Genomic DNA, 115,343 nt, shown 5'->3' with positions numbered 1-115,343 from the left:
GAAATTCGTCCAGCATCATGAGCAGTTGGTACTTACGGCTTTTCTTCGGGTCACCTTCCAGTCGCTCCGTCAGACGCCTGCCGATCTGATTGAGCACCAGTCGCACCAGTGGCTTGGTGCGCGAGATATCCGATGGCGGCACCACTAGATAGAGCGACATCGGTCGTTCCGCATCCATGAGGTCGGCAATGCGCCAGTCGCAGGCCGATGTTGCCGAGGCAACCGTCGGATCACGATAGAGCCCGAGAAACGACATTGCGGTCGAGAGAACGCCAGAACGCTCGTTCTCTGACTTGTTCAGCACCTCGCGAGCCGCCGAGGCCACGACGGGATGGACCCGAGGTGTGTCCGCCGTGCCGAGGTGGTTGGTGGTCATCATCCGCAGCAGTGTCGCGGCAAACGAGCGTTGCGGATCCGACAGGAAAGTGGCGACGCGCGCGAGCGTCTTTTCTTCTTCCGCGTAGAGCACGTGCAAGATGGCCCCGACCAAGAGTGAATGACTAGTCTTCTCCCAATGATTCCGCCGCTCCAGCGCGCCTTCCGGATCGATGAGAATGTCAGCGATGTTCTGAACGTCGCGGATCTCATCTGAACCCCTACGCACTTCCAGCAGCGGGTTATAGCGCGCCGATCTCGAGTCGGTCGGATTGAACAGGAGGCAGAAAGAGAACTTCGACCGCCAGCCGGAAGTCAGCTGCCAATTCTCGCCTTTGATGTCGTGAATGACGGCCGAGCCGGTCCAGGAAAGAAGCGTTGGAACGACCAATCCCACGCCCTTGCCCGAACGTGTCGGCGCAAAGGCCATGACATGTTCCGGCCCGTCATGTCGCAGATAGTGATCCTTCAGTTTGCCAAGGAAAACGCCGGCCGGCTCAAACAGGCCTGCCTTCTCGATTTCCCGAGCCGCGGCCCATCGTGAGGAACCGTAGGTGGTGACCAACCCCCTCTGCCGCGCGCGCCAGAGGGAGCCAGCTATTGCGGCCGAACACCCCAGGAATCCGCTGGCTCCGGCAAGCATGCCGGCCTTGTCGAAGACCTCAGGCGCATAGGCGTCGAATTGAAACCACCATTCGAACAGTTTCCACGGCTTGTAGATGGGCCGGGCCGCCGCGGCAAACCATGGCGCGCCAAGCTGCGGCTGATAGTCCAGCATGTGGGCGCACCATTGCGTTGCCGCCCATACGCCAACGATGACGATGGCGAACACAACTACGATCTGGCCGACAAGGAGCTTCGTCGGTGTCACGGGCACAGCCTCCACTGTTTGGTAGTAGATGGAAGCAGCATGACGTGACGTTTCAGAATATCGAAGATACCCAATATACGCGCCCGTGCGATGCAGTGAACGTTGCAGGCTTGGAAGACTGGGGCGCCAAGAAGTGTCATCGCGAAGGGCGACGAGCGAATGACTTGTATTAGGCCGCAAGCGGACTGTCCGGTTATAGGACGTGCCCAGCCGATAGATGCCATTCGGCAGGCGACCCCATCGATCTATCGACGACAGCCTTTGGGGAAATCAGCCGTTCGGGCAGGCCCGTTAATGCTCAACGCCGCTGTTTCGCTACGGGTGGCCGGTTGGAATTCAAAGCTGAAGCCATTCATCACGCGCCGCGCTTCCTGTCCGCTTGTGAAACATGCGCATCCTTTGTAGATCGAGAGCACAGCGTAATGATCTGGTGACTCCAACTGCTGTTAATTAACAATTCCGCCTCGCAATTTCCTCCTGAGGTGGGGAGCGGCCTGCTGCTGGACCACGCGGAGCCTTCGAGACGCCGGGAGGAGAACCGTGCTGAGAAGCGATGATGGGGGAAAGGGTGTCGACCTATTTTACGGATCGGGAATACGGAGCACGTCCCGCAACCATTGACGTTATTGATGCGCGTCTGTGGGCTGGCCTTTACAGCTTGATTCAGACGAGGATCGGCGACGGCTCGTTTGGCCTGCGCTTTCCAGAACAGTGTCCCGACGGCAACGGTCCGTACGGATGTGATGCTCAGGCCTTCAGCCGGGTGCTGGGCGCCGAGGTGCCGTGGATTCTGTGGCCGCTGTCCGCAAACGAAGTGCCCGATACGCCGGTGATCCTCGATCTGCTCGAGTTTTGCGCCAGCGCCGTGGGCGAACCGATCAAGGGCAGTTATCACTCCTACTTCGGCCACCATCACTTGAGCTGGAACCGCGATGCTGGCCTCACGCGATTTGTGGCGGACGTGAATCTCCTGTTTCGTCGCAACGCGGTCGCTTATGAGCTAACACCGATCGGGCAGGCTCGCCGCCTCCTCCCCCAGCCGATCGCCAATGCGCTCGGTTGGGCGATGTTTCAGACGGGCGATGCGGAAACCGACCGGCTGCTCGAAGCCGCTTGGCTCGGCTGGCGCTGAAATTCGCTGCGGCCCGCGATGACATCATCCGGCACATGGATCAACATCCCGGCGACTGGTCGGTGGAAGACCTTTTTGGAAAGATCGGGGCCTTCGATCATCGCTAAGGGCGAGAAATTACGGGTGCGGTTGCCCTACGGAGAAGGCAATCGCAAGTGGCTGCGCAATGAACGCCGGCATCGCCCGGAATGGATCGAGGAGCTGCGTTGCTGGGAGTTGCCGAAAGCCCGGCTAAATGATTTCGTCGATCGCGCGCTTGTACGCTACCGCAGCGTTTACATTATTCAGCCGTACCGCGAGCAGGAGAAATGTTCCCCTGCTTGCCTCAACGCAACTGGGCACGATTGCGAATGTTCCTGCATGGGCGAGAACCATGGTGCTGGCAATGACGGCAGCTGGTTTGAAGTATCCGAGACATTCGCAACGCGATGGGGTGGGCCTGAGCTGGCGTGTCGGCTTCTAACGGCCAAAAGTTGCGCGTCAGCAGGGGTAGTGTGCTGAGAGTTCTGCAAATTCGCTGAGAGGGGCGGTAATGGCAGGCTGGTGATTGTTCACGTCACCTGATTCCCGCGAAGGAACGCCACCACGATCAAGACTGAAGTTAAGACCGCCAGCGCTGCCGTCAAAGACATTCTGCTTTCGAACCCGGAGGGGCTGCACGAAGTGATCCGTGCGGTAATGCAGGAGGTGCTCGAAGCCGAGATGGACGAGGCGCTGGGTGCCTCGAAGAGCGAGCGCACGCCCGAACGGCTTGGCTATCGCTCCGGCTATGCCGCATGGCTTGCCAAATGGTCGGCCCGCTATCCGCGCCTGACAGGCTGGCCGAGGATGCCATCGAACAAACAGGCTGCCGAGACAGCACCACAAGCATCTCAAATCCACCAACATGCTGGAGCGGCTCAACGAGGAAATCCGCCGGCGCACCTATGTCGTGCGCATCTTCCCCAACACCGAAAGCTGCCTGCGCCTGGGCAAGCGACACCTAGAGTCTGGTTTCTACCCACAGCGGACACAAGAACTCGCGACCTTCGGGGAGAGGAAGCTTGGTTTTTAAAAATTCTTTAATGCCGCAGGACACGTAGTAAGTTCATTTACCTGCTTTCGTGTAATGTTCGGTGTGTTAATAGTTAACTTTTTCCTCTGAAGATTTAATACGGATATCTGCCCATGTTTATTGGTAGATTTCGTTCCAATGTACTTTATATCTACGCCCGCTCTCATTAGAGAAAACGCCACCTTTTTTAGATCTGCAATGCGCGTATTTGGTCCGCAGATTAAGGCGTTTGACAAAGTTTTCGTATGTTCTAGACCGACATAGTCAAGTTTAGTGTACTCGATCGAATTCTTCTCAAAGGCGTCTATTACTCTCTTTCTATCGGCAGGCTTTTCGTAGTAGGCGACTAGCTTATCACCAGTGTCCGGCCTTGCATCTTCTGGCGGCGGCTGGGAGGCTTCGGTAGCCGCGTCGCCGTAGGTAACCGTAGAAACAAACGGAGGGTCGTCTCCGACATAGGTGAGGACTACAGCAGGCCTTTCCTTCTTGATGTGACGTTCCTTGCCTAAGGTCCAGGTCAGAACCCACTTGTTGTCCAAAATGGGTATTGCCTCCGTTTTAGGGAGTTTTGAGGTTTGCGCGATGATGGCATTCACCTGGCCTTCCACCGACTGCGGGTCAACCTGACTCCACTTTCCTATGTAGTTGTCGGGGTCAATCTCGCTGGTATCGATCCTCGGCTTGCCCGTTTCATCGTATAAGATCTTCCCCTTAGCATCCCGTGCCCATGTCGTGTTTGACAAGCAGTCGACGTCGCGAGCCGAAATACATTGCGCGATTTCATATGCGTCATTGGCTTCCGGAGAATACGCCTTCAGCTTTTCAGTTCCTCCTTGGACAAGCACTGCGCCCGCTGACTTCAGGAATCCGTCTTTGATGGCTTGCTCGTCACCACCGGCAGCGGCAACTGCGACACCACCTGCGGCGCCGGCCATGGCAGCCTTCTTAATGATCTCGCCGGCGGTACCGGTCGGCATCTGCCCGATTGATGAGCCAGTCTGGGAGGTTACTGCAGCCAACAGTCCGGCGCGTAGTGCCATGTCAGCGTTGCCCGTTTGGCGATAGGTCGACCAGGCGGCATATGCGGCGGCACCGGCGGGCCCGCCGTAAGCGGCTGCCGCTGTGGCGGCAGCGGCACTGATCACCTTGCTCTCTTGGGTTGCTTTAGCGAAGTTCTCTTCGCCGGACTTGAGCGGGTCCATGCCGAGCCCCCACATGGCGTCGACAACTTTTCCGTCTTCAAATCGCTTAGCAGCTTTATTTAGGGCTTCGAAATCAGCCTTGGTTTGATTTTCTACAAAGTGCTTCGTCGCCTCGCCGGCATCAACAGCATCATCAAAACTGCGCTTTCCCTGCTCACCGACGTCGCGCCACGCCTTGACATAAGTCGCGGCCACGTCGCCTGCTGCTTTGTGGGTCGTGGTGATAGCATCCTCGCCGGCCTGTTGAACCGTCGCAAAGACGTCTCCATTGGCTTGCTGCAATGTCCGGACCGTGTCGCCGGCAGCTTTTTGGATGGTCGTCAGCGTGTCGCCTCCGAGCTGCTGGACTGTGCGCGTTGCGTCCTCGCCGAGCTCGTCGACTTTCTCTTGGATCGACGGAGGCAACGGAACTGGCGAATCCGGAACCAGCGAGCCAGGCTTCGTGGTCCCAGGAATGGGGACCGGGATAACGCAGCCAATTCGCGGCACGCATCCGCAGGCGCCAAAGACGCAACGTTCGTCGTTACAGTCCGGACAACTAGCAGCCGCTGGTGCTGCGAATAACACCGGCAGGAGAGTGATGAACACGACCCAAAAGCGGCAAGCAGACCACATAAGCGATCTCCCTATTTATCATTTGCGCTTGAGCATACGGTGTTAACGGCTCTGGAAACTCCATAATGTCCTGAAAGAAATCCAAGCGCAATAGAGGCACAATTTTTATCACCTTCGTTTGAGTCGAGATCTCTGTAATTTCCGCGTGGTCCCGAGATACATCCCAGGCGAATAGAGAGATGGGTAAAAGTGGGGAAGGCGCAGACGCTCGCCCGTTTTCTTGTAGATCTCCTGCTAGTGCGCCTAGACGTCCATTTTGCTTGATCTGCGGTTGGAGGCGTTATGGAACGTGACAGGCTGTCTGCTCTAGCTCCCGCGCCAGGAGCATGGATCATTCTGGGCAACAAACCGGTCCGGGCGGTAGACGCCTTATTGACGGCTCGCGCCTTGTACAGCCTACCGACGCCTTCGATGGGACACGCCAACAGGGGTCACGTGTTAGGCTAGGGCGGAGGCGTTGCGACAGCAACGGGCTGCAATCGGCGCGGAAACGATTGCTTGTGGCGCAACCGCGACCTCCAGCGTGGTCGCCAACAATGTCTTCTGTGGATGGCTCCCGCGATGCAAGAGGTAATTCGACATTATGGCGCGTTGGTCGGGTGCAGTCTTCTGTCCGGCCTGTTGATGCAGCCATTCGAGACTGCTGGCCCTGATGGGGTCGGCGAACTGGGTCCCAATCTGCTTATCAGGCTATGATGCCTCGGACATTCGACGGGTTGTCCCTGTTCCCGGCCTGACCGGTCTCGCCATCACATCGCGTCGCTCTCACAACCTCATTGAGCCGATCGATCGGCTCGAACTGTTCTCTGCCCTTAAAATTTCATCCTCTTCGAACCTTACGCCGCAAGGCTCGCGGCATGGCGAGCTTGATAGGTTTCGCCGCGCGCCATGATCGCCCACACCACGCGGGCCATCTTGTTTGCCATGGCTACGCTTGCCACGCGCGCTGGCTTCCTGGCGAGCAACGCGAGGAGGCGCGGATCCGCTGTCTCCGGTTTGTATCTCGCCCGACGAATCAACGATGTAGCGCCGACGACCAGGAGCTTTCTCAGATACGGTCGCCCTTCTTGGTGATGCGGCCGAGCCGATCTTTGCCGCCGCTCGAGTTTTGCGAAGGTGTCAGCCCAAGGCAGGCGGCGAACTCTCGACCCGAGCGGAACTGACCCGGATCGGCAACCGAGGCCGCCAACGCTGTAGCCCCTACCGGAGTACCGAAGATCGTCGACAAGCGTCGTGCGACGTCGTCGGTTCGTTGGAGGGCACTGATCGAACGGTCGATCGCCTGGAGACGAACATGGGTGTCGAGCACCTGCCCGCACAGAAGACCGAGAACCTGCGTTGCCATTGCCGGCACTTCCGGCGTCGCTTCCTTCGCGGCGATCTGGTGCGCCAGCCTGAGCGCCCGCTCCAAACCTTGGGGAATGTCGATGCCGAACTCAGCCAACAAGCCGCGGATCATGTTCACGAGTTGCCTGCGCTGCTTGACCAGAAGATTGCGTGTGAAGCGCATGGTCGGGCGTGTCACCGCTTCGCAGATCGCTTCCGCGTCCACCGCATCATTCTTGCCGCGCTTCACATAACTTGCGATCGGCGCAGTGCCTTGCGCACAACAACGTCTCCAGACGCGTCGACGGCGTGAACTTGAAAAATGCGCTTGGCCAGATCGAGGCCCACGGTGGTAATCTGCATGGCGGATGGCTCCTTTGCTCGGGTTGCCTGACAGCAAACCCACTGTGGCAAAGATGCCGGGAGCGGGAGCCATCCACCTCATCTGCTTTCAGACAGTGGTAACAGTCACCTCAATGGCCGACATGGGGCGCAAAGCAGTGGTTGGCGAAGTAAAAAGATCGGGAACTGTTCCTGTCGCGATAACGCCAGTGCCGGCCGATTGCCCCGATTGGAACAACGGGCCCTGTATTCGGCCGTACGCTGCTCAGACTTGAATTACTCGTCCGGCTTCTGCAGAACGGGCGACGAGGCATTGGTGGTTTCTTTAAATTTCCGGTGACGCGAAACGACTTCGTCGAACGACAGTGGCTTTTCATCGAACATACGGCGGCATGCCACGGTAGTCGGAGCGCAGGTCCGCAGTCGCATCTCGGACGGCAAGAGGGCAACCTTATCCACCAAGGGCACCACTTGCGTTGTTGGCGATGGCGACGAGCGTCGGCCGCATCCATGCAGGTGCCCGAGTGGCGCCAGCGACAAGTGCTTTCTTGTCGCTCACCGATAGCTGGCGCGCGGCCACCTGCGCAACGTCGTGCGCAAGCATTGGATCCAGGTGGCGCAGAGCGTGCACGACGGTGCCAACGGCGCTGCCCGGGGCGATCAGATGCTTCGGGGAGGCGTGACGCAGATCCACAACAACGCGACGGGAAGGCCATCGGCCAGGTAAGTGCTCCTGGCCGGAACTTGGGTGCAGAGGCCAAGCAGCTCGCAGCGCGAGCGCCCGCGATCTGCACCCGCGAGCCGATCTCGCGAGCGAGGGCCTGGGCGACGTTGTCAGGAGAGGGCGAGAGCAGGCCCAACCGAGGCGCGTTATTCCAAACGAGCAGGGACAACTTGCGGGAGTATTGCCGACTTCGACGTTGGATATTGCGGCGTGGGTCCATTTTGCATGTTGCCAACTGAATCACCGAGTGCCCGAGTTGCACGCGGCCAGTGGAATGAGCAAGCTGCGGCGTGTTCATGAATAGGGGGGGCCCGTATTTTGCCAATGCTCTAATCGATTATAGTTGTGAAGAGCAGTTTCGGCCGTTTACTTGCCCCACAAGTCCCCATAAAAGGAGACAGCATCGATTCGATGTTATCCCTTGTCTTTCGCGTACTCGCGGTCCGTGGCGCCGAGTGGACGATTGAGGACCGCCAGCCCGCTCACCAGCAGGTCTGCACTGGCGGCTTGGGGCCCGTTGGTAAGCCACAGGAGTAGGACAATGTCGAAGGATTCGGGCAAGGGCGAAAATCACGGCGGCGGCCCCGGGAAGATCGAGATCACGGTGGTGGTGAACGGCCAGCCCACACAGGTCGAAGCCAATCCCAACCAGCCGCTTCACGTCGTCCGCACCAAAGCGCTTGAAAATACGAAGAACGTCGCCCAACCGGCCGAGAATTGGGAATTCAAGGACGAGGCCGGCACCTTGCTCGACGTCGACAAAAAAGCTGGCGATTTCGGTTTCGCGACCACTGTGACCCTGTTCCTCAGCCTAAAGGCGGGCGTCGCAGGTGCCTGAACTCCAAACCGTGGACCCGGAGGTCTCCCGAGCGAAGTTCGATCGGCAGATCGGCTGGTTCCAAACACAAGCAGGTATTTACCGGGCTCAGGGTTGTTTCCTGATCGAGGCGAGCTTCCCGACGGCCTTCTTCATCTTCGTACCGCCGAAGATAAAGCCACAGATCATCGGTGCAGCTGTCGAGATCGACTTCTCCAATTACGACCTCCGACCTCCGTCGGTGGTCTTCGTAGACCCCTTTATACGCCGGCCGATTGCCCGGAAAGATTTGCTGCTCAGGATGCTGAGACGACCGCATCTACCCGGAACCCCACCGGATATGATTTTGGTCCTCATGCAGCAGAACGCTCCGTCGCTGTCGGACTTCATCCAGGCCAACAGTGCGGAACACACGCCATTCCTGTGCATGGCAGGCGTCCGGGAATACCACGACAATCCAGCCCATTCAGGTGATTCATGGCTTCTCCATCGGGGTTCTGGCGAGGGCTGTTTGGCCTTCATCCTGGACAAGATCATCAAGTACGGGACCGGTCCCGTGGAGCAGCTTCAGTATCAGTTCCAAATCTCAGTGGGAGCCATGATAGCACCCCTACCCGCCATTCCAGAATGACCGAGCTCAAGGATGTCGGGACAGTCGCTCTTCCCCGAGACTGTCTTTCAAGTGTCCAGGCGCACCTGCGCTCAGTTGGGCGACAGGGCCATGAGGGGATGGCGCTCTGGGTCGGCGTTCAGCAAGACCAACACTTTGGCGTAACAGAGACGGTTATCCCGGCACAGCGTCACATTCGGACGGGCGACGGCGTTTGCGTGATAGTTCCGGCCGAAGAACTACACCGGCTCAATGTCTGGCTCTACAAGAGCAGCCTTAAACTCTTCGCCCAGATCCATAGCCATCCGGGCCGAGCCTACCATTCGACGACCGACGACGCCTACGCGGTCGCTACCACAGTTGGGTGTCTGTCGCTGGTGGTGCCCAATTTCGCCCGCGAGCCTTTCGATCTTGCTCGGGTCGCCGCCTATCGACTTGACGCGAAGGCGAACTGGAATGAGTTCCCATCCGCGGCACTAAGGCGGATGATCACGATAACGGGTTGAACGATGGCACTCGCTAACTTCATTGACCGCGCCGCCACGGCAGCTTCTCAGGTGCTGGCCGACTTTCATCTATGCGACTTCAAAGCAGCCCTCGAAAAGCAGGTCGTGGCTGTGGCCTTCGACAGCCACGCCGCTTCGTGTGCCGAGGGCCAGGCGACGCTTGACCTTACGGTCAGGTTGCTTGCCAGACTGTATCCGGTTCTGGCCATACTCCCCCTGGATATGGCCGCGAGCTCTCAAGCACAAGCACTCGAGCGCTTGGCAAAGTCGATCAATCCAAAAATCAGCATCCGGCGTTCCGGCAAGTATGCGACGGTCTGTGTAGCTGCAGGCGCGGCGCACCCATCACTTCGGTGCCCGACGTTTTTCATGGGATCCCAGGGTTGGGCGGCAAAGCTGTCGCGTACGGACCCGGTGGGCTCTGGCTCGAGCTTGCTGCCTTATGGAGCCGGCGCCGCAAGCTGCTTTGCCGCCGCCAACGTCTTTCGAACCATCTTTGCTTCCCAGCTGACCGGCGCCGAGCTGGACGAGAACATCGACCTCTCTTTATGCACCTACAACAAGAGCAACGCCGGCGATTCCAGCCCCTTAAATTTCCCTGTCAACCTTGGCGAAACGCACCTCGTTGGGCTCGGCGCGATAGGCCATGGCTCGCTCTGGGCGCTGGCGAGGCAATCCGGTCTGTCGGGGCGCCTGCATGTAGTTGATCACGAAGCTATCGAACTCTCAAACCTGCAGCGCTACGTGTTGGCAGGTCAGGCGGAGGTCGGCCTCTCTAAGGCGGCCCTCGCAACCAACGCCCTTCGGTCCACCGCCCTTGAAGTCGAGGCGCACCCTATGAAGTGGGCAGAATATGTTGCGCGCCGGGGCGACTGGGTATTCGACCGAGTGGGTGTGGCGCTTGACACCGCCGCCGACCGTCTGGCTGTCCAAGGTGCTCTGCCCCGATGGATCGCGAACGCCTGGACTCAGGAGCAAGATCTAGGCATCTCGCGGCATGGTTTCGATGACAGCCAGGCTTGCCTTTGCTGCATGTACATGCCGACCGGGAAATCCAAGGACGAACACCAACTGGTCGCGGAGGAACTCGGAATGCCGGAAGCACACGATGAGGTAAAAACGCTCCTGCAGACTAATACAGGAGTCCCCAATGAGTTCGTAGCTCGGGTGGCTACGGCGATGGCTGTGCCGTTTGAGCCGCTCGCCGCGTTTGTTGGCCAGCCCCTCCGTTCATTTTATCAGCAGGCTATCTGCGGCGGTCTGGTGTTCCAGCTTAGCGATGGAAGTCGTCTCGTTCGAACCGTGGTTCCGATGGCCTTTCAATCAGCGCTTGCCGGGATCATGCTTGCCGCAGACCTGGTCAAGCATAGTGCGGGTTTTCCGATGAGTCCGACAACCAGCACTCGCGTGAACCTACTGCGCCCCCTTGGTTCTCACCTCCATGATCCGAAAGCCAAAGATTCCAGCGGCCGCTGCATCTGCAGCGATGAGGATTTCATCGCCGCCTACAGGCTGAAATACGGGCTGTGCCGTTGAACAGCTGAGCAACGGATCCGCCTAAGAAAGATCTGAAGTCTTCGTTACCGCGGACGGCGCGCTGTCAAGCGCTCACCGACGTTTTCGACCACGATCGAGTGCCTGATGAGAGCGCGGGGCGGATACTATGACACGCTCGGCCCGCTGCTTGCCAATGTCAGGCCCAGAACCCACGACAGAGATCCTTGAGCGACGCCTCGTCGTGTAACTTTTTTGTACTGTTATCTACGTTCGACCATATTCGTCGTCGAAGCGAACGATATCATCCTCGGCGAGATAATCGCCGCTCTGCACTTCAATGATCACCAGGTCAATTCTGCCTGGGTTCTCGAGCCGATGCTTATGGCCGCAGGGGATGTAAGTAGATTCGTTTGTCCCCAGGAACAACTCCTGCTCGCCATTGACGATCTTGGCGGAGCCGCTGACCACGACCCAGTGCTCCGAACGATGATAGTGCATCTGCAGGCTCAACTGGCGACCGGGCTTCACCTCGATGCGTTTGATCTTGAAGCGCTCGCCTTCCTCCAGAACCGTAAAGGTACCCCAGGGCCGGTGTACCGTGCTATGGACCAGATGGGCTTCATGTCCCGAAGCCTTGAGGCTCTCGAAGAGCTTCTTAACGTCCTGAACGCGGTCGCGGGATGTGACAAGCAAAGCGTCCGGGGAATCAACGATCATCAGGTCGCTTACGCCCACCGTGCCGATGACGCGCTTGTCGGAGCTCACATAGGTGCCGGTCGTGTCGACCATGTGCACATCGCCGCGTATCCTGTTCCCGCTTTCGTCGGGGGCGATTAAATCGGCCATTGCGTTCCAAGATCCGATGTCGTTCCAATCCATGTCGCAGGGAATCACGGCAAGTTTGTTAGTTTTCTCCATGACAGCGTGGTCGAGCGAGATCCGCGGCGCGGAACCGAAATGCTCAGGCGCGAGTTCGATTTTGGCAAAGCCTTGGCATTGACTGGCGCGGCCGTTCTCGTAGCTGTCGGCGACGGCCTGGAGCACCTCGGGACAATGCAAAACCATCTCGTCGAGCATGGTTTGCGCACTGAAGCAGAAGATGCCGGCGTTCCAGAAGAAGCGTTGAGACGCGACATAGGCTTTGGCTGTATCCAGATCCGGTTTTTCAACGAAACGGACGACGTTCTCACCATCTGCTTCGATGTAGCCGAATGCCGTGTCCGGTCTGGTTGGGGTGATGCCCAATGTGGCGATCCGCCCGAGCTTCGCATGTTCCATGGCCAGGCCCATGACGTCTAGAAACGCAGGCAGGTTGCTAATCAGGTGATCGGCCGGGAAAACGCACAGGATCGCGTCAGGGCCTTGCGTTGCCCTCGCATGGATCGCGGCTGCAGCCACGGCGGCGGCCGTATCCCGAGCTTCGGGCTCGAGCAGAAACGTGCGTGGCAGGACCACGGAATCCAATTCGTCAAATTCGTCCTTGGTCAGGAAGAGGTGTTCCCCGGATGTCACAGCGACGAGTTCCACGACACCTTCTATCGAAGCGGCGCGCAGCACAGTGTGCTGAATGAGAGAATATCCATCCGCTACTTTGAGGAAAGGTTTGGGGTGCGATTGCCTTGAGGCGGGCCATAGCCGCGATCCGGCTCCGCCGCTGATGATCACGGGAATCACTTTCATAACTAACCTCGATTTCGTCTCTGGAGTGATCGCCCGCGTTCTTTCGAGCGTCAGCGTCACGATCGCCGTCGCTCTGGCTTGTCTGCGGCCCCGGCGTAACAGCGAAGTTCTGGCGCGTTGCGGGCGGCGTCAGATGACGACGCTATCGGTAATGTACGACGCCTCCACTGGCGTCGGTGAGAAATGCGCATTCAACTATGCCTGTTGGTTGCGTCTGCCGAATTGCGCAAGGTCGCGGGTCTTAACTGAGATCAGAGACTTGGCTGCCCTCTATCAAAGTCAAACGACTTGGCTCTTTCAGATCGAATTCAATTACCCGTGGTGCGAAAAGGCGTGCATATCGTGTAAAGGCGCTCGTCGGGGGAAACCGAATTACGGTATCGCAGCGCCCGAGAAGATACATCTCAACGAGGGCGGAAATTCCGCCGTCAATCCCGAGTGCTGCAGTGTGTAAGGGGCCACCTTGATTGGATCCGAAGTGCTTCGGGACAGTGAGCAGATCGGGAAACCTGGCCGACAGAAGATCCAGTATCCGCGCGCTGTCCGTGCATAAGAACAGCCGCACAGGCCTAGGGTGCGGTAACGCCTTAGCCTTCTCAATTGCAGCGCACACTTGCCGAACGGCGAGCTCCGGATCGGCCCAGTAGGGCGCATGCTCCATAATGTCTTCACCGTTGCCGTGCCGAACATGAATCCCGATGATGCTGTGCCCCTCAAAACATTCCTGATAAATGGCATCTATGCGGGCTTGAATTTCTGGCCGAGGCTTGACACTCTGGAACACCTGCCGCTCTGCTTCCTCATCGCACCGCCACATCAGACAAGCGTCACACACTACTGTGTTCGCTTCGACATCGTGTTCGGCCTGAAAGAGCTCGCCCAACTCATCGCGCTCTTGGAAAATCTGCTCATCTGGCCGGTAAAGGCACTCGATCGCCGGCCTGTTCCACCACTCCGGGAAGAATGGACCAGGGAAGGAAACGTCCTTGATCCGGTCGTCGGAAATAGCCGGCACCCCAGCGATGTCATTGATCGGCTGGAAGAACACCGGAAACGCATTTGTGAAGGGTTGGTCGAGGTAGCAGGCGCCCCGCCAGTCGATGACTAGAGTTCGTCCCGACCGCTGCGCGTAGCGCCAAGCGGCCGCCAACGACCACAGACAATCACCGAACCCCGTACGCCTCCGAGAGACGACGAACCGGCGCTTTTCCAATCCACTAACATGCATTTTCGGAAATCTCGTTTCGGAGAGGAGGTTGCATCCGGTTGGAATCCTTAGTCGACACTAGTAGACCCTGACGCCGCGCCCTTGGCAGTGGCCGGGCCATAGGGCAGAAGAGCTCACTCAGCACTGCCCACTAATCCCGTGACGCTCGCAAAGCTTGAAGCCGATGCCCTAGCTTGGGGTTGCCCTCGCTTCCGGTTCAGCCTTCTCTACTGGGCCTCCGCGGCATATGTAAAATCTATTGAGTGGATGCCGGCCATCCGTGTGTTGGATGCCATGATGAAGGGGCTCGGCTGACGCGGGCCCGGTCAATAGAGCCGAATCAGCCGGAAACGCTGCGACACTGCCTGCCGAAGCAAATCATTCCGTCGACGCCGTACGCCAAGGGTGCAAGGCTGCATACAGCAACCGATACCGGGCGAGATGAGGTCGACGGCTCGACGCGCCTGGAACCAGCTGATCGACAGAATCCGCAGTCGGCTCCCAAAGTTCTGCACGACCTGTGCCGGATGCTGTGGTGAGGGCTCGCGGCCACGAACTTTGTCCTCACCCCGAACGGAAGCTCGCGCTACGACTCCGGGCCGGCGATGCGCCCCGCTGCTCGCTCAGACCATCCATTCTGTGGATGCACTTTATCCAAACAATCGATTTCACTGATCCAAACAATTCCCATTAGAAGACGCTGAAGCAAGAAAGAAAGGCGTCCTCACTCGCTGATAGAAGAGAAAATCAGCTGCAAGGTGCTGGGAGTACATGTCGCTCAGGGCGTGAGCTGAGCGGCACTCAGACCGCACGTACGAGTCCGACAGGTTAGCGGCGCGACTCTATTTTTGCTCGTGACTCTAAGCAGAGCAGGTGTGCTCGGCTGGCGGACCGTCAATGACGATCTTCGCGCCGCATCTGTCGAAGTGCTCCATAGGGCACGGGGCGGGCCGCACATTGTATCGGCGTGGCGAGCCGGAGCCGAAACTTTAAACTTTAATAGAGCAGGAATAGAATGGGTGATAGCAGGAAAGTTGCTCTTATTACGGGCATAACTGGACAGGATGGTGCCTATCTTGCCCGTCTTCTTCTCAAAAAAGACTACATCGTCCATGGGATTAAGCGACGTTCCTCTTCCTTCAACACCGGTCGTATCGAAGACCTCTACCAAGACCCGCACGAATCCGATCCGCGCTTAATCTTGCATTACGGTGATCTCACTGATTCGACTAACCTCATCCGCGTGGTTCAGGAATCTCAGCCAGACGAAATTTACAACTTGGCTGCTCAGAGCCATGTCCAGGTGTCGTTCGAAACACCTGAGTACACAGCAAACGCGGACGGTATCGGTACATTGCGACTTCTTGAGGCGATTCGCCTCCTCGGTCTGACGGACAAGACCCGCTTCTATCAAGCCTCGACTTCAGAGCTATACGGCCTCGTGCAGTCCGTACCGCAGAACGAAACGACGCCCTTTTACCCGCGCAGCCCTTACGCCGCCGCCAAGCTCTACGCCTACTGGATGGTCGTCAATTATCGCGAGGGCTATGGTATGCACGCTTCCAACGGCATTCTTTTTAATCACGAAAGCCCCCTTCGTGGGGAAACTTTTGTGACGCGCAAGATCACCCGCGCTGCCGCTGCTATTTACCTGGGCAAGCAGGACAAGCTTTATCTCGGCAATCTCGATGCTCAACGCGATTGGGGGCATGCGCGTGAGTACGTGCGAGGTATGTGGATGATGATGCAGCAGGATCAACCGGATGATTACGTGCTGGCTACGGGCAAAACGACTCCTGTCCGCAAATTCGTCGAGTGGGCTTTCGAAGATGTCGGCGTCGAGATCGAATGGCGTGGCAAGGGTGTCGACGAAAAGGGCCATGATGTAGCGAGCGGCAGATGCCTAGTCCAAGTGGACCCACGCTACTTCCGCCCCACGGAAGTCGATCTTCTCCTGGGTGACGCTACCAAGGCAAAGGAGAAGCTCGGCTGGGTGCATGAGATATCCGTGCGCGACCTTGTTGCGGAAATGGTCCGCGAAGACCTGAAGGTCATGCAGACATCTGTAGTCATGAAGGAAGCGTAATGTATGATCTGAACGGAAAAACCGTGTGGGTCGCTGGCCATAAAGGTATGGTGGGCAGCGCTGTTGTACGCCGCCTCGCGTCCGAAGACTGCAAAGTTGTGGCCGCCCCTCGGGGAGAGCTAGATCTCAAGCGACAGACCGAAGTTGAAAACTTCGTGGCAGTGATGAAACCGGACGCTATCGTTATGGCGGCAGCAAAGGTAGGCGGTATTCTCGCGAACGCCACCTATCCGGTCGACTTTCTTTACGACAATCTGATGATCGAGGCCAATATCTTCGCGGCAGCCCACGAAAACAATGTCGACCGCGTCCTCTTCCTCGGCTCGTCTTGCATCTATCCGAAGATGGCACCACAGCCCATTCCTGAAAGCGCGCTATTGACCGGGCCACTAGAGCGCACCAACGAATGCTACGCCGTCGCCAAGATCACCGGCATCAAAATGGCTCAAGCCTATCGCCAGCAATATGGCCGTGACTACATCTCCGCTATGCCGACGAATCTCTACGGGCCAGGCGACAATTATGACTTGCAGTCAAGCCACGTCATCCCAGCGCTGATCCGGAAAGCGCATGAAGCTAAGCTCATAAGTGATAAGCAAATCACCATCTGGGGCACGGGCACACCACGTCGGGAATTCATGCACGTCGACGACTGCGCCGACGCATTAGTCTTCCTTCTGAAGAACTACTCTGACCATGATCACGTGAATCTCGGCTGCGGACAGGACATCACGATCCTAGAGCTGACTAGAATGATCTGCCGTGTAGTCGGATTTACCGGGGAGATCGCGCATGATCACTCTAGACCTGACGGTACACCGCGAAAGCTGATGAGCGTCGACAAGCTGCGCACTTTGGGATGGGCAGCAAAGATCACTCTCATGGAAGGCATCGAGAGTGTCTATCATGCATTTCTGAACGGGAGCTACACCGAACGGCGATAGATAAGAGGATTTGCTGCGTCTCAGGCCTGTACGCGCTTTCGGGACCCAGAGCTAATGTGGACTGAGACAATCACTCGATGGCGATAGCGCTCATGTGAGCCAGCCGCGAGGAGCCCTGCCGGACCCGGACCCCATCCGCTCCAACCTCGTCGCTATGAAGGTCACGGTGCGCTGCCCACGCCGGCGCCGACTGCGTCAATCCTCACAAGGGTAACCGTCGAGAACCGAACGCGTCTACGGTAACCGAATGTACTTCTTGTTCTCGTCCGAGGGATCTGTCGATGGGCATTCCGGACGAGCCAAAGTTTGAGCATGTTACCTTCAAAACCCGGTTAGCAACGTCGGATTTGGTATGAAATTCGGAACAAGTGGATTACGGGGCCTGGCGACAGAACTAGCAGGAGCCGCCTCTGCCCTATATGCAACGGCATTCGCGACATTCCTGCTGGAATCCGGCCTGGCTAGAATTGGCGACGAGATACTCATAGGGCGCGACTTTCGCGCCTCGAGTCCGGCCATCGCCGCCGTCTGTGCGGCGGCACTGTCTGCGCTCGGCTTCATCGTAGTCGATTGCGGCGCAGTCCCCACCCCTGCCCTGGCACTGTATGCTCAGGCGCGTAAGAGTGGTTGTTTGATGATCACAGGCTCGCACATTCCGGCCGACCGTAATGGAATAAAATTCTATCGACCCGACGGTGAGATCGACAAGGGTGATGAGCGGGAGATAACGCGCATCGCCTTGCAGTTGGAGAAGCGCGGACACGTCCTTGAAGGTGCTGTTGCACGTCGGCAGCACCGGGAGGCCGAATGCAAGGCCTTTTTCATGGCGCGCAATCGAAAGCTTATGGAGATTAATGCTCTAAAGGGCTTAACGGTGGGCGTATATCAGCACAGCACAGTCGCGCGCGATCTCTTGGTTGACATTCTCTCATATCACTGTGCGACGGTCGTAACCCTGGGACGTTCGGAAGGTTTTATTCCTGTCGACACTGAAGCGGTCTCTGACGAGACTGCTCAACAGTTCAAGCTCTGGGCCAAAGAGCATCGGCTTGATGCGGTCGTCTCGGCAGATGGCGATGGTGACCGCCCACTGGTAGCTGACGACCACGGAGACCCCCTTCGCGGTGATTTGTTAGGCCTGATTACGGCGAACTTCCTGCAAGCGAAGGCAGTCGTCACGCCGGTCACATCAAACTCTGGTATCGAGACCGCAGGTTCTTTTAAAGTCGTGCGAACCAAGGTTGGATCTCCATTTGTTATTGCTGCCATGCTCGATTTGGTTGCGTCGGGTCACGAGCGCGTTGTTGGTTTCGAAGCAAACGGTGGTTTGTTGACCGGCACGGACTTTGACCCGAACGGAACTAAACTGCCAGCGCTACCTACACGCGACAGTTTTCTCCCCATCCTTGCGGCACTTTCCCTTGTTAATAGAAGTGGGCAGCCACTGTCGGAGATTGGCAGTTCCTTTCAATTGCCAGCGGCGGTGGCGGATCGCTTGGAAAATTTTTCCGTCGAAAGCAGCACTCGCCTCATGACATACCTTCGTACAGCGGAAACTAACATCGCCGCCTTCGTCGGGTCGATTGGAGTGGTAAGCAAGGTTAGCGATGTTGACGGGCTTCGTATCACTCTCGCGGATAAGCGTGTCTTGCATTTGCGTCCATCCGGAAATGCCCCGGAAATGCGGTGCTACGTCGAAGCCGAAAATCGGGAGGACGCGGAGCTTTTGCTCCGGACTGGATTGGATCGAATTCGTAATTGGACGCAAGGCTAAATAAAAGCCGCCTCCCTGCGTATTCCAGGTGACCCTGGGGGTCGCACGAGCTACTCTAGCGCGATCAGAACGTCCACAGTGTCCCTGGCAGCTGTCCGCTTTGAAGCGAACCGGAACGCCCGTGGAAATGGCCGGGCGGTGGACGTGAGCCGATCCGTACCGGCCCGAAGCGTCCGGTAGCTCATGGTCAAGGCAGCGCCTTCCGGTAGCGAACAGCCGGTCCCGCACTCACCGCCTGTGCCGCATGTACGATGGCGTTGGTGTCCAGGCCGTGGTGACGGTAGAGGTCCGCAATAGTCCCCGTCTGGCCGAAATGCTCGACCCCGAGCGCCTTCACGCGATGCCCGTTAACCCCACCGAGCCACGCGAGCGTCGCCGGGTGGCCGTCGATCACGGTGACGATGCCGCAGTCACGCGATAGCGGCGCGAGCAGCCGCTCGATATGACTCAGGGCGCCAATCGCGCCACGCTGCCGGGCTCGTTCCGCCGCCTGCCAGCCCGCATTAAGCCGGTCCGCGGAGGTGATCGCGAGCAGCCCGACATCGCGCCGGTCCTCCGCCAGAAGACCCGTCGCGGCAATCGCCTCCGGCGCGACAACGCCTTGGTAAGCAATGACGACACTCGCGTTCGGCCCGGGCGGACGCAGCCAATAGGCGCCGTTGACGATGTCCCGCGCGAGCGCCGGTTTCATGTCGCGCAGCGGCTGCTCGAGCGGCCGGGTTGACAGGCGAACATAGACCGATCCTCCGGTCTGATCACGCAGCCACGTCGTCTCATCCGGATTCCCCTCGCCATTACGTTGCATGTAATCGAAGGCAAAGCGCATGATCACGGACAGTTCGTCCACGAAGGCCGGTTCGAAGGCGCAAAGCCCATCCTGCGCCATGCCGATCAATGGGGTGCCGATCGACTGGTGTGCCCCGCCCTCGGGCGCCAGCGTCACGCCCGAGGGCGTTGCGACCAGCATGAAGCGCGCATCCTGATAGCAGGCGTAGTTTAGCTGGTCGGCCGATCGGTAGATGAAGGGATCATAGACTGTCCCGATCGGCAGTAGGCGCACGCCATTAATCGAGTGCGAGAGACCGAGCGCCCCGAGCATGATCATCAGGTTCGACTCGGCGATCCCGAGCTCGAGGTGCTGCCCCTTCGGCCCAAATTCCAGGTAAAGGTCGACGGAATGCGTTCGGCCTTGAAGGTGTCCGCCATGGTCTCCCGGGCGAAAAGGCCGCGCCGGTTGACCCAGCCACCGAGATTGGTCGAGACCGTCACATCGGGCGAGGTGGTGACAATGCGGTCGGCAAGCAGACTGCGCTCTCGTGCGATGTCGTTCAGGAACTGGCCGAAGCCCATCTGGGTCGAGAGCGGCTTGCCGGGCTGCCCCGGTGACGGAAGGGTTTCGGGCACCGGCACCGACGGCGCAGACAGCCTCCTACGGCCCTCACTGAAGAACGGCGCCCTTGCGAAGAAGGCGTCAAGTTCCGCTTCCGGCAAGTTGGCGGCCGCCCATTTGTCCCACTCCTCACCCCGCTTTACGCCCATTTGCAGGCGGTAGTCTTCCATCTGCGTGGGCGTCATCTGCCCCGCGTGGTTGTCCTTGTGTCCGGCAAGCGGCAGACCGTAGCCCTTGATGGTGTAACAGATGAAGCAGACGGGACGGTCATGCCTGGACGCCGCCTCGAAGGCTTCGAGGAGGCTCGGCATGTCATGCCCGCCAAGGTTCGTCATCAACGCCTGCAACTCGTCGTCGGAGCGGCGTTCGATCAGAGTGGTGACCGGCCCTTGGTCTCCGATCTCGTCGAGCAGCCGCTTGCGCCAGGCAGCACCCCCTTGGAAGGTCAGCGCCGAATAGAGCTGGTTCGGACAGCGCTCTATCCACTCGAGCAGCTTCTCGCCCCCCGGCTCGGCAAAGGCAGCCTCTTGCAGAGCGCCGTGGCGCAGGACCATCACGTCCCAGCCGAAGTTGCGAAAAATCTGCTCGAACCGCTGCCAGAGGCCCTCCCGGATCACGGCGTCGAGCGACTGGCGATTGTAGTCGACCACCCACCAGCAGTTCCTGAGCCCGTGCTTCCAGCCTTCGATCAGGGCCTCGCAGATGTTGCCCTCATCCATCTCGGCGTCGCCGATCAGGCTGACCATTCGGCCCTCGGTACGCTCCTTCATCCAGCCGTGACCCGAGACGTAGTCCTGCACCAGCGACGAGAACAGCGTCTGAGCAACGCCGAGACCCACCGACCCGGTCGAGAAGTCGACATCGTCGACATCCTTCGTCCGCGAAGGGTAGCTCTGCGCGCCCTTGTAGCCGCGGAAGTTCATGAGCTTTTCATGGGTCTGGTTGCCCGCCAGATACTGAAGTGCATGGAAGATCGGCGCCGCATGGGGTTTGACCGCCACCCGATCCTGCGGGCGCAGGACCGAACCGTAGAGCGCGGTCATGATGGTGCTCAGCGACGCGGACGAGGCCTGATGCCCCCCGACCTTGATCTCATCGCCCTCGCGGTGGTGGTTGGCGTGGTGGATCGTCCAGGCTGCGAGCCAGGAGACGCAGCGCTCGATCTCGTTTAGATATTCCAGTTTCCTCGTCATTCAGTTTCCCGCAAATCAGCTGCCGGTCTCACAGGACCCCCGCCCAAATGGTCAAAGATCGAGCTTCAACACACCTGTCGCGCGCGACACGCAGGGGATGAAGCGGTGGCCGCGTGCCTCTTTGGACAGGACGGCATCCCGATGGATCGGCTGTCTCGCCAGCATTGCGCATTCGCAGGTCCCGCACACCCCGTTCTCACACGAGGCCATCAACGGCACACCGGCCGCACGCAAGGCGGCCAGTGCCGTGGTCTCAGCCGAAACCTCAACCACCCTGCCCGCACGGAGTTCTATGAGGAATGGTTCCGGTGGCGCGCCATCAAACTCGGGAGGCTGGAAAGTTTCGAAATGAACCGTGCCCTCGGGCCAGGGTTCAGCCGCCCGCCCCACGGCGGCCATGAATCCAGGCGGCCCGCAATAGTAAACCTGAGCCTCGACCGAATGGTTCGCCAGCAGCGCGGCGATGTCCTGGCGGGTCGCCGGCTCGTCGTCGAAATGGAACCGAACATTATCGCGAGGAAGATCGTCCTCGATTACCTCCAAGAGTGGCGTGAGCGCCCGGCCGCGGGTGAAATAGTGCAACTCGAAGGGCTTGGCCTGCCGGGCGAGCGCGCGCGCCATGGCCAGAACCGGGGTGATCCCGACCCCCCCTGCCAGCAGCAAAGTCGGCCCCTCGCCTGGCTTGAGAGCAATATGGTTGCGTTGCGCGGAGACAGGCAGTGTGGAGCCGACGACAATGGTTTCGTGGATCCACGCCGAGCCGCCACGGCCGTCATTCTCGCGCTTCACCGCGATGGTGTAGCAGCTGAGCTCGGTCGCGTCGCCGCAAAGTGAATACTGACGTACCTTTCCTTCGGGAACGTGAGAACCCGCTTCGAACGCCGGCAGCACAGGTTTGCGTGGGTGTTTCAGGTCGATGACCAGCACGTCGCCCGGCTCCTTGCGGACAGCGGTCACGGTCAGCTTCATGATAATACGCGGCGAGGCCATGGCGTTTCACTCGTCGATGGGCAAGATCAGATCACCGGGGCGGATCACGCCCCCGACCTCGATTGTGCAGTTCAGGCCGGAGCGGTTCAGAAGCCCCTCGTAGAGACCCGGAAGCCCCAGCAACTCCTCGATATACTTGCACGGCACATTCATCCGGGCGGCTCTGAGGATCGTTTCCCCGACCCGGAAGCGTTTGCCGACAAGATGGCCAAGCGGAACGCCTCGTGTCGTCAGATTGCGCCGGTGATCTTCGGGTGCGAGCTTGGCCTTGAAGCCCGGAATCCTGGGCTCGCCCTTCGCGATGGCGTCCAGAACTTCAGCTTCGATCAGTGTCACCCCCCGAACGTCAGGACGCGCCGAATAGGTCCCCGTCCCCAGGTAGTAGCGGTCTCCGACAATGCCTTGGCCGGCAATAAGCTGCGCCTGCGCCAGCTCCTCCATTTCATAGGAGGCAGCGGGCGCGATATGGACGTGAAGCAGCTTTCCTCGCCAGGTCATCATCGCTCTCGGAATTCGTCTCGTGGAACCTGCTGCAAAACTGGCCTGATCAACAGCGCCAGTTGCATGGCATTTTCCCGGTCCAGTTGGCTGTCTGGAAAGAAATACGAGGGGTCTCGGACCGTTTTCAGCGCCAGCTTTCGACGTCGCCCCGTCTCAGTTGTTCCGCGCCGGCATCGCGTCTTGCACCTGCTTGACAACCTCTCGCAGGATCTCAACGCCCTTCCCGATCTGCCGAATGCTCAAGGCGGCATAGCCCATGACAAGTCCGACGCGATCGGTGCGGCCTTCGTCCGATGGCCGTTCGTAGAGCGGCGAGATCAAGTGTAGCCCCAGGCCAGCGTCGCGGGCGGATTCGACCAAGGCCGTTTCCCGCGATCGTGGCAGGTCATTGAACCAAACCGCGACGTGCAGTCCCGCATCAGCTCCCTGGACAGTGATGCGATCCCCGAAGCTGTGCTGCAAGGCACCCAACAACGTTTCCCGACGCTCGCCGTTCAGCCTGCGCACACGGCGCACATGGCTTTCGTAGCCGCCGCTCTCGATCAACGATGCCAGCGCTTCCTGTTCAGCGACCGGCGAATGCCGGTCTGCGAATTGTTTGGCGGTTGCGAAGACCTCCTGCAATTCGGGCGGGAGGACGAGGTAGCCGATGCGCAGCATCGGCGAGAGCGTTTTGGAGATCGTGCCGAGATAGATGACAGCCCCGTGGTCCTCGAGACTGTGCAGCGGAGGGACCGGATTGATGTCGTAGCGATATTCGCTGTCGTAGTCGTCCTCGATCACATAGGCGTTGTTGTGCCGCGCCCATTCCAGAAGCTGATGGCGGCGCGCGATCGGCATGACGCCGCCCAGCGGAAACTGATGCGATGGCGTCACATAAGCCAGTCGTGCTCCGATCCCCGCCAGCAACTCGGTCCTCATGCCGTATTCATCGACGATGACCGGGATGGGTGAAGCACCCGTACTGGCAAAGACCTGACGCGCCATCCTGTAGCACGGATCCTCGATGACGAAGCTGTCGGCGGGATCGAGAAGCAGGCGCGCGCACAGATCAAGGCCCTGCTGCGAACCGCTGACGATGACGATCTGGTCGAGGTCGCAGCTGAGGGTCCGAGCGCGCCAGAGATATCCCTGAAGCGCCTGGCGGAGCCGGCGCGAGCCGCGAGGATCGTCATAGGCAAGACGCAGCGGGCGCTGCCCCATCGCCTCGTTCATCGCGCGTTTCCAGACCAATGATGGGAAGTCCGACGGTGCCAGGTCCCCATAGCGGAACTCGACCTTCAGCCCAGTCGGCAGATAATCTGGCCAGGGTGACGTCGCGCGCAGCCGCTCGCCATATGCGGACAGGTGGATTGGGCCGACCCGTTTCGCGTGAGTGCGGCCCGTCTCATGGCCGATCAACGAAGACGCAACGCGAGGTCGCGCGCCTTGACGGGCTTCGATGAAACCCTCCGCAGCCAGTTGCTCATAGGCGATCGTCACCGTGGTTCGCGAAACGCCGAGGTCATTTGCCAGGGCCCGGGAGGATGGCAACTGACTGCCGGTTTCGTAGACGCCGCCGAGGATTTGCTCGCGAAGGGCTTCGTATATCTGGCGTGCACCCATCGCATGCAAGCGCGCTGCAGACCCGGCACTTGAAGACTGGACCATCTCTTTCATCGCCAACTGGATATTTCACATCGGCCAGTTTGCCGTCAATGTTTTCGGAGCCCAAGAAAGATCTCAGAGGCCGAATGACCCGCAAATATCAATCCGAAACCGATGCTCCAACGGGGTCTCTCAACCGCACCAGCCCCGGATTTGCCACCCGGGCGATCCATCATGGCTACGATCCGGCCGGCTTTTCCAATGCCGTCCAGCCGCCAGTGTTCCTGACGTCAACCTATGGGTTCGAAAGCGTGGCAGCAAACGAGGCCGCCGCCGCTCTTGGTGGACGGCTCTATGCGCGCGAATACAATCCGACGACCGAGATCCTCGAGCAGCGGCTCGCCAATCTGGAAGGAGCCGAGGCGGGGCTGGTTGTTGCCTCGGGGATGGCGGCCTTCGGCACGCTGATCCTGTCGCTCCTGTCCCAAGGCGATGAACTCATCGTCCACAAGACGCTTTATGCGAACACGCTTGCCATGGTCGAACAGGCGGTCCCCCGCTTCGGCATCAAGGTCGTCGCGGTCGATCTGTCCGATCCCCAAAATCTCGATGCCGCGATCACCGAGCGGACGCGGCTGGTTTTCTTCGAGACGCCGGTCAATCCGCTGAGCCGCATCCTCGACATCGCGGCAATTGCCGAGCGCGCTCACGAGCGCGGTGTAAGGGTTGCAGTCGACAGCACCTTCGCCTCGCCCGCGCTCCAGCGACCGCTTGAGCACGGGGCGGACATCGTGCTCCACTCGCTGACCAAGTACATCAATGGTCATGGCGATGCCCTTGGCGGAGCGCTTCTCGGCGACGCGCAAACGCTCCGCACGCTGCATGAAACCGGCCTGCGCTACATCACCGGCGCAGCGCTCTCGCCCATGTCAGCTTTCCTGATCCTGCGCGGTCTGAAGACGCTGACGCTGCGCATGGAACGGCACAGCGCCACGGCCCTTGCGGTGGCTCGGGCGCTGGAAGCGCACCCGGCAGTGGCATTTGTGAGTTATCCCTTCCTCGACTCGCACCCTGATCAGGTGACGGCGCGAAAACAGATGTCCAACGGATCGGGCATGTTGGCCTTTGGCCTCCACGCTGGATACGAAGGAGCGCGCCTGATGATGGACCGGCTCAACCTGATCACTCGCGCCGTCAGCCTCGGCGATGCCGACAGCCTTATCTATCATCCAGCAAGCCTCACCCGTGCTCGGCAGCCGATCCGCAAGGATGCCCATTTGGCCGATGGAGTGGGCGAGGACCTCATGCGTCTCTCGGTGGGTCTTGAAGACGCCGATGACCTCATCGCAGACCTGCGGCGGGGTCTGGACGGCTTATGATGACCTGTCGTGTGGCCACCCTTGCGCTCACGCATGAACCTGGAGCCTTGCCATGGCATTCCTGAGCGGTCTTTCCGCGTTCCCCATTACGCCGACCGATCGTGACGGCCGTGTCGATAGCGTTGGTCTGCGCAAGCTGATTTCTCGGCTTGGCGCCGCTCAGGTCCATTCAATCGGTCTTCTCGGCAGCACCGGCACATACATGTATCTGTCGCGGGAGCAACGGCGGCGGGCGCTCGCCGAGACCTTGGACGAAACCGCAGGGCGAATGCCGGTCGTGGTGGGTATAGGCGCGCTGCGCACCGACGAAGCCGTGAGGCTCGCGCAGGACGCCAAGGCCCTTGGAGCTGCCGCGGGTTTGCTTGCCGCCGCCTCCTACACCCCGCTTACTGATGACGAGGTGTTCGAACATTTCTCCACTGTGCCGCGTGAAAGTGGCCTGCCGATCGTCGTCTACGACAATCCAGGAACGACGCATTTCCATTTCAGTCCACCCCTTGTCAGCCGCCTGGCAAAGGTGGCTGGGATTGTCGCCATCAAGAATCCGACAGACAAAAGCGATGCGATCAAGAACCACCTGACCGCCCAGAGGCGCACACTGCCGGAAGGGTTCTCGATTGGCTACAGCGGCGACTGGAACGCCGCCGAGGCCATGATCGCCGGCGCCGACACATGGTACAGCGTCCTCGCGGGCATCCTGCCCAAGGTCTGCATGACGATCGTCACAGCGGCGCAACAGGGCGATGCGGCCGAAGCGCGACGGATCGATGCCGCGCTGGTCCCGATCTGGAGCCTCTTCAAGGAGTTCTCGAGCCTTCGCGTCGTCTATGCACTCGCTGAATTGCTCGACATTTGCCGCGCCGCCCCCCCGCGTCCCATCCTGCCTCTGCCCCCAGCAGCGAAGCGCCAGATCGCCGCCGCGTTGGAACGCTTGCCATCGGATGCCAGCCGGTGAACAGCAAACCCCGTTCGGCAAGTGAAAGGAAGTGTCATGTATTTACCCGCTCATTTCGAGAACTGATCGAAAACAACGCACTCGGCGTGCTGATAGCCATGGCTGGAGCGGTCTCGACGCCAATCACACCCCCTTCGAACTCGACAATCGACTGCGGAGGTACAGACTGCGCAGGGCACTCCGCCCATGCCGCACCGTTCGCCTTCAAACTAGGAATCGGTGGTTTATCCATTGGAATGGCATCGAGCCGGCGCTTTACTTCCGGCCCGGTGCGCGCATTGAAGCCGGCGCCAATGCCGCCGGCGAACACCAGATTTCCGTCCTCGACATTCGCCAGAGCACGCTTCCCGACCGCCGTAACTGTTGCCGGGTTCGCAGCCGATGACGATGAACTCATCACTCAGCACGCATTTTGTCTCACCCATTCTTGGCGCCGGCCGGATCGATATGGACTGACACGCAGCTTGGAGACGATGCCGTCGAGGCCGAACTGGGAGACTTGCGCGAGAATGTCGCTGCCGCCGCTGATCTCGTCGCTCAGAACGATGCCGTTTGGCGGCGTCTCAGCAGGTTAACTAGCGGTTTGCGCCGATCGACGAGTGGCCGATCGCGAAGACCCTCGCCGTCGATCTTGAGCAGGTCGAAGCCGGCAAGCATGGTCCTGACGTCTCCCGCCGCGGCCAAGAGCCCGCTGAAGACTGGGAATGCGCGACAAGCCTTCTGGTCAACGACGAACGCCTCACCGTCTATTATCGCGTCCGAGGCGCCGAGCTCGGCCACCGCCCGGGACGATAGCCGGAAACCTGAGGGTCCAGTCGTGGAGGTTGCGGGTCGAGGTAGGCCCCCATCGATAGTCGTCCCATTTCATTTCGTGTAGCCAATCAGGGCCCTGCCGGACGCGGCCGACCAGCGGTCGATGTTCGCGACGACCCGAATGTCCAGTCTCGTGTAACCCAGCCTAAAGCGGCCTGTCCGCCCAAAAAATGACATTCAGTTGCCTCCAGCCTTTCGACACGACCCACTTCACGATCTCGTAACTCGCCAACCTAGCGGCTTGTTGCTTGAGCTGCGCGTTCCTAGGGTGTGGTCGGCTAGGCCTCAGCATCAAGAGCTCGGTTGCCAGGCGGGCGGAGGCTCAACGAGATAGCCAGCTCAGGACAAGGAGAGCAAGCAATGGTCGCTTTTACCCTCAATGGCGAGGCGCGAACACTCGACGTCGATCCAGAGATGCCGCTGCTCTGGGCGGTCCGTGACGTCATCGGACTCACGGGAACGAAATTCGGTTGCGGGCTTGCCCAGTGCGGCGCTTGCACGGTTCACGTTAACGGCATGCCGACGCGCTCGTGCCAGACCGCAGTCGGCGACATCGAAGGAGCCTCGATCACCACCATTGAGGGTGTGTCGGGCAAGATAGGCGAAACGGTCCAGGCCGTGTGGGCCGAGTTCGACGTACCTCAATGCGGCTATTGCCAGTCTGGCCAGATCATGTCGGCCGTGGCCCTCCTTACAGAGACGCCTAAGCCGTCGGACGATGATATTGATTCGGCGATGAGCGGCAATCTCTGCCGCTGCGCCACCTATCATCGCATCCGCGCGGCCATCCACGAGACCGCCAACCGGCTGGAGACTTGAGGCATGTCGCAGTTTCTCTCGAAGCATAACTCCGTGCGGCCCACGCGCCGCCGGTTCCTCGTCGGCGCGGGCGTCACCACCGCTGGCCTCGCCGTGGGCTACCGGCTAGTGCTGGCGGCGTCCGACATCGCACAAACGACTACTGCAAAGGTTCAGGCGAACCCCTTCCAGACCTATGTCGAGATCACAAAGGAGAACCGAATCATCATCTACTCCTCGCAGTTCGAGATGGGACAAGGCTCCTATTTCGGCATCGCCACCCTGGTTATGGAAGAGCTCGACGGCGACTGGGCGCAGGTGGACGTGGTCGGCGGATATGGCAATACCGCGCTCTACGGCAATCTCGCCTGGGGCGGGGCCGCACAGGCAACTGGTGGCTCCACGTCGATGAGTTCGTCGTGGGAACGCTACCGCAAGGCGGGTGCTGCCGCACGGGCCTTGCTGGTGGCGGCCGCGGCGCAGCGGTGGGATGTGCCAGCCGGCGAGATCAAAGTCGCTTCCGGGGTCGTGTCGCACGCCTCAGGGATGCAGGCGCGCTACGGTGACCTGGCTGAAGCCGCAGCGGGAATGCCGGTTGCCGACGACGTGCCGCTAAAGCCGCGCGACAAGTGGGCCCAGATCGGATCGGACAGCCTCAAGCGCTACGATTCCGCCGGCAAGACCAACGGCGCGCAGACCTACACGATCGACCTCGTGATGGAGGGACTCCAGACGGCCGTTATGATCCATCCGCCGAAGTTCGGCGCCGAGATCGAGAGCTTCGACGCAACCAAGGCCAAGGCACTCGACGGCATTGTCGATGTCGTCCAGACGCCGCGAGGCATTGCCGTGGTTGGCAGGGACACCTGGACGGCGCTCAAGGGCCGCGACCTCGTGGAGGTGACCTGGAACGAGGAGAAGGCCGAAGGGCGCGGCACGGCCGAGATCATGGCCGAATACAACAAGGCAGCAGACGATCTGGGCGCGGCCACCGCGCGCGACGACGGTAACACTCCCGCAGCGTTCGCCAGTGCTGAGAAAATCATCGAGGGGCACTACGAATTCCCCTATCTTGTCCATGCTTCGATCGAGCCACTCAACGCGGCCGCCCGAATCAACGAAGACGGCACCATCGACGTCTGGGGCGGACACCAGATGCCCGACCTTTATCAGGCGGCTGCCGCTCAGGTAGGCGGCACCAGGCCGGACAAGGTGAGGCTGCACGTGATGAAGACCGGCGGCAGTTTCGGCCGCCGCGCGGTCTTCGATGCAGATGTCATTATCGAAGCTGTTTCCACAGCGCGTGCACTGGGACGCGGCAAGCCAGTGAAGGTGCAGTGGACCCGCGAGAATGACATGCGGGGTGGGCGGTACCGGCCGGCCTATGTGCACGCAGTCAAGGCGGGGCTCGACAAGAAAGGCAATGTCGTCGCTCTCCATGACCACATCGTGGGCCAATCGGTCTTGGTCGGTTCGACCTCTGCGGCGATGATCAAGAACGGCATCGATCCAACCTCCGTAGAGGGCGCCACCAACCTGCCCTATGCGATCCCGAACCTGAAGGTCGAGCTGACCACCACGGACGTGAACATCCCGGTGCTGTGGTGGCGTTCGGTAGGCTCCACCCACACCGCTTACGCGATGGAAACCCTGATCGATGAGCTCGCCGCCGCTGCGAACCGTGATCCGGTCGACTTCCGCTTGTCAATGCTCGGTCACCATCCACGGCATGCCGCCGTGCTTAAAGTGGCTGCTGAGAAGGCAGGCTGGGACAAGCCTCTGCCGGAAGGCCGTTTCCGCGGCGTGGCCCTGCATGAAAGCCTCTCGACCTATGTCGCCGATGTGGTGGAGATCACTCTCAACGATGAAAATGGTTTCAAGGTCGACCGCGTCGTCTGCGCGGTAGATTGCGGCACCGCGATAAATCCTGACCAGATTCGCGCTCAGATGGAGGGCGGTATCGGCTTCGGGCTAGGCGCGATCCTCCAGGAGGAGCTGACCCTGAAGGGCGGTGTCGTAGACCAAGAGAACTACGATACCTATACACCGCTCAGGATCGAGCAGATGCCGCGAGTCGAGGTGCACATTGTGCCGTCCGAGGAGCCGCCCACGGGAGTTGGTGAGCCAGGTGTGCCGCCGATCGGCCCGGCCGTCGCCAACGCGCTACGGGCGGCGACGGGCAAGACTATCCGCAAGCTGCCGATTATAAAGAACATGTCAGGAATGACACCATGAAACAGCCGCGATGAAGATCGCGCCGTTTTCGAACGCCTCCTGACAGGCGCTCATCTCCATGGGTCAAATTCCGGCGGCTGCCCGCTCCAATATCCGGTTTGGAGACGGCACCCCGTGTTCTGAACGACCACAGACGGGCCTTGGCGCCGGTTCCACTGAAGAACCGCTTTCGAGACGCAAATGCGTCCACTCCATGAAGAGCACAACCGTATAGCACCAGGAAGGCTAGCTACCTCCATCGCTTCGGAGACCCAGGAACCCTCAGAAAACCGAACCTCCCGAGCTCAGAGGCGCTCGTGATCACAATCGCGCTGGTGCGTGGATCATTGTTCAAGGGTTTGCCGATAGGCAGGCGAGATGGCCGATCGACATGATCTTCGCCCGATGCCCTACAAACACAATGCCAGCCGCTGTCACGGAGTCACGAAGACGAAGGCAATGAGGGTCGACGCCGATACTCATCGTTTAGTTGACAGAGCGCTTGGAATGCCATGCGCTTCACATCGGAGTAGCCATCCGGGAAGCCTGAAGGGCTTTGAAACGCATGTGCTGCGGCTGTTATTCATAGCGTGGATGACTTTGATCAAAACAATCGATTTCATCACTCTTCCGGAATCGTGCATGGACAAAAAAAGAGCCTCACGCACCAATCACACGCTGCTCTATCGCGTGACGAAAGCTGCCTTAGGAATAATCCAAAGGAGAAAATCTTCGATGCGCACTGACGTGCAGTGGAGGTCGTGCCGAGAAAGTGAGTTGCAACTGGCCGACAATGTCGGGCGGTGCGACCATGGTCGCTTCGGAGAATGAAATCGGGCCAGTTCAAGGAGGCGGTACTGTTATTCGTCGACGGCCGCCCTTCCCAAGAACAGGCGGCATCGCAAGTTGGTTCTGCCGATGAAAACGACAGCGCCGGATACATGTCAGCAGCCGCTCAGGATTGGATGATCCAGCCAAGCTCTCGGCGTGATGGCACCGTAGGTGTCACAGTCGAAACATCTCATTGATCGTTTATGAGGCTTTCTTCGATGCCGCTGATGCCGGACGGGCGGTCGCAGCTGCAGGCGACAACACGGCCTATTTAGTTGGAAACAGTCGAGGTAGGCCAATTTGGCTTCCCGTTACTATTTGGAGAAAGAAATGCTGTGTCTAGGAATCAGCGGCGGACTTGACCAAGTCCATGAAAACCGATTCGAGCGTCCGAACGCCTTTATGCACGATGGCGCCGCGGTGCTCGTCCGAGACGGAAAGGTGATAGCCGCCGTAGAAGAGGAACGCCTCAATCGAATCAAGCACTCGAACAAGTTGCCAAGTGGTTCGATTCAATACTGCCTTTCGACGGCCGGGGTTCAGCTCAGCGACATTGATCGTGTCGCGGTCTACGCCAGCGAGACCTACGCCAACGCCATGCTTGAAGGTATGTCCGCTTCCCAACCGGACATTCTCTCCATTCCGTTGGATGCTAAAATGCTGGTGCAGAAGCTGTTAGCGCGTGAGTTCGACACTAAGTTGGACAGTTCACGTATTTCATTCGTAGGTCATCATCAGGCGCACGCCGTGAGCGCCTTTGCAATGTCGGGCTTCGAACAAAGTCTCATTCTAGCGATTGATGGCTGTGGTGATTTCCTGTCGGGCCTTGTGGCGGTAGGGTCTGGCACAGAAATTACGCAAATCGAGGCTTTCCCGGAGGACAATTCTCTTGGGCTGTTTTATCTCGAGACGATCCGCTGTCTCGGCTACGGCCTGTTCGACGAGTATAAGGTAATGGGACTCGCGCCCTATGGCGACCCCGCTCCCTATCGCGAGCTCTTCGAGCAGTTCTACCAGCTCTCCGCCAACGGTAGCTACCGTGTTCACCTCGACCGCATCGGTCCGGCGTTGCTCCGCAACATCGAGATCAGGCGAAAGGGAATGCCTTTCACCCAGCAGCATCGAGATGTGAGTGCGTCACTGCAGGAAGCGCTTGAGCGGATCGTGTTCCACATTCTCCGGCACCACCGTGAGGCCACCGGCATGAAGCGGTTGTGTCTGGCGGGAGGGGTAGCCCACAACTGCACGATGAACGGCAAGCTGCTGTATTCAGGGCTTTTCGAAGACATCTTCGTGCAACCCGCGTCTCACGACGCTGGCTGCGCATTGGGAGCTGCGCTGATAGTCTCTAACGAGATGGGCCGCCCCGCGCCGCGTGAGCGACTGCAGGAGGTCTATTGGGGTCCTGATCTCGGGAGCGACCGCGCCGTGGAACAGGAACTGAATGCATGGGCCGGACATCTCGAGGTTGAACGCTCTGACGACGTAGCGAGCAGTGCAGCCGACTGGATCGCCAACGGCGCCGTGATCGGCTGGGTGCAGGGTCGTTCGGAGTTTGGGCCACGTGCGCTGGGCAACCGCAGCATTCTTGCCGACCCTCGGCCCGCTGCAAACAAGGACCGGATCAATGCCATGGTCAAGAAGCGCGAAGGCTATAGGCCTTTCGCACCATCTGTGCTGGAAGAGGATGCGAGCGAATTTTTCGACCTCCCGGACGGTAAGCACGAATTTCCATTCATGAATTTCGTCGTTCGCGTGCGTGACTCAAAGCGCGCCTTGTTGGGTGCCATTACGCACGTCGACGGTACGGCTCGGCTGCAAACAGTATCGCGCGATGCCAACCCCGCTTACTGGGAGGTCATCAATGCGTTCAAGAAGCGGACAGGCACTCCAATTCTGCTCAATACGTCCTTTAACAACAATGCTGAACCGATCGTGGATACGGTTGCAGACGCGATTGCCACATTTTTGACGACAGAGCTGGATGGACTTGTGGTCGGGCCCTTCCTGGTAAAAAAACGGGCTGCAACGCTGCAGGATTGGACTGCGCTTGCGATTTCATTGCCTCCCTCAGTCTCCCTCCATCAAACCCGTGCTTACACAGCGCGAGATCATCAGGAGACTGTCTGCGAGATTATTCCGAACCACTTCAGCATTGACAGTGTGCGAATTTCAAACGACCTGTTTAATCTGCTGATGCGGATTGAGGGCGAAGCCGTGTTAAGCGAACACCTCAATATAATTGCGCCGGATCAGGCTGAGCATGAAGCTCTGATGGAGGACCTGCGAAGACTGTGGGAGCAGCGCCTGGTTCGGCTGCATCCCTCCCAAGCTGCTCGGATGGATGATGGGTCCGATCAAACGCTGGACCAGCCTAATAGGCTATCAATGTGATAGAGATGCCGCTCAAGCTCGGCCAATCAATAGTGTTCATCGACCCCGCCTGCGAGCTCACCGCTGTGATTAGGGGGGTCGAGGTCGCCCTGGTCAGTATGCTTAGGAATGCTATTGAATGGGTCGTGTGCTAGCGTTCTCTACTCGATTTTACCTACTCTGACGAGAAGGTCACGTGCCGACAGCAGCACCCGCACGACACAGGTGCCGTGGCTCTTGATGCGAACCTGCTTAAACCATCCGGTCCGTCCGATCTGAGCAAGGCCCGCCGCTCGTGGCGGCCCGATTTGTCCGGCATCATCGAGAGGGCGGCGCTTGACACGATCGGAAGTCCGCGCTTCCTTAACTCGTTCCAGAGCCAGATCGCAAGCGGTCACGGCTCCATGCCGATCCGCTCCGTCTCCGCAGCTCCACAGTCCCGCCCGGATCTCCCAGTCGCGCCCGGGTAGCCATTGCGCTGCAAGGCGGGTCTGATCGCTACGGCGGCGCCGCCACCATCTCCATCAGTCGGTTCGGCGACAAAGCCAATCATCTCCCGTAAGAGAAGTGCTTTCGGGCAAGTTCCGCAGGTTCAAGGAGATCGTTGACGGCGCCGCACTTGGAGCTGCGTCGAGCGCATGGTCGAGCTTGCCGCCCCAAGTACGTGGCTTCGAAACGCGTGCGATTGCGCCTCATTCAAAACCGCTGCGCGGCTGGTCGCCGACATACGAGGGGGCGCAGGCGCCTGAAACGAACCCGTCGGTCACGACGGAGCAATCCTGCCGCCTGACCAGGCGCGTGGAAAAGTATCACAACGGTGACCACAGCGTCGCTTCAGGCCGTCAAAAGCTATTGCCGTGCGTCAAGGCGGGCTAGGTGACCCGTCGGAAGCCGGCACCAGCGGCTTTGTCGGGACAAGACACATGCTATTGGGATTTGGCCGCCGCAGCCGCGAGCATCGCTTCTCCCATCGCAATGGCCCCTTGGGCACGCAGCATTTCACCAGGGTTCTGAATGTCGCGCACCTCTTTGTTCTGGCTGAGTTTTGATTTTCCAACCAGGCCGGTGATCTCGATCTCCAGGGCGACGATTGCCTTGACCATCGTGTCGATGAAGTCCCTCGGCGCGTCGCCCATCTTCCATGGGACCGGCTGCGAGGTTTCTTGCACATGAGTGAGCTTCGCCACGTTGCGGCGCACATACCGCTCATCATCCCGGACAGTGATGCGTCCGTGGGCATGGACGACGAGATAATTCCACGTCGGCACCTGCTTGTGGAATTCATGCTTGCTTGGATACCAGTTCGGCGAGATGTAAGCGTCGGCCGCACGGAAGATTACGAGAACCTCATCGCCATTGGCGACTTCCTCCCAGACTGGATTCTTGCGGGCAACATGGCAATTGAGGACGCCCTTGTCTCCCTTCGAGCGGTCGAGCTCAAAGGGGACGTGGTTCGCGTCGAGGATGCCTTTGCTGTGGGTGACCAGGATACCGAGCGGGTGTCTCTCGATAAGCTCGAACAGGGCGTTCTGATCGGGGACGGCAAAATGGGGCGGAACGTACAACGCTAAATCTCCTGTCGTGAATGGCGGCTGTTAGTGATCGGCGAAATCTTACGGAACGGGCCCCTGAATCTTCGCTGCCGTCGACGAGTGCCCCGGATCTCGGTGTCCACCACGCTCAAGCACCGCCATCGTGAAGTGGGCGGGCACATCAGATGCCGCCGCATATGAGTGCGGTTGGTCAGTGACAAGCCGCGCACTCTCGCCTTCGCTTAAAATTACCACATGGGCACCTACCACAACGCTCAGGGCACCCTGACTGACCGAGATCAGCTCGCGCGTATCCGGACTATGAGCATCCGCGGAAAACACGTCGCCCGGCATCATGACCCAGCTCCACAGTTCGAACATCGTGCGTCCCGAGGTCGACGAATGCAGTTGCGCAGAGCTTCCCTTGGCGCTCGTCCAAAGCCTCCTGGTCTCTGTCCGCTCGATGGGAAGGCGCACCGTGGAAGGGTGCTCGTTCAACAAATCGGCCACCGAGAGCGAAAACGCCGCCGCCAGCCGACACAGTATGCCGATACTGGGGTTCGCCCTACCCTGCTCCAGCGCGACCACAGTTCCCTTCGATAGGCCACTTAGTTTGGCCAGGCGATCCAGGGTCAGGTTTTGGTCACGCCTCAGGTCTCGGATCCGGGCAGCTATCGCTTGCCCAAGCGCCTGCTCGGCATCAAACGCTGTTGTAACATCGGTCATTATATTGACTTGGGTCCTCGGCTCACGTATTGCGGTCAGTATAATGACCGGCGCGAAATTGCAACTGCCCGTTAGGAAGGAACTAACCGATGCGTTTTGAGACGAAGGCGATCCACTGCGGCCGAGGTGTCGACGCGTCCACGGGGGCCGTATCCATGCCGCTGCACACCAGCACGACGTTCGAACGAGGCGCCAACGGGTCATTTCCGTCCGGCTTCGAATACACAAGGGATGGAAATCCGACACGCAATGCGTTCGAGGCGGCCATGGCGACGCTTGAGGGAGGGGAAGACGGCATCGCGTTCGCGTCGGGCATGGCCGCAATCGCTGCAGTGTTTGAGAGCCATCCGTCGGGGGGTCGGATCGTTCTGCCGGATGACATGTATTTCGGCATTCGTTCGCTGATCGAAGAGACCGACATTGGGTCTCGCTTCGACTTTGCCCCCGTCGACATGCGCGATTTGGACGCTTTGCGCGCGGCGGTGACATCGAAGCGGACTGGCCTCGTCTGGGTCGAGACGCCGTCAAACCCGATGATCCGCGTTGTCGACATTGCGGCCATCTGCGCAATCGCGCACGAGGCAGACGCCTTGGCGGTGGTGGACAATACGTGGGCCACCCCAGTGCTTCAACTGCCACTCGAAATCGGGGCAGACGCGGTGATCCACTCGGCGACAAAGTACATTGGCGGCCACTCGGATTTGATGGCCGGTGTCGTCATTGTCCCAAACGCGTCACCCCTCGGTCGCCCATTGCGGATGGTCCAGAAACACAAGGGCAGCGTCGCAGCGCCCTTCGACTGCTGGCTGGCGTTGCGGGGCCTGCAGACATTGCCGGTTCGCATGCGCGCCCATTGCGAAGGCGCCCAGAAAGTGGCCGAGGCCCTGGCGTCTCATCCGCGCGTCGAAAAAGTGCTCTTTCCTGGTTTGCAAACTGATCCGGGACACGATCTTGCTACGCGCCAAATGAGCCATTACGGAGCGATGCTATCCTTTATCGTCGAGGGCGGAGCCGATGCTGCAATGGCCGTGGCCGGCCGCCTGAAGATTGTTGTCCGGGCGACAAGCCTTGGCGGGACGCATTCTCTGATAGAGCATCGCGCATCCGTTGAAGGTGCGAAGTCCAAAGCGCCAGCCGGATTGCTGCGAATTTCTGTAGGGCTTGAACATCCTCAGGACATTATCGATGACCTGATGCAGGCCCTAGGCGAAACCTGCAAAGCGGGAGTCCAATGACGATGGCGACGCTTTACGTGGCGGCTGGCGCAGCCGACCATCGGTAGAACAATGTTCCTGCTGAGTAGAACGCAGGTCCTCTGGCGAACCGCTACCGCCGTGTCGCGGGCGTGTGGTCGCCTGGGTGATGAACGTCTTCGGGTTTCCGGACGATGGCCACGCCCTCGACCGGAAGCGCAAATACCCAGATTTGCCGTTGACCTACTGCTGCTGGACCTCGTCGGAGATCGCGGTCAACAGATGAGATGGATGTGCTGGCACTACGGCAGTTTGACAAGCCGGCCATCGGGGCGCTAGCACCGTCCCGAGCCAAGAGTCGCAGGGCAGAACTGACCGCACCCAGCGGGCTGCGGGACCCATCAGCTAACGGCCCGGTTGGTACCACGCGCATCAGCACCGTGGATGCCACATTGTCCTTGTTGCGAGCGCGATCTCGGACCTTCGTTGTGGCTGTGCAGAGAGCGCACCGCTGCAGAATGAGCGGAAGAACGACATCCAGGGGAGGTGAGAAGTGATGCTGCGTCAAGATCCTCCGCGCTTTGCGGCAAACACACTGATCCCTCTTCACAACCCAGTCTTTCGTTCTATCTGGACAGCCACGCAAATATCCAGCCTTGGCTGGCTGGTGCAGAGCGTGGCTATAAGCTGGCTCATGGCCACGATTTCAGCCTCCGATCTAATGGTTGCGCTCGTGCAGGCTGCATCGACACTGCCCGCGTTCTTCTTGTCGGTCCTTGCTGGAGCCATTGCAGACAGCTTCAGCCGCCGCGGCGTGATGCTTGCCGGACACTGCCTTATCGCACTGGCATCCACGGCGCTGGCACTCTCTGTGGGACTGGGCTTTGTTAGTCCATGGCTGATCCTGGGACTGAGTTTCTTGGCCGGATGCGGCTTTGCCTTGAACGATCCAGCTTGGCACGCCTCGGTAGGCGATATCCTGGAGAAGCGCGACATACCCGCCGCAGTGACGCTGATGTCGGTGGGGTACAACGTGGTTCGGAGCATAGGACCGGCGCTGGGCGGTGTAATCTTAGCTTTGCTGGGCCCCCTTACGGCTTTCGCCCTCGCTGCGCTCAGTGACCTGGTCCCGTTGAGCGCTGTTCTGCGCTCAAAGTGGCAAGTTCGCTCTTCGCCTCTTCCGCGCGAGCGGATGGCTACGGCCATTCATGATGGGATGCGATTCACGGCAATATCCTCAGAGATCAGAGTGGCGATCGTGCGTGCAACCCTGTTCGGGCTGTCAAGCATCTCGATCCTTGCTCTGCTCCCCCTCCTGGTTCGCGACCAGCTGGCGGGAGGGCCAATTGTGTACGGCGTGCTATTGGCTGGCTTCGGCACAGGCGCCTTCATAGCCGGCATTGGCAGCAGCTACTTGAGACGCATTACGTCCCAGAACCGATTGATCACGCTCGCATCCGTTGCTTGCGCAACGTGCTGCCTTTTGATGGCCCTCACATCGTCGGTGGCTGTGGCGGCGATCGCGCTTGCAATCGGTGGCGCTGGCTGGGTCGTCACCTGGACCGGAACCGACGTGTGTGTGCAGTTGGCAAGCCCAAGGTGGGTCGTTGGTCGCACCCTGTCCATCTATTACGCCCTTACCTACGGCGGCATGGCAGCGGGCAGCTGGATCTGGGGTGCTGTCGCGCAGTACTATTCGCTGACGTGGGCTTTGGAAGGTGCTGCAGCGGCACTGTTGCTGGCCGCGGCTGTGGGAAAGCTATTGCCGGTGCGGCTATGGGAGGAATCGGATCAAGCGGCCGTCGACTTCAGGCCACCAGAACTGGCCCTCCCTTTGAGGCCCAGGAGCGGTCCGATCGTGGTCAAGGTGGAGTACTCGATACTCGAAGAGAGTATCGATGAATTTCTGAGCTGCATGCGCGAAAGGCGGCGCGTTCAGAGCCGCGCCGGTGCGCGGGACTGGACCCTCCAGCGCGACCTTCAGAAGTCGACGCTTTGGACCGAGACATTCCGCACGCCGACATGGACGGACTATCTTCGTCTAAACCATCGGCTAACGGTGAATGACAGGGAGGTAGGCGAGCGCGTTGCCGCTCTGCACTTGGGTGATTCTCCGCCTCGCATCTCACTTTCAATCGAGCGGTCGACAAGCCCCGCCCCCGGCAGCCAAGTCCAGCCTGTGCCTTTTGTATCGCGCCCTTAGGAACCAAGACTTGTCTGGCTTGGACGCAGACGAGCTACTCCTCCTTTTGTCGAGTCTGCCCGGATTGCAAATCGTTCCGGCCGGTTAGGCGAGCATGAGACTTCGCGTGGCAATTGTGTCCATCACGGGTTCCATGTTCAGCCCGACCGCCTCTGCCGCCAGATCAGGTCGCCTGTCCTCTGCATAGCGGCGAGCAACGAAGTGCAAGGGGGCGGAGGGGTCTCCCCCGTCTGCTCAGCGGGCAGAGGAGGAATCCGCAAGGCGGCTTGCTGGGGCGCGGGGCTCCTGCGCGACAAGCAGGTTTTCCCCCGGCCTGATCCGACTCGACCCCACATGCTGCAATGACCGTGCGGCACGGCGCGATTGATCGGGTCTCATGCCCAAAGCTGCCTTGGTGCCCAGCGCGCGACCCGATGTCCTTCGGGGGCCTGATCGCGCCGGCACCATGGCGCGGCAGAAGGCTGCCGAGCTCGTCTGGCATGGTCGCTGAACGCGTCGTCGCCCGACGACCGAAATCTTCGGCATCGCAGCGAGCTTTTTCCCGTTACAAGATCCTCAGCGGGACGGGCTGCCAGTTCACGCGAGCCAACAGCATGCTTGCCCGCAGGGGCGACCGCCGCTTCTGCTGGAGCAGAATAACAACAGCCGGCTTCTCCGTACCGCGGCTGCCAAAAGCCCCTGGCCCTGACACGAGGCGTCAGCCACCTTTCTAGCTGGTGGCCGATTTGGGAGCGGCGCCGATGCGCAACCAGGGCGGCACGCTTTTGGGACTCAGGATCATGGATCCTGATGCATAGTCGCTTTTTTGGCAGACACTGAATTCTCCGCCAAATGAATGGTCCGGGCAACTAGCAGGCGGAGGAACTCCGTCTGGGCTGAGTACTAGTTTTAGCGCGAACAAGAAGGTTCTTAGCCAGATCACGAAACGCCAGGCCCGCTCCTTTGCCGTCCGATCGTCCAGGAAATCCCCTCGGCGCGCACCATGCCAGACACCTCCTTGCCGATATGATGCTCAAGCACCGGCCGCCAGGGCACCAGCGTGAACTCGCGCGATTTCTCGATGACACCGTATTTTCCGCCGGCGAGCTCGACGCAGCGGCGCAGCGTACCGTCTATTCGATTGCCATGCTGTGCTTCAGAATACGAGAGCCCGAGTTCGTCCGAGAGCTGACTGGCAACACGGTTCAGCTCTCGTTGGCGCAGCATTGAAAGCATGTTGGCGCGATAGATGACCCGATCCTGCGCATCATGGGCAAAACCTTGCGCGATCAGCCACTGCTGTCGGCGGGCCTGGACCTGACGTACTTCGCGACCGAAGCCAGAGTCGCGCAAGGACTCAGGGTGGGCTGATACCAGCTCCTGGTCGATCCAGGTGGCGCCGTCGAAGCCTACTTGGCTCTCCAGCGGCATTGATGAGAGCTTGTCGACGACAACAGGCTGGGCCCTCGCTCGCTGACGCTCGTAATCCGCGACGCGGTTGAGATGGTCGGGCGCGACTGTCCATGTGCCGTCCGGCTCGCGCTCGACGCCACCGGTCGCACGGCGGATCGCCTCCAGTCGCCGCACGTGCGTTTCGGCAAAGCGTTCGGTGGCCGAGGGGTCATGCTTGAGATGGATATCGATGCTGTAGCGCCCGTCGTTGACCGTGGCGATGCCGGCAATTGTGCGGTCGACTTGCCTGGGCCCGGTGTCCCTCGGCCTGACCCGCACTATGCAGCCCTCTGGCGTGGGTTGGGTAGCCTCGCCTTTGCCGATATCAACATAGTGGCTTTTGCCGTCCACGCCGTCGACGACGAGGTAATGGCGGTCAGTGATTTCGTCGGCCAGCCCGCGCCCGACGACACGTCCGACCACGGTTTGGGCCGACCCGTCGGATCGATCGTGGATAAGATAGTCGGCGGCACTGCGGACGAGCCCCTTGCCGGTCAGCTCGCGATGGATGGTCTTGATAATGTCGCCGCGCTCGCCGATGCGACGTAGCGTGGCTTCGAGCTCATCCTCCAGGCGCCAGCGACCCGCAGGCATCTCCTCGGCGAGGCCCATCCGCTCGAGCTTGCGCAGGCGGCCCTGGTGCAGCGTCTGGCGAAAGGTGTCTCGGCTGGCCGGTGAGACACGCCCCTCATCGTCGCGCATGCGCATCAGCTGCCGGTCGATGCTGGTGAAGCGTTCCTGCTCCATCTCCTGGCGCAAGCGCTGCTCGATCTCGCGGTCGGTGCGCGGGCCAAGGTCGAGGCTAACCAGTTCGGCTGCGCGCTCGCGCAGGCCAGAGGAAATGTAGTCCCGCGCGATGACGAGGTTTTCGCCGTAATCGTCCCTGCCGCGCACGATGATGTGGGTGTGAGGATGGCCGGTGTTGAAATGGTCGACGGCCACCCAGTCTAGCCTGGTGCCGAGGTCTTCTTCCATTTGCGCCATGAGGCGCCGGGTGAGCGGCTTCAGGTCATCATACTTGATACCGTCTTCGGGGGCGACGATGAAGCGGAACTGATGACGGTCACCGTTCGCGCGATCGAGAAAGGCCCTGCCGTCGGCGCGGTCATTGTCGGCAGCGTAGAGCTCGCCACGCTCGCCTTCCCGGGTGACGCCGTCGCGCTGGAGGTAGCGGAGGTGCGCACGAGCCCCGTCGACTCCCTTGGCGGCCAGCTTGACGACGCGTGCCTTGACGACTGCGCGCCGCTGCCGAAACGCCGCGTGAGGGTCGCGCGCTCTAAGAACGGCGGCAGCAGCCCCGCCGCGCCCCACCCGGCTACCGATGAAGCGGCTGCCGCGTCCGCTCCTGCCGCCTGCTCGGTTGACCGCGGCCCGGACCTGGCCAGCGTAGCGTTTGCCCGCCTTCGAGCCGCGCGACCCAATTTTGCCGAGCCTCGGCGTGAATTCGTCATCCTGCATGCGGCCTCCGATGAACCAGCAGCAAAATCAGAGGCTTGCGCGCCAGACCCTCCTGGACCCGCAGGCAACCTCCTGGGAAAACGATGTGCAGACAAACACTTCGCCGCCTCCAGGAGGCGATGCCTTTATCTTGCCTTTCGCGGACCTGCCTCCCTGCCCCCCGCCCGAACCACGGTAGCCGCTGCCCTCACCTGCGATCCGGCCGGCCTGACCTTGCTCGCTCCGATCCGAGCGGCACCAGGAGTTGGCCATTCGGGCCGGTCACGGAAACACCGTTTCGGAGGAAAAACAGCGACTGCCCGGACGGGATTCCCGGCGCGGTTTTGGAACGGGATTTGTCGGTGAGCGCGTCCATATCGGCGGCCGAAATGCCCGCCGCCTTGACCTCTTCCAGATACGAAACCGTCTCGCTGGGCAGTGGCCGCCCACGCTGCAAATGCTGTTCGTAGCGCTCCGGCCCGGCGTTATAGGCTGCAAACAGGCCTGGAAATCCGAAGCGGTCATACATGGCGCGCAGATAGGCAGTGCCTGCCAGAATGTTGTCGCGAGGGTCGTGCGGGGCGGCTCCCAGGCCAAGCTCTACGCGCAATTCCTCGTAGGTGCCTGGCATCACCTGCATGAGGCCAATGGCGCCGGCGCTCGACGTGACAGGCCGCCCATTGAGCGTCGTCTGCCCCCGGCTTTCGGCATCCATGACGGCATAAATCCAGGTTTGTGGAATGCTGAAACGCCGGCTTGCTTCGGCTACCAAGGGCTGCCATCTTGCAAGCTGCGGACTATGGGAGATGACGACCGGCTTCGTGTTGGTCGCGGCGGAACAGTAGCATGGTGCGAGAGACACCATGCCCAGCATCAGGAGGGTCACTCGGTCCATAGCGGCACGAGCCTCCCGATGATATTTTCGGTCGGCACCGGCCCGAAATAGCGGCTGTCGAACGAGCGATTTTTATCGCTGCCGAGTAGGAAAACCTCGGCATCGGCGAGCTTTCGGCAGGCATTCCACCAAGGCAGCGGACGGTGCTGCGTGTCGGTTGCAAGCCGGCGCGCGACAATCTCGCCGCCGATGATGATGGCGTCGCCGAAGGCGCAGACATGCTCGCCAGCCAGCGCGGCAAGGTGCTTGACCAGCGGCACGTTGCTGGGCAGATAGAAGCGTTCGGCGGCCAGATCGACGACCGGTTTTGGCGGGCGGACGAGTACGAGATCACCAAGAGCCGGCGATCCGGACGCGACGCGATAGAGGCCGACCGGCGCACTCGCCGTGGCGTTCCAGACCAGCCAGGGCGATGGTTTGCCGAAGGCGGCGAAGCCGATCAGGGCAAGGCCCATCGTGGCCACGGCGATCGTCTTGCGCGCCCGAATGCGCCGCAGATGGCTGCCGATCAGATGGATGGTGGGACGCCGGCTCATGAGCGGCCTCCCTCGCCGGCCGAGCCGGAATCGTGCCCGCCGTCCTCGGGCCCGGTCTCCTGCGCGTGCCCCTTCGACCAATCGTCGAGTTCGTCGATGTGATAGCGGACATAGCGGCCGTGCTTGCGGAATTGCGGGCCGCCGCCTTTGAGGCGCATCTTCTCCAGCGTGCGCTGGGACAGCCCGATATAGAAGGCCGCCTGCGCGGTATTGAGAAACGGACTGCCCTTCTTGGCGCGGGCTGCGCGTTCGTTTTCGTCGTCCATGATGATCCTCGTTTCGCTACGGACAAGCGAAGGCGAGGATCGGCGAGCGAGATCGTTTTGGGGACGGGCGAAGAGTGGGGGGGCGAGTTTTCGCCGCCCCCTTCGGCGGCCTCACGGGTCCTGAGAGAGGCCCCCGCGCCGGTGGCGGCGCGGGGCTTTCCGGATCGGCCGGTCAGTCGACCGGGTTCCAGATGATGGCGTAAGTGTCGTCGTCATCCTGGCCGGCGGCGCGGCCGAGATTGGCGTAGAGCTTGCGGGGGCCAAACTCGGGGGCGGCAATCGACAGGCTCACATAGTCCTTGCCGGAGGTCTCGCCGGTGCGGATCCAGCCCGCACCCACTTCGACCCCTTGCGTCAGCACCCGGAAGTCGGGATGGGTGTCGGCGCTCTTTGCCTGATTGGGCACGATATCGATGTCGGCGCGGACGCTGAGCGTCTTGAGCTGGCCCTTGTAGCCGCCGTTTTCCTGTTTGGTGACGTATCCGATCGCGGTCATTTCCAGTCTCCTCTTGGTGCTCGCAGGGGACCATTCCCCTGCGATGGCGGACCGTGATGGGCGCGTCCGGACCGCCGGAACCGGGACGGCCGCAGCGATAGCGGAGGACCCGCGCGGGCAGCTTTTTTGAAGCGAAGCGGCGCGAGGAAGCCGCCGCAGGCGGCGGGGAAAAAAGCTGCCGGCGAGGGTTTCGGGCGGGCCGGATCCACCCATAGGTCGACAAGCCAGCCGCAGGGGAATGGTCCCTGAGACACAATGGAGACAGGTGGCGCGATCGGTGACACAAGAAGCCGGCGGCAATGCAGAGCGCCGGCTGCGCGGGCTCTGTCGGCAACCGGATCGGACAATTGGCCCCATGCGCCTTTGGCGCCTCAGCAAGCAACCCGGCGCGGTGCGGGGCGGCCGAAATGGGGCGAACTGGCGTCGGAATTTCTCGCGCGCGGCACTGGCTCGACAAGACGCCCAATCGGCAGCCGGCGTGGCCCGTAGCGGCGCGCGCGACCTGAGCGGCGGTAATCGAGAGAACCGCCGCTCGGGCCCTGATCGACTATTCGCGCACGAACAGCGGCTGCACCTGTGTCCACTGATCGGCGGTGCGGAAGCCGCCGCGGCTGGTGTAGCTTTCGGCCGGGAATTTCATCCAGCGCGGCAGCCAGGTCTCGACCCTGGGGCGGCCATTCTCGCCCGCCAGGAAGTCGCGGATGATGTTCTTTTGCGTCTTGACCTTCTCGGCGACATTGCCGTCCGCGACCAGCTTGCCGCCGACGTCGGCCAGCATCGAATTGGCGATTTCCTTGTCGCGCAAGAGGTCGAAGAAGGCATCGTCCGGTTGCCACCATATGCCCATGTCGACGTTCAGTTGGTTGCCGAGCGCCTCGATGACGGCGCTGCCGGCTGCAAGCGTCTCGGCCATGACAAGGGTGAGAACGCGCATGACATCGTCGTCGCAGAGCGCCAAGAGGCGCGCGAACACGCCGGCGATAGCAACGGCGTCGCCATTGCCGCCGGCGACCAAGCTATCCTCATCCGGTGATCCGAGCAGGGCCAATACCTCGCGCCGCTTTTTGCCGAATGCGGCTTCAGCCTTGCAGCCGGCAAGGCTGGCAGTCACCGTCTCGTTGGCTGCGCGCTGCGGCTCGGGCCGCACCTGCCACAGGCCCGAACCGGTGATGGCGTGCGCCACCACGAGGCGCAGCGCCACGGCGGGATGGTCGAGCATGGCCGCGCGCACGGCGGCATGGCGATGCAGATCGATATAGTTCTGCATCGGGCCGGTGACTTCGGGGCGCGGCAGCTTGGCGGCTGTTTCTTCTTGCTCGCCGCCCTCGCGGGCGCGGCGGGCTTCCTTGCGTGACAGCCAGCCCTCGTGACACTCGACCTCGCCGCGATGCGAGACAGTGATGACGATCTTGCCGCCCTTCTTCTTCGGGGTCTTCTCGTGGTCCCATGCGTGGAAATACTGGCCCGGTTCCAGCAGCACAACCTCGCTCCAGCCCTCGTTGAGATAGGTGTCGCGTTTGGTGGCAATCGCTTCGTTCTGCTTTTGCCAGAACAGGTCGGCATCGGCGAAATAGCTGTCCTCGCCGAACAGGTCCGAGGTGATCAGGCCGGGATACTCCTCGATGGCAAACAGCGCCACCTTGGTGGAAATCGACTGGCCGCCGAACAGCCATTGCTTCAATTGATAGCCACGCGGCGCGTATTGATCGGGATCGGCACAGAGTGCCAGCCAGTCCTTCTGCTGCGCCTTGGAAGCCATGGTGAGATGGCGCACCGTCTCGGTATCGATCTCCTCGCGCCGATAGGCTTCGCGGATTTTGGGCAAGAGGTCGCCAAGCGCCAGAATGCGTTTGACCTTGAGATCAGTGATGCCGAAGGTCACAGCGATGTCGGGAACGGTGCGGCCTTGCCTGACAAGCCGCGAAAACGTCTCCCATTGCGATACTTCGTCAGGATCGAGGCGGGCGAGGTTTTCGATCAGCGAAGCTTCCAGCGCATCGGCGTCGTCACCGTCCTCCATGATGGCGCAGGGCAAGGGATCGCCTTCGCCGCGCTCGTCGGCAAGCGATTTCGCGGCGAAATAGCGCCTCCTGCCGGCGACGATCTCGAAGGTTTCCGGCTGGCCGTTCGGCCGCACAAGGAGTGGCACCAGCACGCCGCGCGCACGCACGGAGGGCAGGATGTCGGATATGTCGGGCGCGCGTTTTCCATGGCGCATGTTGAGCGCGGAAATGTTGAGCTGATCCAAGGGAATGTGGGCAAGCTGCATGGTTACTCTCCTTTTGCTTTGGTTAAGGTTGTCCCCGCCGCAGAGGCCGAAGGCCGGCGCGGCGGGACGGTTTTTGCGCCTATCGGCGCTGCTGTTCCGCCGTGTCGGGCGGAAGCTCGGAATGGGGCTTTGATAGGGCGTCTGCTGCTTGCCGCAGCAGTCGCTCGGCCTCGCTGACGTGGCCGCAAATGCGGGCGGCTTCGGCATAGACGGAGAGCGGAAAGCGCGCTTGGAATGCAGGTCGCGCTCTATGCCGAGGCCAAGCGGACCTTTTACGGATGCAAGCTCGGCCAGACTGACGCTGCCAAGTTCGGGGAAGCCGAAGCCGAGATCGCAAAGACCGAACAGCGTGTCGCCATCGGCGTCGAGTTCGCTCAGAAGCCAGGTCGCGGCACCTGTCGGATTAAATAGTTTCACAACGGGAAAATGGTCGATGTCGGCGCCGGCGGCGCCATGGGCGAGCAGTCGTGCGCGCAGTGGATTGGTGATCAGGATCATGGAAAGACTCCTTGTCAGAACGGGTCGCGTTGATTTCTTGCGTCCGGCGGGAGAAAGGCTCCCTGGACCTTCCTCTGATCCGCCTCACCATTAAGAGGCCGACTTCGAGCAGCTTTGCGCCGCGCGCGGACACATCGGCGCATCCATCAGGAGGGTTTGCCCGCGTGGTGATGGGCTGGACGCCGGGAATGAGCATCTGCTCCTTTGCGGCGTCGGCTCGGTCGCGGCCAGTTGAGGATCGCGCATCGTCATGCCGCAATCCCTTCTTGCGCCTCGCCTTCGGCATCGGCCTGAAGGCCAAGCAGGAAATCGGCGGCCTTCGAGGCGAGGCTGGCGGCACGGAAGATGGCGCGGTTGTCCTCGCGCAGCACCTTCAGCCATGAGCCGATGTAATCGGCGTGACGCACGGTCGGCTCGATGCCGAGATTGCCGCAGACGAAGGCGGCAGTGATTTCGGCGACCAATTCTTCACGCGCGTAGGCCTTGGAGCCGAACGAGCCGGAGAGGTCGCGAGCAAGCCGCGTCGGGTGGCCGGTCCAGTGGCCAAGCTCGTGAAAGCAGGTTCGGTAATAGTCGATCTGCTGATGGAACGCCGGCTGCGGCGGCACCTGAATGTGGTCGCTGCCCGGCATGTAGAAAGCGCGATCGCCGCCGACCCTGAAATCCGCACCGCTGGCGCGAATGAGCGTCTCGGCCTGCGGCACGATCTCGCACTGAGGCAGCGGCTCGGCGGCGGCATGGAGCTCTTCCGGAAGATTTTCGCACTGCGCGACATTGAAGACCGTGAAGCGCTTCAAAAAAAGGACCGCCAGTGGTTCATCGCCCTCGTGGCGTGCGCGCTCCTTCTCGTCCTTGGGGACAAAGCGGTCGGCATGCACGATGGTCGTGCCGCGCTCGCCCTTCCTGACGTTGCCGCCAAGGGCAAGCGCCTGCCGGAAGGTCAGCCAGTTCTGGCTGGGATAGCTGCGCTCGATGACGGCGCCCCACAGGATGAGGATATTGATGCCGGAATAGGTGCGCCCCGTGGACGCATTCCTCGGCAGGCCAAGGCCTGCTTTTGCGCTGCCCCATGGCTTGACCCATGGCACGGTACCGCGCTCCAGCTCGGCAATGATGCGGTCGGTGATCTCCCGATAGACGCTGGCGCCCGGGCGCCTGCCCTTGCCTGCGCCAGCCTCTGTGCTGGTGGTACGCTTGCTGTTTGCACGCATGTGTTATCCTCCGCTCACCAATCGCCGCGCCTTTCCCCGGAAGCGGGGTGGGCGGCGAGTCGCGACCGGAAAGGCCCGCCGTGGTAGGCGGACCGCATCCGAAGGACCGGAACGAAGAGGAGGACCCTGAGCGGCACGCGAAGGGTTGCGGGCTGCCGCGGCGGGCCTAGAAGGGAGTGCCGCCCACCCCGCGCCCACCGGGAAAGGCCAACCGACAAACCGCGCCGCCCGCAAGGGCGGCGGCCGTCTCAGCCCGAAGGGCTGCCCACGCCAAGGGGCGAAGCCGAATGGCCGAGACCGCCTGAGCTTGCCGAAGAAAAGCGGGCTCGGTTCACGAGCGCCTGATGCGCGTCGTCAGGCGCGCGGGCGCCCGCTAGGACCGGAGGCTGGACAGAATCTCGCACGGATCAGCGTCAAGGGCCGCAGTTATGTCGAGAAACTCGATGACGTCGAGACGCCGCTCTGCGCCCTCGTACTTGGCCACGAAGGATTGGGGACGACCAAGCTTGTCAGCCAGCTGCTTCTGGGTCAGGCCTTTGGTCTTGCGCAGCAAAACCAGCCGGGCCAGGAACCGCTGGTGGCGGGGCGATCGAAGGGATTTAGGCATGGAGGCGAACCGGTCGGGTAAAGACCGGATCAGCGACTAATCCCGGTTTCGGATTATCCCAGTTTGGGATATACTGCGTGCGCTCACAGGCGAGATCCGCAGGCATGAATGGACCAATGGGAACAGATGAGACGCGAAGCTCAACTTTGAGCGATGAAGTCCCCTGGTCGGAGAACCTCACGAGCTACGACAGGGAGCATTTCACGATCTACCTGCGGATCCTGGATGCCTGCGCCGACAATGCCAGCGAAAAGGAGATGGCCGAGCGCATTCTCGGCATAGACCCGTCCATTGACCCGGTCCGCGCCCGCAAAGCTCTTCGCAGCATATCGACCGTGCGAACTGGATGGTGACGACCGGCTACAAGGAACTGTTCGCCGGCTGATGCACAGCGCCCACTGCCACGTGTTTCGAGCAGGCAAGTCTCTGTAGCCAAATTCGGCGGCGCACGGCCGCGACAGCCGGCGCTGCGGGAGCGGTCACAACTGGTTCGCGTGCTGTTTGACTGCCATTTCCAGTGCTTGCATCAAAGGCACAGCCTTGGAGAAGAGGAAGCCTTGAGCGGTTCGGCAGCCAAGCTTGTGCAGGGTTTGCCGATCCGCCTCTGTTTCGACGCCCTCGGCCATGACCTCGATCCCGAGCATGTCACCGAGTTCGATGACCGATTTGACAAGCAGTCGGTCCTCTCGGGACTTGGCCAAGCCGCGAATGAAGCCCTGGTCTATTTTCACCTTGCGTATCCGACGGTCCTTGAGAGATGCCAAGGTAGAAAAGCCGGTGCCGAAGTCGTCGAGCGCGATGGAAATACCGGCATGCGAAAGCCGTCCGAGCTTTTCATCCACTCTGTCCGGGTCCACCGGCGATTCTTCGGTAATCTCGATTTCGAACATCGTCGCAGGCAGGCCTCTTGCCGCCAGACCATCCAGAACCATGTCGTCGATATCGCCGGCTTCCAGTTCGCGCGGGGAAACATTCATCGCCACACGAATGTTACGACGGTCAGCTTTCACCAAGCCGTCGATAAAAGCACAACAGTCGGCGAATACGGTTTGCGTCAGCAGCTGAAGCATTCCGGTTTCGCGTGCGGCTGTGATGATTTCGGGTGGAGAGATGGCACCATGTGTCGGATGGGACCATCTCAGCAAGGCTTCAAAACCGACCACGGCCTCGGTGTCGAGTTTCACGATCGGCTGGAACCAAGGTTGCAATCTTCCCGTCTTTATCGCCGAATGAAGGTCCCGTTCGATGGACTGGCGGCGTTGGAGTTCCCGGTCGAGTTCGGCATCGAACAGGCAAAATCCGTTCCTGCCATGGCGCTTGGCCGTATAAAGGGCGATATCGGCCCGCAACAGCATTTCAGTCAGGCTCGACGTCTGCGCCAAGTATATCCCTATCGATGCCCCGACGCGCACGGACGCGACCCCGATATAGGGGCGAGCAATTTTGGCTATGATATTGGAGGCGAGATCACTGGCAGAAAGCGAAGCTCTCGTTGAGGGAAAAACCAGCACGAATTCATCGCCGCCGATACGAGCGAGCGTTGAGCCTTCCGGTGCTTCCTGCTCTATGCGGCGGGCGATCATGACAAGCAGTTCATCACCGGTCCTGTGACCGTAGGTGTCGTTGACAGATTTAAAGCCGTCCAGATCAATCAGCATTGCCACGAAGGGGCCATCCGCGGTCTTGAACCGACCGATGGCGTGTTCAAGGCCCCGCCTGTTGAGAAGGGCGGTCAAATGGTCCTCCCTGGAGTTGCGCTCCATTTCCGACGCAAGTCGCTCTGCCTCATGTCTCAGGCGGCTTGCTTCGCGGAAGCGCGCCTGCCCAACAAACGAAGCGCGGACCAAGCCGCCCATGAAGAGCAGAACGGTAAAAGCCAGAATGTAGCGTTCAAAATTGCCTTTCGCCAAAAGGCACGCCACCGTGATGAGGAGTGGAGGTGTGATGAAGCTGGTCGCCGCAGCGGCATACGAACTGCCATATGTAACCGCACCAGCTGAAATGCCCGCCAGTATGACCAGATGCATCGGTGCTTGTGGTGTTGTGTATCCAACAGTCAGCACGGCCGGGAAGGACCAGGCAAACCCTGCCAGAAGGGCAAGGACGCCAAACATGCGAAGGCGCGGCAAAACGCCAAGCAAATCCTGATGGCGCCCCGTTTCCTTTAGCTGAAAACGCGCGAGTGCAAGCCGGGCGGCATTTAGCGCATTGACGACCAGGAACCAGCTTGCAGCGGCAAAGCCGCCGCCAGAAAGGGCCTGCACCCCGCAAATCAGGCCTGACAGGATCGCGCTTATCGGCATCGACACGAAGAGCCCGGCCCTCAGGTCAGCAAGCTGATCCTGACGGATTTTGGCCTCCAGCGATTCTTCTTTCTTTAGGGGTGCCATGAATGGACCAGTTTGCTTCCGTCATTGTTCGCGAGGACCAAACCTATGCAAGCCCACTGAAGGACGGGTTAACTACCCAGCGAGGGTACCCAGTGCGCTCACCATGCTTCGGGTCACACCTTTGGCTTAGCATTGCCGAATCATCAAGGTTTCGCCCGCGCGCGTGCCTTGATCCGAATCATGCCATGATCGGCAACGTCACCAGGAAGCAGCCTTGCCCGCGACGCCGCGAGCCAGCAAGACAAAGAAGCCGTGCCGAGACAGCGCTCCAGAGCGGTAGCGCTCTGTGCGATTCACCGCCTGAGCATGGCCGAAATGCCATGGCGGACAAAGGGAAGATGTTGGGCAAAGCGGAGCCCAGCATGTCTTGCAAGCCGTGCCGCCGGGTGCTCGCTTGAGTAAAGACCGACAAGCATGTTGGTGGCATGATAGAGCGGCGCCGCCGACAGCCGCAGCCGGTTTTCGTATCTGCCGAGCATGTCGGGATCGGCAATGTCGCGGCGGGCGCGACATGCTGTCAGTATTTTATGAGCGAGTTGCTTCTGGCCGCTGAGGCCGATGTTGAAGCCATGCGCGGTCACCGGGTGCATGCCGATGGCAGCGTCTCCTATCAGTGCCGCACTCGGTGCCGAGAACTTGTGCGCCCAGGTCGTGACCAGCGGATAGGCATGGCGGGTGCTTGCCAGGGTCATCTGCCCGAGGCGTCCTCGACACCGGTTCATCAATTCCATGAGGAACAATTCGTCATCGAGAACAGACAGTCTATCGGCCTCGATTGAGCGCAAAGTCAGAAGCAGCGACGACACGCCTTCCATGAGCGGCAACATCGCTATGGTCTGATGGTGATCGAACCATTCGACCGCGATCTGGTGATGGAAGCGCTCATGCCTCACTCGGCAAATCAGCATGGAGTGGCCAAGCGGATGGATGTTGGCGCCAATGCCGAGCAGGTCGCGCATCGCGGACAAACGCGAATCCGCTGCGACGAGCAGCCGAGCGGCCAATTGCCTGCCATCAGAAAGCGCTATGACCGCCTCGTCGTCGCTGGTTGTTGCATTGACGACCGAGTTGCCGCACAGCAGCCGGGCATGATCCTGGAAGCAGACAACTTTGAACAGGGCATCGCGGATCCGACAATTTGGGACCAGAAATCCGAGTGGTTCCCCAGATCCGCTGGGAGTATCGAAGCACAGGGCGAAAGGGCTCGATCCGTTGAGCACGCGCGCGCCATGAAGCGGTGATTTGTCCGATGCGGGGATGGCATCCCAGGCGCCGAGTTCGCGAAGGATTCTCACTGATGCGTGGGTCAGCGCGATCTCGCGACCGTCGAAAGCCGGATTCGCCAGGCTATCGAGCGACTGCCGTTCAACCACTGCCACCTTGAGTCGGCTCCGGGCGAGCGATGCTGCGAAGGCAAGTCCGACCGGCCCAGCTCCGACGACAATTATGTCGAATGTCTCGACAGAGCCGGCCATCAGCGTGCGGCCATGGCGGCTATCTGCGATACGAAGCGCTCTTGAAGCATCGCAATCACCCACGGTTGCCGCTCATCTCCCCATCGTCGATAGACATGCGTTCTCGTTGGAAGCCCGGTCAATGAAACCACGCCGACGAAGAGATAACACTGATCTGGATCAACCAGGCTCGATAACCCGGCAACGGCGGGTTCACGGTCGAGTGGTCGATTGCCGCGAAAACGTTGGATGTCTAGGCATTCTGAATGGTCGGCTTCCCAATCGCGTGCCCCTCCTGGCCAAAGGTTCGGCAACGTATTGTGGCTGATCCGTTCTTCGCACGCGCGCCGATATCATCATAACGCGGGCGATCGCCAGCTAAAAATTCGGTCGATGACGACCAGCATCCGCACAGTCGTTGGGCGCCGCCAACCGGTTCAGCCTCGCGGCTCTTCCCGATCGATAAGGATCCGCTGGGCGGAGCCGTCGAGATCTTCGTATTGGCCGCTCTTCAAGATCCACAGGAAGCCCCGGTCAAGCCCCACCAAAACAGGCAGCGGCCATCGCATTCCGTCAGGACGGGCGTCTTGCTGCCGACAGCGTGCTCTCCGACCATGACGGGCGCTAGACGCCGAAGGAACTCGCCGACGGCCTCATGTCCAAGTGATGTGGGAAGGGAGCAGAACCAAAGGGACTCTGCTTGGCGTCCCCGCTTTTTCCGCAGCTTCGAAACCGTCACCGAACGGATCCGTACTGAGGAGGAGGCCGTCCTTGACTTGCCCGACGCCGGCAACCTTCTCAGCCGCAACGATCGCTGCTTTCCGCTGACGCTCGTCGACAATCGCCCCCTTCAGTTCGACAAGGCCGTCGCTGACCCTCACATCGATCAAGTCACCACCGCTCCAGGTTTGTGACTGCAGTTCGGCAAGTATCGCGTTGCGGATCAGGTCGTCATCGGGTGGCGTGGTTCCCTGTTTCGGCATGGCGCGGATCAGGACAAGCAGCAAATCAGTTCGCGTGATGATGCCGATGACCCTGTCCCGATCGACAATCGGAACATTGTTGATGCGATGTTGCATCATCAGGTCGACAATATCTGCAATCGAGGCGCCAGGAGGCGCCGAGATGACGGCTGTGGTCATCACCTGATGGATGATCCGTCCGTTCGAGCGCGCATAGTCATTGGCGACTGTGCCCGGGCCAAGATCAAACTCCAGCCAGCGCGGACGCACACGCTGGGTCCCAAGTTCTTCTCGGCGCAAGAAGTCGCTTTTGCTTACAATACCAACCAGGGTGCCGTCGCTGTCTGCTACCGGCAGGCAGCTGACCTTGTTTGAAAGCATGAGCTCGACCGCTTCGGCTATCGTCGCGTTCGCATGCGTCGTGATGACTGGCTTTGTCATTATGGATTCGGCTTGCATCCTCACCCTCCTGATCTTTCGTGACGACGATAGGACATCCCGACCCGCGGCGCGTTGATCTGAGTCACTTGGAGCGAGGAGCATTCTCCGCGCCGTCGTCGCGGTCGATTAGAATGCGCTCCGCAGCGCCATCGAGATCATCGTACTGGCCGCTTCTCAACGCCCACAGGAAGCCGGACAGGCCGAGTGCGCCAAGGAACAGCGCCACCGGAATGAGATAGGCGAGCGTCGTCATGAGGATCGGACCAAGGTGCCGGCCCGCGCGGGCCTGTCCTGCCGCGCAGTTTCGGACGGCGCACCCGTTGCGAGGCCTTGCAGACGCATGGCATTTCCAATCACGAGCAATGACGAGGCAGACATCGCGACCGCCGCGATCAGAGGCGTAACATGGCCCAGAATGGCGATCGGCACGGCCACAGCATTGTAAACGATCGCAATTGTTATGTTCTGTCGGATCAGGCTTCCCGCCTTGCGCGACACGTCCAGCGCCAGCGGGATCGCCAAGAGGCTTTCGCGCAGAAAAACGAAGTCGGCTGCATTGCGGCCAATGTCGGCGGCCGTGGCGGGTGCGATCGAGACATGCGCGGCGCTCAGCGCCGGTGTGTCGTTGAGCCCGTCGCCAACCATCAAAACCTTGTGCCCGTCTCTCGCCAGGCTCTCGATGCGTTCAACCTTGCCGGACGGTAGCAGGCAGGGAACGAAGTCATCGACACCAAGCTCGTCCGCAACCTCGGCGCAGGCTTTCGCGGTATCGCCTGACAGCATTTCCACGCACATACCAGCGTTGCGCAGTTGATCGATCGCTGCCCTGGTGTCGAGGCGTAGCGCATCTTCGAAAACGAAGGATGCGACAATCATGCCGTTTTTCGTCAGCACTGTTCCGCCGTAGCCATGTTTGCCTTCGCCGCCGGTTCGCGCCTTCCAGCCAGCCCATCCGCGTCGACCCAGCCGCCAGGTGATACCGGCGGCGGTGGCTTCGATCCCGAAACCCGGGTGCTCGGTCACCGCATCGAATTTGTGCTGGCTGCTGCTGACGGCAAAGCCGGCAATGGCCTTTGAATATGGATGACGCGAATGCGCGGCCAAGTCGGCAGCGATTGCCAGCATGGCGGGATCGATCGACGACGTGTTGACGAGCCTGGGCTGGCCAAGCGTGAGCGTGCCGGTCTTGTCGAACACGGCTGTATCGATCGTTGCCAGGCGCTCCATGGCCGAGCCGTCCTTGACCATGATGCCGTTCTCAAACAGGCGCCGCGCGGCGACCACCTGAACGATTGGGACGGCGAGGCCAAGCGCGCAGGGGCATGTGATGATGAGAACAGCGATGGCAATCGTCATCGCCCGGTGCCAGTCGCCGGTCGCCGCCATCCAGCCCAGGAAGGTTGCCAAGGCGGTGAGATGAACCACGGGCGCGTAGAGTGCCGACACGCGGTCGGCGATACGGCGATAGCGGGCGCGACCGCCCTCCGCGGCTTCCATCAGCCGAACCATTTCTGCCAGGAACGAATCCTTCGCGGCGGCTGTGGCCTCGATCGTCAGCGGACCGGTAAGGTTGAGCACGCCGGCCTGCACGGTATCTTCTGGCGCCACGCTTCTGGGCGTGCTCTCGCCGGAGACCAGGGAGCAGTCGACGTCGGATGTCCCGCGCGCAATCCTGCCGTCGACGGGGATTCTTTCGCCGGCTGCAATAAGCAACTGCATCCCTGGTTCGATCTCGCCAACCGGCAAATAGTCGCGTGCGCCGTCGCCGCGCAACACCATGGCGCCGCGCGCGGCCAACTGCGACAGACTCTTCACCGCGGTGCGGGCGCGCTCGCGCATCACGTGATCGAGCGTGCGGCCGATCAACAGGAAGAACAGCAGCGATACCGACGCGTCGAAATAGGCGTGGTCGCCATGGGTGATCGTCTCATAGAGGCTCATAGCGTAGGCCAGTGACACGCCGACGGCTATCGGCACGTCCATGTTCATGTGGCCGTGGCGCAGCGCATTCCACGCCGACTTGAAGAAGATCCCGCCGGCGAAGGCCAGCGCAGGAATGGCGATCAGAGCCGAGACCCAGTGGAACAGGTCGCGGGTGGCGCCCTCGGCGCCGGACCAGACCGACACCGAGAGCAGCATGATGTTGCCCGCAGCAAAGCCGGCAACAGCGACGGCGCGGATAAGCTCCGAAAGCATCTTGTCCTTTGCATCAATCTCGGCTTCGAACAAATGCGCCTGATAGCCGAGCCGGCCGAGCACAGCGACCAAAGGTGGAGCCTCGTCGCCGCGCCAGCGGACTGAGACCCGCTTGGTTGACAGGTTCACGCGAGCTGCCTCGACGTGACCGAGTTTTCCCAAGGCCGTCTCGATCGTCTGGATGCAGGCGCCGCAATGAACGGTCGGCACCGAAAGGTCGGTCTGATGAAGATCGTCGCCAAGCGATCGGCTGGCCAGCCTGACCTCCTGGCTGGACGGCAGAACTGAAGTGGCGCTGACAAGATCCAGCGCGACTTCCGCGCCCGGTGCACAGCAGCTCATTTTAGCGCTCCATTGGAAATCATGACCCTGCGCACGTCGCGATAAGGTCTTGCCAGGCCGGCATCGGCGTCTATTTCGATGATCCAGACACCATCCCTTGGCACGTGTTGTGCTGCAAACTCCTGGCCAGAGACCAGGGCGAGCGTGACGGACTCATCCTCTTTCTCGTAAGCCGGATGGCGAAACAGCACCTTCACGCCATGCAGGGAAACCGGTTTGCCCGCGGCGTCGATGATGCAATAGCGGACTTCGCCCCATGCGATGGTCAACTGGCCGGTCCAGCCAAGCGCTGCCTGCGCACGGCCTTCCTCGGCCTTCTTGTTGAATTGTTGGCTCGCCACATAGGTATTTTCGACGACAAGGCCGGTCCAGCTTGTGTTGGCAAGCGTCGCCATCGTCAGATTGACCGCGATGACCACGCCGAAAAAGGCAAGGATCGTGGCCAACATGTGCCTGCCGGTGAACTCGCGGGGGTTTCGCGTGGTGGCGTTCATCTGGCGATCTCCGGCGAGTTGAAGGTGGCGGTGTATTCGTTGGACTCGAAGCTGACCTTGTCTTCGACCCGGAATGTGAAGGTCTGCGCCTGGCGATGAATCTGGTCGGCGGGCAGGCGCACGAAAACCTTCAACATCTTCAGCCGGTCGGGTTCGACCTGGACTGCAAAGGAGCGATCGGCGGGGAGATCGACGCCAACGATGCTCATCTCCGCGCCTGGCAAACCCCCGAGGGTGACGATAATCGTTCTCGGTTCGGGGATCATGTTCAAGAGCTTGACGGTATAGCCATTGCGGATCGAGCCGTCGGAGAGCGTCACGAATTGCGGGTTGCGGTCGTGCAGGACATTGATCTCGAGCCGGTCGCGGGTCAGCAGCGAAAAGAGCAGGCCCAGCCCGATCAGCGACCACATGGCCATGTAGACATAGGTTCGTGGCCGAAAGATCTTGCTGATATGGAAATGCGCGACCCTGTCCGAAAACACGCCGTCATCCGTCCTGACCAGTGATGGATTGACCGAGCTGGCACCGCCGGCGGTTGCCAGGATCATGTTGGCGTTGTAGTCGGAGAGCGTCGCGTAGGAGATCAGCCCACGCTCCTTGCCGAGCTTGTCCATGACGCCGTCACAGGCATCGATGCAGAGCGCGCAGGTGATGCATTCGAGTTGCTGACCGTCGCGTATGTCGATCCCCATCGGACAGACGGCGACACAGGCATTGCAGTCGACGCAATCGCCGACGGGATGCCCTGCGGCAAGAACCTTCTTGGCGTGACGCGTGCGCGGTTCGCCGCGCCAGTCATTGTAGGTGACAGTGAGCGAGCTCTCGTCGAGCATGGCTGCCTGGATGCGCGGCCATGGGCACATATAGGTGCAGACCTGTTCGCGCATCAGCCCGCCAAACGTGTAGGTCGTCGCCGTCAGGACCGCGACGGTGATGTAGGCGACAGGCGCTGCCGTGCCGGTGAAGAGTTCGCCGAGCAGCGTCGGCGCATCGGCGAAATAGAAGATCCATGCGCCACCAGTCGCTGCGCCTATGACCAGCCAGATGACGTGTTTCGATGCCCGCAGCACAAGCTTACGAGTGGTCCAGGGACCGGCATCCAGCTTGATGCGTGCGTTGCGGTCGCCCTCGATCGCGCGCTCGACGACCAGGAACAGATCGACCCATACGGTCTGTGGGCATGTGTAGCCACACCAGGCACGGCCAACAGTCGATGTGATCAGGAAAAGACCGACGCCGGCCATGACCAGAAGGCCGGCGACATAGTAGAATTCCTGGGGCCATATCTCGATGAAGAAGAAATAGAAGCGCCGGTTGGCGACATCGAGCAGCACCGCCTGGTCGGGGGCAAACGGGCCGCGGTCCCAGCGCAGCCACGGCGTGAGACAGTAGATGCCGAGCGTGATCGCCATCACGATCCATTTGAATCGGCGAAAGCTGCCCGACGCCCGCTTCGGGAAGATCTTCCTGCGCGCGGCATACATTGGCTGGCGCACCTGGGCGGAGTTGACCGTCGTGGGTTCGATCCGTTCTATTTGCATGTTATCGAGCACGAGAAGCTCCAGTCACCAGCGACGATTTCGCCGGAAGCCGACTCATCGGTTCTGGATGATGCCGAGGCCCGGCTTGCGCCGGGCCTCGTCGCTTGGCGGGAGGGGGAGGACGAGAATAGGCTTCTTTCCTATTCTCCGCCGCCAAGCGAATGGATGTAGACCGCCAGTTCCTTGACCTTGATCTCGCCGAGGCGCGCGCCCCAAGCCGGCATCACGCCGTGTTTCGGTGCGGTTACCTGGGCGGCGATGGCCGCTTCGCCTGACCCGTAGAGCCAGATGGCGTTGGTCAGATCTGGAGCGCCGAGTTCCTTGTTGCCTTTTGCATTGTCGCCATGACAGGCCACGCAGTTTTCGGCAAAGACCTTTGCGCCCGGCGCGACCAATGCTTGATTGACGACGGCCCCCGACAGACTGGCGACGTAGGCGCTGACCTGTTTGATCTGGTCGGCGGTGATGATGTCGGCAAAAGCGGGCATTTCCGACAGGCGCGTATCCGGATCGGAGGCGAAGCGAATGCCATGGGTGATCGTCTGCTGAATCTGGTCCGCCTTGCCGCCCCACAGCCAGTCGTCGTCGTTAAGGTTGGGGAAGCCCTTGGAGCCCTGGGCGCCGGAACCATGGCACTGCACGCAATTGAGCTTGAACGCGGCACCGCCGGCGGCGACGGCGAATTCGCGCAGCGTGTCGTCCGCCGCGATCTCCGAAACACTTTTCGCTTCTATCGCGGCGACATATTTGCCCTTGGCCGCTTCAGCCGCGGACAACTCGTTCCCGACATCGTTGCGGCTGGAGTAGCCGAGCACCCCCTTGGTCGCCGTGTGCAGCAGAGGCCATGCCGGATAGGCGATGGTGTAGCCGATCGCCCAGACTATGGTGATGTAGAACGTCCAGATCCACCAGCGCGGAAGCGGGTTGTTGAGCTCCCGGATGCCGTCCCACTCATGACCGGTGGTTGAGATGCCGGAAACCTCGTCGATGTGATCGCTGCTCATGATCAGTCCTCCTTCAGAGGAATTTGAGCTGCTTCGCCGGCTTGCCTGCGGCTTCCGGGACGAACTGCAAAGGCAACGGATCCGATGAAGAAAAGAGCCATGGCAAGTAGGCCCCAGCTGTCGGCAAACTCCCGCATGAAATTGTACGTCATGGCCATTGTCCTCAGCGGTAGCCGGCGGTCTCATCGTAGTTCTTGAAATCGACCAGCGTGCCCAGCATCTGGAGATAAGAAACCAGCGCATCCATTTCGGTGACTTGTTGCGGGTTGCCGTCGAAGTCGCCGATCTTGGCCTTGGGGTAGCGGGCCTGGAGGCCGGATGTGTCGGCGTTGGGATCAGCCTGCGCCATCAAATCGGCATTGGCGTTGGCGATCATGTCGTCGGAGTAAGGGACGCCGACGCGCCTGTTGGCGACCAGATGCGTCGAGAAGTCCTTCACCCCGATCGGCTTGTCCTTCAGGAAGGCATAGCTCGGCATGATCGATTCCGGCACCACGGACCGTGGATCTGTCAGGTGATCCACGTGCCACAGGTTGGAATACCGGTCGCCAACGCGGGCGAGATCCGGTCCGGTGCGCTTCGATCCCCACTGGAAGGGGTGGTCGTACATCGACTCGGCCGCCAGGCTGTAGTGGCCGTAGCGCTCGACCTCGTCACGGAACGGGCGGATCATCTGGCTGTGGCAGAGGTAGCAGCCCTCGCGGACATAGATGTTTCGCCCGGCAAGTTCGAGCGGCGAGTAGGGGCGCATGCCTTCCACCTTCTCGATCGTATTATCGAGATAGAAGAGCGGCGCGATCTCGACGATGCCGCCGATTGTCACGACCAGCAGCGACCCGAGGAGGAGAAGTGTAGCGTTCTTCTCGATAACCGCGTGTCTGTTCATCAACCTCATTTTCTGTCTCATCATCGCGCAAGCTGGAGGGCGGGGGTGGAGCGCGGCATCGGATCCTGCTCGCGCCGGTAGCCGAGGATGGTCATGGCGATGTTCCAGGCCATGATCAGGGTGCCGGAGAGGTACATGGCCCCACCTATGGCGCGCATGATGTAATAAGGGTGCATAGCGGCCACGGTTTCGGCGAAGGAGTAGACCAGGAAGCCCTGCTCGTCGTATTCGCGCCACATCAGGCCCTGCATGATGCCGGACACCCACATCACCGCGGCGTAGACGACGATGCCGAGCGTCGCCAGCCAGAAATGCCAGGTGACGAGCCTAAGCGAATAGAGGCGTTCACGGTTCCAGAGTCTCGGCACCATGAAGTAGATTGCGCCAAACGAGATCATGCCGACCCAGCCGAGGGCGCCGGAATGGACGTGGCCAATGGTCCAGTCGGTATAATGCGACAGCGAGTTGACCGTCTTGATCGACATCATCGGGCCTTCGAAGGTCGACATGCCGTAGAAGGCGATGGCCATCACCATCATGCGGATGATGGGATCGGTGCGCAGCTTGTCCCAGGCGCCCGACAGCGTCATCAGGCCGTTGATCATGCCGCCCCATGACGGCATCCACAGCATGATCGAGAACACCATGCCAAGCGTCTGCGCCCAATCGGGCAAAGCGGTGTAGTGCAGGTGATGCGGCCCGGCCCAGATGTAGAGGAAGATGATTGCCCAGAAATGGACGATCGACAGGCGGTAGGAATAGACCGGCCGGTTGGCCTGCTTGGGCACGAAATAATACATCATGCCGAGGAAGCCGGCGGTCAGGAAGAAACCGACGGCGTTGTGGCCGTACCACCATTGCGTCAGGGCGTCCTGGACTCCGGAAAATGCAGAATAGCTCTTGGAGCCGAGAAAGGAGGCCGGCATCGACAGGTTGTTGATCACATGCAGCATCGCGATGGTCACGATGAAGGAAAGGTAGAACCAGTTGGCGACGTAGATGTGCGGTTCCTTGCGCTTCAGGATCGTGCCCAGGAACAGGATCAGGTAGGCGACCCAGACGATGGTCAGCCAGATGTCGACATACCATTCGGGTTCCGCATATTCGCGGCTCTCGGTGATGCCGAGCAGATAACCGGTCGCGGCCATGACGATGAAGAGCTGGTAGCCCCAGAACACGAACCAGGCGAGATCGCCACCGAACAGCCGAGCGCGGCAGGTGCGTTGGACGACATAGAGAGACGTGCAAAGCAACGCGTTGCCGCCGAAGGCGAAGACGACGCCCGAGGTGTGCAGAGGCCGCAAGCGACCGAAGTTGAACCAAGGCTGGATGTTGAGATCGGGATAGGCAAGCTGCAGCGCGATGACTACCCCGACCAGCATGCCAACCACACCCCAGAACATGGTGGCGATGGCGCCGTAGCGGATTGGACCATCCATGTAGGCGGACGGGTCGATCGGAACGGCAGGCTTGAACTCAGTGTTACGCAGTAGGATCGCAGTGAAGCCAGCCAAGGCGAAGAACAAGACCCACATGTGCTGGCGAAAGGGTTCATCCACCCCAGCGCCAGCCGCCACCAAAGCCGTGAATGCGAACAGGCTTAGAAGCACGATTTCTTTGCCGAATTTCATCGCAAGCCCCGATTTCCAATTCTGGCGGATGCCAAACCGCGGGGCCTTATTGCGCAGCCGTCGCCTGCTCGCCCTGATCCATGTCAGAGCCGCACCATTTTGCTCGAGCAGCATCGAGTTCGGTGCGATCAGACTGCGACGATCGAATGTGGAAGCGCACCACCGGCCGCCCGTTTATGGATGGGGCCTGGTGTCCCCGGTCGGGCCCCGGGGTGCGGAGGCGACCGCGGGCGTGTGGGGGAACGCACCTTCTGCGACGCTGGAAAGCAGGTCGGTGCCTTACCGAACGCCGATCGTTCAATGCCTTGGAACAGCCAGCGCCAGCGTTACGCTGCCGTCGTGACATTCATGGCTTGGGGAGACGGCGATTTTCCCCTGCGGATGAGGCGAATTGACTTCGGCCAAGTGTGGATGCTTCGCCGACGAGCCGAAACGCAACTGGCGCATACGATCGGATGGAGAACGGGCTGTCGCTACGCGACTTCTTCTGAGCCCAACGCGAGCATGCCCTGCCCCGAATGAAGTAAGTGACGGGGCCATGCAGCTTCTGCGTCATTCAAACGGCTGTAGCGCCTCGGCCGCCGCAGCGCCGTTCCAGCCGGCTCATGCTGTCCACGGTGACGCGGCGGTTGTTCTCGATCCGAATCACGCCGTCCATTCTCAGGCTGGTCAGCTGACGGCTCACGGTCTCGTTTGTGATTCCAAGGAAATCAGAAATGTCGGCACGCGTCATCGGCAGCTCGAAGCACGTCGAGCTAGCCGTCGGGTCAACATTGGAGCCGATGTTCCGGGCAATCATGAGGAGAAAGCTCGCCACCTTCTCTGGTGCGGTCTTGCGCCCCAGAGTCACCATCCATTCGCGTGCCTCGTCAAGTTCGTTCAGCGCCTGCTTGAGCAGGCGATGCACAAATTCGGGTGACTGCTTCATCATCCGTTCGATGGCCGCTCTGGGAAACGAGCATAGCGAGACAGCTGTTGCCGCTTCCGCATTGATCGCACTTTTCATCTTGAAGGGCCGACCCAGAAAATCCGGGGCGAACTGCAGGCCGACAATCTGTTGGCGTCCATCTGACAGGCTCTTCGTGAGCTTCACCACGCCTGAAAGCACGTTCGAATAACAGTCGACCGCCTCGGCGTCGCCGATCAGTTCGACCCCCGGCTCGATATTGTGCCGCGACGACGTCTTGGCGAGCTGAGCCAAATGGTCTGGCTCTAGCGCGCCACAGACACCGCGGCGCCGTGCCTCGCAAGACAGGCAAAGAACGGGGATGCCGGAACTGTGAATATCCTGCCGTAATGTCATTCGATCGCTCTACCGGTCCGTGCGGGCAGGATAGCATCCACGGTAGAAAAATCCTTGCGGCAGTTTGTCCGTGCTGAAGGTTGATCGAAATCAGGGCTTAGGCTCATCCAAGCATCCACAGTTCGGGCGACGCAAACACGGTGGACCACGACATGCGACAAAAGCTAGTTGCCAGATTTGGTGAGAACGTTCCACGCTACACGAGCTACCCGACCGCGCCGCATTTCCATCCAGGCATTGATGCTGCCGTTTGTCGTGGCTGGCTGCAAGCGCTCAACGAGGGCGACGAAATCTCGCTCTATCTGCACATCCCATACTGCGACAAACTTTGCTGGTTCTGTGCCTGCCATACCAAACAGACACGCCATTACGAACCGGTGACGATCTATCTCCGCTCACTGCATGCCGAGATCGCTACCGTCGCCGGTCTTGTTGGAGGCAAAGGTCGTGTGCGTGCCGTCCATTTCGGCGGTGGTTCGCCGACGATGCTCAAGCCCGAAGATATGGCGGCGCTGGGAACCGCCCTGCGCAACAGCTTCGGCTTTCTTCCCGGCGCCACGATCAGCGTTGAAATCGAACCCAACGATATGGACGATGCCCGCCTCGATGCGCTTGCCGAAATCGGCATGACAAGGGCGAGCCTCGGCGTCCAGGACTTCGATCCGAAGGTTCAGAAGGCAATCAACCGCGAGCAGAGCTTTTTGCAGACCAAAGCGGTAGTCGACGGTGTTCGTTCGCGCGGCGTCGAATCCGTCAATCTAGACCTGCTCTACGGCCTGCCGCACCAGACGAGGGAGAGCGTCTCCTCCACCGTCGCGCAGGCACTGACCCTGGAGCCGGACAGGATAGCGCTTTTTGGCTACGCCCATGTGCCGTGGTTCAAGAAACATCAGACGATGATAGACGAGGCATGGCTGCCCGGTCCCGCGGAGAGATTTGCTCAATCGCAACTGGCGGCGCGGGCGATCGTGGACCAGGGGTACGAAGCAATCGGCCTCGACCATTTCGCCAAACCCGGCGATGCCCTGGCCCTTGCCGCCCGCGCCGGAACACTGCACCGCAACTTTCAGGGTTACACCGACGATTGCTGCGAAACCTTGATTGGGTTAGGCCCATCGTCCATCAGCCAGTTTCGGCAGGGCTATGCGCAGAACATGCCTTCGACCAGCGAATATCGATGCACGGTTGATGACGGCGGGCTGGCCGCTGTTCGGGGTATCGCACTTTCCAACGACGACCGCGTTCGCGGCTGGATCATCGAGCGTTTGATGTGCGACTTCGCCTTCTCGGCCGTCGATCTGGTGGAACGCTTCGGCGAGGCCGGCCAGAGGCTCCTCCTTCAGTCAAGTTCCATGGCCCTCCACGATCCGGTTCGATTGCTTGAACTTGATGGCGACAGATTCGTTGTGCCGGCTGAAAGTCGCCCTTTCGTCCGAAGCATCGCGGCCAGGTTCGACAAATATTTCGAAGCTGGAACGGCCAGGCACTCGGCGGCAGTCTGAGCACTCAGAGGACCGGTCATGCCTCTCAGTCGATCATGGACCGCGGTACGTTTGTTGATCGGCGACCGTCGTATCGAGACAAGATTCGGAGCGGACCAGACGCGTCTTGGCGCAGCGACGATATCGTCCGCTCGAGCCCTGCCTGTCGGATCATGGTTGTCGGCGACAGCTCCCTTCGACCTGAACCACCCGTTCACCCGAATTCTGCCGGCGCAGTTCCAGTGGAAAGGGCCTGGGCTAGACGGCTCTCTTGTTACCCCAGAGCACAACGTGCAGCTGCGGTAGCACGCGGGCCTCGAACCATCGGTCGCGGGTCACGCTGTCAACCAGCCACTCCATGCGCTTCAATATTCCGTCAAGGTCGACAGGCGCGTCATCATTTGTGGGGTGTGGCGGCGTGTGATTGCCAGGCTGCAGATAGATCGGAAGTTGCGGAAATTGCGCAGCGGCGTCTTTCGCGTAGGTGTAGTCCCTTTCGTCGAAAACAATGAGCTTGAGCACGACTTGGGGCTTGCCTTGTGCCGCCTGGAGGCACGCCTCGACAGCGGCCCAATCTGTCGTCATTTGGCTTGACGGCGGCTTTGGGCTGAGGATCAGCACGTCAAGCTGCGCAAACCAGTCCCTGGCAAGCGACCCTTGGGTTTCCAGCGCAAAACGGTAACCGTCACCATGGCCCCGGTCGATGAGCCCGCCGAGCGGCTGGATGGCGGGATTGCCGCCTGATAGCGACACCATCAGCGGGCGGCCACCGGAAAGGGCAAGCACATTTTTCCACACCGCGCCAACGGACATCATCTCCCATTCATGGCGGAATTGATTGTCCACAGCATGGAGGCTGTCGCACCAGGAACAGCGATAGTCACACCCGCCGGTTCTGACGAAGATCGTCGGCAAACCTATGAGCACGCCCTCGCCCTGGATCGTCGGCCCGAAAATCTCGCTAACGCGGATTGCGGGATGAGTATTCGTCATGGCCGGTATTCCGCCCAGGTTTTCGGCGTTTCGCTCACCCGCACGGCCGCGGTTTCGCTCAGGCGTGCCTTGCACCATTCGTAGAAATGTCTGGCCAGATATTCCGCCGTGACTTGCTCGTGTCCCAGCACGTCGTTGAGATGCCGGTGGTCGAAGCTCTCGTCGATGTAGCGTTTGAACGGCGCCAAGTCGTGGTAGTCGCGCACGAAGCCGTGATCGTCCAGTCCATCCGCTGAAAGCTCCACTTCGACGATGTAGTTATGTCCGTGCAGGCGCGCGCATTGGTGATCGGGTGGCAATGAGGTGAGCTGATGCGAGGCTGAGAAGTGGAATTCCTTGGTGATGCGGAACATTACGCGGTGGTCCTTCGCAGCGCTCCGAGCCAGAAGTCGGAGTCCTCATACTCCGTTGGGTCCGGGTGCCCAGCGATGTGAAACGCCTCACGCCGCTCGACGCAGGTCCCGCACCTCCCGCAATGACGCTCGGCGCCCTTGTAACAGGACCAGGTCTGCGCAAACGGCGTGCCGTATGTGGTTCCATCCGTAACAATGTCCGCCTTCGCCAGGTTCACATAGGGTGCATAAAGGCGAATCTGCGCGTAGCCGTCGAGCGCGTGGTCCTGCATCATCTGGAAAGCGTCGATGAAGGCCGGACGGCAATCGGGATAGACAACGTGATCCCCACCATGCACGGCCGTCGCCACTGCGTCAGCGTCTTGCGCTGCGGCGAGGCCGAAGGCAATGGCCAACATGATGGCGTTCCGGTTGGGCACCACGGTTATCTTCATCGTGTCTTCGGCATAGTGCCCGTCGGGCACGTCCACATTGTCGGTCAGCGCGGAGCCGGAAAGGCCGCCGCCGATCTCGTGGATATCGATGATTCGCTGCGGGACAGTCAGGCGCTCCGCGCAAAGGGTGGCGAAGCCCAATTCCTTCCTATGCCGTTGGCCGTAATCGAACGATAGCAGGCCGGTAAGCTGGTGCTCCGCTGCCACCTTGTGGGCAAGAGTAACGGAATCCAATCCGCCGGAGCAGACGACGAGAGTCTTCATCGTTGGGTCCTTGTTTTAACCGGGTAGGCTGCGACCGGAGATTTCTCTGCGCTCAAGTACTTCAGGAAAACCATTTTGTGAAGTGAACGGAGACCAATTCGTGCGCTTGCGTGCGATGCGCAAAAAGCCTTCGCGGTGAGCTGCAAGGACACGGACGAGACGTCACCCTTGAGCGGAATGCTCAGAGTCGAACGCTTCTCGGGGACAAAGTTCTCGACGAGCAGAGCCTGGCGGTCCCGAGCGCCGAGCGACGCCGGTGCAACGGTTTCGGGGTACAAAGCCGAGATGGGCTTGCCGCAAACAGCTCACTAACCAGGGATGTTCAGCGATGCCGAAATCCAGATATCGGGATGGATTATGAGGTCAATTGTCGCGACAGCTTGGCTGGCCTGCTCCTTGCGTTTCGTAGATGCAGCGCATTCCACTTCAGGAGCATTTTGATGAGCACGCCCTCGATGGATGACCGGCGAACCCTGAATAACCGGTCGTGAGCCGACATCTGTGAACAAGCGGTGTGGTCGATTGCAATCACCCATGTCTTGCGCACAGGTACCTCATGGCAGTGGATGAACTGAACTTGATGGTTTTACAGATGGCAGTCGAAAGCGTCCGCTCGCTCTCGTTGAGCTTCGCTGAAAAAGCCGCCGAGATAGCCACCAGGAGCCGCGGCAGCCTGCTTTTCGACGTTCGGATCGACGGTGACGCGCAGGTCCAGCGGGTCGCAGCCATCCGATATCACGGCGGCCAATTCGGCGTGCTGGCGTTAGACGGACACGGCCTAGTTACCCACTATTGCATCGTTAACGGTATGTTCTCACATTACATTGCGGCCTTGGAGAGCTGGCACAGGATGCCCCTGTCGATGCAGGCCAAGATGGATGCCAACGGCAATGCCCGTCTTTTCGTAGCGGCGTTGCGGGATGCCGGACATATGCTGGGCACCTAGCATATGGCCAGAGTGCATCTCTGAATTTGCATGTGCATCACTGCGATGGCGCCGGCATGATCGTGATGCTCGAAAAGGGCTGCGGCGGCCGTGGCAAAGCGGTCGCCGCGATGATGGTTTCAACGGCGTTGCATCGATGCGAGCGTTTAGACAGAGGTCTCCTCCTGGCATCGCGCGCATGCAAGGAGCTACGCAAGCGCAAATGTATCAAGTATTTTGAAGCGACGACCCCTCATGCATATGGAGCTGCGATGCACGGGCGGCATAAGCCTCGTTGCCATCTAGCCGCCTTGATGCACGGCGATGAGCTTTCGGCGGCCTGCATCGGCGATCTGGCCGCCCTGTGCATTTTGACAAGCCTCGTCGGGTGCCGGCGATGATCCGTCGTGATGGCAGGCGGGGGTTTACAGGTTGCGGTCGGCGGGTTCGTTTCGGGCGCCTGCGCCCATCGTTATGTCGCGAGTTGGGGGATGCGATCGAGGACGATGCGCAGGATGCGCTGGTCGGGGCACGATGTCGGCAGGTGCAGGCGGATTTGCGATTTCATCTCGACCACCCGCGCAGCGATTTTGATGAGGCGCAATCGCAGCGTGTCGAATTGGGCGACGGCAAAGCTCGAGCGCCTCGGCATCGCGGCCCGCAAGCCCCACATCAACCAGTAAGCACCGGCATGCAGGAATAGCCGGAACTGGTTGGCCGTCGCTCTGGTGCAGGATGTGCGGTCGGCGGCAAGATGCGTCTTCCACGATGTGGTTCTCGGCCGCGCCGCGCCGGCAGTAGACATCCTCGTAGAGCGCCTTGGCCTTCCCACCGGCAAGGTTGGTGACGACGAAGCGGATATCGCCACCGTGGGCGCCGACCTCGACCCGCGCGATGATACGCTCGACGCGGCTCCAACTAGCGGCGCCGTCAACGAACTCCTTGAACCTGCGGACCTTGCCTGTCTTGGCCGACGCTTCGAAGCGCGCCGTCGTGCTGGCATCCAGATCCGCGACATGCTTGCGCAGGGTCGTGGTGGGCGCGAGGCCAAAGATGAAGTCGACGTCGTTGGCGCGGCACCAGTCGATGACCTGCGGGTTGCAATAATGGCTATCGCCGCGGAGCAGGATTCGAATGTTCGGCCAGTTGATCCGGATCGCCCGCACCAGACGGCGCAGGTGGGGGCGGATCTCAGCCCCACTCGGCCGCTTGGCCGGTCGCAGGATCGCACTGACGAACCGTCCCGCACCATCGAACACGACGATCGGCTGGAAGCCGTACTCGTCATGGTGGGCATTGAACAGGCGAAGCCGTTGGCCTCCGTGTACAGCGTCGAAGGTGTCGAGAGCGCGGCGCAGCCGGTTGGCGTCGTTGCCGTCCTCGTAGCCGGCGGCGATCATCTTCATGCGAAAGCCGATCATGTCCGCCAGGCTGTGGACGACCTGGTCCGGGCAGCGCGGATCGTCGATGCAACGCGCCAGACGCTCGGCCATCCGCAACCGCTTTTCCACCTCGGCCAAGGCCAGAACGCCGCTGTTGGACGACAGCATGCCGCCGTCGAAACGGGCGACGACGGACTTGCCGCCGACTGATGACAAACCGCTCAGCGGCAGCGCAAGATCGTTCATGGTGGGTGTGGTCTCGGGAAATGGTTCGGATCGGCTTAAGCAACCAAATCCTACGTCATTTCAACGGGCTTGCGCCACATCCACCAACCCCCATGAATTTGGCTAGGTTGATGCGGCGTGCCGCCGCCGTGAGGCTGCGCTCGCTCAGCAGCGCGTCGAGAACGACGAGAAGATTCAGATCGAGCCCTTTGAAACGCATGTCTTAGCTATCCATAGCGTGGATGAATTTGATTGAAACAAAGGATTTTACCAATTTTCCGGAATGTCGCATGGACCTGGCAGGATCTCAAGTGCGCCGATCACTGCCCCTATCGCGTGGCGAGTCCCTTGAGAAGAGCCCGAAAGAGGAAATCTGTCGCGTGCGGTGGAGATTGTACTGGAAATGAGAGGCAGCGCTCCGATCATGTCGAACTCTCCGACGAATGGCGGACCGGTACAATAGTTGATCGCAACTGGTCCGGAGCTATGAAACATCTCGATTACATATGAGGTGCCGAGTGAATACGCTGACAGCACCCACCGTCGCAGCGTTTAGCTGACGTTTGACGACGGTTCCTATCCATTTACACGCAGATTCTTGATGTGCTGGCGCAAAAGCGGGAGGCCGGCGACTTTTCTTCGTCATCGGGCTGACGCCGCAGAAGCCGGAACTCGTCCGGTTCCTATGGGCATTGGGCTTGGTCGGCGCACAGGGCTCCATGAGGGGCAATTTTGGCAACGCGACGCGATTCGGGTTTTGAACGACGCCGAAAACGCAAGCTGGAAAGGAACAAGATGGCAGATCAACTCGCCAACGAAATAATCGCCATGATCAAGAAGCGCGCCGCGTCGGAGGGCGGCATAGCGCCTGCCACAGGCGGCGAGATAACGGCTGCCACGAGACTGACTTCGCTCGGTATCGATTCACTGGGATTGGCGGACGTTCTCTGGGACCTGGAGCAGGCCTACGGCATCGAGATCGAGATGAATACGGCCGAGGCATGGTCGGATCTCCAGAATGTTGGGGACATGGTGGAAGCCGTGCGCAGCTTGCTCGCTACGGGGGTGTGAATGGACAGGCGCGTCGTGATTACTGGGATTGGCGGGATTTGCGGGCTTGGGACCAACACCGCCGCCATTTGGACAGAGATGCGAGAAGGCCGCTCCGCCATCGGCCCAATCGTCAACTCCGAGCTCCATGAATTGAGGGTCAGGATTGGTGCCGAGATCAAAGCGCTGCCGGAGCATGACATCGACCGCAAGCAACTCATCTCCATGGACCGCTTCAGCCTGCTCGCTGTTCTTGCGGCGCGCGAAGCCATGCGTCAGGCCGGACTTTCCTCCAAAGAGGGAAATAGCTATCGCTTCGGTGCGACGGTGGGCGTTGGCGGCTGCGGGTGGGATGCGATCGAGCAAACCTACCGCGCCATCCTGCTGGGCGGTAAGCGTGCCGCTCTCTTGACTGTACCCAAGGCGATGCCGGGTGCCGCTGCCGGCCAGGTCAGCATGAGTCTCGGCCTGCGCGGGCCGGTCTTCGGCGTCACGTCCGCCTGTTCCTCGGCAAACCATGCGATTGCCTGCGCGGTGGACCAGATCAGGCACGGCCGGGCCGACGTGATGCTTGCCGGCGGCAGCGAAGCGCCGCTCGTATGGGGTGTGCTGAAGGCATGGGAAGCGATCCGCGTGCTTTCGCCCGATGCTTGCCGGCCATTCTCGGCCGATCGCCAGGGCCTATCGCTTGGTGAAGGCGCCGGCATGGCGGTGCTGGAAAGCTACGAGCATGCCCTGGCTCGGGGCGCCACCATCCTTGCCGAAATTGCCGGTGCCGGCCTTTCCGCCGATGCGTCCGACATCGTCGCGCCGACTGTCGAGGGGCCGGAGGCAGCAATGCGGGCCTGCCTTGCCGATGCCAGGCTGGACGCCGAGGATGTCGACTATCTCAACGCGCACGGCACCGGCACAAAGGCCAACGACCAGATCGAGACGGCGGCGATCAAGCGCGTCTTCGGTCAGCACGCCTTCTCAATGTCCATTTCTTCTACCAAGTCCATGCACGCGCATTGCCTCGGCGCGTCCGGCGCGCTCGAGTTGATCGCCTGCGTGATGGCTATCCGCGAGAGCGTCGTGCCGCCGACTGCCAATTATCGTGAGCTGGACCCCGATTGCGATCTCGACGTCACGCCCAATGTGGCACGCGAGCGCAAGGTGCGCGTGGCACTGAGCAACTCCTTCGCCTTTGGCGGCACGAACGCGGTTCTGGCGTTCAGGCAGGTGTAGAGGCCATGAGAGATGCCTCCGGCAACATTATCTCTCGCATCCAGATGCTTGCCAGATAACTATTGTGAAGGGCGGGTCATTGACCGCCTCGGCGAATGCGGGAAGTGGCAGCGGAAGCTCGACGATCCGGGGGTATCGTCTTTGCGAAATTCTTAACTGTTGAAGCGGCTTGGACGTACCGCCGCCCCGTAAAAGGTAAGCGAGGCCCTGCGGGCTCGGCTTGAGGGTCTGAAGCTGTACACGACAATGTCTGGAAGCCTCAGGGTCGGCTCTGCGCCCGTTATAGCCGCCTGAGTGCTGCCGGCCCGGCCGCGCCGCGGGCGCCGTCAACGAACTCCTTGAACCTGCGGACCTTGCCTGTCTTGGCCGACGCTTCCAAGCGTGCCGTCGTGCTGGCCTCCAGATCCGCGACATGCTTGCGCAGGGTCGTGGTGGGCGCAGGCCAAAGATGAAGTCGACGTCGTTGGCGCGGCACCAGTCGATGATCTGCGGGTTGCAATAATCGCTATCGCCGCGGAGCAGGATTCGAATGTTCGGCCAGTTGATCCGGATCGCCCGCACCAGACGGCGCAGGTGGGGGCGGATCTCAGCCCCACTCGGCCGCTTGGCCGGTCGCAGGATCGCGCTGACGAACCGTCCCGCACCATCGAACACGACGATCGGCTGGAAGCCGTACTCGTCATGGTGGGCATTGAACAGGCGAAGCTGTTGGCCTCCGTGCACAGCGTCGAAGGTGTCGTCAATGTCGAGTACGATCCGCTTCGGCACCTGCCGGAACGAGGCGCAATAGAGATCGACCATCGCCCGTCCCATCGACCAACTCCCGCACGCCGGGTAGGTTCTCCAGCCGGCACAGCGTCGATTTCGACGCCAGATCCCGACCCGACGGCAGCGCATCCTGGGCCATCTTGAAGACCGGATCGCGGCGCAGCCGGTTGGCGTCGTTGCCGTCCTCATAGCCCGCGGCGATCATCTTCATGCGAAAGCCGATCATGTCCGCCAGGCTGTGGACGACCTGGTCCGGGCAGCGCGGATCGTCGATGCAACGCGCCAGACGCTCGGCCACCCGCAACCGCTTTTCCACCTCGGCCAAGGCCAGAACGCCGCTGTTGGACGACAGCATGCCGCCGTCGAAACGGGCGACGACGGACTTGCCGCCGACTGATGACAAACCGCTCAGCGGCAGCGCAAGATCGTTCATGGTGGGTGTGGTCTCCGGGAAATTTCGGATCGGCTTAAGCAACCAAATCCTACGTCATTTCAAGGCTTGCGCCACATCCACCAACCCCCATGAATTTTTCAGGCTAGCAGAGAGGGTGCTTGCGGTGCACTCACTGAACGAGATCGCAAATGGACGCGCGTAACCACCAGAACTGGCGACACCCATGGTGGTCCGCTGGACCCGCAGGAGGAACCACAAGGTGTGAGCGGGCAGAGCGCAAGCGAGTGCCTACTTCGATCTTTCTAGAAGCGCGCCGGCAGCCTGGGCGGGGGGCTTGGGGGTCAGACTGCCGGCGCACGCCACTCACGAAGAGCGGCCCCTTTTCGTGGTTCGAACGCCCATAGTCAACCCGGAAACGTCAGGATGCCCGCCACGTTAATTTCAGAGCGGCGCGACTCGCCATGTTGGACGATTCAGCCCGTAGGCCGAGTTGATGCTCAAGCCAGCATCGCCTTGCCGAACTAGGAAGAGTTCGCCGTTACAATCCTTCGTCGCGAGCCGATGCCGTCGTGCACGTTTCGTAGCACTCCGGGCGGCTATATCGCTTTGTTGTTCGGCGAGCTGCGCCAGAAGGCATTCGCATCCAATCGAATCAAAAGTCGACATCAGCCGCAAGCTTCACATCACAACAGCTAGTCCACCCATTGCAGATCATCCGACTGATCAGGCGGCGTCCGAAATGTCCAACTCCGACTCAAGAATTCCCACAGGTATGGAAAGCGATTTCGCTATCCGATCCCGATAGCCCTTGCTGTACCTCAGACCTCGCTCGATGTTTTGGATTTCCTCAGCGGCCAGCCCGCACGCGACCGCCAGGTCGTCGATCGAATATCCAAGGTGCTCGCGATAAGCGCGGACGATGTGGGTTCCCTGGGACATAGCCGTCAAGACTGGTTCGGGAATGCGCGAATCCTTCATAGACATCTCCAAGAACTGGGAGCTCCCTTGGAGATTCCTCCCCGCGGCGCACACCTAGCAAATAAAAAAAATGGTCGTCCATTCGGCCGAACCGGCCTCATGCATGGGATGGGCCGCTGAACTGGCCGGGCCGGAATATGGCGGCTCACCTGCTTCTGATCAAGTATCAAGGCTACCCGTGCTGAGAGCCTGGTCGGCGTAGCGCATGCGACCTGCGATCCTTCGTGGACCATTCTCGCCGATGGCTTTCTTGAACAGCAACTCGAACTTTCGGCACGGACACTGCCAGCTTCGGCAATCTCCACCGGCGAGGCAGCGAAAGACCCGCTCGTAACCGCTACCGAGTTTCGCAATTGCAGCAAACAATGGTCATCTGGTTTGATCCGGGCTTCGGATCCAGACAAGGGGTACCGCTTTCCTGGAGGCGCATCGCCACCTGTACAGGTTCACAATCATTCGACCGTGACCGATTTTGCGAGATTGCGCGGCTGGTCTACATCCGTCCCCATGAAGAGCGCCGTGTGGTAGGCTAGAAGCTGTATCGGGAGCGAGAAGATCATTGGCGCGATAATCTCGTCGACAACCGGCAGCACGAGCGTGTGCATGGTTTCGAGTTTCGATACGGCTGCCCCTTTTTCATCGGTGATGAGGATAATCCGCCCTCCACGGGCAGCCACTTCCTGCATGTTGGAAACGGTCTTGTCGAAGAGACGGTCATGGGGCGCGATGACGATCACTGGCATGTTCTCGTCTATCAATGCGATCGGCCCGTGCTTCAATTCACCCGCTGCATAGCCCTCGGCATGGATGTAGGAAATCTCCTTGAGCTTCAGCGCACCTTCCATCGCTAGCGGGAAACTGGTGCCACGGCCGAGATACAGGACGTCACGACACTTTGACAGTTCGCGCGACAAGAACTCGATTTCCGGCTGGATGCTCTCGAGTACGTGGCCCATCACGCGCGGCAATTCGGCGAGGCTCCTGACGAGCGCCTGCAGCTCGTCTTCGGGGACGGTCCCGCGGGCTCTGGCCGCGCCGATGGCGAGTGCTGCTAGGACGGCAAGCTGGCAGGTAAAAGCCTTGGTAGAGGCGACGCCGATCTCCGGTCCGGCAAGGATCGGGAAAACCGTATCGGCCTCCCGAGCGATGGTCGATTCGCAGGCATTGACGATAGCGCCAATTTTCAGCCCACGCTCCTTGCAGTACCTCAATGACGCAAGCGTATCGGCGGTTTCGCCGGACTGCGAGATGAAAAGAGCCGCCGACTGCGGCGGCAACGGGATCTCGCGGTAACGGAATTCGGACGCAACGTCGATTTCAACCGTCAGGCGCGCATAGCGCTCGAACCAGTATTTTCCGATCAGTCCGGCGAAATAGGCGGTCCCGCAGGCAGAGATCGCCAAGCTCGGGACCTTGGCGAAATCAATGCCAGGAACCATGTCGCGACTGTCTATGATGTTAATGTAATGACGGAGAGCATGGGCGATGACCTCGGGCTGCTCGTAAATCTCCTTCTCCATGAAGTGGCGATGGTTGCCCTTGTTGGCCAGATCGGCCGCGGCCGTGGAGATATGGCGCGGACGCTCGACGGGACGGCCGTCGATATCGAAGATATGGGCGCCCGAATTGCCGACAACGGCCCAGTCGCCGTCGATGAGATAGGTAATTTCATTGGTGAAGGGAGCAAGGGCGATCGCGTCGGAGCCCAGGAACATCTCGCCGTCGCCGTGACCGATCGCGAGCGGTGGTCCGTTGCGCGCCGCCGTGATGGTCGTCGGTTCATCTTCGAAGAGGATGGCAAGCGCATAGGCGCCCTTGACGCGTTTCAGCATGGCACGCGTGGCCTCTTGCGGCCTCATGCCCTCTCGGCGGTATCTTGCCAAGAGATGCCCAACGACCTCGGTGTCGGTGTCGGTCTGGAACTCGGCGCCATCCGCCGCCAATTCGTCCTTCAGCTCGGTGAAATTCTCGATGATGCCGTTATGGACTACGGCGACACCGTCGCTAAAGTGCGGGTGCGCATTGCGTTCGGTCGAGGCCCCGTGGGTTGCCCAACGCGTGTGGCCGATGCCGACGTTGCCGCTCAGCGGCTCTTCCTTCAGTCGCGTCTCGAGATTGACGAGCTTGCCCTCGGCGCGCCGGCGGTGCAAGGCACCCTCGATGATCGTCGCAACGCCGGCGGAATCATAGCCGCGATATTCCAAACCCTTCAACGCGCCGATCAACCGATCCGACACCGGCTGTTGCCCAACGATGCCAACAATCCCGCACATGTTCGTCTCCGCATCTTTGCGGGCAGCACCAGCCCACGCGAGACGGATACCCGTCCGGCCGCTTTAAGTGGCGGCCTTGTAGTAGTAATCCATAATATTGGTAAAATTGATTGTTGTGATAACTACCATCCACCCGATGGATAGGTCGGCCGCTGTGGGGCCACGACCCAAACTTCTATTCGCGCCTGACGCTCTTATGAGGATCGCAAACTCACACCCGCGGCTGCCGCCGACTTGGGCATCGGCGATGGTCTGTCTTGGCGACAGCCTGAGTTCGCTTCAGGACCGTCGTCGTCTCGCGCGGCTGCCGGTGTCAGTTGACGATAACAAAATGTCCGCCGGGGGCGAGCGCCTCGCGCACGGCACGTGCCAGCCGCGGTCGGTCCGGGACGCCGTCGAAGGCGTTGGCCGTGAAGACGAATTCGACGGGGCGTGACACCAGAGTAGCGAGTTCCTAGCGCGTAGCCGGCGACGAATTCGCAATTGGTCGCGCCGGCGCCGGTCAGCCGGCGCTGCGCGGCCTCCAGCTGGTCGGCGTAGTGCGACGACATGGCGGGCGATTGTGGCGATCGGCACAGCCGCCCCGCAACAGAGGTCGACCACCTCCATGCCCGGCTTCAGCCCGGTTGTCGCAAGCGCCATCTTCGCTGCGGTCGCGCTTGTCATGCTGCTCTTTCCTAGCCTTTGCAAGAACACGAACCTCGGCTTCGGTCGGAATGGCAACGTGGCGAAGGGCGACCCGATCTGCGTCAAGCTCATCGCCACGGAAGAGGCGAATGATAGGCAGCCCCACTACCGCCTGATCACCACCGGCGGCCGCCGATGTTCCCAGCATTCGCGTTCCAAGGTCGGCATGTCGTGCTCCTCGCTGGCATAGCCGAGGCAGAAATAGCCGATCAGCGTCCATTCGGGCGGCGTGTCGAGAATTTCGGCCATCTCGGTCGCATCGAGGATCGACACCCAGCCCATGCCGATGCCCTCCGCCCGCGCCGCCACCCACAGTGTGTGCACTGCCATGACGGCCGAATAGTCGATGGTCGCCGCCATGGTCATGCGACCGAGTCCATGGCCTTGTCGGGTCGTGTGGTCGGCGAAGACCGCAAATTGACAGGGCGCCTCGTCGAGCCCGGCAAGCTTCAGCCGGGCATAGAGTGCGGCGCGCTCTCCCGAAAAGCGCGTGAGCGCCTCGGCATTGCAGCGCTCGAAGCAGTCTCTCACGGCAGTGCGCCGCTTGAGGCTCTCGACCACTACGAAGCGCCAGGGCTGGCTGAGGCCAACGGAGGGCGCAATGCTGGCGAGCTCGAGCAGGCGTTCCAGCGTACCCTCTGGCAGAGCCGTTGGCTCGAAGCGCCGCACATCCCTGCGCCAGCGCAGCAGCGTGATCAGCCCGGAGCGAAAATCGTCGGTGAAATCTGGAGGTGACGGCATGGCGGTCTCGTTAGGTATGGATTGGGCACTAGGGAGTACAGTGTGGACAGCCTCTGCCTATTGCCAAGCTGGCTTGTTGCGTCCGACAATCGCGTCATGCGACCCCAACCGCAAACGATAGAAAAATCTTTCCTGGTGGGCGGCGCTATTACGATGCAATCGACCAAGCCAGTTTCGATCAGCTCGCAGGGCGGTGAATCGTGTACCAGGCCGTTGCTAAATGCGCCATTGACACTCAGGCGCACCCGTATCGCTCACCAAGCCTCGGAACGAGGAGAACGTCGGCCTGGAACGCGGAGACGGCGACAGGCGTCTCAGCTTGCATATACTCGTTCCTACAGCACCGCCTGCAACCAGTTTGCTTCCGACCACGACCGGCCTCGACGTCCCCGAAGATTCCCAGGTCATTCGGCAGATACCATCGTCTGACGTCATAGCGCCGCAGCGGACAGCACCAGCTGCCCAATTTCATTTGGGGCATCGCTGAGCTTCCAGTCGCCACCGCAATTTCGTCTTCCAGCAGCGTCAGGCATGACCCAAAATTGGAGCTCATCCCTCTCACGGTCAATTCGCGCTTGAATTACATGTTCTACTTTCGTTCACTGTTCGGACGACACATTAGAAAGAGCTGGAATGGAACCTATCATCAGCCCTACGACAGCCGCCAAAGGCGGCCGCTGTTCAAGCCCGCCGAAAAGTTTGGATGCCGTTCACAAGGGGAAAGCATTGGTGGGACCATGCCGGAACCATCTACCTCTTTGTTCTTCTCGGAGAAACATCGCCCGGGCCAGTGGTCTCTCGGAGAGTAAAAATAACTGACGCGCATCAGGGCTCGCGCATCGCGATGAGCATCCCCAGTTACTGGCACATTCTACAATCAGCTACCAACTGACAAACGTATGGCAGGAGACGGATGAGACGTGGACGGTGTTCGACCGTCGTACCGCAGAGTCGCCATGTCGCATTTAGGAGGTCCTAATATTTGATGCGAATGGCTGGGGACGTTGCTCACCCTCAACTCGGAGGTGACCGTTACCATAAACAGCGGATGGGCTGGTGCCGTCATGAAGTTGGAAGGCGACTTGCCTCCTCTAGCCGTTTTCGCAACCTATCCCGTCGCCGTCTCGGTCAAGATCATAGATATCGGTGCCTACGACAGAGACCGGCCCGTGTACGTATGCGGGACCATTGCCCTTTCCGGAGGAACAGTCGACATCGCTGGCGATTGGAACACAGGCGCCTGTGTAGTTAGGGTCGCAGGATTCTTGGCCATGAGCGCTGCTGATGAATAACGCCAGAACCAGAGCGACCGCGCCTAGACGACCAAACCCCATCAAATACCCGCCAGCTAACACCCAAGAAATCTTAGCGGGCATTTTAGCTCCATGCAATATTAGCGCTGGCTTGGGCGCCTATATATCACCACCAAGCTCCAAAGAGATGAGTTATTGCCCGACTGCAATGATCAAGATCGCGTTGAGGGTCGCGCGATGGCGGGCTACTTGATTTCGGTTTGGCAGATGCGTGGCCAAAGACCGACGCGTGCTGCCAGGGATATGCATCTGCGGCGGGGTTTGACTTTTGGTATTGCTAGGCAGGAAGGTCGCTTGCATACAGAGGAGCTTATTGCCGAGGTTGAGAATCCTAGTACCGATCGATGGTGGTGCATCCCACAGCAGTCTGATTTGCGACAGCCGTCGTCGAGCCGGAGTGCGCATCGCCCTCTTCGGTGAGGCCTCCGCAAGCGTCTGCGACGACCGACAGAGTCGACAAGCACGCGCTTCGTTCAGCGCCCCGAGGTGATCATGGCTGAAAGCGGTCCTACAAGGGCGGGCGATGTTAGCCTTCAAGGCCGACAAGAGGCAAACGCTATGGGATCGTGTGCAGGGCGAGGTCGGCGTCCCGGTCCCGAAGGAGCATAAGAAGGACAAGGCGGAATGGCTGAAGCCGGGACAGGTCGGCCGGGTCACGAGGAGAAGGGCGACGAGAAGCTGCGCCTCGCAAGGCTACTGGATTACTGGGAGGCTAACCAAAGAGCGCGGCCAGTCTTGGGTATATTGTACGATTGTTACCCAAGCGGCGGCCGCATGGACTCTCATCATCGTGGAACTACATTGCCACAATGGCACAGCTCTTTGAATCCGCCCCAATGAGCGCTTCATTTCAGATGATCGTCGACCACTACGAGACAGCGGTTTCACTCCAGGAGCGCATTGTAACTCGCGCTCGACAACGCGGTTTGTCAACGAAAAGCGATGACGAATTTCTGGAGCATTTGAATGCGGCGTTAGAGCGGGTGCGCCAAACCCTGGCTGGCGCCGATCAACGCAGTTAAAATGGGGACATCCGCGGTCCGCAGGCATACAGTGTGCCCATCCACGGCAACTCTAAGGGCGTCCGTCGGCTGTGAGCGATCAACATGCTTCCGCCCCAATAGGGAGAGGGAGCTATGACAGATTCCAGTTCACAAACTCACACTGCCGCGCAATGCGACACCGGCCAAAATTCCATCTATCGCAATTCGCTGCTGCTTCGAATGTGCTCGGCAGATTTGGCCTTGCTGCAACCTCATTTGGAAAGCGTCTCCCTTGGACTGAAGACGCATCTCGAAGTGGCGGGGTCTCCAATCAGAACCGTGTACTTCTTCGAGAGCGGTCTCGGGTCAGTGGTGGGCGAACTGCGGCCTGGTATTGAAGCTGAGATCGGAATCATAGGTTTTGAGGGTATGACCGGCTCAGCGCTTATCATGGGCGATGACCGGTCAACGCACGATTGTTACGTCCAATTAGAAGCCCGAGCCTTTGTTATCGACGCGGGCCTCTTCACCAAGGCGCTTTTGACAAGCCCAACCCTGCGAAGTTTTCTGCTCCGCTACGTTCACTACTTTCACCTCCAGGCAAGCTTCACCGCGCTCAGCAATGCCCGGATGAACATCGTCGATAGGCTCTCAAGATGGCTGGTGATGTGTGATGATCGCGTCGAGGGGAACAGCTTTGCGATTACGCACGAGTTCTTATCAGTTATGCTCGGTGTCAGGCGGCCCGGCGTCACCATAGCGCTGCAAACCTTGGAGGGCCAAGGTCTGATACGCTCAAGGCGAGGAGAGGTAGTCATTCTTGATCGCGCGCGTCTAATTGCGCTGGCAGATGGGTCATATGGCAGGGCTGAAGCCGAATACGCTCGGCTAGTCGGCAAACTGCATTGACCGCAGGCGCCGCGGCGTCCGTAGCGCCGCGACGGTGATCGCCAACGAATGTGCTCGAACAGGAGATGGTCGATTTCCTGCATTGGAGTCATGTCCGGGTAAGCCGCCTAGACAGAGCCTTCACCGCCGACGTTGCCGAGCATCGGGATCCAAGACGAAGCTGTCATGCCGGCACCGCTGCATGCGCCACGCGAGGAACAAACCGCCCCTCGCAGTCGTTCAGGATTGCGAAGCACGATACGGCTGTGCACCACCTTCCGGTGACTCCAAAGGAGACCCGAGATGACTCGGTCCGTAGAGGAGCTTTTCGAAGAGCATCTGAGGCTTCGCGTGGCAGGCGATCTCGAGGAAGCTGGAGCAATGGCGAGACTCATTGCGCCAGCCGCATAGCCTTATCTTGCCTCACAACGGGAAGGCTGTTTCGGGACTTTTCGAAATCAGCGGAGCACAGGCTCGCCATGGAAGCGGCGGCGCGATGGAGGAGAAACGCCGAAGCCAACTTCCATCATCAGCCGTGGCCTGTGCGACGGCACGGTGCCCATATGGAACCCGAACGGATCCTCGACGAAACCGAAACCGGCCTTGCCGGTCAGCGTGACCGGACTCTGCTTGCCGTAGACGTCCAGAATCTCTTGCGCTGGATGGCCGACGACAAGCGTAAATTGGTGCTTGAGGGCGCGGCGATCATGGCTGCCGCGAACATAGATATGCGGGCCGGTCCCCTCGTCGACGGGCACTAGATAGAAAAAGAACTTCAGCATCCGCCAGTCGTCCAGGTCGAAATGGTATTTGCCGAGCGAAGCCAGGTTCTTGTCGGCGTCCGACGCCTGGCCGGTCGGGAAGCTCCACCAGACGCGCGTCGTGATCAGCGTCGCCTGGCCGCCGAGATAGTGCGCGGCGATATCCATGAGCAGCGGATCTTTTTGGATGGCAACGGCCGACTTACAGCCCAGAATGCGCTCGAAATAATGGCCGCTGAGCAACGGACGGCCAAATCGCGCCTCAGCCTCGGCATGCTCCGCCGGCATGAATTCGAGTCGGCGATCGAAATTGCCGAAACAAGGTGTGCACCTTGCGAATGCGGCTACATCTTCAGCCACCATTGCAGGCAGGACAAGGCCGGGAAAAAGCCCATCCATCCGCAGCGCGTCGACAACGTCGTGGCAATTGACACCGGCAAACATCGTGTCCTGGGCTCTTTGCGGCCTTCGGACCGGCTTTGCACCACGCCAGTGCATCCTCCGTGCCGGCATGGTGCGCGCCAACATGAACATGGGCAGCCACGCCGGATTTTCGCGAATATCCGACAGGTAGGTCGGAATGCGTACGGCTATGCGACGCAGCATGCTGCCGTTTCGCGCGATTGTCTCAAGGCTTGCAGCGCCGGCTTTGTCGGAGTTCATAACGGTCATCGGGGTCCTCAGGTCATGAATGCACTTATCGACGAAGTTGGGTCCCGGTGTTTCGCCGAAACCCGATTCGCCGCGGAAGAACTAGGCGGTTGCCACGTTTTGTGCAACGCACCATTGCAGTGAGAAATGGAGGTTGCGCGTTCGGATAAGACAATCGCAACCACCCCAACTACCTCAGGAACTGTCTGTAGCCGCCGCCCATCAGGTAGCGGCCACGTTGGATGGCGCGGCGTACCTGATCGCGAAGATGGCCGCCTGGATGACGCCAATCTTCTTCGACACGGCGTCTCCCGAACAAGGCAATGGCGACCTCCTGATGAGATGCTCCCGCGAGCGAGCCATCCAAAGCCTGCAGTACAATACGCAGACGCGCTCCGCGGTGTTCCGGCGGAAAGCAAGCAGCTGACACGCGGCGGCAATCATTGATGTCGTTCAGGAACTGAAGGGCAGCGACATGGAACTTGAGGTGCTGCGGCTGAAGGATTGCGTCGACATATAGCCGCAACGGGCGGAGGACGGACGCACCGGAAACGGCGATCTGCAGACTCCGGCAGTTCTCCCTCAGCAGCACGTGCTGCATGCCCGCAGCTGTCAGCAGGATGTCCTTGCAGCATGAGAGCGATGAAAGGTGAAGCGGTTCAAAATCGTGGTCGAGCCCCAGCGGCTCCGCGGCCGCTCGTAGAATACAGGCGCAATCGCGCGGATCCCAAAAGACCCTCGCCGATGTAGCGTCCGACTGTGGCGCGTCCGCGAAAAAGGAGGCTCCATTGTCTTAGGAAAGCTGATTCTGCCGTCAACTCGATTATCTTCATGTCGGCCTGGGCTCCGACAAAGCAGGCGGACGGTGCCATTTTGGCGTGGTCGCGCTGGAATTGTGGATTGCGCCGAAGAAACTCCCAGGCCCAGCCAGTGCGTGGCAATCGTCTGGCGTAGTGGTAAGCGTCCTGGCGACGCCAGTCCGGCCAGCATACAAGGCCGACCGTCGCTTCCTTGGGCAAACCAGCATCCTTCATGGCACAGGTGTCCACAATGGCGCTATGCTGACGGGCCTAGAACCGGTTGCCACAGTACCGGTCCGCTCAGACGTCCCCTGCTGCGGATTCGCAAAAGGCTCGCGTGGGAAATCTCGAGAAACCCAGCCACCGCCTCCGTTTTGCCGACGCACTTGGGTTCTCCGATGCGCGACAATGGCCACGTAGCAAGGCGGAGGATCCGCTCCATGCGCGTGTCCGTCACCGTTACGATCCGGGTCAGATCCTTGGCCAAGCCGAACTCGATCATGCCCGCGAAGAGCTCGTAGGTCGCCTGGGCCAGCCCGCCCGCTGCCTTGGGCGCCGACGGAGGAAGATCGAGCGCGAAACGACTGCTCTCCCATATGTCGGTGGTCGAGGGCACGACGTCAGCACCCAGCAGCACCGGGAAGGTGTCGCGCAACATTGTGGGTCCGGTGCTGGGCAAAAGACGCACGCAACCGCGAATTCGCCAGTCGGATCCTTTGAGGAGCAGATAGACAGGCTTGAGAGCATCAAACGGATCGGATTCCATCTGGTCTTCGGTATCAACTTCCCAATCGAGCCTTTCCTTGAAGACCCGAAACCTGAGCCCATGCATCTCTTTGAGTTCGCCTGCAAACTCGTTGTAAAAGTCTGGTGCTATCAGTTGCATCATGGTCGCCTCCATGTGGGATGTGTTCCCGCCATCGAAGGGCAAAGCTGACATCGATGCAGCCTGTAGAGGTTTACAGGTATCGTGGCTGAGAATCAGGATCTCGTAGGCCGGAGGCAGCCATTCGTGCAACGGCTTGGTTGATCGTTCGAACGCCAAACTTTGCCTTGGCGTTTTCCAGATGAAAGGTCACGGTGCGCTTTGAGACGCCGAGAAGCTGGCTAGTATCCCAAGCCGACTTGCCGCGCGCCGCCCATTTCAGGCACTCGAACTCCCGCGGGGTGAGCGTTACACCATCCACCACGCGATGATCGGCGAGCCTGCGCCGGACATGTATATGAAAGTTGATGGCCACCAGCTGCAATGCTTTTTCGTAACGTGCCAGTGACCGCAACAGAGGCGGACGGGACTCGTCGGAAGCAAAGGTCAGGGCAGCAAACCGGCCGAGATGATCATGCATGGACATCGTCAGGCCGCCGCAGATGCCAAACTCAGCCGCACTCTCTAGAATTTGTTGCTGCGAATTCGGCAGACAGTGCCGAGCGCGATCCACACCCCAATCGAATGTATCCCAGCCTTGCAGCCCGCGCAGGATGACCGGATCGAGACTGTGGTACCGCTGTTGCAGATAACGTGACGTCCAGGATGAAGGATAGTTTGAAATCAATTGGGGGGCGTCGCCGGAGGCTGACGGGTAGGTGAAATAGGCGAATAGCGGGAAGTCGAAGCCGGCTGCAGCGGAGGCCATTGCCTCACAGAGATCGGCAGCATCAACACTTGCAGACAGTTGCTCGACGAAGTTCTCAAACACGCGATGCATGTGTCCTGTGCGTAACCTCCGTAACGCTCAATGCCAGGCAGAGACCTTGTTTTAGATGATCCCGGACGAATACGGCGCGTGCCGAGAACGTGGCTAATCTGTTGAACCAATCCGAAATAGTCTGACGTTGTCTATGAGCCGTGTGCCGCCGAGCCAGGCGGCGGCAAGCAACCGTGCCGGTCGATCGAGGCTTGTTATCGGCTGCAGATCTGCCTCATCGCGAAGTTCCAGGTATTCGACCTCGCGATAGCCTGCAGTCAGAATTGCTGCGCGAGATTCTGCAAGCGTTGGCATGATGGGTGAGCCGCGCTCAAGCCGCTCAGCCGTCTTGAGCAGGACCGATGATAGCTTGGGAGCAACAGCGCGTTCCGCTGGCGAGAGCCGCACATTGCGCGATGATAGCGCAAGACCGTCGGCTTCACGGACTGTCGGACAGGCAACAATGGTGATTGGAATATCGAGATCCCGGGCCATGCGCCTGACCAGGTGAATTTGCTGAAAGTCCTTTTCGCCAAAGAAGCCGAAGTCAGCGCTGGTCTGCAGGAAGAGCTTGGCGACGACGGTCGCCACGCCGTCGAAATGCCCCGGCCGGAATGTACCGCACAGGCCTTCGCTGACACCGCAAACCGAAACGGTGGTAGCGAAGCCCGCCGGATACATCTCCTCTGCATCTGGCGCATAAAGCAGGTGCGCGCCAACCGGTGCCAGTTTGGCGGCATCCTCGTTCTCGGTGCGGGGATACGCGGCAAGATCGGCCTGGCTGTTGAATTGCTTCGGGTTGACGAAGAGCGTCACTATCACACGGTCTGCCTTCTCGAGTGCAGCGCGCACCAGGCTGAGATGGCCCTCATGCAGGACGCCCATCGTTGGCACCAGGGCTATCCTCACACCTTCGCAGCGCCATGCGGCGACGCTTTCGCGAAGGTGGTCAACGCTCCTGACGATCGGCACGCTCACGCTGCTTCTCCGCTCTTGGTGGCGTCCGTGTCGGCGGGCTTGGGCGCATCGGCAAACACGTGCTCTGCGGCGGGAAACTGGCGCTCCTTCACCTCGCGCGCATAGGAAGCGATCGCAGCCGCAGCCGCCTCCCGGAGTTCAGCATAACGCTTGACGAACTTGGGCCGGAAGTCGCCGAAGAGGCCCAGCATGTCGTCGACGACGAGAATCTGGCCGTCACAGGCTGCCGAGGCACCGATGCCAATGGTCGGGGTCGCCACCTCCTTGGTGATCCGGCGGGCGAGCGCCTCAGGAACCTTCTCCAGGACGACCGCAAAGGCGCCCGCTTCGCCCACCGCAATTGCGTCGCGCCTGATGCGCTCGGCATCCCCGCCCCTGCCTTGTACGCGGTAGCCACCGATGGTGTTGATGGCCTGCGGCGTCAATCCGACATGGGCCATGACGGGCACGCCGCGTGCGGCGAGGAAGCCGATCGTCTCTGCCATCGCTTCGCCGCCTTCGAGCTTGACGGCCGTGCAGCCGGTCTCGGCCATGACGCGCGCGGCATTGCGGAAAGCCTGCTCTGGGCTTTCCTCGTAGGAACCGAACGGCAGGTCGACCACCATCAGCGCCTGCTTGATGCCACGGCGCACCGCCTGGCCGTGCGTGATCATCATCTCCAGCGTGACACCGAGCGTCGAGGGCAGGCCGTGGAGAACCATGCCGACGCTGTCGCCGACGAGCACCACATCACAATGGGGATCGACAAGCCGGGCGACTGGGGTGGTGTAGGCGGTAAGGCAGACGAGCGGCGTCCCACCTTTGCGCGAACGAATATCCGGCGGTGTGATCGCCCTGGTGTCACCATAAGCGCTCATGGGACCCTCCTTCCCCTACGTTACCAGCTGCGGCTGTCGCCTTTGGCACATTTTTGTGCAGGTGCGAAGAGCAAAAAAATGGCCATGCAGCTGCGGGGTGTTGACGTGCTAATTGGCACGCTTACACTAAATCGATTAAGGTGCCCCCGAGCTGGCCAAATAATGGACGATCAGGCAATAGGACTCAGGAAAGACAGAGCCGCCGGCAAGGCCGACAACGTCAAAGTGGACTTGATCGCCTTTGTGGTCGCCGTAAACGGCAGTCAACCCTGTGTCCTCACCATCGGCCAGGCGGACACCTTGCCCTCCGGTCCCTTTGCGCTTGAGCACCGATCGCTGCAATCCGGCTTGAGGGGGTGGGTCGAGCAGCAAACCGGCCATCGGCTGGGGTACATTGAGCAACTCTACACGTTCGCGGATCGGGATCGCATCGGCGCCGAGCGCCAGCAGCGCGTCATCTCCATCAGCTATCTCGCATTGACGCGCAAGGAACAGGCAGCGGGCTCGCCCAAGTGCGGATGGCAGAGTTGGTATGAATATTTTCCATGGGAGGACCACCGCTCCGGCACGCCTGCGGTCGTGCTGGACGTTCTGCGGCCGCGCCTGATCGAATGGGCAAACGGCGTTGGCGATTCGGCCACGCGACGTGAACGCTGGCAGCGGGCGACGATAGCCTTTGGCTTCGACGACCGCCTTTGGAACGAGGAACTCACGCTTCAACGCTATGAGTTAGTCTACGAAGCAGGCCTGGTCCAAGAGGCCGTAAGAGGGCGGGACGCAGGACCCCCGCCGCTGGTGCCCAGCAAGTCCATGGTCGCCGATCATCGCCGCATCGTGGCGACCGGCATTGCGCGGCTGCGCTCCAAGATCAAATACCGCCCAGTCGTCTTTGAGCTGATGCCGCCGGTCTTCACGCTTTTGCAGCTGCAGCGAACCGTGGAGGCGCTCGCCGGCAGGCTCATCCACAAGCCGAACTTTCGCCGACTGATCGAACAGCAGGAGCTGGTCGAGGAGACCGGAGAGGCCACCACTGAGACCGGCGGCCGGCCAGCGAAGCTTTTCCGTTTCCGCCACGCCGTTCTCGACGATAGGCTCATCGCCGGGACAAAATTGCCGCTGGCGCGGGGTTGACATCCCTTATACTCACAGCAAGTATATGCTGGTTATTTTCAGTTAGAGTATAAGCGGGAGGGGTCTATGGGCGCCATGCTGCCTACGGCCGCGTTGCTCTACGAGCGCGTCCGACGAGTGATCCCGCCGATCGAATGGCCGGCTTTCGCCGAGGATATCAAGGCGATCCTTGCGCTGAAGCGCGAGCGCAACGCGATCATCCTGGCGCACAACTATCAGACGCCCGAGATCTTCCACTGCGTGGCCGACATCGTCGGCGACAGCTTGGCACTAGCCCGCACGGCTGCGACGGTCGAGGCGCAAGTCATCGTGCTGGCCGGCGTCCATTTCATGGCCGAAACGGCCAAGCTCCTTAATCCGGGCAAGACCGTGCTCATTCCGGATCTCAGCGCCGGTTGCTCGTTGGCGGACTCAATCACGGCAGAAGACGTGCGCTTGATGCGCCAGCGTTATCCCGGCGTTCCGATCATCACTTATGTAAATACGTCCGCCGAAGTGAAGGCCGAGTCGGATATCTGCTGTACATCCGGCAACGCCAAGGCGGTCGTCGAATCCCTTGGGGTTCTCCGGGTGATCATGTTGCCGGACGAATATCTGGCCCAGAATATCGCCGCCCAGACAGATGTGCAGATCATCGCCTGGAAAGGGCGTTGCGAGGTGCATGAGCGCTTTACACCGGCCGACATCCGCGAGTTGCGCGAAAGCCATCCCGGCGTGGTCGTGCTCGCCCATCCCGAATGCCCGCCCGACGTCGTGGCTGAAGCAGATTTTTCCGGCTCGACGGCTGCCATGTCCGACTATGTCGAAAGGCAAAGGCCGCCACGTGTCGTGCTGATGACGGAATGCTCAATGAGCGACAACGTCGCGTTAGCGCACCCAGAGGTCGAGTTCATCCGGCCCTGCAATTTGTGCCCGCACATGAAGCGGATCACGCTTGCCAACATCCGCACCGCGCTCGAGCAGAACCACCATATCGTAACCGTCGAACCCGGGATCGCCGGGCGCGCGCGGCTAGCGGTCGAACGGATGTTGGCAGTTTGAGCGCCGACCTCCGCAGCTTCTTCGGGCGGCCCATCATCATCGGCGGCGGCATCGCCGGACTGATGACCGCGCTTCAACTGTCGCCGGAGCCGGTGCTTCTTCTGTCAAGGTCGCTGCTGGGAGCTGACAACTCGAGCAACTGGGCCCAGGGGGGCCTGGCTGCAAGTTTCGGCGAAGACGACGATCCGGCAATGCACCTGGCCGATACGGTTGCCGCAGGGGATGGTCTCTGCGACAGAGACGTGGCGAGCCGCATCCTCCAAGCCGCGCCCAAGGCCATAGAGGGGCTTGCGGGCTTTGGGGTTCGCTTTGACCGCACGCCGGAAGGATCACTGTGCCTCGGATTGGAGGCCGCACACAGCCGACGTCGCATCGTTCATGCGCATGGGGACGGCACCGGGCGTGAGATCATGCGTGCGCTGATCGCGGCTGTGCGTTCCACTCCGTCGATAGTTGTCGTGGAGGGCGTGGAAGCGCGCCGGCTCGCCGTGCGAGAGAATGCGATCCGAGGCGTCTGGGCGAGCTGTTCGATCGCACCTTTCTTCTTCGGCTCACGGCGGGTCGTCCTCGCCACCGGTGGTATCGGGGGACTGTTTCTCGACACCACGAACCCTTGGGGCAGTTGCGGACAAGGCCTTGCGCTTGCGGCCCGCGCTGGAGCTGTCCTAGCCGACCTCGAATTCATCCAGTTCCACCCGACCGCCCTTGACGGCCCAGAACGCCCTATGGCGCTGGTCAGCGAGGCTGTGCGAGGCGAAGGTGCTGCCCTGATCGATGAAACCGGCCAGGCTTTTCTCCAGAGCGTGCCAGGGGCGGAACTTGCGCCTCGCGATGTCTTGGCCCGCGCCGTGTGGAACCATCTTGCGGACGGCCACCATGTTTTTCTCGATGCCCGACAACGGCCAGGCCCGGCATTCGCTCGACATTTCCCGACAATCGCATCAGCCTGCCTTGGAGCGGGCATCAATCCCGCGCGCGATCTCATCCCCATTCGTCCGGCCCAACACTACCACATGGGTGGCGTTGCCGTGGACAGCTCGGGCAGGACCTCCGTCAAGGGGCTGTGGGCCTGCGGCGAAGTCGCTTCGACAGGACTGCATGGCGCCAACAGGCTCGCCAGCAATTCCTTGACCGAGGCAATCGTGTGCGCCCGCTGGGTCGCTGAAAGCGTCGCCGGAACGCCTGCGCGCAGAACAAGGCCTGCGTTTGCGAATGTTTACCCACCGCCCGCTCCGATAGCCGTGCGCGTTTTTCTGTCGCGCGCACTCGGCATCGTCCGGGATGGTCAAGGGTTGAAAGCAGCCGCGCGTGCCTTATTGCCGCTCGCCGAAAGCAAGGATGCGGTCTCGGATCCGGCGGCTGTCGGGCTAATGATTGCTGTTGCCGCCTTGATGCGCGAAGAAAGCCGCGGCGCTCATTACCGGACAGATTTTCCTCATCATGCGATTGCCGCCCGACGGTCCGAAATCACGCTCGAAGCCGCCTTGGCGGCTGCGCGGGAACTCGGACACTCGCCAAGTTCCGAAGGTGCAAAGTGATGATGCTCTCACCGCTCCCCACGGTCCTGCTTGAGCCGCTTGTCCGGGCATCTCTTCTTGAAGACCTTGGCAGAGCCGGCGACTTGACCACGGACGCCATCGTCCCGAAGGAATACCAAGCGGGAACAGTGTTGGTGGCGCGACAGTCCGGAGTTGTCGCCGGCATCGATCTGGCGATGCTCGCTTTCGGCATGATTGATCCTGGTGTCGAAATCTCCGTGGAGCGGGCAGACGGCTGCAATGTCGTGGATGGAGAGGTCATTGCATCAGTGGTTGGCCCGGCCCGAGCCATTCTCACAGCGGAAAGGACGGCACTCAATTTTTTGTGCCATCTGAGCGGCATCGCCACAGCAACGGCATCGATCGTCGCTGCGGTTCGTGGATATGGCGCGAAGATCGTCTGCACCCGCAAGACAACGCCCGGATTGCGGGCAGTCGAAAAGTATGCCGTGCGCGCAGGTGGCGGGTCCAATCACCGCTTCGGCCTTGACGATGCAATTTTGATCAAGGACAACCACATCGCCATCGCAGGCGGCGTCCGGCCAGCGCTCGAGCGAGCACGAAGAGCGGCCGGTCATCTCGTCAAGATCGAAGTCGAAGTCGATACTCTGGCCCAGTTGGAGGAGGTACTTGGCTTCGCTCCCGATGCGGTTCTGCTCGACAACATGTCCCTCCCCGATCTTCGCCGCGCCGTCGCAATGGTCGGTGGCCGCGCTATCACCGAGGCTTCTGGCGGGATCACGTCGCATACAGCGCGAGCGGTTGCCGCGACCGGCGTTGATCTGATTTCGGTCGGCCGACTCATCCACAGCGCGCCGATCCTGGATATCGGCCTCGACCATCGGGGCTCATGATTGTCTGAGTAACGAACAGGATTGGGTCAACTGTCCTGTCCGATCATCATAGTCAGATAGCAAAGACCCGCAAGTCATACCGGAGGAACAGCATGGAGATGCAAACGGCAAGTTCAACGCAGACATCGCCACCGGCTCAATCCCCTGACCCGCCTGACCCTGGAGCGTGGACCTTGGAGAAGGCTCAGGCACTTTACCATGCCCCCTTCAACAATCTCCTCTTCCTGGCGCAAACGGTGCACCGCCAGAATTTCGATCCAAACAAGGTCCAGCTCAGCCGGCTGCTCAGCATCAAGACCGGAGGATGCCCGGAGGATTGTGGCTATTGCAGCCAGTCGGCGCGTCACGAAACCGGGTTGGAGGCGTCCAAGCTGATGGAAGTCAGGCGCGTCATCGCCGAAGCGACCAAGGCGCGTGATGCCGGCGCCAGCCGTTATTGCATGGGCGCGGCCTGGCGAAACCCCAAGGCGCGCGACATGGATGCGGTGGTGGCGATGGTCGAAGGCGTCAAGGCGCTGGGCCTGGAGACCTGCATGACACTCGGCATGCTCGATCTTGAGCAAGCCGTGCGACTGAAGCAGGCGGGTCTCGACTACTACAACCACAACATCGATACGTCAGAACGCTACTATAGCGAGATCATCGGTACGCGGAGCTTTGCCGAGCGGCTCGAGACGCTCGAGCACGTTCGCAAATCCGGCATCAAGGTCTGCTGTGGAGGCATTGTCGGCATGGGCGAGGAGCCGGTGGACCGGATCGACATGCTGGTGACGCTGGCCAATCTGCCGGAACATCCGCAAAGCGTTCCGATCAACATGCTGATCCCGATCGCCGGCACGCCGCTTGCAGACGCCAAGCCCATAGAGCCGATCGAATTCGTGCGCGTGATCGCGCTGGCGCGCATCATGATGCCGAAATCGCATGTCCGTCTGTCCGCCGGCCGCACCGCGATGACCGACGAGATGCAGGCGCTGTGCTTTTTTGCCGGCGCCAACTCAATCTTCTTCGGCGACACGCTGCTGACGGCGGACAATCCCGGTGAGGACAAGGATACCCTGCTGTTCCGGCGCCTTGGCATCGATCCGATGGAACTCGAGGCGCAATGAACGGGGCGCCGCTTGCCCGTTATGATGCGACCTTGCAGGGGCTAGCGCGCAAGGACCGGCTGCGGACGCTTTCGCCCCGCGCCGGGCTGGACTTCTCGTCGAACGACTATCTCGGGCTGGCCGCGTCCAGAAGACTTGGCGATGCGGTTGTGGCGGCGATTGCGCGGGGCACGCCGGTTGGCGCCACCGGGTCGCGGCTGTTGCGCGGCAATGCACCGGAACACGAGCAGCTCGAGGCAGACGCGGCGGCATTCTTTGGAGCCGACCGCGCGCTGTTCTTCGGCAGCGGCTACATCGCCAACTTCGCTCTGCTGAGCGCCCTGCCGCAGAAGGGCGATCTTTTGGTCCTCGATGAGCTCGCCCATGCAAGCATGCATGAGGGTGCGCAGGCCGGGCGCGCACAGTTCGTGCTGGCCGCGCACAACGACGCCACCGCTGTCGAGGATGCGATTACACGTTGGCGCGTCGCAGGCGGCATGGGATGCGTCTGGATCGCGGTGGAAAGCCTTTACAGCATGGATGGCGACTGCGCGCCTTTGGAGAGCCTGGTCGCGCTTGCCGATCGGCACGGCGCATTCATCGTCATTGATGAGGCGCATGCCACCGGCGTCTGGGGACCGGACGGCCGGGGGCTTGCCGCCGCTTTCGAGGGCCGCGACAACATCATAGTGCTCCACACCTGCGGCAAGGCGCTCGGCGCATCTGGTGGGCTCGTGACCGGGCCGAGGGCACTGTGCGAATATCTGATCAACCGTTGCCGGCCATTCATCTACGCGACCGCGCCATCGCCACTGATGGCGGTCGTGGCGCGCGAGGCACTCGCAATGCTGGCCGACGAGCCTATGCGGCGTGTTCAGCTTCATGAACGCGTCGCCAGCGCCGGCCGGTTGGTCAATCGCTGGGGTGTGACACCAAGTGGCTCTCAGATCCAGCCCTTAGTAATCGGCGATGTCAGGCGCACCATGGCAGTGGCGGCGCGCCTGCAGGCCCGCGGCTTCGACATACGCGGCGTTCGTCCTCCGACCGTGCCCGAGGGCACGTCGCGGCTGCGCATCTCACTGACGCTCAATATTGGCGAAGCCGACATTTCCGCCATGGTCGAGGCGCTGGTCGAGGTGTTGGCCCAAACATCACCGGAGGCGATATGACCCAACGCATTGTCATCACCGGAACGGATACCGGAGTTGGCAAGACCGTGTTTGCGGCTGGGCTCGCCGGTTTGCTGGACGGCTTTTACTGGAAACCGGTGCAATCGGGCCTCGAGGGCGAGACCGACAGCGAGGTGGTCGCGCGGCTTGCCGGCTTGCCCTCAGAGCGCGTGCTGCCGGAAGCCTACCGCTTGCGGAGCCCGCTGTCGCCGCATCGTTCGGCCGAGATCGACGGCGTGGCGATCAAGGCTGCCGATCTTGCTTTTCCCGTCCTACCGACGCCGCTCGTCATCGAAGGCTCCGGCGGCCTGATGGTGCCGCTCAACCGGCGCACAAGGTTCATCGACATCTTCGCTGAATGGCGGCTGCCCGTTATTCTGTGCGCCCGCACCACGCTCGGCACCATCAACCACACCTTGCTCTCGGTCGAGGCGCTCCGCGCCCGCTCCATCCCGTTGGCGGGCATCGCTTTCATCGGCGATGAGATGGCCGATACGCAACGGACCATCGTGGAATTCAGCGGTGCGCCGCAGCTCGGCAGGCTGCCGCACCTGGATGTGCTGACGGGCAAAACACTGAGGGACGCAATGGTTGCCGGCTTCGCCTTCGCCTCGATTGCTGGAGGTGACTGATGTCGCAGTCTCATGTGTGGCATCCCTTCACCCAGCACGCGCTCGAGCCTGCGACCCCAGAAATCGTCCTGACTGAGGGCGCCTATCTCCACAGGGCCGACGGCGCCCGCATCCTGGACGCCATCTCCTCCTGGTGGGTCGTCACACATGGCCACCGCCATCCCCGCATCATGAAGGCAATCGAGACAACCGCGTCGAGCCTCGACCAGATTATCTTTGCGGGCTTCACGCACGAGCCGGCAGAGCGCTTGGCCAAGGCGCTTGTCGGCCTCGCTCCCGCTGGACTCGACTGGGTGTTCTATTCCGACAGTGGCTCGACCTCAGTCGAAGTCGCGCTGAAGATGGCGCTCGGTTATTTCCGCAACATCGGCGCGCCGCGCTCGCGCATCGTCGTCATGGAGCACAGCTATCATGGTGACACGATCGGAACGATGAGCGTCGGTGCGCGTGGCGTGTTGAACGCCGCCTACGAACCCTTGCTGTTCGAGGTCGACATCATCCCCTTTCCGGCCGCGGGGCACGAGCAGGAGACGCTGGATCGTTTCCAGGCTGTGACCCGCGATCGACGAGCCGCAGCCTTGATCGTCGAGCCGCTGGTGCTGGGCGCCGGCGGCATGCTGATGTATCCAGCATCGGTTCTGGCCGAATTGAAGAAGATCACTGAGGCCTCCGGCACGCTGCTGATCGCCGACGAGGTGATGACCGGCTGGGGACGCACCGGAACCATGTTCGCCTGCGAGCAGGCATCGATTTCTCCAGATATCCTGTGCACCTCCAAAGGCTTGACCGGCGGCACCATCCCGCTGGCCGTAACGCTTGTCACCGATGCCATCTTCCGGGCGCACTATTCCGAGGACCGGAAGAAGACGTTTTTCCATTCGAGCTCCTACACCGCCAATCCGATTGCCTGTGCGGCAGCACTCGCCAATGTCGAGATCTGGCGCGACGAGCCAGTGGCCGAGCGGATCACGGCCTTGAGCGTGATGCAGGCCGTCGGGCTGCAACGCTTTCGGGACAATCCATATTTTGCCGGCTGTCGAGCCACGGGAACGATCGCGGCGCTCGACCTGCGAACCGGTTCCGCAGGTTATCTCGCCGAGATTGGTCCGAAGCTGCGCGCCTTCTTCCTCGAGCGCGGCCTGCTTGTGCGCCCGCTCGGCAATGTCCTCTACCTTCTGCCACCCTATTGCATCGCAGACGACGAGCTCGAACGAGTCTATGACGCCATCGAGGAGGCCGGGGAACGCTTCGGGTCAAGGCCATGAGCAAGTCGTCGCGCATTCTCGGACTTGGCCATCACGTGCCTGGGCGCAAGGTGGCCAATGCCGAGATCGAGAGCAATCTCGGCCTCGAGCCGGGCTGGATCGAAAGGCGTACCGGAATCCGTTCGCGCTTCTGGGCAACGGACGAAGACACGCTGTCGGGTCTTGCCACCCGGGCTGGCGACATGGCGCTGGTGAACGCCGGTATTGCGCGCCACGACATCGGTCTGCTGTTGCTTGCCACCTCGACGCCCGACCATCTTCTGCCGCCCAGCGCGCCGCTGGTCGCACACAAGCTTGGCCTTGGCCGCGCAGGCGCGGTCGATCTGACCGGCGCCTGCGCTGGCTTCATCTATGCGCTCATGTTTGCGGACGGGTTCACCCGCCTGCATGGCAAACCAGCGCTGGTCATCGCCGCCAACATTCTCAGCCGCCGCATCAATCCAGCCGAGCGCGCGAGCTCAGTCTTGTTCGCCGATGCCGCCGGCGCCCTGGTGATCGGTCAGTGCGATGATGCTGATCGGGGCATTCTCGGTGCCTCGGTGGCTTCGGACGGCTCGCGCTACGGGCTGATCCAGATTCCCGCAGGAGGAAGCAACACGCCGTTCCATGGCGACCTCGACCTCGGGCAGACCCGGATGACGATGACCGACGGGCCCGAAATATTTGCAAAGGCCGTCGAGATGATGACCGATTGCTCGACAACCGCGCTAGCCGCTGCGGGAGTGCGGCCACACAATGTCGGCCGGTTTGTGCCGCATCAGGCCAATACTCGGATTTTCGGCGCGGTCGGAAGAAACCTCGGCATCGCGGACCAAGCAATTGTCAAGACGATTGCCGAATACGGCAACTCTTCGGCCGCGACGGTCCCGCTGTCGCTCTCGCTCGCCAACCAGATGAAGCCATTCCAGCCAGGAGAGAAAATCCTTCTGGCGGCGGCCGGTGCGGGTCTCAGCGGCGGCGCTCTCGTGGTTGGAATCTAGTCGGCCGGCTCACGCGCGCAGGACTGGTCATGAATGGCAATAGGTGCAACAGAACCAATGCCAAAATGGCCTTCTGAAGTTCGACATGACCAAGCTGACGCAGCACGACCCGTGCGAGCCTCTGGATGAGTTCAAATGCAACACCCGTTGCACCAACCGTACCATCTGAATAAAGCTCAATTACAAAGGGTGAGCCGCCCCATATATGTCGGATACCCGACATTGTTCACATAAAAGGCTCGATGCTTACACGCTCTTTTCTGGCTGCTCTTTGCTGTCTTCTCTTTTCTCTTTGCTCTTTGCTCTTCCGTCTTGACTAGCAGGAGCCTGCGGCTTATCTCATTGCCGCGTTAGCACTCGCTTCGGCTGAGTGCTAGGCATGCTCCGGCAACGGAGCACCGTTCAACATCCGCACCAAGGAAATCCAAAAATGGCAAAGTCGAATTTCCGGCCGCTGCATGACCGCGTGGTCGTACGCCGGGTCGAATCCGAATCCAAGACCGCCGGCGGGATCATCATCCCGGATACGGCGAAGGAAAAGCCGCAGGAAGGAGAGATCATCGCCGTCGGTTCAGGTGCTCGCGACGAAGCCGGCAAGCTGGTCCCGCTGGACGTCAAGGCCGGCGACCGCATCCTGTTCGGCAAGTGGTCGGGCACCGAAGTCAAGCTCAATGGCGAAGACCTTCTGATCATGAAGGAATCCGACATTATGGGCATCATCGGCTGATTATCGGCCTCACCGTCAACTGAATTTCGGGCTTGATCGCAAGCCCCTGCCAGGAGCTAAAAATGGCTGCTAAAGACGTAAAATTCTCCCGCGATGCCCGCGAGCGCATGCTTCACGGCATCAACATCCTCGCCGACGCGGTGAAGGTCACGCTCGGTCCCAAGGGCCGCAACGTCGTCATCGACAAGTCGTTCGGCGCACCGCGCATCACCAAGGACGGCGTCACCGTCGCCAAGGAAATCGAACTTTCCGACAAGTTCGAAAACATGGGCGCGCAGATGATCCGCGAAGTTGCTTCGAAGACCAACGACATCGCCGGCGACGGCACCACGACCGCGACCGTCCTGGCGCAGTCGATCGTCCAGGAAGGTAACAAGGCGGTTGCCGCCGGCATGAACCCGATGGATCTGAAGCGCGGCATCGATCTGGCCGTCACCGAAGTCGTCGCGGCTCTCGGCAACGCTGCCAAGAAGATCAAGACCTCCGAGGAAGTTGCCCAGGTCGGCACCATCGCCGGCAATGGCGACGAGTCGGTCGGCGCCATGATCGCCGAAGCGATGCAGAAGGTCGGCAATGAAGGCGTCATCACGGTTGAGGAAGCCAAGACCGCCGAGACCGAGCTGGAAGTCGTCGAAGGCATGCAGTTCGACCGCGGCTACCTCTCGCCCTACTTCGTCACCAACGCCGACAAGATGGTTGCCGAGCTCGAGGACGTCTACATCCTGCTGCACGAGAAGAAGCTGTCCAACCTCCAGGCCATGCTGCCGGTTCTCGAAGCCGTCGTGCAGACCTCCAAGCCGCTGCTCATCATCTCGGAAGACGTGGAAGGCGAGGCTCTGGCCACGCTGGTCGTCAACAAGCTGCGTGGCGGCCTGAAGATCGCCGCCGTCAAGGCGCCGGGCTTCGGTGATCGCCGCAAGGCCATGCTGGAAGACATCGCCATCCTGACCGGTGGCCAGGTCATCTCGGAAGACCTCGGCATCAAGCTCGAGAATGTCGGCCTCAACATGCTCGGCCGCGCCAAGAAGGTGTCGATCTCCAAGGAGAACACCACCATCGTCGACGGCGCAGGCAAGAAGGACGAGATCCAGGGCCGCGTTGCCCAGATCAAGCAGCAGATCGAAGAGACCACGTCGGACTACGACAAGGAGAAGCTGCAGGAACGTCTGGCGAAGCTCGCGGGCGGCGTTGCGGTGATCCGCGTCGGCGGTGCGACGGAAGTCGAAGTCAAGGAAAAGAAGGACCGCGTCGATGACGCCCTCAACGCGACCCGCGCGGCCGTGGAAGAAGGCATCGTCGCTGGCGGTGGCGTTGCCCTGCTGCGCGCTTCGGCCAACATCAAGGCCACCGGCGTCAATGCCGACCAGGCCGCCGGCATCAACATCGTTCGTCGTGCGCTGCAGGCTCCGGCCCGCCAGATCGCGGCCAACGCCGGTGCGGAAGCATCGATCGTTGCCGGCAAGATCCTTGAGAACAAGGGCGCGACCTTCGGCTACAACGCCCAGACCGGCGAATATGGCGACATGATCGCCATGGGTATCGTCGATCCGGTCAAGGTCGTTCGTACCGCTCTCCAGGACGCGGCCTCGGTCGCCGGCCTGCTGGTCACCACCGAAGCCATGATCGCGGAGGCTCCGAAGAAGGAGTCGGCTGGCGGCGGCATGCCTGGCGGCATGGGCGGCGGCGGCATGGGCGGCATGGGCGGCATGGGCGGCATGGATTTTTAATCCAGCCCCTATCAACTTACAGCGGACAGGGCGGCAGCAATGCCGCCCTGTCCTTGTGTGTCGAACATGATCGACACCTTGGAGGTACAGTCCCCGAGGATCTCGTTCGAACCTTGCGCACCAACGCAATATGGAGGAAAAAAACGCTCGGCCGATTTGGAGTTGAAGGATTTCGCTCAGCAGCGGAACAGTTGGGTAGGAACCAAGACAAAAGGTGGCCTCGACCTACAAATTTGCTGGCATTTCAGCGGTATGGATGTCTCTGAGGCGTCCTCTGAGGAGGACGAGAAACGCGGCTGAGGCGATCCTGCCGACGCCATGCTCGACCACGCGGCCCTTTCAGGCCAATAGCGGTCATGCAGCGTCAGCCATAGCAGCGCCAGGCCGGTCTCATCGATCTTACCCTCGCGATAGTCGAGTCAAGATTTTGGCGCGCACGCCGCCGCAAATCCTGCGGCCGAGTGCCGATTGTGACGCTACCCAGCACCACAGGATGGCGGCTCGTTCTCTCGGGCAAAAGATACTCCCTGTGTTAGCTTCCGCGTTGTGTGCTTGCCCTCACCTTGGGGGGTATACATCAGGCCCTGTTTATCGAGAAAGCATCGAATGCGGCAGCGACAGCGCGAATCCCAAAGCGATGCTCCCGCCGTACGCGGACAAAGCCGTTTTCGAATTCCACTATTCCGTCCTTGGCCAGCATCGCCAAACGCTCATCTGAACCGCGAAGACGGATCGGATCAGATCCGTGGGCGACACAGATTGCCGGCACGTCAGCCTCGAAATCGCACATTAATCGCTCGATGATTGCGGCTCTCACGCGATCGTCGTCTGTGAGGCGATGGCCCTTCGAAGTCGCCAGTCGGCCAGATGCGATGCGCTGGATGTAGGAATCCCGCGTACCTTCATTTTGGACGTACCCTTCGCCCATGCGGCCGATAGCGGACGCGCCGAAACCGATCAGGGTTCTGCAGGTGTCGGCCGAGTAGCCCAACGAGTTACGCCGCAGGCGACCGGTTTCCTGGGCCAGCGCGAGCTCGTCGTGCGGCAAGGCGAAATGGTCGAGCCCGATCTCTCGGTAGCCGGCGGCAATCAGCGTTACGGCGACAGCCGCATACTGTTCAGCGCGGGCAGTGCTGTCCGGCAGAAGTTCCTCCTCGATGAGGCGTTGATTCTTTATTTGGGATGGGATGTGCGAGTAGCCGAACACGGCAAGCCGGTCGGGGCGCATGGCGGCCGCTACCCTCACTGTCTCGACGCACGACTCCGCCGTTTGACGCGGCAGGCCGTAGATGAGGTCAAAGTTGATCCGGTTTATTCGATGCCGGCGCAGCATTTCCAGGGCAGCTGACGTCTGGGCCTCGCTCTGGATTCGGTTGATCGCTTTTTGAACAATGGGATCGAAGCTCTGCACGCCGAGGCTAGCGCGGTTGACGCCGGCCGCTCCCAAGGCTTCTGCCATTTCGGGCGTGAACGTGCGTGGATCGATCTCGATGGCGACCGTAGCTGTTTTCGAGATGGCGAAGCGGCGTCGCAGGAACTCCATCAAAGCGAGGAACTCGGCGGGTCCGATGAGAGACGGCGTTCCGCCGCCGAAATGTATGTCGCTCACGGGCAGCCTCTGCGGCACTCGCTCCGAAACCAGACGGATCTCGTCACGCAGGGCCGCCAGATAGTTGAGGATGGGCGCATCATGGCGGGTGATGGTGGTGGGGAAGCCGCAATACCAGCACGCTGATCGGCAGAACGGAACGTGCAGATAGAGTGACACCGGATCATCAGCCGGCAAGTTCCCGAGCCATTCCTGATAAGCCTCGGCCCCGAGCGCCGCAGAGAACTCCGACACAGTGGGATAGATAGTGTACCAAGGCAGCCGGGCCTCTCGATATTTCGTGGTCTGCAAGGGCACAATCCCATACTGATAACGACCAACCCTACCCACTGCGCTCGCCTAGGTCCTTGCGCTATGTCAGTCCGTTCCGTTTGGGCTCGAATCTAGATCTTTTTAGCAACGGGGGCCGTTCAGTCTTAGGCTGGACAGCGATGGTCTGAGCACCTGGTCACCCACTGATGATGGTGATCCGACAGACCCTCACGCGCCCCTTTTGTTCGACTATCCCTTCCCTTCACCTGCGCCTCGGAGATTCTGCTGAGCGCAGCTGCCGCAATGGGCGAGACATACGGGCTTGGGACCAGATTTTGCTCGCCAGATCGTGCCGGCCCCCTTAGTGAACTCTGCCATGTCGATGAGCTCGTTGTTTGAATTGCTAGCAAGATGCATTAGCTGTGGCGCGCCGCTTTCAGCACGAGAACCTGCTCGATGCGACAGTCCGGTCCGCCGCAATGCCAAGGCAGGCGCCCTACTGGCTTTGGTGCAAGGCTGCAGCGCGTAGTTGTCGGCCATCAGCTCGCCAAAATGACGGCGTCGTGCCGAGCGGTGCCGCCGCATGATGCCTCAAGGTCGGGCTCACCACAAACAATGCTGTCCCCTTTAACGAAACTGTCGCGAAGCGCGAACCGTAGCCGAAACGTTTTCCGTTCGTGCTTGGGTGGATCCGCAAGGCAAAAACAAGGAAGTGCGAACCAAGGTCCGCCCGCACAATTGAGCTTCAAGCCGCAGTTGCAGGCTGGCACGTCATTTGACGGCCCAGCAAAACTGCGCGCCTTTCAAAGTTGTTCACAGAATCACTCGCGTTCATCCCTTTATTATTAAAGCGGAGATCGACAATGACCATGAGGAGCCTCCTCCTCGGCTCAACTGCGGCACTGATTGCCGTTTCCAACGCTCGCGCCGTCACCACGGCCGCCGAGCCTGACCCGACTGAGTACGTCAACATCTGCGACGTCTAAGGCTCGGGCTACGTCTACATTTCAGGCACCGAGACCTGCCTGCGAATCGGCGGCTCTGTCCGTTACAACGTCGGATTGTTTAAGCACTCAAGAAACTCGGATGTGAGGACTGGTGAGCATCAGAGCGCGTGGCAAAACAACACACGCTTCACATTGAAAACCTGGACCGGCCAGGAGACCGAACGGGGGACGTTGAAGACCTACACCGAAACCGGCGTGAACTTCGGCAGCCACCAGACATCGGTTTCGGACAGTTCTCGGTCCTATGCCTCGAACGGAGGCAGCAGCCTGACTATCGCCTGGATCCAGCTTGGTGGCCTGCGAGTTGGTAAGGACCGGTCGGCTTTCGACATATTTATTGGCTGCGCGGGTGATGTACTGAACCAGACGCCGGCTCCTTACGGCGCTTTCGATACCAATGTGGTTCAGTACTACTTGGACGCAGGGAACGGCTTTTCGGCCGTGGTTTCGCTGGAACAAGGCTCGGACGTGGTCGGCACAATCGACAGCTACGCTCCCCACGTAGTAGGCGGCTTGAAATACGCACATGGCTTGGGAGCGATCACCGGCGTTGCAGCTTATGATAGCAACTACGAATCGGTGGCCGCCAAGGTCCGTGTCGACATCAATGTCACCAACGAACTGTTGCTATCCGGAATGTTCGGCTACGGTTCCCATGGCCAGCTCAACTACGACTCGACGAATTCGGTAGACGCTCATGGTCGCGGTTTCTATAAACCTTGGGGCGGGAACTGGGCTTTCTGGGCTGGAGCCGCTTACGAGCTCACCGAGTCAGCTTCGGTCAACCTTCAGCTCTCGGGTGATCAGCTCAAGGACTATGGTGTCGCTGCGAACGTCGCCTATGCGTTCCTTCCAGATTTCACAGTTACCGCTGAACTCGACTACGGAGGCTCCGCCGTCGGAAAGGTGAAAGCTTCCGAAGTGAACTGGACCAATGCCAACAAGAAGAGCAGTGTCGGCGGTATCCTGCGTTTCGAACGCTCATTCTAATGCGATGAAGCGTTGGGCTCCGAGGTCCAGTTGATGCGCGGACATTCCCCCTACATTCCGTTGATTGTGGATGCACCGCTCGGACGGCCCTACGCGGCGACCGTCGTTGAGCTCGGGTTTGACGCCGTGCTCCTGAACACGGCGGTCCCGAGGGCGGCCGATCCAGTCGCCATGGCGCGTGCGTTCGGCAAAGCGGTCGATGCGGTCGCGGAGCTTTCAGCTCGGGAATGCTCGAACCGCGCTACCCACCGACGATCGGCAGGGCCGTCCTCTCATGAAGTCGTGGACGTGCCGGCTGGATTGACCGGCTGGTGCCGCTCGGCGTTGGTCTGGTGCAGCTCCGGATAAAGGATATGGACGAGAAGGACTGCAGACGGAAATGCGTCGCGCGAACGATGCCTTCGCGGTCCATGGTTGCATCGACGCCCCTTCCGAGACGGAGCCCCGATTAGGAATTCCTGCCACTCTATCTAGCCGACCCCCGTGGCCGCGTTGCCGATCGGTGCGCACTGGTCGCCTACATCGCCCCGGCACGTGAAGATCGTCTCTGCTGACGCTCGTTGAGCAATTCAGGCCGCCTCCGGCTGGCGTTCGATCAGCGTCAGCGTCAACCAGCGCGCGGTCAGCGCCGGCTTTCTCGAGCCCTCGATCTCAATCGTCACGCCCAGCGCCGTCTGCACCCAGCCCAACGGCCTGACCTTGACGTCGGCCAGTACGAAACGGGCGCGGATGCGCGATCCGGTTTTCACTGGCGCCAGGAAGCGCAGCGATTCGAAGCCATAGTTGACACCCATCTTGCAGTTTTCGAGCGGCCGCATGGTCTCGAAAGTCATCGCCGACAAAAGCGAAAGCGACAGGAAGCCATGTGCGATGGTGCCGCCGAACGGCGTCTCGCGCTTGGCGCGCTCCGGATCGCAGTGGATGAACTGGTGGTCATCGGTGGCCTCGGCGAACTGGTCGATCATGGTCTGTGTGACCTCGCGCCATGGCGAGACGCCGACTTCCTTGCCGACGCTGGTCAGAAGCTCGTCGAGACTGATCGGTTCCAAGCTAATGTCCTCCATTTCAACCGTCCGAAGCGCCAGCGGCTTCATTCCGTGAACAGTGTCAGCCCATGCTGCACCGACTACAGGCCATCCATCGGCAGGATGGCGCCAGTGAGATGACTGCCGTCACGGCTGCACGAACGGAACGTTCGGCCGGCAATCTCATTCGGCGCACCGATGCGGCCGATCCGAACATGGCCGCAGACGGGCTGGCTTGTACCTCGGTCGCGGTGCGGTCCTAGGCCACCGAAAACAGCTCGTCTTGCTACCGGTGATCATTCCGCCGGGCGCCGCTATGCGGTATTGTTGCAGATTGATAAAATCAATTGTCTGGATAGGAACCATCCGTGTTTCGAATTTGGAGGAGCCCAGCAGACGGGGTGGCTTGTGGTCCTTGTTGAAGCGCGCCGGCCTCATTCACCGGTAGCACTGAGCCGGCAAGAAGCGCCAGTTCAATGACATTGGGTGTCGACACGGCAAAGCGGCATCAGATGCTACTTCATGATGCGGGATGGCGCTTGCTTCAAGAACCGCTCGGCCTGACGTGGAAGCCAGCACCGGATCTGGATTGTCGGTATGCGCGGATATTCGCGCAGCACAGCGGCAACCGAGCGACGATCGATCTCAGCCGTTGCGAGCATGCCGATCTTGGTGGCGGCCACTCTGTTAGGCTGAAGCGTAGCGCGCATCTGATCCGCCAAAAGACGGGTTGCGTAACTTGGATTTCCAGGCGTGTTCATGGGTTTGCACCGTCAGCGCGCTGACAGCAAGGCAGGTGCGCACGCCACTGGAAGCGATCGTCTCGATCTCGCGGGCAATTCCAGCCCCCACCGCTGGAGTCTGACCCGACAGCAACGAGCACATGCGGTTCTCGCCTCAGCGCCATTGCTCTGTCTTTCGATCCATTCTCGCGTGCGCGCTTCTGGGGCGTCGTTCAGCGCAAAGTCGGTGACCACGGCTGCGCTTTCCGCGCCAGCCTCGAAAAACGCCTTCGAGACGGTCAGGTTGAGGCCGCCGATGGAGACCAATGGGATCGGCGCGACATGGTGCTTCCACTCGCTGATCCGCTCGAGTCCTTGCGACGCCCATTCATCTTCTTGAGGCTGTTGGATAGACTGGGCCGAGCGCCACATACTCCGGTTCGGCCACTGGCGCCGTTTCCAGTTCGGTGTGATCGTGGATCGACACGCCGAGCTTCAATCCGACGTATTTCATCGTCAGCATCGGCGGCAGCCAAATCCTTTTGACCAAGATGGACGAAGTCGCAGCCTTCCTCGATTGCCGTGCGCCAATTGTCGTTGACTCACTACCGAAGCGCTTCGGCTTTCGGCGCTGCATTCCTTCTTCACGAAGGTCCATGGAGAATTCCCGACCACGGGGTCGAAAGATCGGCTTGTGATCGGAGTGGGCAGATCCTCCCCGACTGAATCGGCCAATAGGGTGTTATCGAGTCAACCGGGTCGAACTTGAGGTCGCGGGTGTCGCTGATCGGCTGCTCGTCGAGCTCGAGAGCTGCCAGCCAAGAATACGGCTATGGCAAGAGCTCCGCAGTTGATGTGGAAGCCCAGAGCTGGGGGCAGACCGACGAGTTCCCGGCGGGCGAACTTGCCAGTGGTAGCGCGCCAGACCAGTCGCGAGAAACCCTCGATGAGAAGGCCCCCCGAGCCGCACGCGGGATCGACTACAGTGGCGTTTGGCGAGAGGGCCTTCGAAGACGAGATCGAGTGTAAGATGGACGAGCTCGACACGCGTATCGCGCAATCCCTGCGATCGCGCCTTGTCCGCGGCGCTCGTGCGTGCGAACTGTTGTTAGATTGAGCTGACTAGATGAACCGGGATGGCATTATAGCGGAACTGGAAGAGACGTCCCTGGCCGAACTAAGCAAGATCAATCCAGCCACGGCTAAACGTAGGCGAACACGAGACGTTCGGACTCCGTACCGCTGAAATCCTCAAATTGAATCGACCGGACCGTTGGAGCTATCATCACCCGCTTGGCTTCCAGAGCTACGGAGCGGGTTGATAATCTGAACGTCCTCGAAGTCCTTTTCATTGTCGGTCACTACGACACACTCGTTGGCTTCGGCTACAGCGGCAATGATTGTGTCTAGGGCGCTCCGCGAACGGCATGGCTTTGCCGTTGGCCATCAGCCGCGCCCACACGAGGCCAGCTTTCTCGTCGAACGATAGCACGCGGCCAGCGAACAGCGCCTGCGGGCCTTCGGAGCCCTCGAACCAAGTTTCAAGGCTACTGCGCTTCTTCCCCTTCGGCTTCTCTAGGATGCCTCGGCGAATTTCGGCGACAGTAAGCGAAGCAATGAAGAGGTCTTCGTCCTTCTGCGCGCCCATCCAGGCCAGCAACGAGCGCGAAGGCTCCGGCTTTATGACGTTGCTGATGATATTGGTATCAAGAAGGTAGCGCGTCACAGGTCGATCTTGCGTCCCTCTTCGCGCGGCAGGCTGAGGTCGAGATTGGAGCCAACCAGAGGCGAGCGACGCAACGCGGCGAGAATGCTGCCCGCTTTCGGTGGCTCACCCGCCACGGCTTGCTGTATGGTCCGACGAAGCTGTCGGGCATCCGGCCCGCTCTCCGTTAATTTTCGGGCGAGAGTTCGCAGTAGATCGCGGTCTGCGTCGAACGCCAGGATTTCGAACCGCGCGATGCCGCGCTCAGCCAGGCGAGACCGATAATTCTCGATGGCTCTCTTCTGTGCAGTGTTGCCCATCGCGTGCCTCCGTTCTCTACGGATATATAGCCATGGCTTCTTCGGAGCACAAGGTACCCCGGCATCGGCCAGCACCGGCTCCTGCGCGACGCGCGTTATTGATCACAAAGAATTCCATGCTGTCGAAGCACTGTGACTTGGCATCATTGTCGCGAAACGGAGTATTTCGCGTCAGGACAGGACCGCGATCGTAGCGCGACCGAAACGTGCAACAGCCGAAAAGCTTCGTGTGGTCGCCGGCGCGGCCCGCGAATCGGCTCTGCCTGCGTCGCCGAGCCCGACGACGCTTCGTCAATCTGGTCCGGCTGCTGGCGCGACAGGCCGCACGGGATTTCGTTCAAGCCGAAACAGATAGCCAAACGCGAGACCGCGTCCCGGAGTAAGGGGCCGCCTCATGAAGGTCGCGCTTGGCGCTCGCTACTCAAGTGACAATCACCGAGACGCTTCGATCGAGGATCAGCTGCGGCTCTGCTGCTTGCGTGCTGAAAAGCAAGGCTGGACAGTCGTCGACAGCAATACCCACCGCGCGATCTGCGGCGCGTCGCTGTTGCGTCCCAGCCTTCAGGAGCTGATCAGCGATGCGATGCAGGGCAAATTCCTGATCGTGCTCGCAGAGGCGATGGATCGCCTGACCGCTGCAAACCAGGAGCAGGCCAGGCTGGGCAACGTTGCAACAGATCCTTCAAGGAAATTCATAGACTCTTAGCAACTCCGTCTCGCTGTGAATGGTAGGCTATTGCAACGTCTGAGGTCAGTGGTTCCACCCCCTGGCCCCGCTTATCTTCCACTCGCCGAACTGGTTGCAATTTCGGCTAAAGCAAAAAGAGCGCCCATTTGTTTGTTCGACACAAGTTATCGACGGTCGTCACGGCCACTGAGATTTTTCCGGTCGTTGGACAACCTTCGAAATCTGCAACTTCTGTGGAGAACGCGAATGAGAAATTCGGTAGGACTTGGTCCTGAGCCATGATGACACTGGTTAGTCGCCTACGCATGGCAGCGCATCCTGACCGCCTTCGAATCCTGGGCCTTTGCGCGCATGCGGACCTAACTGTCTGCGAGCTAGCGCAGATTCTGGGCGTGTGTCGAGAGCGGGTTGCGCGACACGTCCGGCTGCTCGCCAGAGCCGACTTTCTTTGCTGCAACGAACAGCCTCCGTGGCGCTTGTACCATCTCAAAACAGGATCCAACGACGGCGGGCTGGTTCAATTATTGGTCGATCTCCTGCCCCATCGCGACGGCTATCATAAACAGGACCTGCAGCGGCTCGAATCGGTACGAGACGCGCGGCCGAAGGGGACCGCGTGCTTGATCGTGAAATAGGTCAATCCAATTGGAGCGCGAAGCTACCATGGACAACTCCGCCGACGGCGCGATCGCACAGCCCGACACCCACGGGCGGTCTTCCTTGGCCGCGCTTGATTGCCGCGTTCACGAGCCGCTTCTGAGACAGGAGCGGCAGGAGCGGACGACGCTCAAGCTGATCGCCTCAGAGAACTTTGCGTCCTCGGCCGTGCTGGAAGCGAACGGCTCGATTTTCACGCACAAGTACGCCGAGGGGTACCCCGGTGCGCGCTACTACGCTGGAAATGAGACCGTCGATGAGCTTGAGAAGCTAGCCATTGCACGCCTGAAAACATTATTCGGCAGCGAGCATGCCAACGTGCAGCCTTATTCTGGCTCGCCGGCCAACCAGGCCGTCTATCGTGCGCTTTTGAGCCCCGGTGACAAAGTCATGGGATTGCCCCTTCCGGAAGGGGGCCATCTGACTCATGGTTGGGCGGTCAACTTTTCCGGAACTGACTATCAACGCGTCCCCTATAGACTAGATGAAAAGACACAGCAGATTGACTATGACGGCTTGCGCGAGACAGCCAAGGGGGAACGGCCACGGCTCATTTGGGTCGGCGGGACTGCTTACCCGCGAGTCTTTGACTACGCGGCAATGGCAGAAATCGCCCTTGCAGTTAGTTCCTATCTCGTAGCCGACATTGCGCACATCAGCGGCCTGATTGCCGCGGGAGCGCACCCGAATCTCGTGCGCCATTGCAATGTGGTCAGCAGCACCTCCCACAAGTCGATCCGCGGTCCCCGCGGTGGTTTCATTTTGTCCAGGAAGGAAGATCGTTATCAGGCCCTGTATCATACAAAGAGCAAATACAATCTCGCCAGACGGATAGACCGGGCAGTCTTTCCTCACCTGCAAGGCGGGCCTCACATGAATGCCATCGCTGCGCTTGCAGTTGCTTGCACGAAGCCGCGAACCCGTCCTTCCGAAGCTAGGGCCAACAGACGGTCAAGAATGCCAAGGCTCTGGCCCAGGCACTGCTCGAGCGAGGTTATGGCCTGGTTACCGGGGGACGGACGATCACATGCTGATCCTGGATCTGCGCGATCGACCACTGTCGGGCAAGGCCTATGCCGAGCGACTAGCAAAGGCAGGCATCATCACAAACTTCAATATGGCGCCTGGCGACCAGCGGGATCCGGCCGTCACGAGCGGAATTCGCCTAGGTGCGCCAGCAGTGACGTCAATCGGCATGCGTGATGTGGAAATGCTGCAAATTGCTGGCTTCATTGACTCCGTCCTCCGGCGGCCGATGACGAAGACCTCCACGCCCGCGTGCGAAGAGACGTTGCCGATTTGTGCTCTGCGTTCGAGGTCCCGGGCATTTCTCAGGAATGAGTGCGCCGAGCAAAATGCCCATACAACTCCAACACCCGAAGCGAGGTTATCATGGCTAGGCAGTTCGTGTTCTCATCCGAATCGGTTGGCGCGGGACACCCGGATAAGTTGGCCGACAACATCTCGGATGGCATCCTCGATGCCATCCTCCGTAAAGATCCCAAGGCGCGCGTCGCCTGTGAAGCGTTGGTAAAATCAGGGATGGTCGTTTTGGCTGGCGAGATTACCAGCGACGCGCAGGTGGATTATAGCCAAGTTGCGCGCGATACGATTCTCGATATTGGATATGACAATGAGGCCGTCGGCTTTGACGGCCGGCGTTGCTCCATCGTTCAGGCCCTCACCGAGCAGTCGCCCGACATCAGCCAAGGCGTTGACGAGGGACGAGGGCAAGACCTCCAGCAGGGAGCGGGAGATCAGGGCCTCATGTTCGGCTACGCTTGCCGCGAAACCGACACCCTGATGCCTTTGCCGATCCAGCTCGCTCATCGCCTGACGAAGCGGCAGGCCTATGTCCGGAAGACACGACAGCTTGGCTGGTTGCGTCCTGACATGAAATCCCAAGTCTCAGTGCGCTATGAGGGGTTGCGCCCGGTCGCTCTGGATACCATCGTCGTGTCGACGCAACATGACGAGCAGGTCTCGCAAGAGACTGTCCGCGAGGCCGTCATTGAGGAAATCATCAAGCCTGTTCTGCCGACCCACATGGCGACGGAAGGCATCAGAATTCTGGTCAACCCGACGGGGCGGTTCGTAGTCGGCGGTCCGCGCGGTGACTGCGGTCTCACCGGACGCAAGATTATCGTCGATTCCTATGGCGGGATGGGTCGTCACGGCGGCGGCGCCTTCTCGGGCAAGGACCCGTCCAAGGTTGACCGCTCGGCTGCGTATGCGGCCCGGTATGTCGCAAAGAACATCGTCGCCAGCGGACTTGCGGACCTGTGTGAGGTGCAGCTTGCTTACGCAATCGGCGTGGCCAGTCCGGTTTCGATCATGGTCAACACGTTTGGGACAGCAAGGATTGAGGAAAGAAGGATCGAGCGCCTCATTCTTGAGACGTTTGATCTCAGACCGAAGGCCATCATCAAGATGCTTGATCTCTTACGGCCTATATACCGCGATACTGCGACCTATGGCCATTTCGGTCGTGAAGAGCCTGATTTCACCTGGGAGAAGACAGACAGGGCCGACGAATTGCGTCGCGAGGCAGGACTCGGCGCCCCGTGAGGGCCGCCGGCAAACGGCTTGGCAAGCCCATTCCCACTTGGCAGACCCGCGCCCGCCGGGGCGTGGCAGAAAGCCGGCAGGTTCCAGGCGGAGACATTGATGCCCAATTATGACGTGCTTTGCATCGGCAATGCCATTGTCGACATCATCGCCCAGTGCGACGACGCTTTTCTCGAGACCAACGGCATCATCAAGGGTGCGATGAACCTCATCGACACCAAGCGCGCCGAGCTGCTCTACAGCCGCATGGGCCCGGCGATCGAGGCCTCCGGCGGCAGCGCCGGCAACACGGCGGCAGGCATCGCCAGCTTCGGCGGCCGCGCCGCCTTCTTCGGCAAGGTGTCGAACGACCCGCTCGGCGAAATCTATGCCCACGACATTCATGCCCAGGGCGTTGCCTTCGACACCAAGCCGCTTGAGGGCCAGCCGCCGACGGCGCGCTCGATGATCTTCGTCACCCCGGACGGCGAGCGCTCGATGAACACCTATCTCGGCGCCTGCATCGAACTCGGGCCGGAAGATGTCGAGGCCGACAAGGCGTCAGGCGCCAAGGTGACCTATTTCGAGGGCTATCTGTGGGATCCGCCGCGCGCCAAGGAGGCGATCCGGCAGACGGCGAAGCTGGCGCATGCCGCCGGCCGCGAAGTGTCGATGACATTGTCGGATTCGTTCTGCGTCGATCGCTACCGGGACGAGTTCCTCGAGCTGATGCGCTCGGGCACTGTCGACATCGTCTTTGCCAACAGCCACGAGATCAAGTCGCTCTACCAGACCAAATCCTTCGACGAGGCGCTGGCTCAGATCCGCAAGGACTGCAGGATTGCCGCCGTCACCCGCTCCGAAAAAGGCTCGGTGATCGTGCGTGGCGAAGAGACCGTCACCATCCAGGCGACGACGATCCGCGAACTGGTCGACACCACCGGCGCCGGCGACCTCTACGCCGCCGGTTTCCTCTATGGCTATACGAGCGGGCGCAGCCTGAAGGATTGCGGCGATCTCGGCTCGCTGGCCGCCGGGCTGGTGATCCAGCAGCTCGGGCCAAGGCCGCGGCAGAATTTGCGCCGCGAGGCGGAACGGGCTGAGTTGCTGTAGATGCCGGCAACTAACCAGCTGCCCTACTGACGCGATCATCGCAGTGGCGGAACTGTGTCAAAGCTCGCTGATAGCGACGTCATTCGCTTCGGAGAACTGACCGATGCTGCTGCCGTGAAGCTCGCTGGAGGGGCGGTGCAAGGCGGGCTTGCCTTGACGGCATTCACCGTCATCCAGATCGTCACCGGCATTTTCCAGAAGCTTGGCTTGGGGAAGGCTACTAAGATTCCTAAGGTAACGGAAAACTCGCGGCGTCGTCGGAGCACTTGACTTGCGATCACGTCCCACGATGCCAAATGCGGGCAGACTGGTTCGCCATAGGTCTGGGACCGGCGGAATTGGCAGCAGGGCTTCATCTTCGTCAATGTTGATGAGGCGCCGGATGTGAAGACCGGCATTCGCGATATTGGGAAGTGCTCGCCTGGCTGGTATTTCACACATCCGAACCTAGGTATCGCGGTCAGGCTTCCACGATTTTGGGATGGTCAAGGGCAACGAGGAAGGGATTGCGATAAAAACGGACCCTGACGGGCGGAAAGGGACCATCTCCGATCTCCGTGTCGAAAATCTTCGGCAGACGCAGAATCGCATCAGGGACCGGAGCCTTGGCGGCAGCGACATACTTTTAGTTCATTTCAACAGGGTGCTGACATCTACTGCGTGTATCTCTTATCCGAACAATCCAACAATTACCCGCAGGGACGGTCCGCTCGATCGCGTCGCCAGCAATTTTCGCGATAAGCAGGTTCTTGAGGCGCCGAAGCCGAAACACGACAATCGATCGCCATTGGCTCCGACGCTCGTCAGATTCTCGTCAGCAGGGGGTGTGCCAATCTGGAATTCCAGTTGCTCCATGTGGGGAAATATTCAACGGAGGCATGAAATGGATGCATTGAACAACGCCAACTCGCCGCGCCGGAACCTCACATGGCAAACTGGGGCTGCTCACGAACTAATCGCTTTTGAACAACCCCTGAGAGACTTGCCACAGGAGCGAGAACAACAAGCCGAAGTTGGCCCGTCCCGTCCTGTTGTCTCAGCCGCAGACCAGCGCTTCAACACGGCGGCCCAGCAGCCACATAGGAGTCTTGTCGCAATTTCCAACCGCGGTGCGACCGTCAATTCTGATCAGCCCAAGACAGGCGGGCTTTCGGCGGCCCTGGAGTGCGTTGTGGAGCGTTCCGGCGCGGTCTGGGTAGGTTTTTCCGAGCATCTTGGCGACAGCAATAAGCAACAGGTGCCGCTCGTGCAGCGTGGCAAAGGTCAAATCGGGTGGCTCGATGGGCCGGCAGCGGACTATCCTAGGTACTATCAAGGTTTTTCAAATTCAATACTCTGGCCGGCGCTCCACTCGCTGCCGGATCGCATCTCAGGCTCGGAAGCGGATTATAAAAGTTATCGTGACGTCAATGCCTTCATGGCGCGCGCGGTGTCCGAATTGGGAGATAACGCAGTCTACTGGGTTCATGACTATCATTTCCTGCCGCTCGGCGCTGATTTGCATAGACTCGGCATTGACCGGCCGATCGGCCATTTCCTGCATACGCCATGGCCCGAGTCTGACATGATGGAGCGCGTGCCCAATTCTGGCGAGCTAATGAAATGCATGCTCGAGTATGATCTGCTCGGTTTTCAGACCGACCGTGATGTGAGCAATTTCCTCGCCTGTGTCCAATCTCATTTGGGGCTGGAGAGCAAGAACGGAGTCGTTTTCTCGGACCATGGCCAGACGCAATGCCAAAAGTTTCCTATAGGTATCGACCCGAAGCAATTCGAACAGTGTGCCGCAGATTCGCTTGAGGCGCAGAAAGGCTACATTTCGGAGTTGAAACTTGGTGGAGCAAAGCTAGTTATCGGCGTCGATCGGCTCGACTACACCAAGGGCATAGACAATCGGATTAAAGCTTTCCATCTGCTAGCATTCGAGCCGCAACGTGTCTCGCTCTTGCAAATCGCAACTCCCTCACGTGGTGACATCCAAGCGTACAGCGAATATCGGCGCGACGTCGAAAGACTCGTCAATCAAGTCAACAACCGGCATGGCACGGACGAGTGGGTGCCGATTATCTATGAGAACAGGTCGTTCACCCAAGCTGAGATCGCAGGTCTTTACAGAGCCGCGCGTGTTTGCGTTGTGACGCCGTTGCGCGATGGCATGAATCTTGTGGCGAAAGAATACATTGCTGCACAAGACCCGAGCGACCCTGGCGTTCTGGTGTTATCGAAGTTTGCGGGCGCGGCCGAAGACTTCGGCGAGGACGCCCTGCTGGTAGATCCAAGGCTCTCCGATGAGATAGCTACCGCGATCTCAAAAGCGGCCAGCATGCCGCGCGAAGAACGCATCCAACGCTGGCGGAGGATGATGGACAAACTTGAAGCGTATACGATCCACCATTGGTCAGCGGACTTCGTTCGGCAACTGGACAGCAGCCGGGTTACGGTCAGTGCGGATCACTTCCACTATGTTGGCTTGGGCTGGATCAGCGAGGCCCAAATGCCTTCGTATCGGACCGAGCCAGAATTGCACACCGCGCTGACGCGTGCACTGGATAAAAACTGGGTCCTGCCGATCGTATGATGCAGAATATGAAGCACGCAAGCTTTGCCATTTGCGCATCCCTCAATGCCGAGCGCTTGGAGAGAGAGATACCTATACTTACCGCCTGAATGCGGCTTAAGCGGCTTATCGGGACAACAGTCGGCTTTGCATCAGACCCTTCGGCCCAGGCTCCGGTCTGTGTGGTCTCTTGCCGCCGAGCGCAGTCATCACGATTGCCTAGTCACCCGTGATGACGACCGGCGTGCCATTTCCCCTCGGACCACGGTTTGGCGCTCACTCCGAGAAAACCGCTTCCGTCACGCACGCACGGCTTGCGGCCGCATCGTTAAACATCGCCACCAATGCGATCGTCCGAAATCCTTCTTGTGCGATTTGCGAGGGATGTCGCAGCCCGACAGGATCCATTAGTTGGACGATGGTGGCAGCGGTGCAACGCCGCCAATGGGCTGAATGTTCACAATGTTAGACAAAGGCGTAAAAGCGCGATCATATAATCACATAAACATTTCGTTATGCGTCATTGACAAAAGAGCGGAGTGCTGTGATTGTCTGCGTGTCGTGGTTCTCGCGTACGGCGCTGCCGCAGGCGGAGCTAAGAGGGAAGCCGGTGCGATGCCGGCACTGCCCCCGCAACTGTTAGCCGCGAGCCAACCCCACTCATGTCACTGAGGCGAATACCCTCGGGAAGACGGGTAGAGGCTATGACCCCGCGAGCCAGGAGACCTGCCACGACGAATTACGTCCACGGGCGGGGTGTCTCGGTGGCCGCTGCAACCCGGCGTGCCGGCCTGCTAGCGCCTTCCTTGTCACCGACGCCCCCAACCATCGGGGTATGACATGACTGTCTCTCAGCAAATTCCTATAGCAACGCTCGGCGTGCCGCGCTTCGGTCGTCGGCGAGAACTGAAATTCGCGCTTGAAAGCTACTGGTCCGGAACATCGGCCGGTAGTGTGCTGAGAGTTCTGCAAATTCGCTGAGAGGGGGCGGTCATGGCAGGCTGGTGATGTTCAACGTCACCGATTCCCTGGAAGGAACGCCACCATGACCAAGACAGAAGGTAATCGACCAGCGCTGCCGTCAAAGACATTCTGCTTTCGAACCCGGATGGATTGCACGAAGTGCTCCGTGCGGTGATGCAGGAGGTGCTTGAGGCCGAGATGGACGAGGCGCTGGG

89 protein-coding genes, 18 pseudogenes and 1 riboswitch (1 of these 108 running past the window's edge) are annotated in these 115,343 nt (G+C 60.5%); of the genes and pseudogenes, 47 read left to right on the top strand and 60 right to left on the bottom strand.

Annotated elements, in window-relative coordinates; genetic code table 11:
- Positions 1–1,246, bottom strand: partial view of a conjugal transfer protein TraG gene (locus NKJ88_RS23460; RefSeq protein ID WP_352445758.1) — the 5' portion only. The gene continues 785 nt to the left of window position 1, outside the view; the window shows 1,246 of its 2,031 coding nt (coding positions 1–1,246); the start codon lies at positions 1,244–1,246; its stop codon lies off the left edge, out of view.
- A gap of 568 nt (positions 1,247–1,814) precedes the next feature.
- Between NKJ88_RS23460 and NKJ88_RS23455 the strand changes: the two are divergent.
- From NKJ88_RS23455 to NKJ88_RS23445, 3 genes and pseudogenes are all read left to right on the top strand, one after another.
- A pseudogene (locus NKJ88_RS23455) lies at positions 1,815–2,360 on the top strand (hypothetical protein); the annotation flags it as partial.
- 36 nt (positions 2,361–2,396) lie between these two features.
- Positions 2,397–2,879, top strand: coding sequence for a hypothetical protein (locus NKJ88_RS23450; RefSeq protein ID WP_352445719.1), 483 nt, complete (start codon positions 2,397–2,399; stop codon positions 2,877–2,879).
- An 87-nt stretch (positions 2,880–2,966) separates the two neighbouring features.
- Positions 2,967–3,348, top strand: a pseudogene (locus NKJ88_RS23445) (transposase); the annotation flags it as partial.
- Between the two features lie 80 nt (positions 3,349–3,428).
- Here NKJ88_RS23445 and NKJ88_RS23440 read toward each other — a convergent pair.
- The 3 genes and pseudogenes from NKJ88_RS23440 to NKJ88_RS23430 all read right to left on the bottom strand — a co-directional run.
- Entirely contained in the window at positions 3,429–5,039 is a 1,611-nt protein-coding gene (locus tag NKJ88_RS23440) for a hypothetical protein (protein ID WP_352445717.1), read from the bottom strand.
- Between the two features lie 1,046 nt (positions 5,040–6,085).
- Positions 6,086–6,938, bottom strand: a pseudogene (locus tag NKJ88_RS23435) (IS110 family RNA-guided transposase).
- 430 nt (positions 6,939–7,368) lie between these two features.
- Positions 7,369–7,783, bottom strand: a pseudogene (locus NKJ88_RS23430) (DUF6088 family protein); the annotation flags it as partial.
- A 399-nt stretch (positions 7,784–8,182) separates the two neighbouring features.
- On the opposite strand from NKJ88_RS23430, the gene NKJ88_RS23425 reads away from it, so the two are divergent.
- From NKJ88_RS23425 to NKJ88_RS23410, 4 genes are all read left to right on the top strand, one after another.
- Positions 8,183–8,479 (top strand): DUF2604 domain-containing protein, encoded by a 297-nt coding sequence (locus tag NKJ88_RS23425; RefSeq protein ID WP_352445715.1) that lies wholly within the window; start codon positions 8,183–8,185, stop codon positions 8,477–8,479.
- Entirely contained in the window at positions 8,472–9,089 is a 618-nt protein-coding gene (locus NKJ88_RS23420; protein WP_352445713.1) for a putative metal-binding protein, read from the top strand. The genes NKJ88_RS23425 and NKJ88_RS23420 overlap by 8 nt, the downstream gene beginning before the upstream one ends.
- Before the next feature lie 98 nt (positions 9,090–9,187).
- Positions 9,188–9,574: a hypothetical protein gene (locus tag NKJ88_RS23415; RefSeq protein ID WP_352445711.1), complete on the top strand. Its 387-nt coding sequence runs from the start codon at positions 9,188–9,190 to the stop codon at positions 9,572–9,574.
- A 3-nt stretch (positions 9,575–9,577) separates the two neighbouring features.
- Positions 9,578–11,110: an E2 ligase fold family C protein gene (locus NKJ88_RS23410; protein ID WP_352445710.1), complete on the top strand. Its 1,533-nt coding sequence runs from the start codon at positions 9,578–9,580 to the stop codon at positions 11,108–11,110.
- 225 nt (positions 11,111–11,335) lie between these two features.
- On the opposite strand, the gene NKJ88_RS23405 is transcribed toward NKJ88_RS23410, so the two are convergent.
- Entirely contained in the window at positions 11,336–12,751 is a 1,416-nt protein-coding gene (locus tag NKJ88_RS23405) for a mannose-1-phosphate guanylyltransferase/mannose-6-phosphate isomerase (protein WP_352445756.1), read from the bottom strand.
- A 241-nt stretch (positions 12,752–12,992) separates the two neighbouring features.
- Positions 12,993–13,979 carry a nodulation protein NodZ gene (locus tag NKJ88_RS23400; RefSeq protein WP_352445709.1) on the bottom strand — a complete coding sequence of 329 codons (987 nt, stop codon included), beginning with the start codon at positions 13,977–13,979 and terminating at the stop codon, positions 12,993–12,995.
- Positions 13,980–14,973: 994 nt separating this feature from the next.
- On the opposite strand from NKJ88_RS23400, the gene gmd reads away from it, so the two are divergent.
- The 3 genes from gmd (at position 14,974) to NKJ88_RS23385 (ending at position 18,762) form a co-directional block, all read left to right on the top strand.
- Entirely contained in the window at positions 14,974–16,044 is a 1,071-nt protein-coding gene (gene gmd / locus NKJ88_RS23395) for a GDP-mannose 4,6-dehydratase (protein WP_352445707.1), read from the top strand.
- On the top strand, positions 16,044–16,988 hold the full coding sequence (gene fcl / locus NKJ88_RS23390; RefSeq protein ID WP_352445705.1) for a GDP-L-fucose synthase: 945 nt from the start codon (positions 16,044–16,046) through the stop codon (positions 16,986–16,988). Before gmd ends, fcl begins: the two co-directional genes overlap by 1 nt.
- Before the next feature lie 352 nt (positions 16,989–17,340).
- Positions 17,341–18,762: a phosphomannomutase gene (locus tag NKJ88_RS23385; RefSeq protein WP_352445703.1), complete on the top strand. Its 1,422-nt coding sequence runs from the start codon at positions 17,341–17,343 to the stop codon at positions 18,760–18,762.
- 187 nt (positions 18,763–18,949) lie between these two features.
- Here the strand turns inward: NKJ88_RS23385 and NKJ88_RS23380 are convergent.
- The 4 genes and pseudogenes from NKJ88_RS23380 to pdxR form a co-directional block, all read right to left on the bottom strand.
- Positions 18,950–21,345, bottom strand: a pseudogene (locus NKJ88_RS23380) (transketolase).
- Positions 21,346–21,396: 51 nt separating this feature from the next.
- The gene (locus NKJ88_RS23375; protein ID WP_352445701.1) at positions 21,397–22,335 is read right to left on the bottom strand and encodes a PDR/VanB family oxidoreductase; all 939 of its coding nucleotides are present in this window, start codon (positions 22,333–22,335) and stop codon (positions 21,397–21,399) included.
- A gap of 6 nt (positions 22,336–22,341) precedes the next feature.
- Complete coding sequence (locus tag NKJ88_RS23370) at positions 22,342–22,833, bottom strand: MOSC domain-containing protein (protein WP_352445754.1); 492 nt, start codon at positions 22,831–22,833, stop codon at positions 22,342–22,344.
- Between the two features lie 156 nt (positions 22,834–22,989).
- Positions 22,990–24,495, bottom strand: coding sequence for a MocR-like pyridoxine biosynthesis transcription factor PdxR (gene pdxR, locus NKJ88_RS23365; protein ID WP_352445753.1), 1,506 nt, complete (start codon positions 24,493–24,495; stop codon positions 22,990–22,992).
- A 74-nt stretch (positions 24,496–24,569) separates the two neighbouring features.
- Between pdxR and NKJ88_RS23360 the strand changes: the two genes are divergently transcribed.
- Both NKJ88_RS23360 and NKJ88_RS23355 read left to right on the top strand, forming a co-directional pair.
- The gene (locus tag NKJ88_RS23360) at positions 24,570–25,802 is read left to right on the top strand and encodes a trans-sulfuration enzyme family protein (protein WP_023692489.1); all 1,233 of its coding nucleotides are present in this window, start codon (positions 24,570–24,572) and stop codon (positions 25,800–25,802) included.
- A gap of 52 nt (positions 25,803–25,854) precedes the next feature.
- Positions 25,855–26,757 (top strand): dihydrodipicolinate synthase family protein, encoded by a 903-nt coding sequence (locus tag NKJ88_RS23355; protein ID WP_352445699.1) that lies wholly within the window; start codon positions 25,855–25,857, stop codon positions 26,755–26,757.
- 34 nt (positions 26,758–26,791) lie between these two features.
- On the opposite strand, the gene NKJ88_RS23350 is transcribed toward NKJ88_RS23355, so the two are convergent.
- Entirely contained in the window at positions 26,792–27,154 is a 363-nt protein-coding gene (locus NKJ88_RS23350) for a hypothetical protein (protein WP_352445697.1), read from the bottom strand.
- Positions 27,155–27,930: 776 nt separating this feature from the next.
- Here NKJ88_RS23350 and NKJ88_RS23345 point away from each other — a divergent pair.
- From NKJ88_RS23345 to NKJ88_RS23335, 3 genes are all read left to right on the top strand, one after another.
- Positions 27,931–28,389, top strand: a complete 459-nt coding sequence (locus tag NKJ88_RS23345) for a (2Fe-2S)-binding protein (protein ID WP_023708041.1) — start codon at positions 27,931–27,933, stop codon at positions 28,387–28,389.
- Between the two features lie 3 nt (positions 28,390–28,392).
- The gene (locus NKJ88_RS23340; protein WP_352445695.1) at positions 28,393–30,603 is read left to right on the top strand and encodes a xanthine dehydrogenase family protein molybdopterin-binding subunit; all 2,211 of its coding nucleotides are present in this window, start codon (positions 28,393–28,395) and stop codon (positions 30,601–30,603) included.
- A 1,140-nt stretch (positions 30,604–31,743) separates the two neighbouring features.
- Complete coding sequence (locus tag NKJ88_RS23335) at positions 31,744–33,807, top strand: carbamoyltransferase family protein (protein WP_352445751.1); 2,064 nt, start codon at positions 31,744–31,746, stop codon at positions 33,805–33,807.
- A gap of 905 nt (positions 33,808–34,712) precedes the next feature.
- Here the strand turns inward: NKJ88_RS23335 and NKJ88_RS23330 are convergent.
- Together NKJ88_RS23330 and NKJ88_RS23325 are read right to left on the bottom strand one after the other, a co-directional pair.
- Positions 34,713–35,351 (bottom strand): FMN-binding negative transcriptional regulator, encoded by a 639-nt coding sequence (locus NKJ88_RS23330; protein WP_352445693.1) that lies wholly within the window; start codon positions 35,349–35,351, stop codon positions 34,713–34,715.
- Positions 35,352–35,399: 48 nt separating this feature from the next.
- Positions 35,400–36,044 carry a helix-turn-helix domain-containing protein gene (locus NKJ88_RS23325; RefSeq protein WP_023808115.1) on the bottom strand — a complete coding sequence of 215 codons (645 nt, stop codon included), beginning with the start codon at positions 36,042–36,044 and terminating at the stop codon, positions 35,400–35,402.
- A gap of 89 nt (positions 36,045–36,133) precedes the next feature.
- On the opposite strand from NKJ88_RS23325, the gene NKJ88_RS23320 reads away from it, so the two are divergent.
- Positions 36,134–37,279 carry a trans-sulfuration enzyme family protein gene (locus NKJ88_RS23320; RefSeq protein WP_023808114.1) on the top strand — a complete coding sequence of 382 codons (1,146 nt, stop codon included), beginning with the start codon at positions 36,134–36,136 and terminating at the stop codon, positions 37,277–37,279.
- A gap of 514 nt (positions 37,280–37,793) precedes the next feature.
- Entirely contained in the window at positions 37,794–39,440 is a 1,647-nt protein-coding gene (locus tag NKJ88_RS23315; protein WP_352445691.1) for an MFS transporter, read from the top strand.
- 918 nt (positions 39,441–40,358) lie between these two features.
- On the opposite strand, the gene rlxS is transcribed toward NKJ88_RS23315, so the two are convergent.
- The 9 genes and pseudogenes from rlxS to NKJ88_RS23270 form a co-directional block, all read right to left on the bottom strand.
- Entirely contained in the window at positions 40,359–42,329 is a 1,971-nt protein-coding gene (gene rlxS, locus NKJ88_RS23310) for a relaxase/mobilization nuclease RlxS (protein ID WP_352445689.1), read from the bottom strand.
- A 187-nt stretch (positions 42,330–42,516) separates the two neighbouring features.
- Entirely contained in the window at positions 42,517–43,203 is a 687-nt protein-coding gene (locus NKJ88_RS23305) for a lytic transglycosylase domain-containing protein (RefSeq protein ID WP_352445688.1), read from the bottom strand.
- Complete coding sequence (locus NKJ88_RS23300; protein WP_352445686.1) at positions 43,191–43,739, bottom strand: S26 family signal peptidase; 549 nt, start codon at positions 43,737–43,739, stop codon at positions 43,191–43,193. The genes NKJ88_RS23305 and NKJ88_RS23300 overlap by 13 nt, the downstream gene beginning before the upstream one ends.
- Positions 43,736–44,005, bottom strand: coding sequence for a helix-turn-helix transcriptional regulator (locus NKJ88_RS23295; RefSeq protein WP_023672373.1), 270 nt, complete (start codon positions 44,003–44,005; stop codon positions 43,736–43,738). The genes NKJ88_RS23300 and NKJ88_RS23295 overlap by 4 nt, the downstream gene beginning before the upstream one ends.
- Before the next feature lie 172 nt (positions 44,006–44,177).
- A complete protein-coding gene (locus NKJ88_RS23290; RefSeq protein ID WP_023672372.1) occupies positions 44,178–44,501 on the bottom strand; it encodes a DUF736 domain-containing protein in 324 nt (107 codons plus the stop codon).
- A 547-nt stretch (positions 44,502–45,048) separates the two neighbouring features.
- Positions 45,049–46,977 carry a ParB/RepB/Spo0J family partition protein gene (locus NKJ88_RS23285; RefSeq protein ID WP_352445683.1) on the bottom strand — a complete coding sequence of 643 codons (1,929 nt, stop codon included), beginning with the start codon at positions 46,975–46,977 and terminating at the stop codon, positions 45,049–45,051.
- A pseudogene (locus tag NKJ88_RS23280) lies at positions 46,862–47,268 on the bottom strand (DUF2958 domain-containing protein); the annotation flags it as partial. The pseudogene NKJ88_RS23280 and the gene NKJ88_RS23285, both read right to left, overlap by 116 nt.
- A 248-nt stretch (positions 47,269–47,516) precedes the next feature.
- Positions 47,517–48,479 carry an ArdC family protein gene (locus NKJ88_RS23275; protein WP_352445681.1) on the bottom strand — a complete coding sequence of 321 codons (963 nt, stop codon included), beginning with the start codon at positions 48,477–48,479 and terminating at the stop codon, positions 47,517–47,519.
- 373 nt (positions 48,480–48,852) lie between these two features.
- Positions 48,853–49,086: a helix-turn-helix domain-containing protein gene (locus NKJ88_RS23270; protein WP_023694857.1), complete on the bottom strand. Its 234-nt coding sequence runs from the start codon at positions 49,084–49,086 to the stop codon at positions 48,853–48,855.
- A gap of 104 nt (positions 49,087–49,190) precedes the next feature.
- On the opposite strand from NKJ88_RS23270, the pseudogene NKJ88_RS23265 reads away from it, so the two are divergent.
- Positions 49,191–49,471 (top strand): annotated as a pseudogene (locus NKJ88_RS23265) (DNA -binding domain-containing protein).
- A 94-nt stretch (positions 49,472–49,565) separates the two neighbouring features.
- Here NKJ88_RS23265 and NKJ88_RS23260 read toward each other — a convergent pair.
- The 13 genes and pseudogenes from NKJ88_RS23260 to NKJ88_RS23200 all read right to left on the bottom strand — a co-directional run bounded on the left by NKJ88_RS23260 (position 49,566) and on the right by NKJ88_RS23200 (position 63,733).
- Positions 49,566–51,476 (bottom strand): putative bifunctional diguanylate cyclase/phosphodiesterase, encoded by a 1,911-nt coding sequence (locus NKJ88_RS23260; protein WP_352445679.1) that lies wholly within the window; start codon positions 51,474–51,476, stop codon positions 49,566–49,568.
- A 293-nt stretch (positions 51,477–51,769) separates the two neighbouring features.
- Positions 51,770–52,951, bottom strand: coding sequence for a 5-demethoxyubiquinol-8 5-hydroxylase UbiM (gene ubiM / locus NKJ88_RS23255; protein WP_352445678.1), 1,182 nt, complete (start codon positions 52,949–52,951; stop codon positions 51,770–51,772).
- Positions 52,952–53,367: 416 nt separating this feature from the next.
- Positions 53,368–53,460, bottom strand: a pseudogene (gene ccoS / locus NKJ88_RS23250) (cbb3-type cytochrome oxidase assembly protein CcoS); the annotation flags it as partial.
- Positions 53,461–53,583: 123 nt separating this feature from the next.
- Positions 53,584–54,351: a CBS domain-containing protein gene (locus tag NKJ88_RS23245; protein WP_352445674.1), complete on the bottom strand. Its 768-nt coding sequence runs from the start codon at positions 54,349–54,351 to the stop codon at positions 53,584–53,586.
- 64 nt (positions 54,352–54,415) lie between these two features.
- Positions 54,416–54,586, bottom strand: a complete 171-nt coding sequence (gene ccoS / locus NKJ88_RS23240; protein ID WP_023685546.1) for a cbb3-type cytochrome oxidase assembly protein CcoS — start codon at positions 54,584–54,586, stop codon at positions 54,416–54,418.
- On the bottom strand, positions 54,583–56,871 hold the full coding sequence (locus NKJ88_RS23235) for a cation-translocating P-type ATPase (RefSeq protein WP_352445671.1): 2,289 nt from the start codon (positions 56,869–56,871) through the stop codon (positions 54,583–54,585). The genes ccoS (NKJ88_RS23240) and NKJ88_RS23235 overlap by 4 nt, the downstream gene beginning before the upstream one ends.
- Entirely contained in the window at positions 56,868–57,365 is a 498-nt protein-coding gene (locus NKJ88_RS23230; RefSeq protein ID WP_023750568.1) for a FixH family protein, read from the bottom strand. Before NKJ88_RS23230 ends, NKJ88_RS23235 begins: the two co-directional genes overlap by 4 nt.
- A complete protein-coding gene (gene ccoG / locus NKJ88_RS23225) occupies positions 57,362–58,909 on the bottom strand; it encodes a cytochrome c oxidase accessory protein CcoG (protein WP_502904769.1) in 1,548 nt (515 codons plus the stop codon). Before ccoG ends, NKJ88_RS23230 begins: the two co-directional genes overlap by 4 nt.
- Positions 58,910–59,049: 140 nt before the next feature.
- Positions 59,050–59,913, bottom strand: coding sequence for a cytochrome-c oxidase, cbb3-type subunit III (ccoP, locus tag NKJ88_RS23220; RefSeq protein ID WP_352445667.1), 864 nt, complete (start codon positions 59,911–59,913; stop codon positions 59,050–59,052).
- 2 nt (positions 59,914–59,915) lie between these two features.
- Positions 59,916–60,065, bottom strand: coding sequence for a CcoQ/FixQ family Cbb3-type cytochrome c oxidase assembly chaperone (locus tag NKJ88_RS23215; protein WP_023690689.1), 150 nt, complete (start codon positions 60,063–60,065; stop codon positions 59,916–59,918).
- Between the two features lie 11 nt (positions 60,066–60,076).
- Positions 60,077–60,808 carry a cytochrome-c oxidase, cbb3-type subunit II gene (gene ccoO / locus NKJ88_RS23210; protein WP_352445665.1) on the bottom strand — a complete coding sequence of 244 codons (732 nt, stop codon included), beginning with the start codon at positions 60,806–60,808 and terminating at the stop codon, positions 60,077–60,079.
- A gap of 11 nt (positions 60,809–60,819) precedes the next feature.
- Positions 60,820–62,430: a cytochrome-c oxidase, cbb3-type subunit I gene (gene ccoN / locus NKJ88_RS23205; RefSeq protein WP_352445663.1), complete on the bottom strand. Its 1,611-nt coding sequence runs from the start codon at positions 62,428–62,430 to the stop codon at positions 60,820–60,822.
- A gap of 556 nt (positions 62,431–62,986) precedes the next feature.
- On the bottom strand, positions 62,987–63,733 hold the full coding sequence (locus NKJ88_RS23200) for a Crp/Fnr family transcriptional regulator (protein ID WP_352445661.1): 747 nt from the start codon (positions 63,731–63,733) through the stop codon (positions 62,987–62,989).
- A 152-nt stretch (positions 63,734–63,885) separates the two neighbouring features.
- Between NKJ88_RS23200 and hemN (NKJ88_RS23195) the strand changes: the two genes are divergently transcribed.
- Positions 63,886–65,235, top strand: a complete 1,350-nt coding sequence (hemN, locus tag NKJ88_RS23195) for an oxygen-independent coproporphyrinogen III oxidase (RefSeq protein ID WP_352445659.1) — start codon at positions 63,886–63,888, stop codon at positions 65,233–65,235.
- A 237-nt stretch (positions 65,236–65,472) separates the two neighbouring features.
- Here the strand turns inward: hemN (NKJ88_RS23195) and queE are convergent, their stop codons facing one another.
- The 3 genes from queE to queC are packed head-to-tail and all read right to left on the bottom strand — an operon-like array spanning position 65,473 to position 67,258.
- Complete coding sequence (gene queE, locus NKJ88_RS23190; RefSeq protein WP_352445749.1) at positions 65,473–66,207, bottom strand: 7-carboxy-7-deazaguanine synthase QueE; 735 nt, start codon at positions 66,205–66,207, stop codon at positions 65,473–65,475.
- Positions 66,204–66,560, bottom strand: a complete 357-nt coding sequence (gene queD / locus NKJ88_RS23185) for a 6-carboxytetrahydropterin synthase QueD (protein WP_023807034.1) — start codon at positions 66,558–66,560, stop codon at positions 66,204–66,206. Before queD ends, queE begins: the two co-directional genes overlap by 4 nt.
- Positions 66,560–67,258 carry a 7-cyano-7-deazaguanine synthase QueC gene (queC, locus tag NKJ88_RS23180; protein WP_352445657.1) on the bottom strand — a complete coding sequence of 233 codons (699 nt, stop codon included), beginning with the start codon at positions 67,256–67,258 and terminating at the stop codon, positions 66,560–66,562. The genes queD and queC overlap by 1 nt, the downstream gene beginning before the upstream one ends.
- A 556-nt stretch (positions 67,259–67,814) precedes the next feature.
- On the opposite strand from queC, the gene NKJ88_RS23175 reads away from it, so the two are divergent.
- Both NKJ88_RS23175 and NKJ88_RS23170 read left to right on the top strand, forming a co-directional pair.
- Entirely contained in the window at positions 67,815–68,204 is a 390-nt protein-coding gene (locus tag NKJ88_RS23175; protein WP_023747260.1) for a hypothetical protein, read from the top strand.
- A gap of 56 nt (positions 68,205–68,260) precedes the next feature.
- A complete protein-coding gene (locus NKJ88_RS23170; protein ID WP_023807036.1) occupies positions 68,261–68,584 on the top strand; it encodes a hypothetical protein in 324 nt (107 codons plus the stop codon).
- Between the two features lie 71 nt (positions 68,585–68,655).
- Here the strand turns inward: NKJ88_RS23170 and NKJ88_RS23165 are convergent.
- Both NKJ88_RS23165 and NKJ88_RS23160 read right to left on the bottom strand, forming a co-directional pair.
- Positions 68,656–69,811 (bottom strand): annotated as a pseudogene (locus tag NKJ88_RS23165) (IS1380 family transposase).
- Between the two features lie 97 nt (positions 69,812–69,908).
- A pseudogene (locus NKJ88_RS23160) lies at positions 69,909–70,010 on the bottom strand (LysR family transcriptional regulator); the annotation flags it as partial.
- 575 nt (positions 70,011–70,585) lie between these two features.
- Between NKJ88_RS23160 and NKJ88_RS23155 the strand changes: the two are divergent.
- Complete coding sequence (locus tag NKJ88_RS23155) at positions 70,586–70,861, top strand: acyl carrier protein (RefSeq protein ID WP_031206078.1); 276 nt, start codon at positions 70,586–70,588, stop codon at positions 70,859–70,861.
- Positions 70,862–72,067, top strand: a complete 1,206-nt coding sequence (locus tag NKJ88_RS23150; protein WP_031356310.1) for a beta-ketoacyl-[acyl-carrier-protein] synthase family protein — start codon at positions 70,862–70,864, stop codon at positions 72,065–72,067.
- Here NKJ88_RS23150 and NKJ88_RS23145 read toward each other — a convergent pair.
- From NKJ88_RS23145 to bluB, 6 genes and pseudogenes are all read right to left on the bottom strand, one after another.
- Positions 72,054–72,218: pseudogene (locus NKJ88_RS23145) on the bottom strand (LysR family transcriptional regulator); the annotation flags it as partial. The gene NKJ88_RS23150 and the pseudogene NKJ88_RS23145 sit on opposite strands and share 14 nt — an antisense overlap.
- Before the next feature lie 168 nt (positions 72,219–72,386).
- Positions 72,387–73,268: pseudogene (locus NKJ88_RS23140) on the bottom strand (IS1380 family transposase); the annotation flags it as partial.
- A gap of 684 nt (positions 73,269–73,952) precedes the next feature.
- Positions 73,953–74,207 (bottom strand): helix-turn-helix domain-containing protein, encoded by a 255-nt coding sequence (locus tag NKJ88_RS23135; RefSeq protein ID WP_031197535.1) that lies wholly within the window; start codon positions 74,205–74,207, stop codon positions 73,953–73,955.
- Positions 74,208–74,659: 452 nt separating this feature from the next.
- Complete coding sequence (gene glmS / locus NKJ88_RS23130) at positions 74,660–76,480, bottom strand: glutamine--fructose-6-phosphate transaminase (isomerizing) (RefSeq protein ID WP_352445653.1); 1,821 nt, start codon at positions 76,478–76,480, stop codon at positions 74,660–74,662.
- Positions 76,481–76,793: 313 nt separating this feature from the next.
- Positions 76,794–76,919 carry a class I SAM-dependent methyltransferase gene (locus NKJ88_RS23125; RefSeq protein WP_352445651.1) on the bottom strand — a complete coding sequence of 42 codons (126 nt, stop codon included), beginning with the start codon at positions 76,917–76,919 and terminating at the stop codon, positions 76,794–76,796.
- Between the two features lie 353 nt (positions 76,920–77,272).
- Positions 77,273–77,908, bottom strand: coding sequence for a 5,6-dimethylbenzimidazole synthase (bluB, locus tag NKJ88_RS23120; RefSeq protein WP_023807046.1), 636 nt, complete (start codon positions 77,906–77,908; stop codon positions 77,273–77,275).
- Between the two features lie 1,004 nt (positions 77,909–78,912).
- Between bluB and NKJ88_RS23115 the strand changes: the two genes are divergently transcribed.
- The 3 genes from NKJ88_RS23115 (at position 78,913) to NKJ88_RS23105 (ending at position 81,113) form a co-directional block, all read left to right on the top strand.
- Positions 78,913–79,200 (top strand): hypothetical protein, encoded by a 288-nt coding sequence (locus NKJ88_RS23115; protein ID WP_352445650.1) that lies wholly within the window; start codon positions 78,913–78,915, stop codon positions 79,198–79,200.
- An 830-nt stretch (positions 79,201–80,030) separates the two neighbouring features.
- A complete protein-coding gene (locus NKJ88_RS23110; RefSeq protein WP_352445649.1) occupies positions 80,031–80,243 on the top strand; it encodes a hypothetical protein in 213 nt (70 codons plus the stop codon).
- A gap of 114 nt (positions 80,244–80,357) precedes the next feature.
- Positions 80,358–81,113, top strand: coding sequence for a Crp/Fnr family transcriptional regulator (locus NKJ88_RS23105; protein ID WP_352445647.1), 756 nt, complete (start codon positions 80,358–80,360; stop codon positions 81,111–81,113).
- Positions 81,114–81,550: 437 nt separating this feature from the next.
- Here NKJ88_RS23105 and NKJ88_RS23100 read toward each other — a convergent pair whose 3' ends face one another.
- From NKJ88_RS23100 to panB, 7 genes are all read right to left on the bottom strand, one after another.
- Positions 81,551–82,525 (bottom strand): hypothetical protein, encoded by a 975-nt coding sequence (locus NKJ88_RS23100; RefSeq protein ID WP_352445645.1) that lies wholly within the window; start codon positions 82,523–82,525, stop codon positions 81,551–81,553.
- A gap of 169 nt (positions 82,526–82,694) precedes the next feature.
- Complete coding sequence (locus NKJ88_RS23095) at positions 82,695–83,105, bottom strand: DUF2285 domain-containing protein (RefSeq protein WP_023673629.1); 411 nt, start codon at positions 83,103–83,105, stop codon at positions 82,695–82,697.
- Positions 83,106–83,163: 58 nt separating this feature from the next.
- Complete coding sequence (locus tag NKJ88_RS23090) at positions 83,164–83,538, bottom strand: transcriptional regulator domain-containing protein (RefSeq protein ID WP_352445644.1); 375 nt, start codon at positions 83,536–83,538, stop codon at positions 83,164–83,166.
- Between the two features lie 22 nt (positions 83,539–83,560).
- On the bottom strand, positions 83,561–84,193 hold the full coding sequence (locus NKJ88_RS23085) for an acyl-homoserine-lactone synthase (RefSeq protein ID WP_031206361.1): 633 nt from the start codon (positions 84,191–84,193) through the stop codon (positions 83,561–83,563).
- 70 nt (positions 84,194–84,263) lie between these two features.
- Entirely contained in the window at positions 84,264–85,010 is a 747-nt protein-coding gene (locus NKJ88_RS23080; protein WP_352445642.1) for a LuxR family transcriptional regulator, read from the bottom strand.
- 93 nt (positions 85,011–85,103) lie between these two features.
- A complete protein-coding gene (gene panC / locus NKJ88_RS23075; RefSeq protein WP_352445640.1) occupies positions 85,104–85,967 on the bottom strand; it encodes a pantoate--beta-alanine ligase in 864 nt (287 codons plus the stop codon).
- Positions 85,964–86,824, bottom strand: coding sequence for a 3-methyl-2-oxobutanoate hydroxymethyltransferase (gene panB / locus NKJ88_RS23070; protein ID WP_023707031.1), 861 nt, complete (start codon positions 86,822–86,824; stop codon positions 85,964–85,966). The genes panC and panB overlap by 4 nt, the downstream gene beginning before the upstream one ends.
- Before the next feature lie 162 nt (positions 86,825–86,986).
- Here panB and NKJ88_RS23065 point away from each other — a divergent pair, with 162 nt between their 5' ends.
- From NKJ88_RS23065 to groL, 11 genes are all read left to right on the top strand, one after another.
- The gene (locus NKJ88_RS23065; RefSeq protein ID WP_023673634.1) at positions 86,987–87,955 is read left to right on the top strand and encodes an NUDIX hydrolase; all 969 of its coding nucleotides are present in this window, start codon (positions 86,987–86,989) and stop codon (positions 87,953–87,955) included.
- 66 nt (positions 87,956–88,021) lie between these two features.
- Positions 88,022–88,996, top strand: coding sequence for a quinolinate synthase NadA (gene nadA, locus NKJ88_RS23060; protein ID WP_352445638.1), 975 nt, complete (start codon positions 88,022–88,024; stop codon positions 88,994–88,996).
- Positions 88,993–90,534: an L-aspartate oxidase gene (locus tag NKJ88_RS23055; protein ID WP_352445636.1), complete on the top strand. Its 1,542-nt coding sequence runs from the start codon at positions 88,993–88,995 to the stop codon at positions 90,532–90,534. The genes nadA and NKJ88_RS23055 overlap by 4 nt, the downstream gene beginning before the upstream one ends.
- A complete protein-coding gene (gene nadC / locus NKJ88_RS23050; RefSeq protein WP_023807057.1) occupies positions 90,534–91,388 on the top strand; it encodes a carboxylating nicotinate-nucleotide diphosphorylase in 855 nt (284 codons plus the stop codon). Before NKJ88_RS23055 ends, nadC begins: the two co-directional genes overlap by 1 nt.
- 98 nt (positions 91,389–91,486) lie before the next feature.
- On the top strand, positions 91,487–92,494 hold the full coding sequence (bioB, locus tag NKJ88_RS23045; protein ID WP_502904768.1) for a biotin synthase BioB: 1,008 nt from the start codon (positions 91,487–91,489) through the stop codon (positions 92,492–92,494).
- Entirely contained in the window at positions 92,491–93,642 is a 1,152-nt protein-coding gene (locus NKJ88_RS23040) for an 8-amino-7-oxononanoate synthase (protein ID WP_352445632.1), read from the top strand. The genes bioB and NKJ88_RS23040 overlap by 4 nt, the downstream gene beginning before the upstream one ends.
- The gene (bioD, locus tag NKJ88_RS23035) at positions 93,639–94,274 is read left to right on the top strand and encodes a dethiobiotin synthase (RefSeq protein ID WP_352445631.1); all 636 of its coding nucleotides are present in this window, start codon (positions 93,639–93,641) and stop codon (positions 94,272–94,274) included. Before NKJ88_RS23040 ends, bioD begins: the two co-directional genes overlap by 4 nt.
- Positions 94,274–95,539 (top strand): adenosylmethionine--8-amino-7-oxononanoate transaminase, encoded by a 1,266-nt coding sequence (locus NKJ88_RS23030; protein WP_352445629.1) that lies wholly within the window; start codon positions 94,274–94,276, stop codon positions 95,537–95,539. Before bioD ends, NKJ88_RS23030 begins: the two co-directional genes overlap by 1 nt.
- Positions 95,536–96,519 carry a 3-oxopimeloyl-[acyl-carrier-protein] synthase BioZ gene (gene bioZ, locus NKJ88_RS23025; RefSeq protein WP_352445627.1) on the top strand — a complete coding sequence of 328 codons (984 nt, stop codon included), beginning with the start codon at positions 95,536–95,538 and terminating at the stop codon, positions 96,517–96,519. The genes NKJ88_RS23030 and bioZ overlap by 4 nt, the downstream gene beginning before the upstream one ends.
- Before the next feature lie 430 nt (positions 96,520–96,949).
- Entirely contained in the window at positions 96,950–97,246 is a 297-nt protein-coding gene (gene groES / locus NKJ88_RS23020) for a co-chaperone GroES (protein ID WP_019863563.1), read from the top strand.
- Between the two features lie 62 nt (positions 97,247–97,308).
- Positions 97,309–98,973 (top strand): chaperonin GroEL, encoded by a 1,665-nt coding sequence (groL, locus tag NKJ88_RS23015; protein WP_352445625.1) that lies wholly within the window; start codon positions 97,309–97,311, stop codon positions 98,971–98,973.
- Positions 98,974–99,550: 577 nt separating this feature from the next.
- Here the strand turns inward: groL and hemN (NKJ88_RS23010) are convergent.
- Positions 99,551–100,873: an oxygen-independent coproporphyrinogen III oxidase gene (hemN, locus tag NKJ88_RS23010; RefSeq protein WP_352445623.1), complete on the bottom strand. Its 1,323-nt coding sequence runs from the start codon at positions 100,871–100,873 to the stop codon at positions 99,551–99,553.
- A gap of 824 nt (positions 100,874–101,697) precedes the next feature.
- Between hemN (NKJ88_RS23010) and NKJ88_RS23005 the strand changes: the two are divergent.
- Both NKJ88_RS23005 and NKJ88_RS23000 read left to right on the top strand, forming a co-directional pair.
- A pseudogene (locus tag NKJ88_RS23005) lies at positions 101,698–102,831 on the top strand (porin).
- Between the two features lie 33 nt (positions 102,832–102,864).
- Positions 102,865–103,179 carry a hypothetical protein gene (locus NKJ88_RS23000; protein WP_352445621.1) on the top strand — a complete coding sequence of 105 codons (315 nt, stop codon included), beginning with the start codon at positions 102,865–102,867 and terminating at the stop codon, positions 103,177–103,179.
- Between the two features lie 221 nt (positions 103,180–103,400).
- Here NKJ88_RS23000 and NKJ88_RS22995 read toward each other — a convergent pair whose 3' ends face one another.
- The 6 genes and pseudogenes from NKJ88_RS22995 to NKJ88_RS22970 all read right to left on the bottom strand — a co-directional run bounded on the left by NKJ88_RS22995 (position 103,401) and on the right by NKJ88_RS22970 (position 106,603).
- On the bottom strand, positions 103,401–103,895 hold the full coding sequence (locus NKJ88_RS22995; protein WP_352445620.1) for a MaoC family dehydratase: 495 nt from the start codon (positions 103,893–103,895) through the stop codon (positions 103,401–103,403).
- Positions 103,896–104,371: 476 nt separating this feature from the next.
- The gene (locus NKJ88_RS22990; protein WP_502904767.1) at positions 104,372–104,539 is read right to left on the bottom strand and encodes a hypothetical protein; all 168 of its coding nucleotides are present in this window, start codon (positions 104,537–104,539) and stop codon (positions 104,372–104,374) included.
- 4 nt (positions 104,540–104,543) lie between these two features.
- The gene (locus tag NKJ88_RS22985) at positions 104,544–104,741 is read right to left on the bottom strand and encodes a hypothetical protein (RefSeq protein WP_352445762.1); all 198 of its coding nucleotides are present in this window, start codon (positions 104,739–104,741) and stop codon (positions 104,544–104,546) included.
- Positions 104,742–104,753: 12 nt separating this feature from the next.
- Positions 104,754–105,180: pseudogene (locus tag NKJ88_RS22980) on the bottom strand (thiamine phosphate synthase); the annotation flags it as partial.
- 649 nt (positions 105,181–105,829) lie between these two features.
- Positions 105,830–106,304 (bottom strand): annotated as a pseudogene (locus NKJ88_RS22975) (type II toxin-antitoxin system VapC family toxin).
- Positions 106,301–106,603, bottom strand: a complete 303-nt coding sequence (locus tag NKJ88_RS22970; RefSeq protein ID WP_352445616.1) for a hypothetical protein — start codon at positions 106,601–106,603, stop codon at positions 106,301–106,303. The pseudogene NKJ88_RS22975 and the gene NKJ88_RS22970 overlap by 4 nt, the downstream one beginning before the upstream one ends.
- 394 nt (positions 106,604–106,997) lie before the next feature.
- Here NKJ88_RS22970 and NKJ88_RS22965 point away from each other — a divergent pair, with 394 nt between their 5' ends.
- The 8 genes and pseudogenes from NKJ88_RS22965 to NKJ88_RS22925 all read left to right on the top strand — a co-directional run.
- Complete coding sequence (locus tag NKJ88_RS22965; RefSeq protein ID WP_352445614.1) at positions 106,998–107,309, top strand: recombinase family protein; 312 nt, start codon at positions 106,998–107,000, stop codon at positions 107,307–107,309.
- 645 nt (positions 107,310–107,954) lie between these two features.
- Positions 107,955–109,289: pseudogene (gene glyA, locus NKJ88_RS22955) on the top strand (serine hydroxymethyltransferase).
- Positions 109,290–109,340: 51 nt separating this feature from the next.
- Positions 109,341–110,516: a methionine adenosyltransferase gene (gene metK, locus NKJ88_RS22950; protein WP_352445610.1), complete on the top strand. Its 1,176-nt coding sequence runs from the start codon at positions 109,341–109,343 to the stop codon at positions 110,514–110,516.
- Positions 110,517–110,615: 99 nt separating this feature from the next.
- On the top strand, positions 110,616–111,608 hold the full coding sequence (locus NKJ88_RS22945; RefSeq protein WP_352445608.1) for an adenosine kinase: 993 nt from the start codon (positions 110,616–110,618) through the stop codon (positions 111,606–111,608).
- 54 nt (positions 111,609–111,662) lie between these two features.
- On the top strand, positions 111,663–111,878 hold the full coding sequence (locus NKJ88_RS22940) for a hypothetical protein (protein WP_352445607.1): 216 nt from the start codon (positions 111,663–111,665) through the stop codon (positions 111,876–111,878).
- Positions 111,879–112,089: 211 nt separating this feature from the next.
- The gene (locus NKJ88_RS22935) at positions 112,090–114,186 is read left to right on the top strand and encodes an alpha,alpha-trehalose-phosphate synthase (UDP-forming) (RefSeq protein ID WP_352445605.1); all 2,097 of its coding nucleotides are present in this window, start codon (positions 112,090–112,092) and stop codon (positions 114,184–114,186) included.
- A 524-nt stretch (positions 114,187–114,710) separates the two neighbouring features.
- A riboswitch (cobalamin riboswitch) is annotated at positions 114,711–114,913 on the top strand.
- A gap of 116 nt (positions 114,914–115,029) precedes the next feature.
- Positions 115,030–115,125, top strand: a pseudogene (locus tag NKJ88_RS22930) (hypothetical protein); the annotation flags it as partial.
- Positions 115,126–115,210: 85 nt separating this feature from the next.
- Positions 115,211–115,343, top strand: a pseudogene (locus NKJ88_RS22925) (transposase); the annotation flags it as partial.

Origin of the sequence: Mesorhizobium sp. M0016 (assembly GCF_040324035.1) — a bacterium.
GTDB lineage: Bacteria > Pseudomonadota > Alphaproteobacteria > Rhizobiales > Rhizobiaceae > Mesorhizobium.
The sequence above is the reverse complement of the archived record's forward strand: the minus strand, read 5'-3'. Positions and strand labels throughout refer to the sequence as shown.

What these genes read in the sequence shown, in the direction of transcription:
- NKJ88_RS23450 (WP_352445719.1), top strand. Translation starts at nt 2,397, where the DNA reads ATGACATCATCCGGCACATGGATCAACATCCCGGCGACTGGTCGGTGG.
- NKJ88_RS23425 (WP_352445715.1), top strand. Translation starts at nt 8,183, where the DNA reads ATGTCGAAGGATTCGGGCAAGGGCGAAAATCACGGCGGCGGCCCCGGG.
- NKJ88_RS23415 (WP_352445711.1), top strand. Translation starts at nt 9,188, where the DNA reads ATGGCGCTCTGGGTCGGCGTTCAGCAAGACCAACACTTTGGCGTAACA.
- NKJ88_RS23410 (WP_352445710.1), top strand. Translation starts at nt 9,578, where the DNA reads ATGGCACTCGCTAACTTCATTGACCGCGCCGCCACGGCAGCTTCTCAG.
- NKJ88_RS23405 (WP_352445756.1), bottom strand. Translation starts at nt 12,751, where the DNA reads ATGAAAGTGATTCCCGTGATCATCAGCGGCGGAGCCGGATCGCGGCTA.
- NKJ88_RS23400 (WP_352445709.1), bottom strand. Translation starts at nt 13,979, where the DNA reads ATGCATGTTAGTGGATTGGAAAAGCGCCGGTTCGTCGTCTCTCGGAGG.
- gmd (WP_352445707.1), top strand. Translation starts at nt 14,974, where the DNA reads ATGGGTGATAGCAGGAAAGTTGCTCTTATTACGGGCATAACTGGACAG.
- fcl (WP_352445705.1), top strand. Translation starts at nt 16,044, where the DNA reads ATGTATGATCTGAACGGAAAAACCGTGTGGGTCGCTGGCCATAAAGGT.
- NKJ88_RS23385 (WP_352445703.1), top strand. Translation starts at nt 17,341, where the DNA reads ATGAAATTCGGAACAAGTGGATTACGGGGCCTGGCGACAGAACTAGCA.
- NKJ88_RS23375 (WP_352445701.1), bottom strand. Translation starts at nt 22,335, where the DNA reads ATGGCCTCGCCGCGTATTATCATGAAGCTGACCGTGACCGCTGTCCGC.
- NKJ88_RS23370 (WP_352445754.1), bottom strand. Translation starts at nt 22,833, where the DNA reads ATGACCTGGCGAGGAAAGCTGCTTCACGTCCATATCGCGCCCGCTGCC.
- pdxR (WP_352445753.1), bottom strand. Translation starts at nt 24,495, where the DNA reads ATGAAAGAGATGGTCCAGTCTTCAAGTGCCGGGTCTGCAGCGCGCTTG.
- NKJ88_RS23360 (WP_023692489.1), top strand. Translation starts at nt 24,570, where the DNA reads ATGACCCGCAAATATCAATCCGAAACCGATGCTCCAACGGGGTCTCTC.
- NKJ88_RS23355 (WP_352445699.1), top strand. Translation starts at nt 25,855, where the DNA reads ATGGCATTCCTGAGCGGTCTTTCCGCGTTCCCCATTACGCCGACCGAT.
- NKJ88_RS23350 (WP_352445697.1), bottom strand. Translation starts at nt 27,154, where the DNA reads ATGAGTTCATCGTCATCGGCTGCGAACCCGGCAACAGTTACGGCGGTC.
- NKJ88_RS23345 (WP_023708041.1), top strand. Translation starts at nt 27,931, where the DNA reads ATGGTCGCTTTTACCCTCAATGGCGAGGCGCGAACACTCGACGTCGAT.
- NKJ88_RS23340 (WP_352445695.1), top strand. Translation starts at nt 28,393, where the DNA reads ATGTCGCAGTTTCTCTCGAAGCATAACTCCGTGCGGCCCACGCGCCGC.
- NKJ88_RS23335 (WP_352445751.1), top strand. Translation starts at nt 31,744, where the DNA reads ATGCTGTGTCTAGGAATCAGCGGCGGACTTGACCAAGTCCATGAAAAC.
- NKJ88_RS23325 (WP_023808115.1), bottom strand. Translation starts at nt 36,044, where the DNA reads ATGACCGATGTTACAACAGCGTTTGATGCCGAGCAGGCGCTTGGGCAA.
- NKJ88_RS23320 (WP_023808114.1), top strand. Translation starts at nt 36,134, where the DNA reads ATGCGTTTTGAGACGAAGGCGATCCACTGCGGCCGAGGTGTCGACGCG.
- NKJ88_RS23315 (WP_352445691.1), top strand. Translation starts at nt 37,794, where the DNA reads ATGCTGCGTCAAGATCCTCCGCGCTTTGCGGCAAACACACTGATCCCT.
- rlxS (WP_352445689.1), bottom strand. Translation starts at nt 42,329, where the DNA reads ATGCAGGATGACGAATTCACGCCGAGGCTCGGCAAAATTGGGTCGCGC.
- NKJ88_RS23305 (WP_352445688.1), bottom strand. Translation starts at nt 43,203, where the DNA reads ATGGACCGAGTGACCCTCCTGATGCTGGGCATGGTGTCTCTCGCACCA.
- NKJ88_RS23300 (WP_352445686.1), bottom strand. Translation starts at nt 43,739, where the DNA reads ATGAGCCGGCGTCCCACCATCCATCTGATCGGCAGCCATCTGCGGCGC.
- NKJ88_RS23295 (WP_023672373.1), bottom strand. Translation starts at nt 44,005, where the DNA reads ATGGACGACGAAAACGAACGCGCAGCCCGCGCCAAGAAGGGCAGTCCG.
- NKJ88_RS23290 (WP_023672372.1), bottom strand. Translation starts at nt 44,501, where the DNA reads ATGACCGCGATCGGATACGTCACCAAACAGGAAAACGGCGGCTACAAG.
- NKJ88_RS23285 (WP_352445683.1), bottom strand. Translation starts at nt 46,977, where the DNA reads ATGCCGAAGCCGCCCGCATTTGCGGCCACGTCAGCGAGGCCGAGCGAC.
- NKJ88_RS23275 (WP_352445681.1), bottom strand. Translation starts at nt 48,479, where the DNA reads ATGCGTGCAAACAGCAAGCGTACCACCAGCACAGAGGCTGGCGCAGGC.
- NKJ88_RS23270 (WP_023694857.1), bottom strand. Translation starts at nt 49,086, where the DNA reads ATGCCTAAATCCCTTCGATCGCCCCGCCACCAGCGGTTCCTGGCCCGG.
- NKJ88_RS23260 (WP_352445679.1), bottom strand. Translation starts at nt 51,476, where the DNA reads ATGGCACCCCTAAAGAAAGAAGAATCGCTGGAGGCCAAAATCCGTCAG.
- ubiM (WP_352445678.1), bottom strand. Translation starts at nt 52,951, where the DNA reads ATGGCCGGCTCTGTCGAGACATTCGACATAATTGTCGTCGGAGCTGGG.
- NKJ88_RS23245 (WP_352445674.1), bottom strand. Translation starts at nt 54,351, where the DNA reads ATGCAAGCCGAATCCATAATGACAAAGCCAGTCATCACGACGCATGCG.
- ccoS (WP_023685546.1), bottom strand. Translation starts at nt 54,586, where the DNA reads ATGACGACGCTCGCCTATCTCATTCCGGTGGCGCTGTTCCTTGGCGCA.
- NKJ88_RS23235 (WP_352445671.1), bottom strand. Translation starts at nt 56,871, where the DNA reads ATGAGCTGCTGTGCACCGGGCGCGGAAGTCGCGCTGGATCTTGTCAGC.
- NKJ88_RS23230 (WP_023750568.1), bottom strand. Translation starts at nt 57,365, where the DNA reads ATGAACGCCACCACGCGAAACCCCCGCGAGTTCACCGGCAGGCACATG.
- ccoG (WP_502904769.1), bottom strand. Translation starts at nt 58,909, where the DNA reads ATGCAAATAGAACGGATCGAACCCACGACGGTCAACTCCGCCCAGGTG.
- ccoP (WP_352445667.1), bottom strand. Translation starts at nt 59,913, where the DNA reads ATGAGCAGCGATCACATCGACGAGGTTTCCGGCATCTCAACCACCGGT.
- NKJ88_RS23215 (WP_023690689.1), bottom strand. Translation starts at nt 60,065, where the DNA reads ATGACGTACAATTTCATGCGGGAGTTTGCCGACAGCTGGGGCCTACTT.
- ccoO (WP_352445665.1), bottom strand. Translation starts at nt 60,808, where the DNA reads ATGAGGTTGATGAACAGACACGCGGTTATCGAGAAGAACGCTACACTT.
- ccoN (WP_352445663.1), bottom strand. Translation starts at nt 62,430, where the DNA reads ATGAAATTCGGCAAAGAAATCGTGCTTCTAAGCCTGTTCGCATTCACG.
- NKJ88_RS23200 (WP_352445661.1), bottom strand. Translation starts at nt 63,733, where the DNA reads ATGACATTACGGCAGGATATTCACAGTTCCGGCATCCCCGTTCTTTGC.
- hemN (WP_352445659.1), top strand. Translation starts at nt 63,886, where the DNA reads ATGCGACAAAAGCTAGTTGCCAGATTTGGTGAGAACGTTCCACGCTAC.
- queE (WP_352445749.1), bottom strand. Translation starts at nt 66,207, where the DNA reads ATGACGAATACTCATCCCGCAATCCGCGTTAGCGAGATTTTCGGGCCG.
- queD (WP_023807034.1), bottom strand. Translation starts at nt 66,560, where the DNA reads ATGTTCCGCATCACCAAGGAATTCCACTTCTCAGCCTCGCATCAGCTC.
- queC (WP_352445657.1), bottom strand. Translation starts at nt 67,258, where the DNA reads ATGAAGACTCTCGTCGTCTGCTCCGGCGGATTGGATTCCGTTACTCTT.
- NKJ88_RS23175 (WP_023747260.1), top strand. Translation starts at nt 67,815, where the DNA reads ATGGCAGTGGATGAACTGAACTTGATGGTTTTACAGATGGCAGTCGAA.
- NKJ88_RS23170 (WP_023807036.1), top strand. Translation starts at nt 68,261, where the DNA reads ATGATCGTGATGCTCGAAAAGGGCTGCGGCGGCCGTGGCAAAGCGGTC.
- NKJ88_RS23155 (WP_031206078.1), top strand. Translation starts at nt 70,586, where the DNA reads ATGGCAGATCAACTCGCCAACGAAATAATCGCCATGATCAAGAAGCGC.
- NKJ88_RS23150 (WP_031356310.1), top strand. Translation starts at nt 70,862, where the DNA reads ATGGACAGGCGCGTCGTGATTACTGGGATTGGCGGGATTTGCGGGCTT.
- NKJ88_RS23135 (WP_031197535.1), bottom strand. Translation starts at nt 74,207, where the DNA reads ATGAAGGATTCGCGCATTCCCGAACCAGTCTTGACGGCTATGTCCCAG.
- glmS (WP_352445653.1), bottom strand. Translation starts at nt 76,480, where the DNA reads ATGTGCGGGATTGTTGGCATCGTTGGGCAACAGCCGGTGTCGGATCGG.
- bluB (WP_023807046.1), bottom strand. Translation starts at nt 77,908, where the DNA reads ATGCCGTCACCTCCAGATTTCACCGACGATTTTCGCTCCGGGCTGATC.
- NKJ88_RS23110 (WP_352445649.1), top strand. Translation starts at nt 80,031, where the DNA reads ATGGCACAGCTCTTTGAATCCGCCCCAATGAGCGCTTCATTTCAGATG.
- NKJ88_RS23105 (WP_352445647.1), top strand. Translation starts at nt 80,358, where the DNA reads ATGACAGATTCCAGTTCACAAACTCACACTGCCGCGCAATGCGACACC.
- NKJ88_RS23100 (WP_352445645.1), bottom strand. Translation starts at nt 82,525, where the DNA reads ATGACCGTTATGAACTCCGACAAAGCCGGCGCTGCAAGCCTTGAGACA.
- NKJ88_RS23095 (WP_023673629.1), bottom strand. Translation starts at nt 83,105, where the DNA reads ATGCAGCACGTGCTGCTGAGGGAGAACTGCCGGAGTCTGCAGATCGCC.
- NKJ88_RS23090 (WP_352445644.1), bottom strand. Translation starts at nt 83,538, where the DNA reads ATGAAGGATGCTGGTTTGCCCAAGGAAGCGACGGTCGGCCTTGTATGC.
- NKJ88_RS23085 (WP_031206361.1), bottom strand. Translation starts at nt 84,193, where the DNA reads ATGATGCAACTGATAGCACCAGACTTTTACAACGAGTTTGCAGGCGAA.
- NKJ88_RS23080 (WP_352445642.1), bottom strand. Translation starts at nt 85,010, where the DNA reads ATGCATCGCGTGTTTGAGAACTTCGTCGAGCAACTGTCTGCAAGTGTT.
- panB (WP_023707031.1), bottom strand. Translation starts at nt 86,824, where the DNA reads ATGAGCGCTTATGGTGACACCAGGGCGATCACACCGCCGGATATTCGT.
- NKJ88_RS23065 (WP_023673634.1), top strand. Translation starts at nt 86,987, where the DNA reads ATGGACGATCAGGCAATAGGACTCAGGAAAGACAGAGCCGCCGGCAAG.
- nadA (WP_352445638.1), top strand. Translation starts at nt 88,022, where the DNA reads ATGGGCGCCATGCTGCCTACGGCCGCGTTGCTCTACGAGCGCGTCCGA.
- nadC (WP_023807057.1), top strand. Translation starts at nt 90,534, where the DNA reads ATGATGCTCTCACCGCTCCCCACGGTCCTGCTTGAGCCGCTTGTCCGG.
- bioB (WP_502904768.1), top strand. Translation starts at nt 91,487, where the DNA reads ATGCAAACGGCAAGTTCAACGCAGACATCGCCACCGGCTCAATCCCCT.
- NKJ88_RS23040 (WP_352445632.1), top strand. Translation starts at nt 92,491, where the DNA reads ATGAACGGGGCGCCGCTTGCCCGTTATGATGCGACCTTGCAGGGGCTA.
- bioD (WP_352445631.1), top strand. Translation starts at nt 93,639, where the DNA reads ATGACCCAACGCATTGTCATCACCGGAACGGATACCGGAGTTGGCAAG.
- NKJ88_RS23030 (WP_352445629.1), top strand. Translation starts at nt 94,274, where the DNA reads ATGTCGCAGTCTCATGTGTGGCATCCCTTCACCCAGCACGCGCTCGAG.
- bioZ (WP_352445627.1), top strand. Translation starts at nt 95,536, where the DNA reads ATGAGCAAGTCGTCGCGCATTCTCGGACTTGGCCATCACGTGCCTGGG.
- groES (WP_019863563.1), top strand. Translation starts at nt 96,950, where the DNA reads ATGGCAAAGTCGAATTTCCGGCCGCTGCATGACCGCGTGGTCGTACGC.
- groL (WP_352445625.1), top strand. Translation starts at nt 97,309, where the DNA reads ATGGCTGCTAAAGACGTAAAATTCTCCCGCGATGCCCGCGAGCGCATG.
- NKJ88_RS23000 (WP_352445621.1), top strand. Translation starts at nt 102,865, where the DNA reads ATGCGCGGACATTCCCCCTACATTCCGTTGATTGTGGATGCACCGCTC.
- NKJ88_RS22995 (WP_352445620.1), bottom strand. Translation starts at nt 103,895, where the DNA reads ATGGAGGACATTAGCTTGGAACCGATCAGTCTCGACGAGCTTCTGACC.
- NKJ88_RS22985 (WP_352445762.1), bottom strand. Translation starts at nt 104,741, where the DNA reads ATGTGCTCGTTGCTGTCGGGTCAGACTCCAGCGGTGGGGGCTGGAATT.
- NKJ88_RS22970 (WP_352445616.1), bottom strand. Translation starts at nt 106,603, where the DNA reads ATGGGCAACACTGCACAGAAGAGAGCCATCGAGAATTATCGGTCTCGC.
- NKJ88_RS22965 (WP_352445614.1), top strand. Translation starts at nt 106,998, where the DNA reads ATGAAGGTCGCGCTTGGCGCTCGCTACTCAAGTGACAATCACCGAGAC.
- metK (WP_352445610.1), top strand. Translation starts at nt 109,341, where the DNA reads ATGGCTAGGCAGTTCGTGTTCTCATCCGAATCGGTTGGCGCGGGACAC.
- NKJ88_RS22945 (WP_352445608.1), top strand. Translation starts at nt 110,616, where the DNA reads ATGCCCAATTATGACGTGCTTTGCATCGGCAATGCCATTGTCGACATC.
- NKJ88_RS22935 (WP_352445605.1), top strand. Translation starts at nt 112,090, where the DNA reads ATGGTCAAGGGCAACGAGGAAGGGATTGCGATAAAAACGGACCCTGAC.